The 115343-nt window shown below is 44.5% G+C and carries 107 protein-coding genes, 5 tRNA genes and 4 rRNA genes (2 of these 116 cut by a window edge); 98 read left to right on the top strand and 18 right to left on the bottom strand.

All coding sequences use genetic code 11. From position 1 onward, the window contains the following. The 3 genes from M3I01_RS16780 to M3I01_RS16770 form a co-directional block, all read right to left on the bottom strand. Nucleotides 1-313: the 5' portion of a methyl-accepting chemotaxis protein gene (locus M3I01_RS16780; protein WP_255897063.1), read on the bottom strand. It extends 1574 nt beyond the left edge of the window; the window shows 313 of its 1887 coding nt (coding positions 1-313); the start codon lies at nucleotides 311-313; its stop codon lies off the left edge, out of view. Nucleotides 314-537: 224 nt separating this feature from the next. Beyond that, nucleotides 538-1137 (bottom strand): 16S rRNA (guanine(966)-N(2))-methyltransferase RsmD, encoded by a 600-nt coding sequence (rsmD, locus tag M3I01_RS16775; RefSeq protein WP_255897061.1) that lies wholly within the window; start codon nucleotides 1135-1137, stop codon nucleotides 538-540. Further along, entirely contained in the window at nucleotides 1134-2450 is a 1317-nt protein-coding gene (locus tag M3I01_RS16770; protein ID WP_255897060.1) for an insulinase family protein, read from the bottom strand. Before M3I01_RS16770 ends, rsmD begins: the two co-directional genes overlap by 4 nt. Before the next feature lie 174 nt (nucleotides 2451-2624). Here M3I01_RS16770 and ftsY point away from each other — a divergent pair, with 174 nt between their 5' ends. The 4 genes from ftsY (at nucleotide 2625) to rpoH (ending at nucleotide 6567) form a co-directional block, all read left to right on the top strand. Next, a complete protein-coding gene (gene ftsY / locus M3I01_RS16765; protein ID WP_255897059.1) occupies nucleotides 2625-3842 on the top strand; it encodes a signal recognition particle-docking protein FtsY in 1218 nt (405 codons plus the stop codon). A gap of 48 nt (nucleotides 3843-3890) precedes the next feature. Next, nucleotides 3891-4562 carry a cell division ATP-binding protein FtsE gene (gene ftsE / locus M3I01_RS16760; RefSeq protein WP_112135244.1) on the top strand — a complete coding sequence of 224 codons (672 nt, stop codon included), beginning with the start codon at nucleotides 3891-3893 and terminating at the stop codon, nucleotides 4560-4562. Further along, nucleotides 4563-5570, top strand: coding sequence for a permease-like cell division protein FtsX (ftsX, locus tag M3I01_RS16755; protein ID WP_255897058.1), 1008 nt, complete (start codon nucleotides 4563-4565; stop codon nucleotides 5568-5570). A gap of 130 nt (nucleotides 5571-5700) precedes the next feature. After that, nucleotides 5701-6567: an RNA polymerase sigma factor RpoH gene (gene rpoH, locus M3I01_RS16750; RefSeq protein WP_112135240.1), complete on the top strand. Its 867-nt coding sequence runs from the start codon at nucleotides 5701-5703 to the stop codon at nucleotides 6565-6567. 70 nt (nucleotides 6568-6637) lie between these two features. On the opposite strand, the gene M3I01_RS16745 is transcribed toward rpoH, so the two are convergent. From M3I01_RS16745 to metK, 5 genes are all read right to left on the bottom strand, one after another. Then, nucleotides 6638-7498 carry an energy transducer TonB gene (locus M3I01_RS16745; RefSeq protein ID WP_255897057.1) on the bottom strand — a complete coding sequence of 287 codons (861 nt, stop codon included), beginning with the start codon at nucleotides 7496-7498 and terminating at the stop codon, nucleotides 6638-6640. Nucleotides 7499-7505: 7 nt separating this feature from the next. Beyond that, on the bottom strand, nucleotides 7506-8453 hold the full coding sequence (gshB, locus tag M3I01_RS16740) for a glutathione synthase (RefSeq protein ID WP_255897056.1): 948 nt from the start codon (nucleotides 8451-8453) through the stop codon (nucleotides 7506-7508). Nucleotides 8454-8715: 262 nt separating this feature from the next. Then, nucleotides 8716-10218 carry a TolC family outer membrane protein gene (locus M3I01_RS16735; protein WP_255897055.1) on the bottom strand — a complete coding sequence of 501 codons (1503 nt, stop codon included), beginning with the start codon at nucleotides 10216-10218 and terminating at the stop codon, nucleotides 8716-8718. Nucleotides 10219-10328: 110 nt separating this feature from the next. Further along, nucleotides 10329-11060: a 16S rRNA (uracil(1498)-N(3))-methyltransferase gene (locus tag M3I01_RS16730; protein WP_255897054.1), complete on the bottom strand. Its 732-nt coding sequence runs from the start codon at nucleotides 11058-11060 to the stop codon at nucleotides 10329-10331. 122 nt (nucleotides 11061-11182) lie between these two features. Further along, entirely contained in the window at nucleotides 11183-12346 is a 1164-nt protein-coding gene (metK, locus tag M3I01_RS16725) for a methionine adenosyltransferase (RefSeq protein WP_255897053.1), read from the bottom strand. Nucleotides 12347-12713: 367 nt separating this feature from the next. On the opposite strand from metK, the gene tkt reads away from it, so the two are divergent. The 11 genes from tkt to serA all read left to right on the top strand — a co-directional run bounded on the left by tkt (nucleotide 12714) and on the right by serA (nucleotide 26818). Beyond that, nucleotides 12714-14714, top strand: coding sequence for a transketolase (gene tkt / locus M3I01_RS16720; RefSeq protein WP_255897052.1), 2001 nt, complete (start codon nucleotides 12714-12716; stop codon nucleotides 14712-14714). A 113-nt stretch (nucleotides 14715-14827) separates the two neighbouring features. Continuing rightward, the gene (locus tag M3I01_RS16715; protein ID WP_255897051.1) at nucleotides 14828-15859 is read left to right on the top strand and encodes a type I glyceraldehyde-3-phosphate dehydrogenase; all 1032 of its coding nucleotides are present in this window, start codon (nucleotides 14828-14830) and stop codon (nucleotides 15857-15859) included. A 34-nt stretch (nucleotides 15860-15893) separates the two neighbouring features. Next, nucleotides 15894-17057, top strand: a complete 1164-nt coding sequence (locus M3I01_RS16710; protein WP_255897050.1) for a phosphoglycerate kinase — start codon at nucleotides 15894-15896, stop codon at nucleotides 17055-17057. Nucleotides 17058-17335: 278 nt separating this feature from the next. After that, nucleotides 17336-18403 carry a class II fructose-bisphosphate aldolase gene (gene fba / locus M3I01_RS16705; RefSeq protein ID WP_255897049.1) on the top strand — a complete coding sequence of 356 codons (1068 nt, stop codon included), beginning with the start codon at nucleotides 17336-17338 and terminating at the stop codon, nucleotides 18401-18403. Nucleotides 18404-18541: 138 nt separating this feature from the next. Next, nucleotides 18542-18626 (top strand) — tRNA-Leu (locus M3I01_RS16700). A gap of 265 nt (nucleotides 18627-18891) precedes the next feature. After that, a complete protein-coding gene (locus M3I01_RS16695; RefSeq protein ID WP_255897048.1) occupies nucleotides 18892-19926 on the top strand; it encodes a substrate-binding domain-containing protein in 1035 nt (344 codons plus the stop codon). 32 nt (nucleotides 19927-19958) lie between these two features. After that, nucleotides 19959-22508 carry a hypothetical protein gene (locus M3I01_RS16690; protein WP_275565203.1) on the top strand — a complete coding sequence of 850 codons (2550 nt, stop codon included), beginning with the start codon at nucleotides 19959-19961 and terminating at the stop codon, nucleotides 22506-22508. Further along, complete coding sequence (gene mtnN, locus M3I01_RS16685) at nucleotides 22505-23200, top strand: 5'-methylthioadenosine/S-adenosylhomocysteine nucleosidase (protein WP_255897045.1); 696 nt, start codon at nucleotides 22505-22507, stop codon at nucleotides 23198-23200. The genes M3I01_RS16690 and mtnN overlap by 4 nt, the downstream gene beginning before the upstream one ends. A gap of 3 nt (nucleotides 23201-23203) precedes the next feature. Next, nucleotides 23204-24196, top strand: coding sequence for a hypothetical protein (locus M3I01_RS16680; RefSeq protein WP_255897044.1), 993 nt, complete (start codon nucleotides 23204-23206; stop codon nucleotides 24194-24196). Nucleotides 24197-24326: 130 nt separating this feature from the next. Then, complete coding sequence (trmA, locus tag M3I01_RS16675) at nucleotides 24327-25430, top strand: tRNA (uridine(54)-C5)-methyltransferase TrmA (protein ID WP_255897043.1); 1104 nt, start codon at nucleotides 24327-24329, stop codon at nucleotides 25428-25430. Nucleotides 25431-25588: 158 nt separating this feature from the next. Then, nucleotides 25589-26818, top strand: a complete 1230-nt coding sequence (serA, locus tag M3I01_RS16670) for a phosphoglycerate dehydrogenase (RefSeq protein WP_255897042.1) — start codon at nucleotides 25589-25591, stop codon at nucleotides 26816-26818. Nucleotides 26819-26907: 89 nt separating this feature from the next. On the opposite strand, the gene M3I01_RS16665 is transcribed toward serA, so the two are convergent. Further along, nucleotides 26908-28881 (bottom strand): methyl-accepting chemotaxis protein, encoded by a 1974-nt coding sequence (locus M3I01_RS16665; RefSeq protein WP_275565202.1) that lies wholly within the window; start codon nucleotides 28879-28881, stop codon nucleotides 26908-26910. A 323-nt stretch (nucleotides 28882-29204) separates the two neighbouring features. Here M3I01_RS16665 and M3I01_RS16660 point away from each other — a divergent pair, with 323 nt between their 5' ends. The 8 genes from M3I01_RS16660 to M3I01_RS16625 all read left to right on the top strand — a co-directional run bounded on the left by M3I01_RS16660 (nucleotide 29205) and on the right by M3I01_RS16625 (nucleotide 39787). Next, nucleotides 29205-30317 carry an extracellular solute-binding protein gene (locus M3I01_RS16660; RefSeq protein WP_255897041.1) on the top strand — a complete coding sequence of 371 codons (1113 nt, stop codon included), beginning with the start codon at nucleotides 29205-29207 and terminating at the stop codon, nucleotides 30315-30317. 78 nt (nucleotides 30318-30395) lie between these two features. Next, the gene (locus M3I01_RS16655; protein ID WP_255897040.1) at nucleotides 30396-31478 is read left to right on the top strand and encodes an ABC transporter ATP-binding protein; all 1083 of its coding nucleotides are present in this window, start codon (nucleotides 30396-30398) and stop codon (nucleotides 31476-31478) included. Beyond that, nucleotides 31471-32358 (top strand): ABC transporter permease, encoded by an 888-nt coding sequence (locus M3I01_RS16650; RefSeq protein WP_112135209.1) that lies wholly within the window; start codon nucleotides 31471-31473, stop codon nucleotides 32356-32358. Before M3I01_RS16655 ends, M3I01_RS16650 begins: the two co-directional genes overlap by 8 nt. Then, complete coding sequence (locus tag M3I01_RS16645; RefSeq protein ID WP_255897039.1) at nucleotides 32355-33152, top strand: ABC transporter permease; 798 nt, start codon at nucleotides 32355-32357, stop codon at nucleotides 33150-33152. Before M3I01_RS16650 ends, M3I01_RS16645 begins: the two co-directional genes overlap by 4 nt. Before the next feature lie 478 nt (nucleotides 33153-33630). Further along, a 16S ribosomal RNA gene (locus tag M3I01_RS16640) occupies nucleotides 33631-35170 on the top strand. Nucleotides 35171-35530: 360 nt separating this feature from the next. Then, nucleotides 35531-38428 (top strand): 23S ribosomal RNA (locus tag M3I01_RS16635). Nucleotides 38429-38645: 217 nt separating this feature from the next. Further along, nucleotides 38646-38760: ribosomal RNA gene (gene rrf / locus M3I01_RS16630) — 5S ribosomal RNA — on the top strand. Together the 16S, 23S and 5S rRNA genes form the textbook arrangement of a ribosomal RNA operon. Nucleotides 38761-39190: 430 nt before the next feature. Beyond that, the gene (locus M3I01_RS16625) at nucleotides 39191-39787 is read left to right on the top strand and encodes a CPBP family intramembrane glutamic endopeptidase (RefSeq protein ID WP_275565201.1); all 597 of its coding nucleotides are present in this window, start codon (nucleotides 39191-39193) and stop codon (nucleotides 39785-39787) included. 74 nt (nucleotides 39788-39861) lie between these two features. Here the strand turns inward: M3I01_RS16625 and M3I01_RS16620 are convergent, their stop codons facing one another. Beyond that, nucleotides 39862-41103: a uracil-xanthine permease family protein gene (locus M3I01_RS16620; protein ID WP_255897037.1), complete on the bottom strand. Its 1242-nt coding sequence runs from the start codon at nucleotides 41101-41103 to the stop codon at nucleotides 39862-39864. Nucleotides 41104-41475: 372 nt separating this feature from the next. Here M3I01_RS16620 and M3I01_RS16615 point away from each other — a divergent pair, with 372 nt between their 5' ends. After that, entirely contained in the window at nucleotides 41476-43143 is a 1668-nt protein-coding gene (locus tag M3I01_RS16615; protein ID WP_275565200.1) for a glucan biosynthesis protein, read from the top strand. Between the two features lie 92 nt (nucleotides 43144-43235). On the opposite strand, the gene M3I01_RS16610 is transcribed toward M3I01_RS16615, so the two are convergent. Together M3I01_RS16610 and M3I01_RS16605 are read right to left on the bottom strand one after the other, a co-directional pair. After that, complete coding sequence (locus M3I01_RS16610; RefSeq protein ID WP_275565199.1) at nucleotides 43236-44579, bottom strand: GH1 family beta-glucosidase; 1344 nt, start codon at nucleotides 44577-44579, stop codon at nucleotides 43236-43238. 138 nt (nucleotides 44580-44717) lie between these two features. Beyond that, nucleotides 44718-45164 carry a GNAT family N-acetyltransferase gene (locus M3I01_RS16605; RefSeq protein ID WP_275565198.1) on the bottom strand — a complete coding sequence of 149 codons (447 nt, stop codon included), beginning with the start codon at nucleotides 45162-45164 and terminating at the stop codon, nucleotides 44718-44720. Nucleotides 45165-45261: 97 nt separating this feature from the next. Between M3I01_RS16605 and M3I01_RS16600 the strand changes: the two genes are divergently transcribed. The 49 genes from M3I01_RS16600 to rplQ all read left to right on the top strand — a co-directional run bounded on the left by M3I01_RS16600 (nucleotide 45262) and on the right by rplQ (nucleotide 80527). Beyond that, entirely contained in the window at nucleotides 45262-46443 is a 1182-nt protein-coding gene (locus M3I01_RS16600; RefSeq protein ID WP_255897031.1) for an alpha/beta hydrolase, read from the top strand. A 13-nt stretch (nucleotides 46444-46456) separates the two neighbouring features. Beyond that, complete coding sequence (locus M3I01_RS16595; RefSeq protein WP_255897030.1) at nucleotides 46457-47374, top strand: phytanoyl-CoA dioxygenase family protein; 918 nt, start codon at nucleotides 46457-46459, stop codon at nucleotides 47372-47374. Continuing rightward, entirely contained in the window at nucleotides 47374-48327 is a 954-nt protein-coding gene (locus M3I01_RS16590; RefSeq protein WP_255897028.1) for a biotin--[acetyl-CoA-carboxylase] ligase, read from the top strand. The genes M3I01_RS16595 and M3I01_RS16590 overlap by 1 nt, the downstream gene beginning before the upstream one ends. Next, nucleotides 48296-49045 carry a type III pantothenate kinase gene (locus tag M3I01_RS16585; RefSeq protein ID WP_255897025.1) on the top strand — a complete coding sequence of 250 codons (750 nt, stop codon included), beginning with the start codon at nucleotides 48296-48298 and terminating at the stop codon, nucleotides 49043-49045. Before M3I01_RS16590 ends, M3I01_RS16585 begins: the two co-directional genes overlap by 32 nt. Further along, on the top strand, nucleotides 49042-49746 hold the full coding sequence (locus M3I01_RS16580) for an SPOR domain-containing protein (RefSeq protein ID WP_255897024.1): 705 nt from the start codon (nucleotides 49042-49044) through the stop codon (nucleotides 49744-49746). The genes M3I01_RS16585 and M3I01_RS16580 overlap by 4 nt, the downstream gene beginning before the upstream one ends. Nucleotides 49747-49819: 73 nt before the next feature. Then, nucleotides 49820-49903: transfer RNA gene (locus tag M3I01_RS16575), tRNA-Tyr, on the top strand. 3 nt (nucleotides 49904-49906) lie between these two features. After that, nucleotides 49907-49981: transfer RNA gene (locus M3I01_RS16570), tRNA-Gly, on the top strand. A gap of 4 nt (nucleotides 49982-49985) precedes the next feature. Continuing rightward, nucleotides 49986-50061, top strand: a tRNA-Thr gene (locus tag M3I01_RS16565). A 115-nt stretch (nucleotides 50062-50176) separates the two neighbouring features. Beyond that, a tRNA-Trp gene (locus M3I01_RS16560) sits at nucleotides 50177-50252 on the top strand. A gap of 40 nt (nucleotides 50253-50292) precedes the next feature. Beyond that, nucleotides 50293-50661, top strand: a complete 369-nt coding sequence (secE, locus tag M3I01_RS16555; protein ID WP_112135191.1) for a preprotein translocase subunit SecE — start codon at nucleotides 50293-50295, stop codon at nucleotides 50659-50661. A 9-nt stretch (nucleotides 50662-50670) separates the two neighbouring features. Next, entirely contained in the window at nucleotides 50671-51204 is a 534-nt protein-coding gene (gene nusG / locus M3I01_RS16550) for a transcription termination/antitermination protein NusG (protein ID WP_255897023.1), read from the top strand. 49 nt (nucleotides 51205-51253) lie between these two features. Beyond that, nucleotides 51254-51688, top strand: coding sequence for a 50S ribosomal protein L11 (rplK, locus tag M3I01_RS16545; RefSeq protein ID WP_112135187.1), 435 nt, complete (start codon nucleotides 51254-51256; stop codon nucleotides 51686-51688). Further along, nucleotides 51688-52389 (top strand): 50S ribosomal protein L1, encoded by a 702-nt coding sequence (gene rplA, locus M3I01_RS16540; RefSeq protein WP_255897020.1) that lies wholly within the window; start codon nucleotides 51688-51690, stop codon nucleotides 52387-52389. Before rplK ends, rplA begins: the two co-directional genes overlap by 1 nt. A gap of 232 nt (nucleotides 52390-52621) precedes the next feature. Next, entirely contained in the window at nucleotides 52622-53122 is a 501-nt protein-coding gene (gene rplJ / locus M3I01_RS16535; RefSeq protein WP_255897019.1) for a 50S ribosomal protein L10, read from the top strand. Between the two features lie 77 nt (nucleotides 53123-53199). After that, on the top strand, nucleotides 53200-53568 hold the full coding sequence (rplL, locus tag M3I01_RS16530; protein ID WP_112135182.1) for a 50S ribosomal protein L7/L12: 369 nt from the start codon (nucleotides 53200-53202) through the stop codon (nucleotides 53566-53568). A gap of 188 nt (nucleotides 53569-53756) precedes the next feature. Further along, on the top strand, nucleotides 53757-57857 hold the full coding sequence (rpoB, locus tag M3I01_RS16525) for a DNA-directed RNA polymerase subunit beta (protein ID WP_275565197.1): 4101 nt from the start codon (nucleotides 53757-53759) through the stop codon (nucleotides 57855-57857). A gap of 66 nt (nucleotides 57858-57923) precedes the next feature. After that, nucleotides 57924-62126, top strand: coding sequence for a DNA-directed RNA polymerase subunit beta' (gene rpoC, locus M3I01_RS16520; protein WP_275565196.1), 4203 nt, complete (start codon nucleotides 57924-57926; stop codon nucleotides 62124-62126). 137 nt (nucleotides 62127-62263) lie between these two features. After that, a complete protein-coding gene (gene rpsL, locus M3I01_RS16515) occupies nucleotides 62264-62635 on the top strand; it encodes a 30S ribosomal protein S12 (RefSeq protein ID WP_013659444.1) in 372 nt (123 codons plus the stop codon). 99 nt (nucleotides 62636-62734) lie between these two features. After that, entirely contained in the window at nucleotides 62735-63208 is a 474-nt protein-coding gene (rpsG, locus tag M3I01_RS16510) for a 30S ribosomal protein S7 (protein WP_112135177.1), read from the top strand. A 21-nt stretch (nucleotides 63209-63229) separates the two neighbouring features. After that, nucleotides 63230-65323, top strand: coding sequence for an elongation factor G (fusA, locus tag M3I01_RS16505; protein ID WP_255897017.1), 2094 nt, complete (start codon nucleotides 63230-63232; stop codon nucleotides 65321-65323). A 35-nt stretch (nucleotides 65324-65358) separates the two neighbouring features. Then, nucleotides 65359-66582, top strand: coding sequence for an elongation factor Tu (gene tuf / locus M3I01_RS16500; protein WP_255897016.1), 1224 nt, complete (start codon nucleotides 65359-65361; stop codon nucleotides 66580-66582). Between the two features lie 207 nt (nucleotides 66583-66789). Beyond that, nucleotides 66790-67101, top strand: a complete 312-nt coding sequence (gene rpsJ / locus M3I01_RS16495) for a 30S ribosomal protein S10 (RefSeq protein WP_012071937.1) — start codon at nucleotides 66790-66792, stop codon at nucleotides 67099-67101. A gap of 127 nt (nucleotides 67102-67228) precedes the next feature. Next, on the top strand, nucleotides 67229-67867 hold the full coding sequence (gene rplC, locus M3I01_RS16490) for a 50S ribosomal protein L3 (RefSeq protein ID WP_255897014.1): 639 nt from the start codon (nucleotides 67229-67231) through the stop codon (nucleotides 67865-67867). Nucleotides 67868-67879: 12 nt separating this feature from the next. Further along, nucleotides 67880-68485 (top strand): 50S ribosomal protein L4, encoded by a 606-nt coding sequence (rplD, locus tag M3I01_RS16485; RefSeq protein ID WP_255897013.1) that lies wholly within the window; start codon nucleotides 67880-67882, stop codon nucleotides 68483-68485. Further along, a complete protein-coding gene (rplW, locus tag M3I01_RS16480; protein WP_112135167.1) occupies nucleotides 68482-68778 on the top strand; it encodes a 50S ribosomal protein L23 in 297 nt (98 codons plus the stop codon). The genes rplD and rplW overlap by 4 nt, the downstream gene beginning before the upstream one ends. A gap of 14 nt (nucleotides 68779-68792) precedes the next feature. Next, nucleotides 68793-69617, top strand: a complete 825-nt coding sequence (gene rplB / locus M3I01_RS16475; protein ID WP_112135165.1) for a 50S ribosomal protein L2 — start codon at nucleotides 68793-68795, stop codon at nucleotides 69615-69617. A gap of 15 nt (nucleotides 69618-69632) precedes the next feature. After that, on the top strand, nucleotides 69633-69908 hold the full coding sequence (gene rpsS, locus M3I01_RS16470) for a 30S ribosomal protein S19 (protein ID WP_112135163.1): 276 nt from the start codon (nucleotides 69633-69635) through the stop codon (nucleotides 69906-69908). Between the two features lie 13 nt (nucleotides 69909-69921). Beyond that, on the top strand, nucleotides 69922-70254 hold the full coding sequence (gene rplV, locus M3I01_RS16465) for a 50S ribosomal protein L22 (protein WP_012071931.1): 333 nt from the start codon (nucleotides 69922-69924) through the stop codon (nucleotides 70252-70254). Nucleotides 70255-70268: 14 nt separating this feature from the next. Next, a complete protein-coding gene (gene rpsC / locus M3I01_RS16460; protein ID WP_176336543.1) occupies nucleotides 70269-70949 on the top strand; it encodes a 30S ribosomal protein S3 in 681 nt (226 codons plus the stop codon). Between the two features lie 10 nt (nucleotides 70950-70959). Further along, on the top strand, nucleotides 70960-71373 hold the full coding sequence (gene rplP, locus M3I01_RS16455) for a 50S ribosomal protein L16 (RefSeq protein WP_024023522.1): 414 nt from the start codon (nucleotides 70960-70962) through the stop codon (nucleotides 71371-71373). Beyond that, nucleotides 71374-71565: a 50S ribosomal protein L29 gene (rpmC, locus tag M3I01_RS16450; RefSeq protein WP_112135159.1), complete on the top strand. Its 192-nt coding sequence runs from the start codon at nucleotides 71374-71376 to the stop codon at nucleotides 71563-71565. A gap of 1 nt (nucleotide 71566) precedes the next feature. After that, a complete protein-coding gene (gene rpsQ, locus M3I01_RS16445; RefSeq protein ID WP_255897009.1) occupies nucleotides 71567-71827 on the top strand; it encodes a 30S ribosomal protein S17 in 261 nt (86 codons plus the stop codon). A gap of 51 nt (nucleotides 71828-71878) precedes the next feature. Continuing rightward, nucleotides 71879-72247, top strand: a complete 369-nt coding sequence (gene rplN / locus M3I01_RS16440; RefSeq protein ID WP_112135157.1) for a 50S ribosomal protein L14 — start codon at nucleotides 71879-71881, stop codon at nucleotides 72245-72247. An 18-nt stretch (nucleotides 72248-72265) separates the two neighbouring features. Continuing rightward, on the top strand, nucleotides 72266-72583 hold the full coding sequence (gene rplX / locus M3I01_RS16435) for a 50S ribosomal protein L24 (protein WP_112135155.1): 318 nt from the start codon (nucleotides 72266-72268) through the stop codon (nucleotides 72581-72583). 17 nt (nucleotides 72584-72600) lie between these two features. Next, nucleotides 72601-73140, top strand: a complete 540-nt coding sequence (gene rplE, locus M3I01_RS16430) for a 50S ribosomal protein L5 (RefSeq protein WP_255897006.1) — start codon at nucleotides 72601-72603, stop codon at nucleotides 73138-73140. A 12-nt stretch (nucleotides 73141-73152) separates the two neighbouring features. Continuing rightward, on the top strand, nucleotides 73153-73458 hold the full coding sequence (rpsN, locus tag M3I01_RS16425) for a 30S ribosomal protein S14 (protein ID WP_112135151.1): 306 nt from the start codon (nucleotides 73153-73155) through the stop codon (nucleotides 73456-73458). Between the two features lie 131 nt (nucleotides 73459-73589). Next, the gene (rpsH, locus tag M3I01_RS16420) at nucleotides 73590-73982 is read left to right on the top strand and encodes a 30S ribosomal protein S8 (protein ID WP_255897005.1); all 393 of its coding nucleotides are present in this window, start codon (nucleotides 73590-73592) and stop codon (nucleotides 73980-73982) included. 8 nt (nucleotides 73983-73990) lie between these two features. Next, nucleotides 73991-74524 carry a 50S ribosomal protein L6 gene (gene rplF, locus M3I01_RS16415; protein WP_255897004.1) on the top strand — a complete coding sequence of 178 codons (534 nt, stop codon included), beginning with the start codon at nucleotides 73991-73993 and terminating at the stop codon, nucleotides 74522-74524. 10 nt (nucleotides 74525-74534) lie between these two features. Beyond that, the gene (gene rplR / locus M3I01_RS16410; protein ID WP_112135146.1) at nucleotides 74535-74885 is read left to right on the top strand and encodes a 50S ribosomal protein L18; all 351 of its coding nucleotides are present in this window, start codon (nucleotides 74535-74537) and stop codon (nucleotides 74883-74885) included. 10 nt (nucleotides 74886-74895) lie between these two features. After that, entirely contained in the window at nucleotides 74896-75396 is a 501-nt protein-coding gene (gene rpsE / locus M3I01_RS16405; protein WP_255897003.1) for a 30S ribosomal protein S5, read from the top strand. Between the two features lie 6 nt (nucleotides 75397-75402). Beyond that, complete coding sequence (gene rpmD / locus M3I01_RS16400) at nucleotides 75403-75588, top strand: 50S ribosomal protein L30 (protein ID WP_012071918.1); 186 nt, start codon at nucleotides 75403-75405, stop codon at nucleotides 75586-75588. 1 nt (nucleotide 75589) lies between these two features. Next, nucleotides 75590-76024, top strand: a complete 435-nt coding sequence (rplO, locus tag M3I01_RS16395) for a 50S ribosomal protein L15 (RefSeq protein WP_255897002.1) — start codon at nucleotides 75590-75592, stop codon at nucleotides 76022-76024. Then, nucleotides 76025-77356 (top strand): preprotein translocase subunit SecY, encoded by a 1332-nt coding sequence (gene secY, locus M3I01_RS16390; protein ID WP_112135142.1) that lies wholly within the window; start codon nucleotides 76025-76027, stop codon nucleotides 77354-77356. A gap of 19 nt (nucleotides 77357-77375) precedes the next feature. Then, on the top strand, nucleotides 77376-77489 hold the full coding sequence (rpmJ, locus tag M3I01_RS16385) for a 50S ribosomal protein L36 (protein ID WP_084546001.1): 114 nt from the start codon (nucleotides 77376-77378) through the stop codon (nucleotides 77487-77489). Nucleotides 77490-77617: 128 nt separating this feature from the next. After that, entirely contained in the window at nucleotides 77618-77974 is a 357-nt protein-coding gene (gene rpsM / locus M3I01_RS16380) for a 30S ribosomal protein S13 (RefSeq protein WP_112135140.1), read from the top strand. 65 nt (nucleotides 77975-78039) lie between these two features. Further along, nucleotides 78040-78432, top strand: coding sequence for a 30S ribosomal protein S11 (gene rpsK, locus M3I01_RS16375; RefSeq protein ID WP_012071913.1), 393 nt, complete (start codon nucleotides 78040-78042; stop codon nucleotides 78430-78432). 16 nt (nucleotides 78433-78448) lie between these two features. Then, nucleotides 78449-79069, top strand: a complete 621-nt coding sequence (rpsD, locus tag M3I01_RS16370; RefSeq protein ID WP_112135138.1) for a 30S ribosomal protein S4 — start codon at nucleotides 78449-78451, stop codon at nucleotides 79067-79069. A gap of 33 nt (nucleotides 79070-79102) precedes the next feature. Continuing rightward, the gene (locus tag M3I01_RS16365) at nucleotides 79103-80107 is read left to right on the top strand and encodes a DNA-directed RNA polymerase subunit alpha (protein ID WP_255896996.1); all 1005 of its coding nucleotides are present in this window, start codon (nucleotides 79103-79105) and stop codon (nucleotides 80105-80107) included. A 42-nt stretch (nucleotides 80108-80149) separates the two neighbouring features. Then, nucleotides 80150-80527 carry a 50S ribosomal protein L17 gene (gene rplQ / locus M3I01_RS16360; protein ID WP_024023505.1) on the top strand — a complete coding sequence of 126 codons (378 nt, stop codon included), beginning with the start codon at nucleotides 80150-80152 and terminating at the stop codon, nucleotides 80525-80527. Between the two features lie 135 nt (nucleotides 80528-80662). Here rplQ and uvrA read toward each other — a convergent pair whose 3' ends face one another. Next, complete coding sequence (gene uvrA / locus M3I01_RS16355) at nucleotides 80663-83485, bottom strand: excinuclease ABC subunit UvrA (protein WP_255896993.1); 2823 nt, start codon at nucleotides 83483-83485, stop codon at nucleotides 80663-80665. Between the two features lie 155 nt (nucleotides 83486-83640). Between uvrA and M3I01_RS16350 the strand changes: the two genes are divergently transcribed. Beyond that, entirely contained in the window at nucleotides 83641-84999 is a 1359-nt protein-coding gene (locus M3I01_RS16350; protein ID WP_255896992.1) for an MFS transporter, read from the top strand. Nucleotides 85000-85034: 35 nt separating this feature from the next. Then, nucleotides 85035-85769, top strand: coding sequence for a single-stranded DNA-binding protein (gene ssb, locus M3I01_RS16345; RefSeq protein ID WP_255896991.1), 735 nt, complete (start codon nucleotides 85035-85037; stop codon nucleotides 85767-85769). Between the two features lie 89 nt (nucleotides 85770-85858). On the opposite strand, the gene M3I01_RS16340 is transcribed toward ssb, so the two are convergent. Beyond that, on the bottom strand, nucleotides 85859-87058 hold the full coding sequence (locus M3I01_RS16340) for an ROK family transcriptional regulator (RefSeq protein WP_255896990.1): 1200 nt from the start codon (nucleotides 87056-87058) through the stop codon (nucleotides 85859-85861). Between the two features lie 124 nt (nucleotides 87059-87182). Here M3I01_RS16340 and M3I01_RS16335 point away from each other — a divergent pair, with 124 nt between their 5' ends. From M3I01_RS16335 to M3I01_RS16290, 10 genes are all read left to right on the top strand, one after another. Then, on the top strand, nucleotides 87183-88430 hold the full coding sequence (locus M3I01_RS16335) for an extracellular solute-binding protein (protein ID WP_255896989.1): 1248 nt from the start codon (nucleotides 87183-87185) through the stop codon (nucleotides 88428-88430). A gap of 34 nt (nucleotides 88431-88464) precedes the next feature. Further along, nucleotides 88465-89346, top strand: a complete 882-nt coding sequence (locus M3I01_RS16330) for a carbohydrate ABC transporter permease (protein WP_255896987.1) — start codon at nucleotides 88465-88467, stop codon at nucleotides 89344-89346. 7 nt (nucleotides 89347-89353) lie between these two features. After that, nucleotides 89354-90193 carry a carbohydrate ABC transporter permease gene (locus M3I01_RS16325; protein WP_255896985.1) on the top strand — a complete coding sequence of 280 codons (840 nt, stop codon included), beginning with the start codon at nucleotides 89354-89356 and terminating at the stop codon, nucleotides 90191-90193. Between the two features lie 5 nt (nucleotides 90194-90198). Then, on the top strand, nucleotides 90199-91347 hold the full coding sequence (locus tag M3I01_RS16320; RefSeq protein WP_255896984.1) for an ABC transporter ATP-binding protein: 1149 nt from the start codon (nucleotides 90199-90201) through the stop codon (nucleotides 91345-91347). Then, nucleotides 91344-92309 carry a glucokinase gene (locus M3I01_RS16315; RefSeq protein ID WP_255896983.1) on the top strand — a complete coding sequence of 322 codons (966 nt, stop codon included), beginning with the start codon at nucleotides 91344-91346 and terminating at the stop codon, nucleotides 92307-92309. The genes M3I01_RS16320 and M3I01_RS16315 overlap by 4 nt, the downstream gene beginning before the upstream one ends. A 143-nt stretch (nucleotides 92310-92452) precedes the next feature. Then, on the top strand, nucleotides 92453-93256 hold the full coding sequence (nagB, locus tag M3I01_RS16310) for a glucosamine-6-phosphate deaminase (protein WP_255896982.1): 804 nt from the start codon (nucleotides 92453-92455) through the stop codon (nucleotides 93254-93256). A gap of 211 nt (nucleotides 93257-93467) precedes the next feature. Then, nucleotides 93468-94049, top strand: a complete 582-nt coding sequence (gene smrA / locus M3I01_RS16305) for a DNA endonuclease SmrA (RefSeq protein ID WP_255896981.1) — start codon at nucleotides 93468-93470, stop codon at nucleotides 94047-94049. Nucleotides 94050-94202: 153 nt separating this feature from the next. Beyond that, the gene (locus M3I01_RS16300; RefSeq protein WP_255896980.1) at nucleotides 94203-97124 is read left to right on the top strand and encodes an insulinase family protein; all 2922 of its coding nucleotides are present in this window, start codon (nucleotides 94203-94205) and stop codon (nucleotides 97122-97124) included. Between the two features lie 52 nt (nucleotides 97125-97176). Beyond that, on the top strand, nucleotides 97177-98283 hold the full coding sequence (locus M3I01_RS16295) for a 1-acyl-sn-glycerol-3-phosphate acyltransferase (protein WP_255896979.1): 1107 nt from the start codon (nucleotides 97177-97179) through the stop codon (nucleotides 98281-98283). A 19-nt stretch (nucleotides 98284-98302) separates the two neighbouring features. Further along, nucleotides 98303-99055, top strand: coding sequence for a lysophospholipid acyltransferase family protein (locus M3I01_RS16290; RefSeq protein WP_275565195.1), 753 nt, complete (start codon nucleotides 98303-98305; stop codon nucleotides 99053-99055). 80 nt (nucleotides 99056-99135) lie between these two features. Here M3I01_RS16290 and fabB read toward each other — a convergent pair whose 3' ends face one another. Both fabB and fabA read right to left on the bottom strand, forming a co-directional pair. Continuing rightward, the gene (fabB, locus tag M3I01_RS16285; RefSeq protein ID WP_255896977.1) at nucleotides 99136-100350 is read right to left on the bottom strand and encodes a beta-ketoacyl-ACP synthase I; all 1215 of its coding nucleotides are present in this window, start codon (nucleotides 100348-100350) and stop codon (nucleotides 99136-99138) included. 26 nt (nucleotides 100351-100376) lie between these two features. Further along, the gene (gene fabA / locus M3I01_RS16280) at nucleotides 100377-100892 is read right to left on the bottom strand and encodes a bifunctional 3-hydroxydecanoyl-ACP dehydratase/trans-2-decenoyl-ACP isomerase (protein ID WP_112135118.1); all 516 of its coding nucleotides are present in this window, start codon (nucleotides 100890-100892) and stop codon (nucleotides 100377-100379) included. Nucleotides 100893-101178: 286 nt separating this feature from the next. Here fabA and M3I01_RS16275 point away from each other — a divergent pair, with 286 nt between their 5' ends. Continuing rightward, nucleotides 101179-102075 carry an alpha/beta fold hydrolase gene (locus M3I01_RS16275; protein WP_255896975.1) on the top strand — a complete coding sequence of 299 codons (897 nt, stop codon included), beginning with the start codon at nucleotides 101179-101181 and terminating at the stop codon, nucleotides 102073-102075. Nucleotides 102076-102120: 45 nt separating this feature from the next. Here the strand turns inward: M3I01_RS16275 and M3I01_RS16270 are convergent, their stop codons facing one another. Continuing rightward, entirely contained in the window at nucleotides 102121-103101 is a 981-nt protein-coding gene (locus M3I01_RS16270; protein WP_255896974.1) for a polyprenyl synthetase family protein, read from the bottom strand. Between the two features lie 282 nt (nucleotides 103102-103383). Between M3I01_RS16270 and rplU the strand changes: the two genes are divergently transcribed. From rplU to M3I01_RS16245, 5 genes are all read left to right on the top strand, one after another. Further along, nucleotides 103384-103692: a 50S ribosomal protein L21 gene (gene rplU, locus M3I01_RS16265; RefSeq protein WP_112135112.1), complete on the top strand. Its 309-nt coding sequence runs from the start codon at nucleotides 103384-103386 to the stop codon at nucleotides 103690-103692. 31 nt (nucleotides 103693-103723) lie between these two features. Continuing rightward, on the top strand, nucleotides 103724-103981 hold the full coding sequence (gene rpmA / locus M3I01_RS16260; RefSeq protein WP_012071897.1) for a 50S ribosomal protein L27: 258 nt from the start codon (nucleotides 103724-103726) through the stop codon (nucleotides 103979-103981). 108 nt (nucleotides 103982-104089) lie between these two features. Beyond that, on the top strand, nucleotides 104090-105280 hold the full coding sequence (gene cgtA, locus M3I01_RS16255; protein WP_255896972.1) for an Obg family GTPase CgtA: 1191 nt from the start codon (nucleotides 104090-104092) through the stop codon (nucleotides 105278-105280). A 26-nt stretch (nucleotides 105281-105306) separates the two neighbouring features. Continuing rightward, complete coding sequence (proB, locus tag M3I01_RS16250; protein WP_255896971.1) at nucleotides 105307-106431, top strand: glutamate 5-kinase; 1125 nt, start codon at nucleotides 105307-105309, stop codon at nucleotides 106429-106431. Nucleotides 106432-106445: 14 nt separating this feature from the next. Then, nucleotides 106446-106808 carry a diacylglycerol kinase gene (locus M3I01_RS16245; RefSeq protein ID WP_275565194.1) on the top strand — a complete coding sequence of 121 codons (363 nt, stop codon included), beginning with the start codon at nucleotides 106446-106448 and terminating at the stop codon, nucleotides 106806-106808. A 65-nt stretch (nucleotides 106809-106873) separates the two neighbouring features. Here M3I01_RS16245 and rpsT read toward each other — a convergent pair whose 3' ends face one another. Next, nucleotides 106874-107137 (bottom strand): 30S ribosomal protein S20, encoded by a 264-nt coding sequence (gene rpsT, locus M3I01_RS16240; RefSeq protein WP_012071893.1) that lies wholly within the window; start codon nucleotides 107135-107137, stop codon nucleotides 106874-106876. A 232-nt stretch (nucleotides 107138-107369) separates the two neighbouring features. Here rpsT and murJ point away from each other — a divergent pair, with 232 nt between their 5' ends. From murJ to M3I01_RS16205, 7 genes are all read left to right on the top strand, one after another. Then, nucleotides 107370-108938, top strand: coding sequence for a murein biosynthesis integral membrane protein MurJ (gene murJ, locus M3I01_RS16235; protein WP_255896968.1), 1569 nt, complete (start codon nucleotides 107370-107372; stop codon nucleotides 108936-108938). A gap of 137 nt (nucleotides 108939-109075) precedes the next feature. Further along, nucleotides 109076-110011: a bifunctional riboflavin kinase/FAD synthetase gene (gene ribF / locus M3I01_RS16230; protein WP_255896967.1), complete on the top strand. Its 936-nt coding sequence runs from the start codon at nucleotides 109076-109078 to the stop codon at nucleotides 110009-110011. A 27-nt stretch (nucleotides 110012-110038) separates the two neighbouring features. Next, nucleotides 110039-112861, top strand: a complete 2823-nt coding sequence (gene ileS / locus M3I01_RS16225) for an isoleucine--tRNA ligase (RefSeq protein WP_255896966.1) — start codon at nucleotides 110039-110041, stop codon at nucleotides 112859-112861. 14 nt (nucleotides 112862-112875) lie between these two features. Then, nucleotides 112876-113367 (top strand): signal peptidase II, encoded by a 492-nt coding sequence (gene lspA / locus M3I01_RS16220; protein WP_394358986.1) that lies wholly within the window; start codon nucleotides 112876-112878, stop codon nucleotides 113365-113367. Next, nucleotides 113364-113795 (top strand): FKBP-type peptidyl-prolyl cis-trans isomerase, encoded by a 432-nt coding sequence (locus M3I01_RS16215; RefSeq protein ID WP_255896964.1) that lies wholly within the window; start codon nucleotides 113364-113366, stop codon nucleotides 113793-113795. The genes lspA and M3I01_RS16215 overlap by 4 nt, the downstream gene beginning before the upstream one ends. Continuing rightward, nucleotides 113792-114742, top strand: a complete 951-nt coding sequence (gene ispH, locus M3I01_RS16210) for a 4-hydroxy-3-methylbut-2-enyl diphosphate reductase (protein WP_255896963.1) — start codon at nucleotides 113792-113794, stop codon at nucleotides 114740-114742. The genes M3I01_RS16215 and ispH overlap by 4 nt, the downstream gene beginning before the upstream one ends. A 385-nt stretch (nucleotides 114743-115127) precedes the next feature. Further along, nucleotides 115128-115343: ribosomal RNA gene (locus M3I01_RS16205) — 16S ribosomal RNA — on the top strand (it continues 1324 nt past the right edge of the window).

Here is a 115343-nt window from a genome sequence, read left to right as displayed (position 1 = left end):
GGGCTTGGCTGTTGGCTCTTTTAATATTGGTACTAATGAGGCTGCCATTTTCTTCTATTTGTTTATTCGCACTCGCTAGATATTCATCATAATTATCCACTGATATGGATCTTATGCTATCGGCTATTTCTAGCATGTGGATGCGAACTTGATCGTTTGATGCTTGAATTTTCGAAAGGTTACGCAATTCATTATTGGCTTTTTGCTGAGAGGACAGGCCTCCCATGGCCACAAACGTCACAATAATAAACCCCATCACGGCGGTGATTAGTAGGAATAATAGCTTTGCTTTAAAGGATAGGTTTGCCAACATAATGACCTTCCTGTGAGTCGAGTCGGTTAAATGGTGTGCGTGTCAATGGCACGTCGTTATATTAGCGTATGCAAGCATCGTGCTAAAAATACAGTCTTTAATATAGCTTGTTTTTAGCTAACGTTGGTAACAAAACGTATCGTATCGCTCTATTTTAGTGCGAGAGTCCAGATTAGGAGGTGAAGTAATACAAGCCCTGCTTTGTATCAGGGCTTTAATGGGGCTTATTTGACGACTTCAAATAAACGATAAACCAACTGCCCCGCTGTTTTTTCTTTCATCAAAGACCAGTGCACGGGCAAGATAGGAAGTTCGGCTTCTTTCTCCATTTCAATGTAAACAAGTGCTCGTTTCGCGAGCCAGCCTTTTTCAAGCAAAGGAACGATTTGGGCAAGCCAACCTTTACGAAACGGCGGATCTAAAAAAACGATATCCAGCGGCGTAGGCGTTGCGGTGTCTAGAAAAACGGCGGCATTTTGCGCTGTCACGTCTGCGTTTTCAGCCTTTAACGTCGCTAAGTTGTCAGTCATTTGCTGGACAACGACTCTTGAGTTATCAACAAAGATTGCGTGCTTAGCGCCTCGTGATAGAGCCTCTAATCCTAGCGCGCCAGAGCCACAAAAGAAATCGCCACAAACGGCTCCCGGAATAGAATAATTGATCCAGTTAAATAAAGTTTCTCGGACTTTATCTGGCGTTGGCCGTAACCCTTGAACATCGGGAATGGGTAACTGGCGCGAGCGCCATTCACCCGCGATGATGCGAAGCTTGGATGCTTTTGTCTTGGTTTGACTCGAGGCATTGTTTGGGGCGTTTTTTTTCATTGGTAAACCTGAATCTCTTGGTAGGATGATGGCTTTAATAGATGTTTTAGGGCCATTTGATAGTCTTCGATTGAGAAGTTATCAGTGGCTTCTTGATAGTTGTTAGCAAATTGTTCTAAGGTGAGTTGCCCATCTTCATGGGTGACCTGAGTCGCAATAGTACTCCACCATGTTGGTGACAGCGTTTGTTGTTCGAGTTGTTGTACGAACGTCTCGAGAAGCGCTTGAAAGGCTTTTTTGTCACTCACTGAGGGGACTTGTTCAGCGAAGATCAGACTTTTAGCATTAATTAAACGGTTTTCTTCTCCTGATAGTTGGTTTGGCGCGGCAGCTATCTTGTCGCCATATTGAATATTCCACCACACCCAAGGGCGTTGAGGTGACAGGGTTAGGGCGAGCTGTACAAAACTGATGTGTTGCTGTTTGTTGAGGGTGGAAACTAAATCTGTCCCCCAAAGCTGTAGGCTTATCCATTCTTTTACAGAGGACACCGGCATCAACGCCATAGCGCTTCGAGTTTGCCAGAGGTCTCCTGTATTTTTTTGAATAACAGTACTGAGCGGTTCGTAGATAATAGACTCTGTAGATGCTTTCGATAAACGATAATCTTCACTGATAAGGTTGATTGCGCTTTGGACGATTTGCTTTGCATCAGACGACATTTCACCAATAATAAAAATGGTGGCCGCAGACGTTTTTAGACTGTGGTAATAATGAGAGACTTGCTCCAATGACACTTTGACCGTTTTTGGATCATCTTGTTGTTTGCTTTTATCAAAAAATAAAACACGTTCAAGTTGATGTTGGGCGGGGAGATTGTTCTTGTGTTGACGTTGCCAGTTGTCAAAGGTACGGTGCTTGAAATCGGGGTTCTTCAGCCAGTTACTTATCAAAGTTAAAGTTGGCATTAAATACTTAGGCTCGTTGCTTAAGGTTAAGCCAATTGTTTGGCTTTCATGGTCATAATAGCTGCTTGCGCGGGCGGCTAAAGGCATTAGTCTTTGGTTAATTGACGCGGTGCTAAGTGGCAGTGAATCACTCATCAACATCGCCAGCGTGGTTTGAATAAGTGTGGTGTCGGTGGTAACGGAACGAAATGAAAACCGAATCTCTAGTTTGTTACTGTTTTTCCATTGTTCTTGTTTTAACCAGACAACCGGAATGCCAGATGTTGTGGTCCATGTTTCAATGTGAGGTGTTGGGAGCTTAGAGCTTGGTACTGCTAGATTTAATAGCCAAATAGCCAGTGTACAAAACAGCATAATGGCCGCTAAAACCGGTCGGCTAAAGAGAGGTTTATTACTATCGGACATAATGGACCTTGAGACGATGTCTGTTAAGCGTGTGTTTGCTAAAACTAAGCCTGTTTGCGAGCCGGAATGATGTTAAAATAATCGTTTTAAAGTGTCCATGTATGTGGCGCAATGTCTAATCATAGCATTATCGCTGGTGCTTACTGTATCAGTCAAAATAAAGAGACCAATTGAATGGAATTTGTTAACCAAATTATTGTTTTTTTTACACCATATCTTGGTGAATATGCTCGTTATGTTCCTATTGCAATAGGAACACTGTTAGCGATCATCGCGTTTGTGATTCGCCGTCGTTTTGTGAGTAAAATAAATGCAGATATTACGGCAGCCAAGAAAAAGGATATAGATACGTCCGATTCAGTAGAAACTTCGATTTCTAATGAACCGTTGGATAATGCCGAGGCTGATGAATCGCTGAGTATCAATAATCAAATAGTAGAAGAGACATCAAGCGAGTCGCAACCGCCTTCTTTATCTTGGTCCCAACGCATCAAATCTGGATTGTCTCGTACTCGCGGTGGTTTAGGGAATGGTTTGGCTTCTGTTATTGGTGGTCATAAAAAAGTCGATGATGATCTACTAGAAGAATTGGAAACGCAGTTGTTGATGGCAGATGTTGGGATTGATGCCACACAGACCTTGATAAGCGGCTTAACAGATAAATTGAACCGCAAAGAATTGAAAGATTCGAATACGTTGTTAGCCCATTTAAAAGGGGACATGGAAAATATTCTTAGCCAGTCTCAAAAAGAACTTGAACCAGTGAGCCAAGATGGTCCTTTTGTTATTTTGATGGTGGGTGTGAATGGTGTCGGAAAAACAACGACCATTGGCAAGCTGGCTAAAAAATATCAGGCTGAAGGTAAAAGTGTTATGTTGGCGGCCGGTGACACATTCCGTGCTGCTGCTGTTGAACAGCTCCAAGTATGGGGCGAGCGTAATAATGTGCCTGTTGTTGCACAACATACTGGTGCAGATTCAGCGTCGGTGATTTACGATGCCATCGAGTCTGCTAAAGCCAAAGGCATTGACATTGTGATTGCCGACACGGCCGGCCGTTTACAAAATAAAGCCAATTTGATGAACGAGTTATCAAAAGTCGTTCGCGTGATGAAAAAACTTGATGAAAATGCGCCTCATGAAGTCATGTTGGTTTTGGATGCGGGCACTGGTCAAAACGCCATCAGTCAGGCTAAGCTGTTTTCCGAAGCGGTTGGTGTGAGCGGTATAACGCTGACCAAGCTGGATGGAACCGCCAAAGGTGGTATTATTTTTGCGATTTCGAAGCAGTTTGGAATACCTATACGTTACATCGGTGTGGGTGAGCAAGTAGATGACTTGCGCCCTTTTGTTGCTCAAGAATTTGTAGATGCCTTGTTTGATAGTGAATAAGTGGCAATTAGATCTTTCTTCTTTCTAATCTAGGGATGCTGAATTAGCGTGGAAATCGAATTTCAACGAGTGGGTAAAAAGTACGAGAGCGGACAAGAAGCATTATCGCAAGTGAGTTTTCATTTGCGCCAAGGTGAAATGGCGTTTCTTACTGGGCATTCTGGTGCGGGTAAAAGTACTTTAATGAAACTCATGATGATGATTGAGCGCCAAACTTCTGGACAGATCTTGGTTGATGGTATCGATTTACGCACTTTGAGCCGCCGAGCTATCCCGCATCATCGACGCCGGGTTGGTGTTGTTTTTCAAAACCATCAATTGTTATTAGATCGAAGTGTTTTTCATAACGTGGCCTTGCCTCTACAGGTGAGCGGCGCGGACCCTCAACAGATAGCAAAGCGAGTTCGTGCCGCATTGGATAAAGTGGGCTTGCTGGATAAAGAAAAATACAATCCAATGGCGTTGTCCGGTGGTGAGCAGCAGCGTGTTGGTATTGCCAGAGCGGTGGTGAATAAACCGCAACTGTTGTTAGCCGATGAACCAACGGGTAATTTGGACCCTAAACTATCCGCAGAGATCATGAATCTCTTCCAAGAATTCAATCGAGTTGGTGTAACTGTCTTAGTCGCCAGTCATGATTTGGCGTTGGTGGCGCGTATGCGTCATCGCGTATTGACCTTGAACCAAGGCCGAATGGTGAACGATGGAGGGTTTGGCTAAATGGCACAAAAGCCGAATCAACGAGGCGCGACACGCGAGTCGATTAAAGCGACCAAACATCATTGGCCGACACGGACCCCCTTTCACCCCGGTAAGTATTTCCGTCAGCATCAAGCAACATTAATGGAAAGCTTTATGCGTCTGGTGGGTTACCCATTGGCCAGTATTATGACCGTTATGGTTATCGCCATTGCATTATCGTTGCCGGGCGGCTTGTATGTTTTATTGAAGAACGTGCAATCTGTTACCGATCAGTGGGAGCAGCAATCGGTTATTACGCTCTATCTTTTCCCTGGCTTAGAAGACACGCAAGCATTGGCTTTATCGCATCGTATTTCCGCGCAAGAAGATGTGGCATCGGTTGAGTACATTTCTAAAGAAGAAGGCCTTAGATATTTCGAACGATCAAGCGGATATGAGCAGATCATGTCTTCTTTACCAGAGAACCCGTTGCCGATTGTCTTACGAGTCATTCCCAAAGAAGCGGTAGACGTAACGACCTTGTCCAACTTACAAGCGTTACGTGACCAATTGGATGCGCAAAAAGAAGTGGAATACGCAGAGCTGGATGCACAATGGTTACAGCGCCTTGCCAATATACTGAGTTTTGGTCAGAGATTTGTGTATGCTTTATCTGTCTTGTTGGTGGTTGCGGTGTTTCTGATTGTGGGGAACACGATCAGAATGGCGGTCGAAAGTCGCCGTAATGAAGTCTTGGTGATGAAGTTGGTTGGTGCGACCGATGCGTATATTCGTCGACCATTTTTGTACATGGGTTTTTGGTTTGGTGTGCTTGGTGGTTTTTTTGCCAGTCTATGTATTCTCTTGCTTAGCTGGTGGGTAAGCGCACCAGCAGAAAGATTGATCGAGCTCTATCAAAGTGGTTTTCAGCTGCAGACTTTTAATGCAGATGAGATTGTTTTATGTTTAACTATTAGCGCATTTGTTGGTGTGGTCGGGGCATGGATTGCCGTTAATCGACACATAACAAATATTGAACTGCAGTGAACATAAAGGGCTAAAATCAGTATTAAGACAATAGCCATGATTTATTCACATTTATGTCACACACCCGCAGACTTTACTTGATAGTATTTTGTCATACACAGTATGAACAATTAGAAAGGTGGAAATAGAGATGGGTAAAACTCTCCAGCCTACGGATATTATGATTCCAGGCCAGAACCTAGAGTCCTACATACAAGCCGTTAGCCGAATTCCGATTTTAACCGCTGACGAAGAAAAAACCTTGGCAGAGCGTCTTTATTATCAAGAAGACCTTGAGGCTGCGCGTACCTTGGTTATGTCTCATTTAAGGTTTGTAGTACATATTGCAAAAAGTTACTCTGGCTACGGTTTAGCTCAGGGTGATTTGATTCAGGAAGGTAATGTTGGCTTGATGAAAGCGGTAAAGCGTTTTAATCCTGAGGTTGGTGTACGACTTGTTTCTTTCGCCGTACATTGGATTAAAGCCGAAATTCATGAATTTATTCTGAAAAACTGGCGTATTGTTAAAGTAGCGACTACGAAAGCACAGCGTAAAATGTTCTTTAATTTGCGCAGCGCGAAAAAAACGCTATCTTGGTTCAGTAATTCAGAAGTCGAGTCTGTCGCTAGCGATTTAGGCGTAACGCCTGAAGTGGTTCGTCAAATGGAAGGTCGTTTAAGCTCTTCTGATATGGCATTCGATGCTTCAGCGGACGATGACGATGAGAGTGCTTTCAAGGCGCCATCACAGTATTTAGAAGACCATCGAGCTGACCCTGCGACCTTGCTTGAAAATGGTAACTGGGAAGAAGACTCGAATCAGCGACTCGAAGTAGCGATGTCCGATCTTGATGAGCGTAGCCGCAATATTCTTGTTCAGCGCTGGTTGTCTGATGCGAAATCAACCTTACATGAGTTGGCCGATGAATACGGTGTGTCAGCAGAACGTATTCGACAGCTTGAGAAGAACGCAATGAAAAAAATACGTCTTGCGATGGGCGATGGTCAATTTGATTGATGGTTAACCGCTTGTTAGTAAAGACGATTAAGCCCTCTTCGGAGGGCTTTTTTGTGGCCGAGCTTTAAGATTATTGGCTTTGTAATTGGTCGCCAGGAACAAATCGCCATGTGCGAATTATCTCCAGTTTATCCACTTCTTTTTTTAACTCCGTTGGAAAAACTTGAAAAGGTTCGGCTAAGCGAACGATCCGCATGGCGGCGCCATCTAATACTCTGACGCCTGAGGAGTGAAGTACTTCAATATCATCCACATACCCATTAGGTAGCAAGATAACGGCCAAGCGCAGCTCGCCATAGAGGTGGTTACGTTTCGCTTCTTCTGGGTAGTGTATGTTGCCAATGCGTTCAATTCTTCGCCGCCAATCATCGAGGTATTGAGCGTCCACAGCCGCCTTGGCTGAAACAGAGGTGAGTCGTCGTATTCTTGGGCGTTTTGCATAGGATTGACGTTGTTGATCGAGCAAGGCCTCTAAAGTGGCTATGTCATTAGATAGATGACTCGGAATTTGCGTTTCACCACGAAATTGTTCTTCAAGGGTTTTGGGCTCTTTCTCTGATTCATTGGCTATTTCAAAGATGGCTTTTTGGTGTTTTGTGGCTAATAAGCTTGGCTCGTCAATGGGTTCTGCAGAAGCCAGTTGTGGTTGGACTGGAGGCGAAATTTCTTGAATCGTATCGGATAAAAAACGTGAATTTTCTGTGGTGGTAAGCTTTTGCTTGCGCAGCTCTGTTCCACTTGCTTGTTGATTTGCTTGGGCGATGAAGTCAGCATCCTTTGGCGCTTTCGTCGTATGTTGAACCAAGGTCACTTCAAGCGTTTTTGGCTTAGGTGCGGGCAGTTCAAAGTCGAAGCCAATCACCATCACCATTAGCACATGAACGCTAATGGCAATGAAGAGTGCGACAGAAAATTTATCTATTGTTCGCATGCAAATATTACTGAAGACGCTTTTCTATAGCTTCTATCAAGGTCATGGCAATATTCAAGTCGAATTGAGTGTCTAATTCACGGACACAGGTTGGGCTTGTGACATTGATTTCGGTGAGGTAATCACCGATAACGTCTAAGCCAACAAACATCAGCCCTTTCTCTTTTAACGAAGGGATAACTTGGTCGCAAATCCAACGGTCACGATCTGTTAATGGTCTGCCTTCTCCACGCCCGCCCGCGGCTAAGTTGCCTCGGGTCTCACCTGAGGCTGGAATACGCGCGAGTGCAAATGGCACCGGTTCGCCATCCACAACAAGAATACGTTTATCACCTTGTTTTATCTCAGGGATAAACTTTTGCGCCATAATCTGTTCAACACCCATGTTCGTTAGTGTTTCAATGATTACACTAACGTTGGAATCGTCAGGCTTAATGCGGAAGATAGACGTGCCACCCATGCCATCTAGCGGTTTGAAAATCACATCGCCATGTTCTTTATGAAAGTTTTTCAGTAAATCAGCACGTCGGGTAACTAATACCGGTGGGCAGCATTGTGGAAATTGGGTGGCAAAAAGCTTTTCATTGCAGTCGCGTAAGCTTTTGGGATTATTGACAACAAGAGCGCCGTCTCTTTCTGCTTGTTCCAAAATCATGGTGCTGTAGACGAATTCGCTATCAAATGGCGGATCTTTTCGCATTAAAATTACATCTAGCTCGCCTAATGGCATTTTGCTTTCTTCGCCTAGATCATAAAAATGAGCAGGATCTTTATGAACATTTAGAGGGCGAGTCATGGCGTACGCTTTGCCATTGTCTAAAAACAAGTCTTTCTGTTCCATGTAAATAAGTTGCCAGCCCTTTTCTGCTGCAGCCCATAGCATGGCGAGTGACGTGTCTTTTTTGTAGTTAATGGATGAAATTGGATCCATTACAATGCCGAGTTTGATAGTCATAGAGTGGTTCCTAAAGCGAAAGCAACGTCTGGATACGTTGATGAGTCTATTAATGGGTATTGATGCTATAGAAATATGGGGGCGCTGAGAAGAAAAAACACCCATGACGTGCAGATAGTTACCTTGGCGAACAAGCCCACCAGCGCAGGCATTTTTTAAATGACGACGCTGGTTTGTTTTTAAAAGCAAAATCCTTGGTTATTTGGCTATAAAATGGCGCCCAATAATGTATTTTTTCAAAGTATGCTGCGCTTTTTAATGATTACCAACTTCCTGTATTACCACCGGCATCAAGAAAAAGCTCACTTTCTTGTGTGCTCTGAGTGTTATTTGTTGGTGAAGATTGAGGTGATGTAGAGGAATCCTCTTGTATCGTATTTTCAGCCGCTTTTAGCTCATCAACGGCGTTTAGGCGAGCCGTCGGTGGCGCTTGTTTTTTATCAAACTCATCATTAAAACCAAGCAACTGAGGGCGATAAATACGAAAGGCACGCATCAGTTCACCCTTTGCATTAAAGAGACGAAATTCAGAGAAGAGTTCATCATAGTCTGCGTTCACGTAGTCTTGGCGAGCTTGGAACAGCTCATTTTCATTATCAAGTACGTCTAACAGTGTACGACGCCCTAGGCGAAATTGTTTTTCGTACGCTATTTGAGACTCTTTCGTGGCAATAACATATTGTCGGAGGTGTTCTTTTTGGCCATTAGTGGCTTCAAAAGCCGCCCATGATAGTCGAACGGTGAGTTCTGTGTCTCTAATGGTTTGACGTCGTATTTCTGTTGCTTGAACATTTTGCTGAACCGCGGCTTCTTTTTTTCGTTTGTGTGTTCCACCGCTGTACAGGTTATAGTTTAGGCGCACCATAGCAAGCAAGTCTTCGCTTGAGCCTTCTCTACCGTCTATATTATTATTCCATGTCCGCTCTACGACAAAGTTCACGCTAGGATAGTTGTCAGCATCGATGACTTTTTGGAGACTTTCTGTTGCGGCAACATCCCAATACGCCCCTTCGATTGCTGGGTTTTTCTTCAGTGCTTCATTGATGGCAGAATCCAGATCCTTTGGCAGCAAGTCGTTATCAGGTACGGGGTAAATAAGATTTTTAGGTGGAAACTCTCCAACGATATTGTGATAGTTACTTTCCGCATCTGTCAGGTTGTTGATTGCCGCGAAGTGATTCGCGTGTGCCTTAGCAAGACGAGCGGTTATTTGGCTCAGGTCTGATTGACGTCCAATGCCAGAATCACTTTTTAGTTTGATTTGCCCATAAATGCGTTCGTGTGTTTTTAAGTTCAGTTCGGCAAGAGTAACGAGTTCACGGTATCGTAAAATGTTGGCGTAAACTTGAGCGACTTCGAGTGCGGTATTTTCTACTGCAATCAGCGCAGCCCAGCGCTGGGCTTCTGCTTCACTGGACAGTCGTTCCACGTCGTTTTGTGTCGAAAAGCCATTGAAAAGAGGTTGATTAAGCGACAATGTTAACTCTCGGCGAGTCAGGTCGATATCATCCGAGGTGGCGTTATCCGCGTAAGTGGTTTCGTGCCCTATCCCAGCGGAGATGTCCGCGCTCGGGTAATAGCCGGAACGACGAGCTAACTCAGTGTTTTCTTTAAACTCGCGATATTGCGCAATAGATTGCTTAACAGTCGGGCTGTTTTCTATTGCGGTATACGTTGCCTCTTCGAGTGAAACGGCTTGTGCGGTGGCCGGTAAAAAAAGCGTCCCTGTATAAACCGTGCAAATCATAACTATTCGGTAAAACATGCAATCATTTATCCTTTAATATGTTCAGCTCAAATCTTAACGTTATTTATGCCGTGAATATGTAGCGATTCTGTTAGTGATCTCTACATTGGGCTTTTATATTAATACCGTTAAATATCGCCCCACAAAGTATTAATAACACTAAGAGCAACCACTGGGGCTGTTTCAGTTCTTAGTACTCTTGGGCCTAAAGAAATAGCATTAAAACCATTGTTTTCAGCGAGTTGGACTTCATCACTGCTTAAACCACCTTCAGGTCCTATGAGTAAACAAACTCTGTTGTTTGTTGGACGTTCAAAATGACGAATGGGTTTTGCACTGTGATGATGCAGTGTTAGCTTTAACATTTCATTACAATTCACGATCCAATCGCTCAATTCTAATGGCGAACAGACAATAGGGACAATACCTCGACCACATTGTTCCGTTGCGCTAATCGCTACTTGTTGCCAATGCTGTAGGCGTTTCTCGGCTCGGCTGTCTTGTAATTTAACTTCACAGCGTTCACTGAACAGTGGCTGAATGACGTAGACGCCAGCTTCGACTGCTTTTTGAATAGCATAGTCCATTCGCTCACCTCGGGACAATGTTTGCCCGATGGTAACTTGTATTGGTGATTCATTATTCAGTGCTTCAAAGTCGGCAATACGGATGTTTGCGCTACGTTTCTCTACATCACATAAGGTGGCATTAAACTGACCTCCTTTGCCGTTAAAGACTCTAATAGGATGATCTGATTTTAATCGTAGCACTTTGCATAAATGCTGAAATGACGAATCAGGTAGGGTAAGGGTCGTATTCTCATTGAGCTCTGTATCGATAAAAATTCTTGGAATACGCATACTTATCCTATGTTTCCTAATGTTTGAAAAAGAGGTAGAAATAAAAAAAGCCTTCTTCTGCAACGTCACTCTTATAAAGAGAGTTATACAGAAGAAGGCTTTTATAACGGAAAATCAGAAAATTATAAACCAGCGACTTTACGTAATACGTCGGCTTTGTCAGTTTTTTCCCAAGTGAAATTCTCGCCTTCGCGACCAAAGTGCCCGTAAGCCGCCGTTGGCAGATAAATTGGACGTTTTAGATCGAGCATTTTTATTAAACCCGCTGGGCGTAATTCAAAGTGCTCGCGAACCAATTGTGAAATAACGGTATCGCTTACTTTGCCAGTACCGAAAGTATTAATGCTAATCGATGTTGGCTCTGCTACACCAATGGCGTAGGAGATCTGGATTTCACATTTGTCTGCAAGGCCCGCCGCAACAATGTTTTTCGCCACATAGCGCCCAGCGTACGCCGCAGAACGGTCAACTTTGGATGGATCTTTACCTGAGAAAGCACCACCACCGTGACGCGCCATGCCGCCGTATGTATCAACAATGATTTTACGACCGGTTAAACCACAATCACCGACTGGCCCACCAATGATGAACTGCCCCGTTGGGTTGATGAAGTACTTGGTTTCTTTAGATAACCATTCTGCAGGAAGAACCGGCTTGATGATTTCTTCCATGACCGCTTCACGAAGATCGGCTTGTTTTATCGATTTGCTATGTTGCGTTGACAAAACAACCGCATCAATCGCGCAAGGCTTGCCGTTTTCGTCGTAGCGGAAGGTGACTTGGCTTTTTGCGTCTGGACGAAGAAAGTCTAATGTACCATTTTTGCGGACTTCGGCTTGGCGTTTAACTAGACGGTGCGCATAAGTAATCGGTGCAGGCATTAACACGTCGGTTTCATTGGTCGCAAAACCGAACATTAAGCCTTGGTCGCCTGCGCCTTGTTCGTGTTCATCTGCTTCATCAACGCCCATCGCGATTTCTGCCGACTGTTTACCAATGGCGTTCATCACGGCACAAGACTCCCAATCGAATCCCATGTCTGAACTGTTGTAGCCAATTTCGCGGATAACGCTGCGAGCAATCTCTTCAATATCGACCCAAGCGTTGGTGCGCACTTCACCCGCCACCAATACCATGCCTGTTTTTACTAGGGTTTCACACGCCACACGGGCTTCTGGGTCTTTTGCTAGGATGGCGTCTAGAATGGCGTCAGATACTTGGTCTGCAATTTTATCTGGATGACCTTCAGACACGGATTCTGAGGTGAATAAAGAATATTCGGACATGTTGAGTGTTCCTCTTTAGCTGAGTTAGTCGCTAAACAGGCATAAAAAAACCTGTTTTGCATAAAAATGCTAAACAGGTTCTTGCGTATCTGTTTAGCTGAGTTTATATAGCGCCCGCAAGCCGAGACAAATCGACGCTTTTATAGTGTGTCGAATGATGAACTAGAGCTGGTCGAATATCAACCCGACAGGGCTATTTTAATGAGGCAAAAGGCCGTTTTTTTGTTAGGATGGTACAGATTCTTGTGTGATTTCATTTTCTTTGCTCAATCTTTGGGTGTAAAGGGTGGGCCAGCATTGCATGCTGACTTCATCCTGTAGAGAATGTTCCTTCATTGTTCGTTAAGCTATCAGGAGTGGAATAACCATGCCGTCTCGGAAACAACTCGCTAACGCCATACGTGCATTAAGTATGGATGCCGTTCAAAAAGCTAATTCAGGTCACCCAGGCGCGCCAATGGGTATGGCCGATATCGCTGAAGTATTATGGAATGATTTTTTAAAGCATAACCCGAACAATTCTAAATGGGTTGATCGTGACCGCTTTGTATTGTCTAACGGTCATGGCTCCATGTTGATCTATTCTCTTTTACACCTTTCTGGCTATAAATTGCCAATTGAAGAGCTAAAACAATTTCGCCAGCTTCACTCTAAAACACCAGGTCACCCAGAATACGGCTACACCGATGGCGTAGAAACCACCACGGGCCCTTTAGGCGCGGGTGTTAGTAACGCGGTAGGTATGGCCATTGCTGAGAAGACCTTGGCCGCGCAGTTTAACCGTGAAGGTCATACTGTAGTTGACCACAATACTTATTGCTTCCTTGGCGATGGCTGTTTGATGGAAGGCATTTCCCACGAAGCCTGTTCATTAGCGGGTACCTTGGGATTAGGCAAGTTGGTTGCGTTTTGGGATGACAACGGTATTTCTATCGATGGTCATGTTGAAGGCTGGTTTACAGACAACACGCCGCAACGTTTTGAAGCCTATGGCTGGCATGTTATTGCAGACGTAGATGGTCACGATCCAGTGGCAATTAAAGCGGCGATTGAGGCGGCGAAAGCAGAAACTAGCAAGCCTACTTTGATTTGCTGCAAAACAGTGATTGGTTTTGGTTCTCCAAACAAATCTGGCAGCCATGATTGCCATGGTGCGCCATTGGGTGATGCTGAAATTGCAGCAGCGCGTGAATTTCTTGAATGGCCTTATGCTCCTTTCGAAATCCCTGCTGATGTATATTCTGGTTGGGATGCGAAAGAAGACGGCGCGGCTCGTGAAGTTGAATGGGACGCGAAATTTGCTGCGTATCAAGCGGCTTTCCCAGAGTTGGCGGAAGAATTTGAACGTCGTGTAATTAAAGGCGAATTGCCAGCGGATTTCGAAGCTAAAGCACAAGCTTTTGTTCAAGAAAGCCAAGACAAAGGCGAGAACATTGCTAGCCGTAAAGCATCACAAAATGCGATCGGTTTCTTTGGCGCTATGTTGCCTGAATTGCTAGGTGGTTCTGCGGATCTTGCTGGTTCTAACTTGACGCTATGGTCTGGTTCGAAAGGCATTCAAGATGATCCTGCTGGCAACTACATTTATTACGGTGTTCGTGAGTTTGGTATGAGCGGCATCATGAATGGTGCGTCTTTGCACGGTGGTTTTATCAACTACGGCGCGACCTTCATGATGTTCATGGAATACGCACGTAACGCGGTACGTATGTCTGCGTTGATGGGTATTCAAAACATCTTTGTGTATACCCATGACTCCATTGGTCAGGGTGAAGATGGCCCAACTCACCAGCCTGTTGAGCAGTTGGCTAACTTGCGTATGACACCAAACATGACGGTTTGGCGTCCATGTGATGCGGCTGAAACGGCGGTGGCTTGGAAATCCGCGGTTGAGCGTCGTGACGGTCCAACGTCACTGGTCTTCTCTCGCCAAGGATTGCCCGCACAAGCACGTAATGCTGAACAGTTAGCAAATGTTGCGAAAGGTGGTTACGTTCTTCAGGATTGCGCTGGTACACCAAACCTTATTTTGATTGCGACCGGTTCTGAAGTCGGTCTTGCAATGGACTCTGCTAAAGCATTAACCGCGAAAGGTAAAAAAGTGCGAGTTGTGTCTATGCCATCGACTAATGTGTTTGATGCTCAAGATGCCGCGTATAAAGCGTCTGTATTACCAACTAACGTAACTAAACGTGTTGCTATTGAAGCCGCGCATGCTGACTACTGGTACAAGTATGTTGGGTTTGACGGCGCTATGGTAGGTATGACCACATTTGGTGAGTCGGCTCCTGGCGGAGACCTTCTAAAATACTTCGGTTTTACCGTAGAAAATGTTGTCGAAACTGCCGAGAAGATCTTAGCAGTGTAAGGGCGTTGCTTGATAAGAAAAGAGGTGTGCAATGTGTACGCCTCTTTTTTCTTTTATTAAGGAAGCGGGTGGTGACATGTTTACCACTCTCTTTGCGATGAAGTAGTAGGAATATGTTGCGAGTCGCTATTAATGGTTATGGCCGTATAGGTCGTTCGGTATTACGAGCGCTCTATGAAAATGGCTACCGCGACCACATTCAAGTGGTTGCTATTAATGAGCTGTCTGATATTCAGACAATCAGTTACCTTACGCGCTATGACACCACTCATGGCCGCTTTCCTCAGTCTGTTTCGACTAAAGACAATGCATTACTGATTGGTGATGATGCTATCTTATGCTTTTCCTGTGTTACACCAGGTGAAATGGATTGGGCGTCTCTTGAGCTGGATATGGTGATTGAGTGCTCAGGGAGTTTTTCTGATCGCTATGGCGCGCAGGCGTATTTGGATGCGGGCGTGCCGAGAATGTTACTTTCCCAACCAGCGGCCGCTGATGTGGACGCAACGATTGTGTATGGTTTCAATCATCATGATATTCAGCCACATCACGATATTGTCTCGGCGGCGTCTTGTACCACGAATTGTTTGATTCCTGTATTGGATATTATTAAGCAATTTTCTGGTGTGGTGCATGGTATGACTCAGACGATTCATTCTGCAATGAATGATCAGCCTGTTATTGATGGATACCATAAGAAAGATTTGCGTTTGACGCGCGCCGCGTTGAGCTCAATTATTCCTGTGGATACAGGGCTAGCGAAAGGCATTACGCGGATGATGCCAGAACTAGAAGGTAAAATGGGTTGTAACGCGGTGCGTGTGCCGACCTTGAATGTCTCCGTTATTGATTTAGTGTTGCGCACAGAGCGGGATGTGACAGTAGAACAAATTAATCAGCAATTAGAGCAGGCGGCAAACTCAAAATACGCAGGCCTAATGGGATTTACTAAAGAAGCGCACGCTTCTGTGGATTTCAACCATGATCCGCGATCGGTGATTATTGACAGCACACAAACTCAGGTCATTGATCGGCGTATGGTGAAGTTACTGTGCTGGTTTGATAATGAATGGGGCTACGCTAACCGTATGTTGGATGTAGCGACGTATTGGGCGGGTGTGATTAAACAATCGAATTTAGATTAGTGCATTGGCACGTTAAACGACGAGGACATCGTACATGACTGTTATTAATATGAAAGACGTAGATCTGACGAATAAACGAGTGTTAATTCGTGAAGACCTAAACGTACCAGTAAAAAACGGCAAAGTAACCAGCGATGCGCGTATTCGTGCTGCATTGCCAACCATTAAATTGGCGTTGGCGGCGGGTGCGAAAGTCATGGTGATGTCTCACCTTGGTCGTCCAACAGAAGGGCAGTACGAAGACGTCTACTCGCTTCAACCTGTTGCTACACATTTAGCGAGTTTGTTAGGGCAAGATGTTCCTCTTGTTAAAGATTGGCTAGATGGTGTTGATGTTGAATCGGGTCAGTTGGTCTTGGTTGAAAATGTTCGTTTTAATTTAGGCGAAGCGGGCGATGACGATGCCTTGTCTAGAAAAATGGCGGCGTTGTGCGATGTGTTTGTGATGGATGCGTTTGGTACTGCGCATCGCGCACAAGCTTCAACTCATGGTGTGGCGAAGTTCGCTCCAATCGCTTGTGCAGGGCCATTGTTGTCAGCAGAGTTAGAAGCACTAGAAAAAGCGTTGGCAAAACCTGCACGTCCGATGGCGGCGATTGTTGGCGGGTCGAAGGTATCGACTAAACTGACCGTTCTTGAATCCTTATCAGACAAGGTTGACCAATTAATTGTGGGGGGTGGTATTGCGAATACCTTCTTGGCTGCTGCGGGCTTTCCTGTTGGAAAGTCGTTGTACGAAAAAGATTTAATACCGCAAGCTAAAGCCTTAATGGCGAAAACCAGTATTCCGCTACCTGAAGATGTTGTCGTTGCGACAGCGTTTTCTTCAGATGCAGTAGCAACCGTTAAAAATGCTACCGATGTTGCGCCTGATGACATGATTTTAGATATTGGGCCAAAAGCAGCGATTGCCTTTGCGGCTTTACTTGAAAAATCCCAGACGATTATCTGGAACGGTCCAGTGGGTGTGTTTGAGTTTGATCAGTTCGGCGGTGGTACCAAAGCGTTAGCGATGGCCATTGCAAAAAGTGACGGCTTTTCAATTGCGGGTGGTGGCGACACTTTAGCTGCGGTTGATAAGTATAATATTGCGGATCAAGTGTCCTATATTTCTACTGGCGGCGGGGCTTTTTTAGAGTTTGTTGAAGGAAAAGTGCTTCCAGCTGTTGCGATGTTGGAATCTCGCGCGCAGAATTAGTATCAAAGAATGACAAAGATCGTTCTACATAATAAGGCGTAAAGCCACGATCGTAGGCGTCATTGAGTGTTGAGTTGTTGCTCTTCAGAAGGTGAGGCCGCGGTCATAAAACTAGAGAGTGACCTGTTCGACGTGAGTCGAATATGACAATAACGATAAGGCGTAAGCCACATGACCTGCGATAAGCAACGTCATGATTTTTAAAGCAGAGTTGTTTAACACCACAACTCAGTCCGTTATAAATACAAGATAAGACAAATTGTCAGAGGAAACCTTTTATGCCATTAATTAGTATGCGTCAATTGCTGGATCATGCGGCGGAACACAGCTATGGTTTGCCAGCCTTCAATGTGAACAACATGGAGCAGGTGAAAGCCATTATGGAAGCCGCTAACGAGGTGAATTCACCTGTTATCATGCAGGCGTCAGCGGGTGCTCGACAATACGCAGGTTCGCATTTTTTGCGCCACTTAATCGCGGCCGCTATTGAAGATTATCCACACATCCCTGTGGTAATGCATCAAGACCATGGTACTTCTCCAGCTATTTGCCAACGCTCAATCCAGTTAGGCTTTTCATCCGTGATGATGGACGGCTCCTTAATGGCTGACGGCAAAACCCCTGCGACTTATGACTACAATGTGGATGTGACCCGTCGTACGGTTGAGTTCGCTCACGCTTGTGGTGTGTCTGTGGAAGGCGAGTTGGGCGTTTTAGGGTCGCTAGAAACGGGTGAAGCGGGCGAAGAAGACGGTGTTGGCGCGGAAGGCATTTTGACAATGGATCAAATGCTAACGGACCCACAAGAAGCCGTTGATTTTGTTAATGCGACAGGCATTGATGCTTTGGCTGTTGCGATTGGTACCAGCCACGGTGCGTACAAGTTTACGCGTCCACCAACGGGTGACATTCTTGATATCGAGCGTATCGCGAAGATCGTTGAATTGTTACCTAATACTCACATTGTATTGCACGGTTCTTCTTCTGTACCTCAAGACTGGTTAGAAATTATCAATCAATTCGGTGGCGAAATTCCAGAGACGTATGGTGTACCGATTGACGAGATCGTAAAAGCGATTCGTTATGGCGTTCGTAAGGTCAATATCGATACGGATTTACGTTTAGCGGCAACAGGCGCTATTCGTCGTAGTTTGGCTGAACACAAAGGCAATTTTGACCCACGTAAATACTTAACAGAAAGCATCAAAGCGATGAAGGCGGTTTGTATTGACCGTTATGAAGCGTTTGGTTCTGCCGGTCAAGCTTCTCGTATCCATACTATGGACCTTGAAGAGATGGCTGTACGTTATGAGCGTGGTGAATATTCAGGTGGCCGCACTTTTTAAGCGTAGTTTGAAAAGCATGACGCTTTAATGATGGCGAGCGAAAATAGGAAAAAGGATATGTTTTTAAGTTTTTTTAATAAAAAAGCGAAAAAACTATTGACCGAAAGATTCAATTACCTATAATGCTCGCCATTCCTTGCGGGAGTGGTGGAATTGGTAGACACGCTGGATTTAGGTTCCAGTGCTTCACGGCGTGAGAGTTCGAGTCTCTCCTTCCGCACCAAATTATAAAAAAAGCTGACTTTATGTCGGCTTTTTTTATGTCTGAAATTTACGTCAACCTCTTGTTGCTTCATTATTTATTCCATTCTAAGCATGTTTTCAGCGCTGGTTTGTATTTTCTTGTTCCTGTTATCACTAAAGTTCGTTAATTTGGTTAGAATTATTCTTTCTATGATGTTTCATCGGGCTTAGTAATGCGCAGACTTCGTTATTTTATCGTGTGGGTTGTTCTAGGGTGCTCCGCTTTCACTGTACAGGCATCGAGTATGTCGCTTGATCTGATGGACAGTTATGACTTTTATCAACTTAGCCCAAGACAAGGGCCTTTGGCAGAACAGTTTACAACCGTAGTAAACTCGCCTCCTAATCCGATTCGAATCTCTCAAAAAAGAGCGGTGCGTATTGCGTTGTTGTTATTTGGAGATATAAATACTGTAGACAATAGATCGTTGTTAATGTCATTTAAAAAGCGTATGCGAGAGTTAGGAATCGACTATCGACTGGATACTTACACTGACAGCTCTCAGAATAGCAGCGACATAACGCCTTATTTCAAAATAGCAGAAGCTCAGCCTGATTATATTGTGATGACTGAGTTGGGCTTTGTTCAGCGTCGCTTCTTAGAGCGCTTTTTACGCTCCAGTAAAGCGCCGAAGGTGATTCTTTATGATTTTGCCTCACCGTTGACTCATTGGATGAATCATCCTCCTTTAATGTATATTGGTTTTGATCAAAAAAAGGCAACCATTATGCTTGCCAGCTACCTTGATCGCCAGTTACCTCCCGAGGCAAGTATCTCAGCATTGGTTTTACCATCAGGCTATCTGGGTTATGTACGCTGTGATGTATTTCTAAATGAAATGATGAAATACAATCGTCGTATCAGTCATATTAGAGTGGTTTCAGACAATAAAGAAAGTGCTTTTGAGGCGGCTCAATCATTATTGAAAAAGGATCCGTCAGACTTTATTTTTAGCTGCTCTCAGAATATTTCTGATGGTGTCCTCGTTGCACTAAAAAGAAACAATCTCGCTCCAAACATTCAAACAAATTCGTGGGGGCTACCTTTACACGGAATTTCTGATCTGGTAAATCGACGGGTGAAAGCGAGCGTGCTCTTTATGAAGGATGATCTATCTATTGCATTAGCAGAAGCGATTAAAATGGATCTTGAAGGAAAGAATATGCCCAACCTTTATGTTGCACATTCTACGTTAATGCCTGCTGAACTAGACGCTGAAAGTATTCGTTTGATGGTGCAGCAGGCCTATCATTACTCGGTGGAACTATGGCAAGAGTAAGTATTAGTTTACGGCGCCGTCTACGGAAAAGGGTGCTGGCATCAATCGGACTGGTCTTTTTAGTCATTGCTTTGATTATTCTGTATTTTATTGAGGCCTTGAATCACTCGGCTGCAGAAAAAGGTTTGGCTTTAAAGCACCGAGTGGTTGAACAAGCTTTTAATGGCTATTTGGCTCGCGCTGAAGACGAAATGAAGTTTATTGGGCAGGATCTTTCTTTACGCGATTATACCTCTGGTCATGAGCTAGATTTGCTATTTAGTCACCATGAGGTGTTGCTATTCGGTGGGTTAGATTTCTTTTATATCGAATGGAAAAATGGTCTGCACTCGATGGATCCGAGGGCGCGCTTATTTACAAAAGTAAATTTTCAACCTCTGTTGCGAGAAGGGTTAATCAATAGGTGGGCGTCTATCATGACTGAAGACGGTACCATTTTACTTATGTACAAAAAAAAATTACTGGCGTCCGAGCAAGAGAGTATTGGTTTTCTGTATGGTTTTATTTCATTAAATGACAACTTAACGTTGGCGCATGAACTACTTGAAAGCGCTCAAGTCAGTGCAGTACAAATTTATGACAAGGTTAATGATCGTGTTTTGTTAGAAGAACATAAGACCGGTGTGGACTTATCTGGTTCGATATTACGCTCGCGTTTACCTTTAGTTTCGCCTGTTCAGTCAGAGCTACAACTCGATATTATTCAAAAGCACGCGTTTTCTTCTACTCTGTTAACAAATGCACTGCCCTTAATTGTTGCGGTTGGCTTTGTTTTATTGTGCTTTTATTTCTTTTTGACACGTTTAGTGAAAACGTTACTTTTTTATCCTCTTGAAGCCATAGCGTATCGCCCTGAAGAGGACTTGTTGCCGTTTAGTGAGTTGCAACCTTTTAAGTTGCAAAGTAATCAATATAAGGCCTTTATTAAAGCCAAAGAGCGTAGATTTACGCTTCTTGCAGAATCAATACACAGTGCCATCATTTTCTGTAACGAGGTAGCAGAAGTTGAGCTTATTAATACAGAAGCTAAGCGTATTTTTCCTGACTCAGATAGAGCACGAACGCTGTTTGATTTTATGCCTATTTCTTGTCATCAATCCATTCAAGAGGCCTTAAAAGGTGGTCTTGGTGTTCATTTTGACTTAACCATTAATAATCTAGGGCGGATATATCAATGGCAGGCCTATTCATTTCAAAATGAGAGCACTTATCGAGGCTTATTATTAGTAGGTCAAAATGTTACTCAAGAAACCAGTCTTATGTGGCAACTTGAGCAGTTGCAACCACTATCATCTGTTGTTCAGAAGAAGGTGGACACGGATGCCATATTAAATGAACTGACGTACCTTTCCATGCTACCTAGTCATACAAATACAACGCATTTACAGGGCTGGATTGCGTTGTTGGTATCAGTATTGGACGAAATTAGCACGGTAGAAAGTGATGTATCTTATCTCCCGATAGGAGATGTTTTTTGTCAGGAAAGTGCCCGAGTTATGATGGCGATGGGCGTAGAAGCAAATAGAGTGCAATTGGATTGCTCTGTAGATACTGGGGCAAGGGTTGTCGCAGTGGATGCGAGTTTTAGAGGTCTGATACGTGTTCTATTTATGATGGTCATGTCCAATGATATGGCTGAGCGGCGGCTCACGGTTCGTTTTGATGGCACTGGACTTGAAATGATAGCGATGAACGACATGGCTTTCAGACCTCTTTTTTGCTGGATGGTTAATATGTTACTGGTTCACCTTGGTGGCCAGCAAAAGACTTTACAAAATAATGCACTACAGCTTAATTTAATAATCGAAGAGCCTGAGTCTAAATACGAATTCAAGCCGTTAGCACCGAATCAAGTGGTGGCCTGGGTGTCGAATGACTACTCAAATGCAGGAGCGGTAAAGGTAGCCTTAGAGAGGTTAGGCTTACAAGTTGAAGAATATATTTCAACAGACAGTTTTTTTACTCAGTCTAGTGCCGTCAAAAAATTCGATGCTGTCTTGATTGGGTGTGATAAAGATATTGATGCGCAGTCGGATATGACCCAGGCGCTGAAATTAAAATACAATCGAGATCAACTTCCAATCGTTTGGTTAAATAGTACCTTACCGGTCAAAGCTGACCCGCATGTATTTACCCTAATGGGGTGTTCTTTTGATTATAACCTGCATCAAATATTGGTAAAAGCATGTGCTTTGGAGGGTGTTGCTCCGACATACTCTAATGGGCAATATGATTCTTGGGTAATGGTGGGTGGAAGTCGTGTCACCAAAGCAATCTGGTATACAGAGTTAGAAAACTATGGCATTACGACGCAATGGCTAGTGGACTTATCTAACTATTATGTCGTTTTGTCGTATCACCCTGATGCGATTGTTGTGTTGTTGACGCCTCAGCCAAAGACTCTTTTATTATCGATTCAGGCCGCTTTTCCAAAAGTACGGTTTTTTTCGGTACAAAGGTGGTCGGAAATGCCGGATAATGTGGCCCTTTTCGAGATGACCTTGCCTTATTCTGGCGATCAGATATGGTTATTTACACAAGACGTTATGCAGAAAAATGCAAATATTAGGAGCAATGAATGAGCGTAATCGGATTAATTGGCGCCATGGACGAAGAAGTGGCCGTCATCAAAGCGTGGATGACAGATGTCCGTGAACAGACCATTGCAGGTTGTGATTTTTTTATTGGGTCTTTTGAAGGCAAAGAAGTGGTTCTGCTTAAGTCCGGTATTGGTAAAGTAAACGCGGCCGTATCGACCACGTTACTACTTTCACAGTTTCAGCCTGAATATGTTATTAACATTGGCTCTGCTGGTGGTTTTGACCCTGATTTACACGTTGGAGATGTCGTGATTTCAGACCAAGTGGTTCATCATGATGTGGATGTTACGGCGTTCGGTTATGTAATGGGACAAGTTCCAAACATGCCTGCGACGTATGCAGCGAACACTGATTTAGTGAATCAGGCAAAAAAAGCCTTACAGACCGTGACTCAAGTTCAAGCAAAAGTCGGTTTGATCGGAACGGGAGACAGTTTTATGAACGATCCTGTTCGAGTGGAAGCAGTTCGAACGATTTTTCCTGAACTGGTGGCGGTTGAAATGGAAGCCGCTGCTGTCGCACAGGTGTGCTTTAAGTTTGGAACGCCTTTTGTTGTGGTGCGTTCATTGTCTGATATCGCGGGTAAGGAGTCTCCTCAGAGCTTTGAAGAATATCTTCAAGTAGCGGCGGAAAATTCGTCTCTGATGATTCAACAAATGCTCAAAGGCGACTAAGTTATGTCCGTAAGCAAGGGGTATGTTGCGATACTCTGTTTGGCTGTTTTTTGCTCCTTGCCCGTTTCTTCTGCTGAAGAGGAGGTTAGTCATACGGCTGCTCAATTTGAAAAAAATGAGCAGATAGAAAATGCTGAGCCTTCTTGGTGGTTGAGTTCACATGAGACGATTTCAAAAACAATTGGCAATTGGTCGACGAATATAGATTCCTTTTTATCCGGAACCGAAAGCAGCCAGCCTTCAGATAGTTATTTAGACGTGCGATTTGGCACTGTATTAAGTGGAAGTGACAGTTCTGGCTTTTTTGATTTTCGTACTCGGCTTAAATTGCCAGATACTCAGGATAGATTGCGCTTAGTCATTGAGTCTGAACCTGATTCTTTGGCTCCTGAAAGTTTGCGAGGCGAATCGTCTCAACAAAATAGCATTGTAAATTCTGCCTTGAAATTGAATATCTCTGCAGCTGTGCGTTATATACAAGAAGACATAGGGTTAGATCTTGATGCTGGTATAAAAGTAGACTTTCCTCTTGATCCATTTTTACGATTGCGTCTTAAGCAGAGTGACGTTACTGGATCGTGGAATTGGTGGCAAAATCAAGAAGCATTTGCCTATTATTCTAAAGGTTTTGGCGCGCGTTATGGTCTAGGCTTAGGTTATGCAATGAGCCCTACTTTGAATTTTGGTACAGACTTTGGCGTAACTTGGCTTGATACAGAAGGGCTATTTTATGTCCGTGAGAACTTTACTATTCAGCATGCATTAAATGAGAAAAACCGGATGGCGTATCAACTGAGCCTTCTTCAGTCAGGTGAACATTCTATTGAGCCAGACAGTTTTTTATATAACATTCAATATGAGCGCCTCCTTTACAAAGATTGGCTTATTGGTCAGGTGATACCTCAGTTTACCCATGAAGCAGAAGACGATTACGACGGTACGTTTTCGCTGACATTATCGCTCGCTATTCTACTGGGACCTCAATATCTTAATTAACTCGGTCTACTTCATTTATTTGAGTCATTAGATTTGTGAAGAGGGAACTCGTATAATGCCGCGCTTAAAGATAACTAGTGCCAATTGTTTTTAAGCTAGCTAGTTCCTATCGCTTTTAAGAGAATGAGTCATGAGACCGGATCAAATCCAACCAGAAATGTATGAAAAGCAGCTGCAAGATAAGCAAGCTGAATTAGCCAAATTAATGGTGAGTTTGTCATTGCCTGAGATGGAAGTGTATGCGAGTCAGCCTTCTCACTATCGTATGCGTGCTGAGTTTCGAATTTGGCATGAAGGCGATGACTTATATTATGCGATGTTTGATCCCGCGGATCCTAGAACCCCAATTCGTACCGATCAGTTTCTTGCTGCTTCCCATCTTATTAATGAGTTGATGCCAAAATTGATTGATGCAGTACGAGACACGCCGATATTGCGACATAAGCTCTTCCAAGTCGACTTTTTAACGACTACTACAGGAGAAGCTTTGATTAGCTTGCTTTATCATAAGCCAATTGATGATGAGTGGAATACCGCTGCTCAACAGCTCAATGATACGTTTCCGGCTTGTCATTTTATTGGTCGTAGTCGTAAGAAAAAGCAAATATTGACCCGTGATTTTGTCATGGAAACCTTGACCGTTCATGGTCAAAAGTTTCATTACCAGCAAGTAGAAAATAGCTTCACTCAGCCTAATGCGAACATTAGTGAGAAAATGTTGGAATGGGCTTTGGACGTGACGAAAGAGGCGTCCGGTGATTTGTTGGAAATGTATTGTGGTAATGGCAATTTTTCTATCCCGTTAGCTCGGCGTTTTGATCGCGTAGTGGCAACGGAAATTTCAAAAGTATCGGTTAACTCTGCGCAGTTAAATATTGCGATTAACGGTATGCATAATGTTCAAGTGGTTAAAATGGCCAGCGAAGATGTTTCTGCCGCGTTAAATGGTGATGTTGAATTGCCAAAGAGTCTTGTTCAAGCGGGTGTTAGTGAGCTTACTCCTTCAGTTGTGTTGGTTGACCCACCTCGTGCCGGTTTGGATGATGCGACGGTTGAGCTTATTCGCAAGATAGACTCCATTCTTTATATTTCATGTAACCCTGAAACGCTGAAGTCAAACCTAGAATCATTGTCGAGTACACATGAAGTAGTGCGTTTCGCCATGTTTGATCAGTTTCCCTATACTCATCATGTAGAAACAGGTGTGTATTTACAGAGAAAACACCCCGTCTAAAAGTACTCGCATAGAGAGGCTGTTATTTGCGGTTTCTCTATGAGCGTTCCTCTTGTCATAATGAAAGACATTCCCTTACCGACGTTAAGGTAAGCGTCTTATTTGTGTTAACATACGTCAACTTTTTCCCCCACCACCATAGAGAAGTCGAACGAGCCATGAGTAGTAACTCACTAGACAAAGACAAAATCAAAATTTTGTTATTAGAAGGCGTTCATCAATCTGCACTGGATGCATTGTATGACGCAGGATATAGCAACATTGAGTATCATAAAACCGCATTAGCAGAAGACGAATTGATCGAAAAAATTGCGGAAGCGCATTTTATTGGCATTCGATCTCGTACTCAATTAACCGAGAAGGTGTTAGAGCACGCCAATAAATTGGTTGCTATCGGTTGTTTCTGCATTGGTACTAACCAAGTCAATTTAGACGCGGCAAGCGCAAAAGGCATTGTTGTCTTCAATGCGCCATTCTCAAATACGCGTAGCGTAGCTGAGTTAGTGCTTGGCCAATTAATTTTATTGCTTCGCGGTATTCCTGCTAAAAATGCAGCGTGTCATCGTGGCGGCTGGATTAAGTCTGCCGTCGGTTCTTATGAGACTCGTGGTAAGCGTTTAGGCATTATTGGTTATGGCAGCATCGGCACACAGTTGAGCGTATTAGCAGAATCTCTCGGCATGGAAGTTTGCTTTTACGACATCGTTACCAAATTGCCTTTGGGTAATGCGCGCCAAATCAAAAGCCTGAAAGAATTGTTGTCTACCAGCGATATTATCAGCTTGCATGTACCTGAAACCAATTCGACTAAGATGATGATCGGCGCGAAAGAAGTATCTCAAATGAAGAAAGGTTCTATCTTCATTAACGCTTCTCGTGGCACGGTTGCGGATCTTGATGCGGTGGCTGACGCCATTAAGTCTGGAGATTTAGGCGGCGCAGCGGTTGATGTATTCCCTGTTGAGCCAAAAGGCAATGACGAAGAATTTGTTTCTTCATTGCGTGGTTTAGACAATGTGATTCTTACGCCCCATATTGGTGGTAGTACCATGGAAGCGCAAGAGAATATCGGTGTTGAAGTGGCTGATAAGCTGATTAAATATTCTGATGTGGGTACCACAACGGCTGCGGTTAACTTCCCTGAAGTGGCGTTGCCAGCTCAAGCAGATAATCACCGTATCTTGCACATTCATGAGAACCGTCCTGGCGTACTGTCTAAGATCAACGCTATTTTCTCTGAACATAACATTAACATTACAGGCCAGTACCTTCGTACCACGGAGAAGCTTGGCTATATGGTGATGGATGTTGATGCAGAGGAAGGCGAGTTGGCTCTTGAGAAAGTCAAAAAAGTTGAAGGAACGGTTAAAGCGCGTGTTTTGTTTTAAGTCCATACTGTGAGTTTATGATGTAAAAAATCCAGCAGAAGCTGGATTTTTTTATCTTTTACTTTTGAATCGCCCACCGTCTTGAATCGTTATTTGATACCCAACGTCGTAGTAATGTCTTGGATTTTTTGCTTGATACTACTAGTCACATTAGACATGAATTCTTCGGATTCGTTTGCTTGGCCTCTTACTTTACCAACCGCACTATTCAGACCACTCATTCCAAGCTTTTGCTCTGCGGCATAGCCGGTTGCTTTTTTGGCAAGCTGGGTCGATTGCTTAGACTTTCCAAGAACTTCTTGAGCAGATTGCCCTAATGCTTGAGTTAAGCTTATTTGTTCAGTCGAGGCGGTTTCAATAAGGTCTAGGTTATTTTTAAGTTTGCTGGTGGCGGAGGAGAGCAGGGTAAAAATGCCAGTAATTTCTTCTAACGATTGCTGTGTTCGACTCGACAGTGTTCGAACTTCCGATGCGACAACGGCAAAGCCTCGCCCGTGTTCACCTGCTCGTGCGGCTTCAATGGCGGCGTTTAAAGCCAGTAGGTTAGTTTGTTCTGAAATATCTCTGATGCCGCTAACAATTGAGGTGGCACTAGACACGGAAGACTCTAGGTTCAGTAAAGACTTCTTACTACTGTTTAATCTCTCAACAGTGGTTTGGTTGGCCACAGCCAGTGATGCGGCTTGACCGACGCTGTGTGTCATGGCGGTATTCGTTTCTATTGCGTAGGTCTCTACCTCACGAGCTCGGACTTCGGCCTTGTTGGCCAGTACCTCGATGTGGTTGGACATTTCTAAAGTGCTGTCTAATTCTCGGTTCGAGGCGGTACTTAGTTCATGGACTTGTCCAAAGGCGTTCAGCATGTCGTTGAGTGAAATTGAAATGTTGTTGAGCTCGGTGTCTCTTTGTTGACGCTGAACCGCTATTTGCTCTAAATAACGGTTTAGGTAATGTGCCACGTCAGAGAGTTCATTTTTATTTTTTCCTACTTTGAGTGTATTGATGTTTTGGTACTCGACTAGTTCTTTAACGGCAATGTATAAATCTTTGGCGCTTTTCACGACGACTTTATTTTGAAAAACATGTACCAAGATAGTGGTCAATATCATCAGAATAACAAATATAGAAAAAGCCAGTAGAGTCTGCTCTTGAGTAGTTTGAGCGCTTTTTTGAATGTCCTGAGTGCCAGTCTTCAAAATATTTTCAAGCTGGCTGATCAATGTACGTATCCGTTTTTGCGCTTCAATAGCTTGTTGAATACTTGCTAGGCTAGAGTCAACGTCTTTTAAATAGCGACCAGACCAAGTGTGGAGTTCACTTTTAGTTTCTTCTAGAGGGTCTATTTCCTCTTCATTGTTTACTGATTCATTCGCCCAGCCCATTAAGGAGGATAAGTCGTCGGCTGTGTCTGTGTTTTGTTCCTCTTCTAATAGAAGTATAGGCAGGTTGCTAAACTCTTTTATGTGAGATTGAAAGGTCAAAACAGACCGCTTTAGGCGTTGATAATTGTCTGGTGTGTTGTTGGCTAAATAGTCGTTTTTAGCACTGCTAACATGAGCAAGATCTGCATATAAGAAGGCTTGGCTTGCGATATAAGGCGCAGCGGTTTGTAAGTTGCTTTTGGCTTGAAGTAGCTGTACTTTGTCAGCTAAAGAATCTAAAGACAGCAGAGTTTGACGCTCGTTGTTCTCGATTAGAGCAAAAGGGCTGCCAGATAGCTTGCCGGCGGCCCTTACATCGGATTGAAGGCTTTTCTCTATTTCAACTAGTTGTTCATTTATGGGGTTTTTAATCGAGTCCGGCAAGGTGCTGAGTGCTGGACGAATTTTTTGTTGAATAAACCCTTCTGCGGTTTGTAAAGCGGAGGCCTCCCCTGAAGATAAATAGCCTTCAATTTGTTGTTTTAAGTCGATAGATGAGTACGCCCACACTTGCGTATAAGTGTCGCTTTGCTCAAAGGCGCTACGAAATTTCATTAAGCTCCAAAGCAGTAAGGCAATCAGCATAACGGCAATCACTAAATAACTTATTGTCGTCGTTCGTGTTACATGGGAAATTTTCAATTCAGAACCTACTTAATGTTACGATTTGAACTACTGTAATATGCAGATATGACAAAAATAAGACAAAGAAAGAAGTGACCACTTTTGCGTGAGAGAGGGTTAAGGATGATCAAAAAGCGTCATGAAATTGACTTTTAGCAACATCGCTAAAGATGATTATGCCCAATTTGAAAAAATATCTTCCATGGTCACTGTTTCGTCATTATTTTGTATTAAATTGAAAAAGATATTAAACAAGCGTTTAATAAAAGTGTGTTTGAAGCGTTGAGACGCTTCTCTAATGAAATAATAAAACAATGACTTAAAGCTTAAGGAGCTCAAAAATGACCCTTTCCCGTCGTCAATTCGTGAAAGGCGCCTCTATTGCAGGTGCTGTTGCCGCTACCCCATTTTCAATGAATCAAGCCATTGCTGCTAATAAAGAGCTGCGTATTTATGCGTGGGCTGGTTACATTACGGATGAAATGTTATCCGACTTTAAAGCAAAAACAGGTATTAATGCCACGTTCACTCCCTATGGAACAAATGATGAGTTGATGAACTCTCTGCGTGCTACGGATGGAACGGGTTTCGATATCATTATGCCAACCGTTGACCGTGTTCCTGGTTATGTTGACTTCGATTTGATTCAGCCACTTGACGTGAAACGAGTGAACTGGGGCGGTTGTTTAGAAAGTGCTCTTGCTGGTTCAGATGTTGGGGGAATTGTAAACGGTAAGCGTTATTTTGCACCATCTGATTGGGGGACGGAAGCCATAGCGTATAACACTCAAGACGCGAGTGTTAATCCTAAAAGTCTAAGCTACGGTGACTTATGGAAGCCTGAGAATGCCGGTGGCGTTACAGTGCGTGGACATTCGGCTTTGGTTGGAATTGGATTGTGGCTGGAGAAAGCCGGTAAACTTCCTTTCCCATTGCTTGATTCTTATAAAACTGAAAAGGCGATGCGAGCGAATTTTGATGTCATTCTAAAAGTAGCTGCGGAGCATAAGAGCTCTATTGCTCAGTTTTGGTCTACAGAGAATGAAGCGCAAGGTGCATTTCGTACCAATGGTGCCGTTATTGGCCAAACTTGGGACAGCACTGCATTCAAACTTAAAACAGAAGGTGAGCCTATTGCTTACGGTGCACCAAAAGAAGGTGCGTTGGCTTGGATGGAAGGTTTTGTTATTCCTAAAAATGCCAATAATACTGATTCAGTGTATGAGTTTATTAATTGGTATTACACGCCAGAAGCGGGTGCCATGTTTGTAAAAGCGACGGGCTACAACTCAACCGCTAAAGGTGCAGATGCATTATTGCCTGCAGCTACGAAACAATTCTTCCAAGATTCGTATAGTAAGCAAGATCTAGCTAATCTTTGGTGGTGGCCAATTCAGGAACCTTGGTATGTTGCGCTGCGTAACGAATACCAAGACCGTTACTTGTCAGCATAAATAGAATCTCAAAAGCCCCTTGTGAGTTTTTGTACAAGGGGCTTTTTGTATCAAGAAAAAATAATCAGAGAGAGAAATATGGATAGTAGTGTTCATCTAGATAATACCGTTATGCAGTTTGGTGATTTTACCGCCATACAGAAAACCGATTTGAAAATAGAATCCGGTGAGTTTTTTAGCTTCTTAGGCCCGTCCGGTTGTGGCAAAACAACTATCTTAAACATGATCAGTGGTTTTTTAGATCCTACGGAAGGTGATGTTAAAATTGGTGGCCAAAGTATGCGTGGTGTACCGGCCAATAAACGTCCAACCTCGATGATTTTTCAAAATCTCGCACTTTTTCCTCTTATGACTGTGGCTGAAAATATAGAATTTGGCTTAGAGGTTCGCGGCGTTTCGAAAAGTGAGCGCAAAAAAGCTTCTGACCGACTGCTTGAGTTAGTGGCATTGGAAGACAGTGGTGCGAAAAAAATATCAGAGTTATCTGGTGGTCAAAAACAACGAATTGCGATTGCTCGTGCGTTGGCCGTTGAACCACAAGTGCTATTACTTGATGAGCCGTTATCTGCACTTGATTTAAAGCTGCGTCAGCATATGCGTCTAGAGTTAAAAGAAATTCAGCGTAAAACAGGCATTACCTTCATTTATATTACTCATGACCAAGGTGAAGCGTTGACAATGTCGGATCGAGTTGCGGTTATGTCTGCTGGACAGATACAGCAAGTTGCTGATCCAATTACTCTTTACCGTGATCCTAAAACGGCTTTTGTTGCCTCCTTTGTGGGAGAAAATAATGGCATTCGAGGCAAGGTGATTGATAGTAACCCTAATTTTGTTGTCCTAGACTGCGGACCGTTAGGCAAATTAGCGGGACGCGCTCAAGGTAATTTAGCGATTGGCAGTGATGCGACTTTATTTGTTCGTCCTGAGCATTTCAGGCTACAAGCAGAAGATGGGATGCATACATTAAAAGCCAGTATCAATGAAGTGAACTTTGAAGGCGCGTATTTGACTCTGAACGCGAATACACCAGGGGATCAAGCATTGTCTATTCAGCTTGCAACACACCAATATTCTGAGTCTTTGAAAAAAGGGGCGCCGGTTAGCCTTTCTTATAGTGAGCAAGATGCCATTGTCATTGCAGGAGAGGATCATGTTTAGCCAACTCAAAGCTCGATTTGGCAGTGGGCTAGCTGTTGGTATTCTTGGCATAATTGCTATTTGGATTATAGCTTTAGTAATTTTACCGCAACTGCTTATGGTCGATTATTCATTTCGTCCAAATTTATTGCCTGCTGATATTGGTGGTCCAGAAGATACTTATTCTCTGGTCAATTACGAAACGTTGTTTAACAACAAAATACATTTAACCATCTTCTTCAAAACAATTTGGTCGAGTGTGTTGGTTGCTTCGTTAACTTTATTAGTCAGCTATCCCATTGCATTTTATCTTGCCAAGGTGGCAACGCCACAGAAGGCCGCTTTGTGCTTGCTGTTATTGATTATTCCTTTTTGGATTAATGAAATTCTACGGACGTTTTCTTGGTACATTATTTTGGCTTATAAAGGTCCGTTGAATGCGCTTTTATTGGGGTTAGGGTTTATTGATCGTCCGATTCGATTTTTATCGGGCGATGGTGCCGTTTTAATCGGTATGGTGTACGCCTATATCCTGTTTATGATTTTTCCTATTTATAATGCCATCGAAAGCTTAGACACAAATCAAATCAAAGCGGCGCGTAATTTAGGAGCAGGTTGGATCCGTACTCATTGGCGAGTGGTTATTCCTCACGCTAAGCCAGGTATTGCAACTGGCTGCATTATGACCTTCATGTTGGCGGCGGGCAGTTACGCGGTGCCAGCATTACTTGGCTCACCTGGGAGTCGTTGGTTCACTCAGATTATTTATAACTGGTTTTTTGAGGGGGGTAATTGGAACCAGGGGGCGGCATATGCGTTCTTACTTCTGGTGATTTGTATCGGTTTTATTGCCTTAGTTATGCGTATCTTTAAAGTCGGTTTGGGGGACATTGCAAAATGAAATCTGAAACCATTATGCGATTTGGAGTACGTTTTTATATTGGTATATTTTTTCTATACCTATTTACACCACTTATTATTATGGGACTGGCAACATTTAATGACAGTCGATTTCCTACTGTATCGCCTTGGAAGGGAGCGACACTAAAGTGGTTTGCCGCTTTAGCAGAAGACGGTGCTATGTGGCAGGCCTTATGGACGAGCGTGATAGTGGCCGCTGGAGTATTAGTCGTTGCTGTGCCAATTGGTATTTGCTGTGCTCTTTTTCTTTCTACTTTTCAAGGAAGAGGGAAGACCTTTTTGTATTCGTTGATGATGTCTCCATTATTAACGCCTGGTGTGATTGTCGGTATTTCAACGCTTATCTTTTGGAAGGGGCTGTCAGTTAGTGGTGGTGTATTTTTAACCGTCGTTGCGCAGACGACTTTTATAGCTGCGTATGTGATGCTGATGGTATTGGCACGATTACAGCGGTTTGATCGCACACTTGAAAATGCTGCATTGAGTCTGGGGGCGACACAGTGGCAAGCATTTCGACGTATTCTACTGCCTTACTTAAAGCCAGCGATTATTTCGGCAGCGGCCATTGCATTTCTTCAGTCGTTTGAAAACTACAATACGACTTTGTTTGTGAAAGGTTACGACACCACTCTAACTGTATACATTGCCTCCAAAGTTAGAACAGGTTTAACGCCAGCGGTAAATGCACTCGGGCTAGTGATGATCTCTATCACTATCTTGTTGGCTATTGTTTATGAAGTGAAGCGACGTCGTGAGGCAAGACTGAACCCCTAATAAATAACATCGCTCAAATAGATCAAAAGCCCATTTTTTGTACAAATAATGGGCTTTTTTGTGTTTGTTGATTAAGGATTAAACGTTTTTTGACGTTAAAACAAATTAATATGACAAAATGATAAAAAACCTTCAAAAAGGGTTGCACAATATCTGTAGATCCTTAATATACGCCCTCGCTGACACGGACAACGCTTCACAACAACGAAGACGATGTTCAGGTTAACTTCTTAATAGAAGGTGGCTTATTTTAAGTTGGCACGCTCTTTAAAATAGATAATCAGATAATTTGTGTGGGCGCTCGCTAGAGGCTTCAGAAGATCATCGCAGACCGGCTTTGCCGAGATGTAGTTGATCAAAAAAATTGAAGTCTTACGAGAGTCTGCACGGCAATCGCTTTATGTTGATTTGTTGTTCTTCGGGATGACGGATCGATTAAGTTATAGTTAGTGTAATAAGATTTGAGTGAGCAAACTTTTAACTGAAGAGTTTGATCATGGCTCAGATTGAACGCTGGCGGCAGGCTTAACACATGCAAGTCGAGCGGTAACAGGGGAGCTTGCTCCTGCTGACGAGCGGCGGACGGGTGAGTAACGCGTAGGAATCTGCCTAGTAGAGGGGGACAACATGTGGAAACGCATGCTAATACCGCATACGCCCTGAGGGGGAAAGGAGGGGACTCTTCGGAGCCTTCCGCTATTAGATGAGCCTGCGTGAGATTAGCTAGTTGGTAGGGTAAAGGCCTACCAAGGCGACGATCTCTAACTGGTCTGAGAGGATGACCAGTCACACTGGGACTGAGACACGGCCCAGACTCCTACGGGAGGCAGCAGTGGGGAATATTGGACAATGGGCGCAAGCCTGATCCAGCCATGCCGCGTGTGTGAAGAAGGCCTTAGGGTTGTAAAGCACTTTCAGGGGTGAGGAAGAGTAGTGGATTAATACTTCATTGCTTTGACGTTAGCCCCAGAAGAAGCACCGGCTAACTCTGTGCCAGCAGCCGCGGTAATACAGAGGGTGCAAGCGTTAATCGGAATTACTGGGCGTAAAGCGCGCGTAGGTGGTTTGTTAAGTCGGATGTGAAATCCCAGGGCTCAACCTTGGAATGGCACCCGATACTGGCTAGCTAGAGTATGGTAGAGGGGTGTGGAATTTCCTGTGTAGCGGTGAAATGCGTAGATATAGGAAGGAACATCAGTGGCGAAGGCGACACCCTGGACTAATACTGACACTGAGGTGCGAAAGCGTGGGGAGCAAACAGGATTAGATACCCTGGTAGTCCACGCCGTAAACGATGTCTACTAGCCGTTGGGTTGTAATGACTTAGTGGCGCAGCTAACGCAATAAGTAGACCGCCTGGGGAGTACGGCCGCAAGGTTAAAACTCAAATGAATTGACGGGGGCCCGCACAAGCGGTGGAGCATGTGGTTTAATTCGAAGCAACGCGAAGAACCTTACCTACTCTTGACATCCACAGAACATTTGAGAGATCAGATGGTGCCTTCGGGAACTGTGAGACAGGTGCTGCATGGCTGTCGTCAGCTCGTGTTGTGAAATGTTGGGTTAAGTCCCGTAACGAGCGCAACCCTTGTCCTTATTTGCCAGCACGTAATGGTGGGAACTTTAAGGAGACTGCCGGTGACAAACCGGAGGAAGGTGGGGACGACGTCAAGTCATCATGGCCCTTACGAGTAGGGCTACACACGTGCTACAATGGCGTATACAGAGGGCTGCAAGCTAGCGATAGTGAGCGAATCCCACAAAGTACGTCGTAGTCCGGATTGGAGTCTGCAACTCGACTCCATGAAGTCGGAATCGCTAGTAATCGTGAATCAGAATGTCACGGTGAATACGTTCCCGGCCTTGTACACACCGCCCGTCACACCATGGGAGTTGATTGCTCCAGAAGTAGCTAGCTTAACCCTTCGGGGATGGCGGTTACCACGGAGTGGTCAATGACTGGGGTGAAGTCGTAACAAGGTAGCCCTAGGGGAACCTGGGGCTGGATCACCTCCTTAAACGATAGAAACCTCTGGTGAGCGTTCACACAAATTATCTGATAGTACTCCTAATGAGTTGAATGATTCATTGGTTGGTACGATATCTACTTTAAGAGATTAGGATAGAGTCCTAAGCAAGATACTAAGCATCAACACTTCAAGTGCTTGATGATTTTTAGTCTCTGACTTAGTGCTTTGCACTAAACTTGCTCTTTAACAATTCGAATTTTGAAATAACGATAAATCAAGTGTTAAACCGGTGGAAGTTCACTTTAACCTAGTGACTTCTATTATCGTAAATCCAAAGAGATACAAAAGCTCTTTGGTTGTGATCTAACGTTAGTAAGTGCTTCGGCATGAAACTACTTTGGGTTATATGGTCAAGTGACCAAGCGTGCACGGTGGATGCCTTGGCAGTCAGAGGCGATGAAGGACGTGGTAATCTGCGAAAAGGTTCGGGGAGTCGATAAACAGACTTTGATCCGAACATGTCCGAATGGGGAAACCCACCCGCTTGCGGGTATCGTATGGTGAATACATAGCCATACGAGGCGAACGAGGGGAACTGAAACATCTAAGTACCCTTAGGAAAAGAAATCAACCGAGATTCCCTAAGTAGCGGCGAGCGAAAGGGGATTAGCCCTTAAGTTATTTTGGTGTTAGTAGAAGGCTCTGGAAAGAGCCGCCGTAGAGGGTGATAGCCCCGTATACGAAAATGCCATTATAGTGAAAACGAGTAGGACGGGACACGTGATATCCTGTCTGAATATGGGGGGACCATCCTCCAAGGCTAAATACTCCTGACTGACCGATAGTGAACCAGTACCGTGAGGGAAAGGCGAAAAGAACCCCTGTGAGGGGAGTGAAATAGATCCTGAAACCGTGTACGTACAAGCAGTGGGAGCGGACTTAGTTCCGTGACTGCGTACCTTTTGTATAATGGGTCAACGACTTATTTTCAGTAGCAAGGTTAAGCATGTAGTGGAGCCGTAGGGAAACCGAGTCTTAATAGGGCGTTTAGTTGCTGGGAATAGACCCGAAACCGGGCGATCTATCCATGAGCAGGTTGAAGGTTGAGTAACATCAACTGGAGGACCGAACCCACATCCGTTGAAAAGGCTGGGGATGACTTGTGGATAGGAGTGAAAGGCTAATCAAGCTCGGAGATAGCTGGTTCTCCTCGAAAGCTATTTAGGTAGCGCCTCGTATCTCACCATTGGGGGTAGAGCACTGTTTGGGCTAGGGGGTCATCCCGACTTACCAACCCCATGCAAACTCCGAATACCAATGAGTGCAATTACGGGAGACACACGGCGGGTGCTAACGTCCGTCGTGGAAAGGGAAACAACCCAGACCGTCAGCTAAGGTCCCAAAGTTACAGTTAAGTGGGAAACGATGTGGGAAGGCTTAGACAGCTAGGAGGTTGGCTTAGAAGCAGCCATCCTTTAAAGAAAGCGTAATAGCTCACTAGTCGAGTCGGCCTGCGCGGAAGATATAACGGGGCTCAAACTGTACACCGAAGCTACGGATGCTTAATTTATTAGGCATGGTAGAGGAGCGTTCTGTAAGCCGTTGAAGGTCAAGCTGTAAGGCAGGCTGGAGGTATCAGAAGTGCGAATGTTGACATGAGTAACGATAAGGGGAGTGAAAAACTCCCCCGCCGGAAGACCAAGGTTTCCTGTCCCATGTTAATCAGGGCAGGGTGAGTCGGCCCCTAAGGCGAGGCAGAAATGCGTAGTCGATGGAAAACAGGTTAATATTCCTGTACCGATGTATATTGCGATGGAGAGACGGAGAAGGCTAGGCCAGCACAGCGATGGTTGTCTGTGTTTAAGGCGGTAGGTTAGGTGCTTAGGCAAATCCGGGCACCTCCCTTTAGTGGGAAGATCGAGAACTGATGACGAGCCCTCTTTTGGGCGAAGTGGTTGATGCCATGCTTCCAGGAAAAACTTCTAAGCTTCAGATATACATTGACCGTACCCCAAACCGACACAGGTGGTCAGGTAGAGAATACCAAGGCGCTTGAGAGAACTCGGGTGAAGGAACTAGGCAAAATGGTACCGTAACTTCGGGAGAAGGTACGCCGGCCGGTGTGAAGGACTTGCTCCGTAAGCACTAGTCGGTCGAAGATACCAGGTGGCTGCGACTGTTTATTAAAAACACAGCACTCTGCAAACACGAAAGTGGACGTATAGGGTGTGACGCCTGCCCGGTGCTTGAAGGTTAATTGATGGGGTTAGCGCAAGCGAAGCTCTTGATCGAAGCCCAAGTAAACGGCGGCCGTAACTATAACGGTCCTAAGGTAGCGAAATTCCTTGTCGGGTAAGTTCCGACCTGCACGAATGGCGTAACGATGGCCACACTGTCTCCACCCGAGACTCAGTGAAATTGAAATCGCAGTGAAGATGCTGTGTATCCGCGGCTAGACGGAAAGACCCCGTGAACCTTTACTATAGCTTCACAGTGAACTTTGAACCTATTTGTGTAGGATAGGTGGGAGGCTTTGAAGATAGGACGCTAGTTCTATTGGAGCCAATCTTGAAATACCACCCTGGTATGTTTGAGGTTCTAACTCAGGTCCATTATCTGGATCGAGGACACTGTGTGGTGGGTAGTTTGACTGGGGCGGTCTCCTCCCAAAGAGTAACGGAGGAGCACGAAGGTGTGCTCAGCATGGTCGGAAATCATGCGTAGAGTGTAAAGGCAAAAGCACGCTTAACTGCGAGACAGACACGTCGAGCAGGTACGAAAGTAGGTCTTAGTGATCCGGTGGTTCTGTATGGAAGGGCCATCGCTCAACGGATAAAAGGTACTCCGGGGATAACAGGCTGATACCGCCCAAGAGTTCACATCGACGGCGGTGTTTGGCACCTCGATGTCGGCTCATCACATCCTGGGGCTGAAGCCGGTCCCAAGGGTATGGCTGTTCGCCATTTAAAGTGGTACGCGAGCTGGGTTTAGAACGTCGTGAGACAGTTCGGTCCCTATCTGCCGTGGACGTTTGAGATTTGAGAGGAGCTGCTCCTAGTACGAGAGGACCGGAGTGGACGAACCTCTGGTGTTCCGGTTGTCACGCCAGTGGCATTGCCGGGTAGCTACGTTCGGACGGGATAACCGCTGAAAGCATCTAAGCGGGAAGCCTCCCTCAAGATAAGATCTCACTGGGACATAAGTCCCCTAAAGAGCCGTTCGAGACTAGGACGTTGATAGGTTGGGTGTGTAAGTGCTGTGAGGCATTGAGCTAACCAATACTAATTGCTCGTGAGGCTTGACCATATAACACCAAAGTGGTTTTAAAGAATAATACTTTAAAAACACAGACACAGATTACGATACACATCAGCAATGATGAACATCGGTTTAACCTTGATTATTGTTATTTCAAAAAAGAATTGTTAAAGATCCAAGCATGTCTTCGCGTGTTTTGGTGGGAAGAAACAGAGGATAGACATTATCATCTAAAGACACCACCGGAACGAACGCAGCAGAATTGCTTGACGATCATAGAGGCGTTGAACCACCTGATCCCATCCCGAACTCAGAAGTGAAAAGCGCCATCGCCGATGGTAGTGTGGGAGATCCCATGTGAGAGTAGGTCGTCGTCAAGCTTAAATTAAGAGAGCCCTGATAGCTAACGCTGTCAGGGCTTTTTTTTGGCTGAAATAAATGGCTAAGAAAAGTGATCAGGGAAGTGTCTGAGTGAAAGCTTCCTCGTGGTTAAGCTATTTTTGATATCACTCACCGTATTGATTTTTTTTCGCTGTATTTAGCAGAGGTTCTTTTGGCTTTTTATCTACTTGGTCTATCTATTTTATTAGTCTTTACTCCTTTTAAACCCTTATTTATGAAGGTGCCGTTGTGGTGCCTAACTTGCTTAGCTGCTGTGATTAGTGGATATATAGAAGACATTCTTAGTATTCAAAGCATTATGTGATCGTTGTTTATTCTGGGTTACTGTTTGGTTCATTAACCTTGCGTTTGGTTTGGCTTCGCAGAGTTTCTGTTTGTCTGTTTGGCGCCGTTTCTTTGGCCTTGGCCATGCATTTATTACCCGGTTTTTATAATTATGCTGTGGTTTTAAAACAGACGATTAGTGTAGATACGATACCGTTTAGTTTGTATGCTAATTTCGATAAGGGTTTGGTGGGCTTGTTTGTACTAGTGTACTTTTTTAGAGGGCAAGCTAGTGCAGATTATTTTCAGGTTTTACAGAAACCTATAACGGTGTTGCTAATATTTTTCCTTACTCCGTGTTTGGCTTTGGGTTTAGCCATGCTTTTAGGGTTAATTCAGATTGATGTTAAGGTACCTGTTTTTTGGTTGTATTTTTTAGGTATTAATTTGTTTTTTACCTGTGTAGCTGAAGAAGCTTTTTTTTGCGGTTTTCTCCAGCAAGAGTTATCAAAAATTTTACATGGTGAGTCTTATCTATTTATTGTACCTCTTATTCCTGCCTTACTTTTTGGTATCGCTCATATCGGCGGAGGTCTCGAATATGCCTTTATTGCTAGTGCTGCTGGGCTTGGTTATGGAATTATATTCCATATAACCAAGCGAATCGAGTGGCCTATCTTATGTCACTTTGTATTGAATTCTTTACACTTTTTTTTATTCACCTATCCAATGCTGGGTTAACAGTTATTTAGTAGTTTTTTCTCTTAGCCATAAAAAACGGCCCATGTAAGGACCGTTTGTTGTCTTTTAAAGTGCTAGTCTTCTATTTGAGCATTGTCGACAATCTGATTATCACCGATATCTTGAGGTAATATCAGGTTCAGCATAATAGCCACGATGCCGCATAAGCTGATGCCTTGCAGGCTGAATTCGCCAATACCAAACGCCATACCACCAATACCAAAGACTAGCGTGACGCCGACGATGATTAGGTTGCGTGACTTGTGAAGGTCCACTTGATTTTTGATCAAAGTATTCAATCCAACCGCGGCAATCGAGCCAAATAATAGAATCATAATACCGCCCATGACGGGCAGTGGAATAGTTTGCAGAGCCGCTCCCAATTTACCTACCCATGCAAGAACGATAGCTGCAACGGCAGCCCATGTCATTATCACTGGATTAAAAGCTTTAGTTAGCATGACTGCGCCAGTCACTTCGCTATAGGTTGTGTTGGGTGGTGCGCCAACCATAGCGGCGGCCATAGTGGCGATACCGTCGCCAGCAATAGTACGATGCAGGCCGGGTTTCTTCAGATAATTCTTTCCTGTTACATTAGAAATAGAAAGAATGTCGCCTACATGTTCTACAGCAGGCGCAATGGCAACAGGCAACATAAACAAAATGGCATTGATGTTAAATTCTGGTGCTGTGAAGTTGGGGACGGCAAACCAAGCGGCATTGTGTATGGGGTCGAAACTGACGATGCCAAAAAACAAGCTCAAGAGGTAGCCAACAGCAATGCCTCCGAACACGGGCAACAGCTTAAACAGCCCTTTCGCGAATACGCTGATAAATACTGTGGTCAGTAAAGACGCAATGGCAATCCAAATTGACACGTTACCGTCAACAAGCTGTAATGATCCATCGCCACTTTTACCTAAAGCCATGTTGACGGCAACCGGCGCTAGGCCAAGTCCAATCACCATGATGATTGGTCCAATAACAACGGGCGGTAATAGCTTATGAATAAAGCCAGCGCCTCTTAAACGAATAACACCACCCAGCAATACGTATACCAGTCCTGCAGCCATTAAACCGCCCATGGTAGAGGGAATTCCCCATGTTTGAACGCCGTACATTATTGGCGCAATAAAAGCGAAAGATGACGCAAGAAAAATAGGTACGGTTCGACGGGTGGTTAACTGAAATAATAGCGTTCCGATACCGGCCCCAAAAAGTGCGACACTTGGGTCAAGTCCAGTGAGCAAAGGGACGAGTACTAAGGCGCCAAATGCGACAAAGAGCATTTGGACACCTAAGACGGCATTTTTCATGGTTAAATTCCTTACAGTGGTTTTTGGATGCAAGGATTTTATAGGCAAGTCGATAAGAGTACTAGAATGGTGTAGCGTTACTGACTTATTATTGTTTAAACTTCATGTTTGACTCTAAATCTTGATTATAAAAGTTTAAGTGTTAATAACTTGGGTGCTTATCCACTGATTAACATACTCTAAGTAAGGGTGGCATATGATGGGCATTTTGAGATTCAAAATGCGTATGATCCAGAGTCATGTTATACCAGACCGTAAGGTTTTCTGTTGAATTATCCACGTTAATGTATTTAATATTTACTCTATCTGAACACTTAGTCTCGTCGTAATTGGCTAGTATAGACATCAGTTTTTAATTGATAGAGCCAGATTATGTTTCCTCATTTTTTTTCAGAATCCACGACGGGGTCGAAGGTTTCACATAAAACCCTGAAAGCGAATGTGCCGAGTTGTTTGCGTTTAGCCAGTCGTTCACTCTTGACTGTCGGTGTCTTGTTTAGTGTTGCGGCCTGTGCGACATCCACACCTGTTCAACCAAAGGAAGGTGAAGCGTTTAGTTATGCGTGGTTAAAAGGGCATGCACGACAACTGGCGACCGAGCCTTATCAAAGTCATCAAGGTGAGTTGCCCGCTAGTCTAAAAAGTTTAGATTGGGACGATTATCAGCAGCTCCACTTTAATAAAGAAGCGGCATTATGGAGAGGTGAAAAATCAGAGTTTCGCGCTGAGCTTTTCCATCTCGGATTAGGCTTTGATACGCCCATTCACATGAATACGCTGGAGAACGGCAAGTCGACACCGATCCCATATTCCGCTGCTTCGTTTGATTACGGAAAGTCCAAAATAGATGGCAAGCAATTGCCGAAAGATCTTGTTTTTGCAGGGTTTAGAATGCAGTTTGCTACGGATTGGCAGCGCGATATTGTGGCTTTTTTAGGGGCAAGTTACTTTCGTGCAGTCGGCAGCGAAATGCAATATGGTCTTTCTGCTCGAGGCTTGGCCGTCGACACGGCGCTTCCGAAGCCGGAGGAATTTCCTACGTTCACTCACTTTTGGTTGGAAAAGCCGACACCAGGTTCTGATATTGTTACTGTGTATGCCTTGATGGATTCTCCCAGTGTGTCTGGAGCGTATCGTTTTGATATGCAGCCGGGTGAACCGTTTAAGATGAAAGTGGATTCTGCTATTTATCCTAGAAAAGCAATTGAGCGTTTGGGCGTCGCGCCGATGACCAGTATGTTTATGATCGGTGAAAATGACCGCAGAACGAATTACGACTGGCGTGCCGAGATTCATGACTCTGATGGTTTGGCTATGCATACTGGCAATGGTGAATGGATTTGGCGCCCATTAGGTAACCCGAAAAATCTACAATTTAATGCCTATAGTGATGAGAATCCAAAAGGGTTTGGTTTGTTGCAGCGTGATCGACATTTTGATCATTACCAAGACGATGGCGTCTTCTATGAGAAACGACCCAGCTTGTGGATTGAACCGATTGGAGATTGGGGGAAAGGCTCTGTTCAACTTGTCGAAATTCCGACGTTAGATGAAACCTTTGACAACATCGTTGCGTTCTGGAACCCAGCGAAGCCGATTGAAGCCGGCCAAGAGTTGCTCTACAGCTATAACATGTATTGGGGAAGTCAGCCTCCGGTTCAATCAAACCGTGCTCGTGTCGTGGATACCTTTACCGGCATTGGCGGAGTGATTGGTAAGAAGCGTCACTATTACAGCAAGCGGTTTGTGGTGGATTTCGCTGGCGGTTCGTTGGCGATGCTCGGCAAGGAGACGAAGGTTAAAGCCGTGATTACCTCTTCGGAAGGCAGAGTAGAAATCGAATCGGCTCGACCGCTGCATTCTATCAATGGTTATCGTGCCATGTTTGACTTAGTGCCACCGACAGACGAATCCAAGCCGATTAATTTGCGGGTGTATTTGGAAGCGAATGGGCAGCCTTTAACGGAAACGTGGCAGTACCAATGGACACCGCCAGATCCGCAAGATCGAGCGCTTCATAATGCGGGGCATTTGAAGTAGTCGCGGGTGTATTACGGTTGCTTTTATCGAGAAACGCCCGATGATTTCATCGGGCGTTTCTGTTTTGGCGTTATAATAGACGCTAAAGCCGTTTAAGCGTGACGACTGTTGAGCAGTGCTCGATAGGCGTGTCCGCTGTGCTTAATGGTTCTTTTTTGAGTCGCATAATCCACATAGGTTAAGCCAAAGCGTTTGCTGTAGCCTTCTGCCCATTCAAAGTTATCCATCAAGCTCCATGCAAAATACCCACGAATATCCACTCCAGATTCAATGGCCTGATTCACGGCATTCAAGTGTCCATTTAAGTATCGAATGCGTTGCTCGTCGTTAATCTCACTATCGATGATTTCGTCCGCGCACGCGGCACCATTCTCAGTAATATAAAGTGGTGGCAAGTCGTATTGTTTGTGAAGATTGACGAGTAGCTCGGTGAAAGCATGCGGGGCAATTTCCCAGCCTATGTCGGTGTATTCAACCGTATCGAAATTTTTTACATCCTTGAATAGAGCATCAGCATCGTAGGCATTGTGGTTGCAGGTGTAGAAATTCAAGCCTAAGAAATCGATCGGCTGAGCGATGATGTCCATGTCGCCAGGTAAAATCGTTGGTAAGTATTGTGGCGCAACGGTGTTGAGTAGTTGAGGATATTGCCCTTTCATTAATGGCTCAATAAAAAATTGGTTATCGAGCGTTTCTCGCATTAAGCAGGCGAATTGGTCTTCGGATTTTTCGCTGGCCGCGTACGAGCGGTTCATATTGAGTACGATGCCTACTTGAGACGCCGGCGCGTTTTTCCGAATAACCGGCAACGCCAAACCGTGCGCCAGTAAAATATGGTGTGCGGCTTGTCGGCCGTATTCTGGTTTACTTAAACCGGGCGCGTGTATGCCTAATTCATAGCCAAGAATTGCTGCACAAAAGGGCTCGTTAAAAGTGGCCCAGCTGTCGACCCATTCGGCCAATTCTTTGGTCACTAAATCCGCGTAGTGTTTAAATTGATAGGCGGTTTCTCTGTTCAGCCAGCCTCCTTTATCTTCTAAGTGTTGTGGTAAATCCCAATGATAGAGCGTGACAAATACGGTCAGTCCTTCTGCTTTCAGTTTCTTTAATAGATTTCGATAAAAATCCAGGCCAGCTTGATTTGCTTCGCCTTTCTCGTCCATGACTCGAGGCCAAGCAATGGACAAGCGATAGGCGTCTACACCGAGGTCTTTAATTAGCTGGATATCTTTTTCCCATCGATGATAATGATCGCAAGCAATGTCGCCATTGTCAGCGCCTTTTACCTTCCTCGGCGTGGCGCAGAATGTGTCCCAGATAGAAGGTAGGCGATTGTCCGTTGTTGTCGCGCCTTCTATTTGGAAAGAGGCGGTTGCCACACCGAAAATAAAATCGGACGTCAGCATTTTCGAATTTGATGGTAAGGTGATTGACATGATGACCTCAGTTTTTTTATGTATTATCAACGAAAAGGTAAGTAATACGATTAAAGGTACTGGAGGAGGTTGAAAAGGGTCAATAAAGACGCGACTGTTTTAGTGATTTAAGATTGCTTAAGTGCTTTTTAAGGACGATTAAGCGATTTTTTTAACGAAATCGTAGTACATGGGGGTAAGGTTTCGCCCTTGAGCCATATAAGCTCGAAAGCGACTTGCTAGTTCTTCTGGTAACATTTCAACACAGATGGTCGTAAAATGATTAGCAGAGTAAAAAGGTACAAGATGAGTAAAGGCGAAGCAATAACTCGGCATTGCGTTTAATGCAGGATGAATACTGTTTATTAAGTGGCTACCTAAACCTGTCTTTCTATGGGATGGCTCGGTCACCATAGCAGTGAGTAATTGAACACCAGAGTATTGTTTAAGCCTAACTGCACAAAGAATTTTACCATTGTGTCGCATAACCCAAATAGGGTCGGCTTTATTGGGTTTACCGCTGGGATAATGCTCTTGGTAAAACTTCTTTACCAAAGGGAACCAGAGAGAAGGAACCTGTTCGGCGTGAGGGTAAAATGTGTTCATCTTTGAATATAGGCAGCGATTTGATGTTCGATGGTAGCATAGTCTGCCATGAAGAGAGCGCTAGTGAGATTAAATCATTTTAACGAGAGGGGTTACTATGCGGCAAAAAATAGCGTTGTGGTGCTTGTGCTTTTTGGCATTGCCAGCGTTTTCAGCAGAAAAGTCAACGCAATTTGTTTTTGAGTCAGAAGAGCCTTTTTCTCATTATCTAGTACGAGCAAAAGAATACTTAACCGCCAATAAACGATGGATTAATGCTGACGATAAAGCGAGAGAGCTCGCCGCCGTCATGCCTTTCGAGTTATTGCCGGATCCTGCGTTGTGTGAAGGCAGCAATGACATCGGTATATTGTTATCTCATGGGCTATCTGACTCTCCCTTTTCTATGCGTGATCCAGCTTATGCTTTGCAGAAGGCTTGTTATCATGTCCGCGTTGTTTTATTGCCCGGCCACGGCACGAAAGCAGACGACCTATTAAGCGTATCTCGTGATGACTGGCGTATGACTTTTCGAAATGCCGCCGATCAGTTTCGCAAAGAAGTAGACGTATTGTATGTAGGTGGTTTTTCTACTGGCGGCGCGTTGGCGGCAGAGTATGCTTGGGAGCATGAGAGCAGTGTTGCAGGGACTGTACTGTTTTCTCCGGTTTTCAAAGTAAATAGCAGTATTGATTGGCTTTCTCCCTGGTTGGCTTTGGTTAAAGATTGGCTTGATCACTATCCAAGTGACGATTTTGCAAAGTACGCATCGATTCCTTTACCGGCGATTGCGGAAGTGTATAAGTTATCCAAAGAGGTTCGTCATTTAGTCTTAGAAAACCCGAAACGTTTACCTGTGTTTATTACCTTATCGGAAGATGATCAAACGGTCGATTCGTCTGTGACAGAAAAAGTGTTTAAAAAAGGAATGATTGGCTCAAAGAGTCAAATGGTGATGTACAGCAAAGGGCAAATGAGCGCCAACACTGATCGTATAAAAATTTTTAATGCGAATTGGCCTGAGTTGAACATTTTAGGGCTGTCGCATATGGCGGTTCATGGTAATCCAGAGAATACTTACTATGGTGCGATGGGAGAATACAGAATATGTGGTTGGTATTTATCCGATGAGCTTTTATATGACGAGTGTCGTACTGATAAAGTAAACTGGTTTGGCGAGAGCTCCGACGATTTATTCGTTAAGAGCCCTCATGCGGCTCGAGTGTCTTGGAATCCTAATTTCAATGTACTGATGGAAGAAGTTGCTTTTTTTATAAAAGCCAACGCAAATAATAGATAAGGAGGTCTACGTCATGACTAAAAAAGTGGTTCTCGACCTTTCACCTGTTGAGTTAGCACCATTACAAATAGAGCAATATCATCAGAATGGTTATTTGGTTTTAGAGTCTATTATTCCTGAATCTGTCTGCGATGCTTTAAAGGCTCGAATGTCGGAACTGACGGAGTCGTTCGAACCAGATTCAGTGCGTTCTATTTTTACCACCAATGAGCAGTCACGGCACACAGACCGTTATTTTATCGAGTCAGCAGATAAGGTGTCTTTCTTTTTTGAGGAAGAGGCGTTTGATGAAGCTGGTATATTGAAGCAACCGCTAGCGCGGTCTATCAACAAAGTTGGGCACGGTCTTCATTCTCAAGATACCGTGTTTAAAGCTTTTTCATTATCTCCTGTTTGGGGGGCATTGCTAAAGCAGCTGGGTTTGGTTGAGCCTCGCGCGGTACAATCGATGTATATTTTTAAGCAGCCAGGAATTGGAGGCGAGGTAAATTGCCATCAAGACAGCACTTTTCTTTATACAAAGCCAATGAGTGTGATAGGTCTTTGGTTCGCAATCGAAGACGCGACGCTGGAAAATGGATGTCTTTGGGGAATACCAAAAGGGCATAGGCACGGATTGTTAAAGCGTTTTGAGCGTGTTAAAGCCGATTCTATCGATACTAGGATGGTTGTATTAAAAGAGCATGTATGGAATCAAGATGAGCTGGTGGCGATACCTGTGCCTAAAGGTTCTTTGGTTATTCTTGATGGGGAGTTTCCTCATTTAAGTTATGCAAATCGCTCAGGAAAATCTCGTCACGCTTATGCAATGCACGCTATTGATAATATGTGTGAGTACCCTGAATCGAATTGGCTTCAAGCGCGGGCGGGTTGTTCATTTTTACCTTTTGAGCTGACTGAGCAAGAAAAAATTGAAATTGGAGAGCGTTGATGCAAGCTGTTTTAGCCCTGCTAAGTGATAATGAATTTCACTCAGGTGAAGCCTTGGGAGCCGCATTGGGAGTCACTCGTGCTGCCGTCTGGAAAAAGCTCAAAAAATTAGAGTCGATAGGCGTGACGGTTCATTCTGTAAAGGGACGTGGGTATCGCTTGCCGTCGCCGCTAGAGCTGCTGTCAGAGGATGCACTGCGCGAAAACGGTGTTCCGGATGACGTTGGTATAAGGCTGGCGTTTGAAACACAGTCAACGAACGGTGATGCCAAGCAATACATAGCGCAAGGGCAGTCGTTGCCTGTGTTATTTTCTGTTGAACGTCAAACGCATGGGAAAGGTCGACGTGGGCGACAATGGGAGTCTGGAGTCGCAAAAAATATCACCTTTTCGTTTGCATGGCGTTTTGATAACGGACCAAGTGTTATCGAAGGGCTAAGTCTTGCGGCAGGGGTTGCTGTGGCGCGAGTGTTGAAAAAAATCGGCATACCAAATCCGGGATTAAAGTGGCCAAATGATGTACAAGTTGATGGTCAAAAGATCTGTGGTATTTTATTGGAAATGGTCGCCGATCAAGATGTGTGTCATGTGATTATTGGTATCGGGCTTAATGTCGAAATGGATAGTGCCTTTATGACGCATATTGATCAGCCGTGGACGGATCTTGTTTCTAGGTTGAAATCGCGCCCTAGCCGAAACTTTATATTGGCTGAACTTACTAAAGAGCTGGTGGCGGTATGTAAGCTGTTTGAAGATGGTCATGGCATGAAGCATTTTCAGCACCAGTGGCAAGCCTATGATGTTCTATTTAATCAAGCCGTAACGGTAAGTTCTGTTTCTCAGCAGCGCCAAGGCGTGGCGAAAGGGATAGATCAAAAAGGGGCGTTGCTTTTAGAAGAGAGTGGTGAAGTGGTGGCGTTGCATGGAGGAGAAATTAGTGTCCGTCGTGGCTAGAGTTCTGGTCGTTGATGCCGGCAATACAAGCATTAAATTTACCGCATTTGAAAATGAGCAAATCTTATGGGTTCAGCGTGATGACAGTTGTCCTGTAGATACTGGTTTTACTCCCGATCGGATTTATTTTGCCAGTGTTCGGTCGAAAGAGCAGAGTGCATTGTTGCACGCTGATATCCAAGCTGAATTTCCAGACAGCGTCTGGTTTACATTAACCAGTCAGGGCGAGGCTTGTGGTGTTATTAATGCTTACGTTGAACCAAAGCGATTAGGTGTTGATCGTTGGCTTGGTGTTATCGCTGCCCATCATAGGGCCAAAGGTGATGTGGTGGTGGTGGATGCAGGAACCGCGATTAAAGTCGATGTTGTTGGGAAAGACGGCGTTCATCTAGGTGGTTACATTACGCCGGGGTTGAGCATGATGGAAAATGTTTTGCTCTCAAAGACTGCAAGGATTCGTTATGGTGCTTGTGAGGTCGTAGCTGGAAAAGGGTTACCGGACTCGACTGCAAGGGCGGTAACAGAAGGCTGCCACGAAATGGTGCTTGGTTTTTTAGAGCGAATTCATCGCCGTTACCCTGATTTCAAGTGGGTTGTGACAGGAGGCGATTCGCAAGTACTGTTGAATTTGTTGGGTATTTCAATGGAATATCAGCCCAACCTAGTGGCTTTGGGTGCAAAGCTGGTGGGCGATGAACAAGTAAGAGGTAATAAATGAAGTGGCTGTTTCTGTTTGTGGTGTTGCTTAATGCCGCGTTTTTGAGTTGGCATAGTTTTGTTCAGGATAAACCTGAGAAGATCAAAGAATCTATCTATGGTCCACCTGTGAGTGAAAAAATACACTTATTGACAGAATCCCTAGTAGTTACAGAGCAGGACTATAATACAGGGGTGGTGACTAGTGAGAGTATTGAGGATGCACTGAGTGAGGTAATTGATGAGGCGACAGTGGATCAGCCTGAGCTATTTTGCCCGCGCTTAGAAACAGAGCGCCAAGAAGACATAAAACAAATTTCCCAGGTGTTAAAGGACTTTGGTTGGTCTTATCAGGAGCGTGAAGTTACGGGTAAAAGAGCTAAGTTCTGGTTGTATATTGCGGCACCTGAAACGCCTGCAATAGCGGAGCGAATAGTTAAAGAGCTGGCGTCTAAGTCCATTGACAGTTTTGTTATTAACCGAGCTGAAATGAAAAACCGAATCTCACTGGGCTTGTATTCTTCAAAAGAGCGCGCCGAGCAAGCGAAACTACGTATCCAAAATTTGTCTGGGTATCGCGTTGATGTGTATGAACATATGCGAAATGTACCGCTTCGCCAGGTCGATATAGAGGAGCCCATTGACGAAAAAGACTGGGAGCAGTTCGTCTCTCGCTTCGACCTCACCAAGATGATGATAAAATTAGAAAAAAATCCCTGCTAGTGCTTGCAATTAAGAACTCGATAAATATAATGGCTCCCACCTTTTGGGGTGTTGCGTTGTGTGCTGAGTACGTGGAGGGGTTCCCGAGTGGCCAAAGGGAGCAGATTGTAAATCTGCCACGAAAGTTTCGGTGGTTCGAATCCACCTCCCTCCACCAATTGCGGGTATGGTATAGTGGTTATTACCTCAGCCTTCCAAGCTGAAGAGGTGGGTTCGATTCCCACTACCCGCTCCAAGATGCTCATGTAGCTCAGTTGGTAGAGCACACCCTTGGTAAGGGTGAGGTCGGCAGTTCAAATCTGCTCATGAGCTCCAGCTTATCAAAACAAAAGATAGGTGGTTTAACCGCCTTTTTTATTGTCTGTTTTTTGGGCAGGTACCCTTGCTAGCTTTTGCTTTTTTAGGTATCATCCTCCGCCCATACGAATGTAGGCCAATAGTTCAATTGGTAGAGCACCGGTTTCCAAAACCGGCTGTTGGGGGTTCGAGTCCCTCTTGGCCTGCCATCTTTCGTATCCTATTTTTAAGTTAGGGATCACCTGAAGTATGAGTTCTAATGCTGAAGCTCAAGCATCTCGTGGAGATGTGTTTAAGTGGGCAATTGTTGTTCTACTAGTTGCGGTAGGCGTGATTGGTAATAACTATTATTCTGCTGAGTCACTATTGTATCGCTTGATTGCTATCTTGGTGTTGGCTGGTGTTGCTGGTTTTATTGCGTTACAAACTGTGAAGGGTAAGTCTTTTTTTACTTTGGCAAAAGAAGCTAAAACCGAAATTCGCAGAGTTGTATGGCCGACCAGGCAAGAAACCACGCAAACAACGTTGATAGTGTTAGCGGTTGTTGTTTTTATGTCTCTCGTACTGTGGGGAGTGGATTCGTTCCTTGGTTGGGTCGTTTCCTCGGTAATTAGTTAGGAGTTGCTCGTGACCAAACGATGGTATGTAGTACAGGCGTACTCAGGGTACGAAAAGCACGTAATGCGTTCGCTTACTGAGCGAGTGCAGGTTATGGGGCAGGAAGAGAATTTTGGTGAGATCTTGGTTCCAACCGAAGAGGTTGTTGAAATTCGAGATGGTAAGAAACGCAAGAGCGAAAGAAAGTTCTATCCAGGTTATGTATTGGTTCAAATGGAGATGAATGACGCTTCTTGGCATTTAGTTAAGGCTACTTCTCGCGTGTTGGGTTTTATTGGTGGTACAAAAGATAAACCATCGCCAATTACGACTCGTGAAGCAGATGCCATTTTACAGCGTGTTAGTGATGGTGTTGACAAACCTCGTCCTAAGACATTGTTTGAAGTGGGTGAGGTTGTTCGCGTTAGTGAAGGTCCATTTGCTGATTTCAATGGTGTTGTTGAAGAAGTTGATTACGATAAGAGCCGAATCAAGGTGGCAGTGCTTATTTTTGGGCGCTCTACGCCAGTTGAATTGGAATTTAGTCAGGTCGAAAAGGCCTGATTTTGTTGAACGGGTAGCCTTAGGGCAGTGACCCATTTGGAGTTGAAAGATGGCTAAGAAAGTCCAAGCTTATATCAAGCTACAAGTTAAAGCGGGTCAAGCGAACCCAAGTCCACCAGTTGGTCCAGCACTTGGTCAACATGGTGTGAATATCATGGAATTCTGTAAAGCGTTTAATGCCAAAACACAAGGTGTTGAGCCAGGTCTTCCTACACCAGTTATTATCACTGTATACAGTGACCGTAGTTTCACTTTCGAAACTAAGTCTACACCTGCTTCTGTTCTTCTTAAGAAAGCAGCGGGTCTGAAAAGTGGTTCTCCACGTCCAAATACTCAGAAAGTTGGTACGGTTACTCGTGCGCAGCTAGAAGAGATTGTTGTTGCTAAGCAGGCTGATCTAACTGCTTCAGATATGGATGCGGCAGTTCGTACTATCGCTGGTAGCGCACGCGCTATGGGTCTAGACGTAGAAGGTGTTATCTAATGGCTAAATTAACGAAGCGCGCTCGCTTGATCGCGGAAAAAGTAGAAGCAACAAAATTGTACTCTGTTGAAGAGGCTGTTGCTCTTTTGTCTGAGCTTTCTACTGTTAAGTTCAAAGAGTCTGTCGATGTGTCTGTTAACCTAGGCGTCGATCCTCGTAAGTCTGATCAGGCTGTACGTGGTTCTACAGTTTTGCCTAATGGTGCTGGTAAAGATGTTCGTGTTGCTGTGTTTGCGCAAGGTGCAAATGCTGAAGCTGCGAAAGAGGCCGGTGCAGATGTTGTTGGTTTTGAAGATTTGGCTGAGCAAGTTAAAGCTGGCAATCTAGATTTTGACGTGGTTATTGCATCTCCGGATGCGATGCGTATCGTTGGTCAACTTGGTCAAATTTTAGGCCCACGTGGTCTAATGCCTAACCCTAAAGTTGGCACAGTAACGCCTGATGTTGCGACTGCAGTGAAAAATGCAAAAGCAGGTCAAGCTCGTTACCGTACAGATAAAAATGGTATCATTCATGCGGCGGTTGGTTCTATTGAATTCGCTGCTGATGCTATCAAAGGAAACCTTGAGGCACTTTTGGCTGACTTACGTCGTGCTAAACCTGCTTCTTCAAAAGGTGTCTACATGAAAAAAGTGACTATGTCCTCTACAATGGGACCTGGTCTACAAATTGATTTAGGTACACTTAGTTCGACTAAGTAAGTATTTAAATCATGCGCTTTGGGGTCTGTCTTCATTAGTTTGTTGAACAGGCCGTCAAAGACCGCAGGAGCCTTTTGAGGGTTTAATGAAACGTTGAAAAATGTTTGTCCTGCGCAGATGGTGTGGCCCGATTCAGATTTACTGGATCTAACTCACCAGCAAGTACTTCGAGTAATCGAAGAGTTGGTAAAAAATAGGGGAATTTATTCCCTGCTAATCCAGGAGAAAACCAGTGGCATTAGGTCTAGAAGACAAAAAAGCCATTGTCGCCGAAGTTAGCGAAGCTGCTAAAACTGCATTGTCTGCGGTAGTTGCTGATTCTCGCGGTGTTACCGTGAGTAATATGACAGCACTACGTAAAGAAGCGCGTGAAGCGGGTGTTTATGTGCGTGTAGTACGTAACACTTTGGCTCGCCGTGCAGTTGAAGGCACTGACTTCGAATGTCTAACTGAGAGCTTTGTTGGTCCTACGTTGATCGCTTTCTCTAACGAGCACCCAGGTGCGGCAGCTCGTTTATTGAAAGCGTTCGCGAAAGCGAACAGCAAGTTTGAAGTGAAGGCGTTGGCGTTCAACGGTGAGTTGATCCCAGCTGGCGACATTGATCGTTTGGCAACACTGCCTACATACAACGAAGCTATTGCGAAACTGATGAGTGTTATGCAGGGCGCAACAAGCAAGTTTGTACGTACTCTTGCGGCAGTTCGCGATCAAAAAGAGCAAGAAGCGGCGTAATTCAATTTACCCACTACTTTTTGAAACAAAATTTTATCACCTTCGGGTGATTTGAAAGAATGCTAGGAATCTGAGTCATGGCTCTAACTAAAGAAGATATCATCAATGCAGTAGCAGAAATGTCTGTAATGGACGTTGTTGAACTAATTTCAGCAATGGAAGAAAAATTCGGTGTAACTGCAGCTGTTGCTGCTGCCGGTCCTGCTGCTGACGCTGGTCCTGCTGCTGAAGAACAAACTGAATTTGACGTTATTCTTACTGCCGCTGGCGATAAGAAAGTTAACGCAATCAAAGCTGTTCGTGCAGCGACTGGTCTTGGCTTGAAAGAAGCTAAAGCTATTGTTGACGGCGCTCCAATGGCTGTTAAAGAAGGCGTTTCTAAAGAAGATGCTGCCGCTCTTAAAGCAGCTCTTGAAGAAGCTGGTGCATCTGTCGAAGTCAAGTAATGATACTTGTATTTCCAGATTTCGACCAATAGTCGAAATGGCTGGTGACTTTTTGTCACCGGCCTTTTTGGGTTTCTAAAACTCAGATAAAACTTAAAAGAATTTTTCAAGTGGGAGATAATGCTCCCATAAATGGTAAGGCCTGATTTGGGCCTTTTGCGTCAATGTGCACAAGCTGGGGAATGCTGATGGCTTACTCATACACTGAGAAAAAACGTATCCGTAAGGATTTCGGTAAACTGCCGCCCGTTTTGGATGTGCCATACTTGCTGGCAATTCAGCTTGAATCCTACCGTAATTTTCTGCAAGAAGGTAAAAGTCTTGCGGAGCGTGGGGAATTAGGTCTGCATGGGGCTTTTAAATCTGTCTTTCCAATGGTTAGCTTTTCTGGTAGCGCGGCGCTTGAATACGTCGATTATCGTTTAGGTAAACCTGTATTTGATGTTAAAGAGTGTCAGTTGCGCGGTGTTACTTATGCGGCTCCTCTTCGCGTTAAAGTTCGACTCATCATTTATGATAAAGAGTCCTCTAACAAAGCGATTAAAGACATTCGCGAGCAAGAAGTCTACATGGGTGAAATACCGCTCATGACAGATAATGGTACCTTTGTAATTAATGGGACTGAGCGTGTTATCGTTTCTCAATTACACCGCTCTCCTGGTGTGTTTTTTGATCACGATCGTGGTAAGACTCACTCTTCAGGTAAATTACTACATTCTGCTCGTATTATTCCTTACCGTGGTTCTTGGTTGGATTTCGAGTTTGATCCAAAGGATTGCGTATTTGTTCGTATTGACCGTCGCCGTAAGTTGCCGGCAACTATTTTGTTGCGCGCTTTGGGATACGGAACGGAACAGATACTAGATGCATTTTTTGAGTCCACTCGTTTCTATTTGAAGCGTGATGGCTTTGAGATGGATTTGGTTGCGAATCGTCTGCGTGGTGAAACAGCATTATTTAATATTGCTGATGCGAATGGCGAACTGATCGTAGAAGAAGGTCGTCGTATTACTGCTAAGCACATTCGTGTGATGGAAAAGGCAGGTCTTGAGCGTTTGTCTGTACCGCTTGAATATATGCTTGGCAAAGTAACGGCTAAAAACCTAGTTCATCCTGCGACAGGCGAGTTGATTGCAGAAGCAAATACTGAACTTTCTGTTGATTTACTAGAGGCCTTGGTTGCTTCTGGAATCACAGAAGTGGATACGCTTTACACGAACGATTTAGACAACGGTCCATTTATTTCTGACACGCTGCGTATTGACCCAACGAGTAATCAGTTGGAAGCGTTGGTAGAAATTTATCGCATGATGCGTCCTGGCGAGCCGCCAACCAAAGAGTCGGCTGAAGGTCTGTTTCAAGGTCTGTTTTTCACGGAAGACCGCTATGATCTATCGGGCGTTGGTCGAATGAAATTCAACCGCCGCTTAGGTCGTGATGAAGATACTGGCCCAGGCATTTTGGATAATGATGACATCGTTGCTGTGCTAAGAACCTTGCTGGATATCCGTAATGGTAACGGCATGGTTGATGACATCGATCACTTGGGTAACCGTCGAGTTCGTTCTGTTGGCGAAATGGCTGAGAACCAATTCCGAGTTGGCCTTGTGCGCGTCGAGCGTGCAGTGAAAGAGCGTCTGTCTATGGCAGAAGCTGATGGCCTAATGCCACAAGATCTTTTAAATGCGAAGCCTGTTGCTGCTGCAATTAAAGAGTTCTTTGGTTCTAGCCAATTGTCTCAGTTTATGGACCAAAATAACCCGCTTTCTGAAGTGACGCACAAGCGTCGTGTTTCAGCGTTAGGGCCTGGCGGTCTTACGCGTGAGCGTGCTGGGTTTGAAGTTCGTGACGTACACGCCACTCACTATGGTCGTGTTTGTCCAATCGAAACGCCGGAAGGTCCAAACATCGGTTTGATTAACTCGCTATCAACTTACGCGCGTACCAACAGCTACGGCTTCTTGGAAACGCCTTATCGTAAAATTGTTGATGGCAAGATGACAGATGATACCGTTTATATCTCTGCGATCGATGAAGCAAAATATGTTATTGCTCAAGCGTCAGCGAATGTTGATAGCGAAGGTCGTTTGGTTGATGAGTTGGTTCAGGTGCGTCATATGCACGAAACCACTTTGATTCCGAAAGAAAAAGTAAATCTAATGGACGTGTCTCCTCGTCAGGTTGTTTCAGTGGCGGCGTCTTTGATCCCGTTCCTTGAGCATGATGATGCTAACCGTGCCTTGATGGGATCGAACATGCAGCGTCAAGCTGTGCCGACGCTTAAGGCAGATAAGCCTGTTGTTGGTACTGGCATGGAGAAAAACGTTGCTAAAGACTCAGGTGTTTGTATCGTCGCTTCTCGTGGCGGTGTGATTGAGTCTGTTGATGCTAGTCGCATCGTTGTACGTGTGAACTCAGAAGAGACTATCGCTGGTGAAGCGGGTGTGGATATCTACAACCTGACGAAATACGTGCGCTCTAACCAGAATACATGTATTAACCAGCGCACTTTGGTTATGAAAGGTGAGAAGGTTGCTTCTGGCGACATTATGGCTGATGGGCCTTCTGTTGATATGGGTGATTTAGCGCTTGGTCAAAACATGCGTATCGCTTTCATGCCTTGGAATGGTTACAACTTCGAAGACTCGATTCTAGTCTCTGAGCGTGTTGTTGAAGAAGATCGCTTCACTTCCATTCATATTCAAGAGCTGACATGTGTGGCTCGTGATACGAAGCTTGGGCCAGAAGAAATTACTTCTGATATCCCGAACGTCGGTGAAGGTGCGCTTTCTAAACTGGATCAATCCGGTATCGTTTATATAGGTGCTGAAGTAGAGCCAGGTGATATTCTAGTTGGTAAAGTAACACCTAAAGGTGAAACTCAGCTGACGCCTGAAGAGAAGCTTTTGCGAGCTATCTTTGGTGAGAAAGCGTCTGACGTGAAAGACACGTCTCAGCGCGTTAAGACAGGTACACGCGGTACAGTTATCGATGTGCAGGTCTTTACTCGTGATGGCATTGAAAAAGATGATCGTGCTAAGTTTATTGAAAAGTCGCAACTTGATCAGGTTCGTAAGGACTTGAACGAAGAGTTTCGTATTGTTGAAAAAGCGACGTTCGAACGTTTGGCTGAAACACTCGTTGGTCAGCAAGCGGAAGGCGGTCCTGGTTTAGCTCGAAACGCGATTATTACGGAAGAATACTTGTCTAATTTAGATCACCCTGAGTGGTTTAAAATTCGTGTTGCTAATGAAGAAGCGAGTGATCAGCTTGAAAAAGCACAAATCGCTTTGATTGAGCGCCGTAAAGAACTTGATGCTAAATTCGAAGATAAAAAACGTAAAGTTCAAACTGGTGATGACCTAGCACCTGGCGTTCTTAAGATCGTTAAAGTGTACGTTGCTATCAAACGCCGTATTCAGCCTGGTGACAAGATGGCTGGTCGTCATGGTAACAAAGGTGTCATTTCTAAGATCATGCCAGTGGAAGATATGCCGTACGATGAAAACGGAGATCCAGTTGATATCGTATTGAACCCGTTGGGTGTTCCATCGCGTATGAACGTTGGTCAGGTTTTGGAAACTCACTTAGGTGCGGCGTCTAAAGGCTTGGGTCGTAAGATCAACGAAATGCTTATTGTAGAGCGTGAGAAAGCAGAAGCCGTTGCAGAGCTGCGAAGCTTCCTTGATGAAATTTACAACGGTTACGAAGGCGATTTGCGTTGTGCGCGTACGGAAGATTTAGACAGCTTTACAGACGAAGAAATTTTAACCTTGGCGTCAAACCTAACGGGTGGCGTGCCAATGGCGTCTGGTGCCTTTGATGGTGCAAAAGAGTCTGAAATCAAACGGATGTTGCGCTTAGCTGGAATCAACGAAAGCGGTCAAGTTAAATTGTTTAACGGCCGTACTGGTGATGCTTTCGAGCGACCTGTAACCGTCGGTTACATGTACATGTTGAAGTTGAACCACTTGGTTGACGACAAAATGCACGCACGTTCCACAGGTTCTTACAGCTTGGTTACTCAACAGCCGTTGGGTGGTAAAGCTCAGTTTGGTGGGCAGCGTTTTGGTGAGATGGAAGTATGGGCGCTAGAAGCATACGGTGCCGCTTACACTCTTCAAGAAATGCTGACTGTGAAATCTGATGATGTGAATGGCCGTACGAAGATGTATAAAAACATCGTCGATGGTGATCACAGAATGGAACCTGGAATGCCTGAGTCCTTCAACGTATTGGTGAAAGAGATTCGTTCTCTTGGTATCGATATCGAGCTGGAAACCGAATAAGCACGAATCACATTTGACCTGCTGGGGAGCAAGACTCCCTGGCCTTACGAGTGGGGCGAATAATACATGAAAGACTTATTAGGTCTTCTGAAATCACAAGGACAATCTGACGAGTTTGATACGATCCGTATCGGCTTGGCGTCACCAGATATGATTCGTTCATGGTCTTACGGCGAAGTTAAAAAGCCGGAAACCATTAACTATCGTACGTTCAAACCAGAACGTGACGGCTTGTTCTGTGCCAAAATCTTTGGTCCTATCAAGGACTATGAGTGCTTGTGTGGTAAATATAAGCGTTTAAAACACCGCGGTGTTATTTGTGAGAAGTGTGGCGTTGAAGTGGCTCTGTCTAAAGTGCGTCGTGAACGCATGGGTCATATTGAGCTTGCATCGCCTGTTGCTCACATTTGGTTTTTGAAATCTCTTCCGTCACGTATTGGTCTTATCATGGATATGACGTTGCGTGATATTGAGCGTGTTTTGTACTTTGAGTCTTTCATCGTGATTGACCCAGGTATGACGACGCTTGATAAAGGGCAGTTGATGAATGACGAGCAATACTTTGAAGCGCTAGAAGAGTTCGGTGACGAATTCGATGCCCGCATGGGCGCTGAAGCGGTTCAGATGTTACTTCGTGATTTAGACATGCCTGTCGAAATTAACAGCATGCGTGAAGAGCTGAACAGTACAAATTCCGAAACTCGTATTAAGAAGCTGTCTAAGCGTCTTAAGTTAATTGAGGCATTTTTTCATTCAGGCAACAGCCCTGAGTGGATGGTGTTGGATGTGTTGCCAGTGCTTCCGCCAGATCTTCGTCCGTTGGTGCCTCTTGAAGGTGGCCGTTTCGCGACGTCTGATTTGAACGACCTTTACCGTCGTGTAATTAACCGTAACAACCGTCTAAAACGACTACTAGAGCTGTCTGCTCCAGATATCATCGTACGTAACGAAAAGCGTATGTTGCAAGAATCTGTTGATGCCTTGCTTGATAATGGTCGTCGTGGTCGCGCTATTACGGGTTCTAACAAGCGTCCTTTGAAATCTTTGGCAGATATGATCAAAGGTAAGCAAGGTCGTTTCCGTCAGAACTTGCTAGGTAAGCGTGTTGACTATTCTGGTCGTTCTGTAATCACGGTTGGTCCATCACTGCGTTTACATCAGTGTGGCCTACCTAAGAAAATGGCACTTGAGTTATTCAAGCCATTCATTTTCTCTAAACTTGAGCTTCGTGGCATGGCGACGACGATCAAAGCGGCGAAGAAAATGGTTGAGCGCGAAACGCCTGAAGTGTGGGATATTCTTGAAGAGGTTATCCGCGAACATCCTGTCATGTTGAACCGTGCGCCAACACTTCACCGTTTGGGTATCCAGGCGTTTGAGCCTATGTTGATCGAAGGTAAAGCGATTCAGTTGCACCCACTTGTGTGTGCGGCCTACAACGCCGATTTCGATGGTGACCAAATGGCGGTCCACGTTCCATTGACAATTGAAGCTCAGCTAGAAGCCCGTGCTTTGATGATGTCTACGAACAACATCCTATCGCCAGCAAACGGCGAACCTATCATTGTGCCTTCTCAGGACGTTGTATTGGGTCTGTATTATATGACTCGTGAGAAAATCAATGCTAAAGGTGAAGGTATGGCGTTTGCTGACATCAAAGAAGTGCATCGTGCTTTTGGTGCGAAGCAAGTTGAATTGCACGCCAAAGTTAAAGTGCGTATTAGCCAGGTTGATACGACACTTGATGGCGACAAAGTGCCTTCTACTTTCATCGTAGACACCACTGTTGGTCGTGCGCTCTTGTTTGATATCGTGCCAGATGGCCTCCCTTTCTCTGTTGTAAACCAAAGCATGAAGAAAAAGGCGATCTCTAACCTGATTAACGAGTGTTATCGTAAAGTTGGCTTGAAAGAGAGCTGTATTTTTGCGGATCAGTTGATGTACACAGGTTTTGCTTATGCAACGTATTCAGGTTGTTCTGTTGGTGTGGATGATTTTGTTATTCCGCCAGAAAAAGCAGCAATCATTGCTAAAGCAGAAGCGGAAGTAAAAGAAATCGAATACCAATACGCGGATGGTCTTGTAACGCAAGGCGAGAAGTACAACAAGGTAATCGATTTATGGTCTCGTACTAACGAAACTGTTACTGAAGCGATGATGAAAAACTTGGCAAAAGAAACGACTGTCAATAAAGCGGGCGAAACGGTTGATCAACAATCTTTTAACTCGGTTTATATGATGGCTGATTCTGGCGCCCGTGGTAGTGTCGCTCAGATGCGTCAGTTGGGTGGTATGCGTGGTTTGATGGCGAAACCAGATGGTTCCATCATTGAAACGCCGATCACTGCGAACTTCCGTGAAGGTCTATCGGTACTTCAGTACTTTACCTCCACACACGGTGCTCGTAAGGGTCTTGCTGATACAGCATTGAAAACGGCTAACTCCGGTTATTTGACGCGTCGTCTTGTTGATGTTGCTCAGGATTTGGTTATCACTGAAGTAGATTGTGGTTCCACCAACGGTATTACCGTGGCAGCTATGATTGAAGGTGGTGATGTTGTTGTTCCGTTGGGTCATCGTGTACTGGGTCGTGTTATTGCCCAAGATGTGATTGATGCAAAAGGCAACGAAATTCTTCCTGCTGGCATTTTGATTGATGAACATAATGTTCGTACGATCGAAGCGGCGGGTATTGATGAAATGCTCATTCGCTCTGTAATCACATGTAATACACGTCATGGTGTATGTGCTAAGTGTTACGGTCGTGATTTGGCTCGTGGTCATCAAGTGAATATTGGTGAAGCAATTGGTGTTGTGGCAGCACAATCCATTGGTGAGCCAGGTACTCAGTTGACGATGCGTACCTTCCACATCGGTGGCGCAGCATCTCGAGCGTCTGCAGTAGACAGTGTTCAAGTTAAGAGCGCCGGTACTGTTCGCTTTAATAAGATGAAGAGTATTGAGCGTCACACTGGTCATTTGGTTGTTGCATCGCGTTCTTCTGAATTGGCCATTGCGGATGAAGCGGGTCGTGAGAAAGAGCGTTATAAGCTTCCTTATGGTGCCGTATTAAGTGTGCGTGAAGGTGATCAAGTAACTGCAGGTCAAATCGTAGCAAACTGGGATCCACATACACACCCAATCGTTTCTGAGATGGAAGGTCGTCTTGAGTTTAGCGGTATGGAAGAGAACGTGACGATTCGTCGCCAATCTGACGAAATGACTGGCTTGACTACAATTGAAATCTTGGAAGTGCGCGATCGTCCTTCAGCGGGTAAAGATCTACGCCCAATGATTGCGGTTGTTGATGCAGAGGGTAATCCTGTATTGATACCGGGTACGGACTCTCCTGTACAGTACATGTTGCCTGAGAAAGCTCTGTTGAGTTTGGATCATGGCGCAACAGTTAAGTCTGGTGAGGTTCTTGCTCGTATTCCTCAAGAATCGATTGGTAACAAAGACATTACCGGTGGTCTACCACGAGTGGCTGACCTATTTGAAGCCCGCCGTCCGAAAGATCCTGCTGTTATGGCAGAAACAACGGGTGTTGTGAGCTTCGGTAAAGAGACAAAAGGTAAGATCCGTTTGGTTATCACGCCACAAGATGGTAGTGATCCAATTGAGACATTGATTCCTAAGTGGCGTCAAATCAACATCTTTGATGGTGAAGAAGTGGCAAAAGGCGAAGTAATCGCCGATGGTCCTTTGAGTCCTCATGATATCTTGCGTCTTCAGGGTGTAGAGGCTTTGGCCGACTATATTACTAACGAAGTGCAAGAAGTTTACCGCTTACAAGGCGTTGTGATTAACGATAAGCACATTGAGGTTATTGTTAACCAAATGCTACGTAAAGTAGATGTTGGTGAGTCTGGTGATACAGATCTTATCCAAGGTGATCAGGTTGAATTTACCAAATTGTTGGATGCGAATGAAAAAGCAGAAAACGAAGGTAAATTCCCAGCGAAGTACGAACGTGTGCTTCTAGGTATCACGAAAGCTTCTTTGGCGACTGAGTCCTTTATATCGGCAGCATCTTTCCAAGAGACAACTCGAGTTCTTACGGAAGGTGCGGTAACTGGTAAGAAAGATCACTTACGTGGCTTGAAAGAAAACGTTGTTGTAGGTCGCTTGATACCAGCTGGTACAGGTTTGGCTTATCACAATGAGCGCAAGCGTAAAAAAGAGCTTGCGCAAGCAGCGAAGGAAGGAAGTGCAACAATTAGTGCCTCTGATGTAGAAGAAGCGCTAAGTGCAGCACTGAAAGACTAGTTATTTGCTGCTAAATCGCAAGGGAGGTGGTTTTTTAGTCGCCTCCCTATTGACTGTTTTATAGGCGCAAATTAAACTTGCGCCTCCTTAATTTTGGCGATTTCCGTCATAAGAATTGGAATTGTGGAGCTTGTCTAATGGCAACCGTTAACCAGTTGGTTCGTAAACCACGTAAACGTAAAGTGGCAAAGAGTGACGTTCCTGCGTTACAAGCTTGTCCGCAACGCCGCGGTGTCTGCACTCGCGTATATACTACTACACCTAAAAAGCCTAACTCGGCTTTACGTAAAGTATGTCGTGTTCGCTTGACTAACGGCTTCGAAGTTACTTCATACATCGGTGGTGAAGGTCACAACCTACAAGAACACAGCGTAGTGCTGATTCGTGGCGGTCGTGTAAAAGATCTACCGGGTGTTCGTTATCACACAGTTCGTGGTAGCTTGGATACTTCAGGCGTACAAAATCGTAAGCAAGGCCGTTCTAAGTACGGTACTAAGCGTCCTAAGTAAGCTAACGCTGCTTAATTCATCGTTTAGAAATAATTTTTTAATACAGTAAGGCCGAGCAATAATTACATTGTCTCGGGCGAACCTGAAGAGGATATAGCTATGCCTAGAAGACGCGTCGTCGCTAAGCGTGAAATCCTTCCGGATCCTAAACACGGAAGCCAACTTCTCGCTAAATTTATTAACCATGTAATGGTTAGTGGTAAGAAATCTGTTGCAGAGAGCATTGTTTATAATGCGCTAAATACTGTTGCAGCGCGTGCTAAAACAGATGAGCCAATGGCTATCTTTGAAAAAGCGCTAGAGTCTATCCAGCCAATGGTCGAGGTTAAATCTCGCCGTGTTGGTGGTGCGACTTATCAGGTTCCTGTTGAGGTACGCCCAGTTCGCCGCGCAGCATTGTCTATGCGTTGGTTGGTTGATGCTTCTCGTAAGCGTGGTGAAAAATCCATGGCTCTACGTCTTGCAGGCGAGATTCTAGATGCTGCTGAAAATAAAGGTTCTGCAGTTAAGAAACGTGAAGACGTTCATCGCATGGCAGAAGCTAACAAAGCATTCTCTCACTACCGTTTCTAATTATCCGGAGAAGGATACACAGTGGCACGTAAAACACCTATCAACCGCTACCGTAATATCGGTATTGTTGCGCATGTTGATGCAGGTAAAACGACGACGACTGAACGCATTCTTTTCTATACTGGTTTGTCTCATAAAATTGGTGAGGTGCACGATGGTGCGGCAACAATGGACTGGATGGAGCAAGAGCAAGAGCGCGGTATTACGATAACTTCAGCGGCAACAACTTGTTTCTGGAGTGGGATGAATAAACAGTTTGAGCAGCACCGTATTAATATTATTGATACGCCTGGGCACGTAGATTTTACTATTGAAGTAGAGCGTTCTTTACGTGTTCTGGATGGTGCTGTTGTTGTGCTTTGTGGTTCTTCGGGTGTGCAGCCTCAAACTGAGACGGTTTGGCGTCAAGCAAACAAGTATGAGGTTCCTCGTATGGTGTTCGTCAATAAGATGGACCGTACGGGGGCTGATTATTTGTCTGTTGTGCGTCAGCTAAAAACTCGCCTTGGTGCGAACGCTATTCCAATTCAAATGAATATCGGTGCTGAAGAAGACTTCAGTGGTGTGATTGATTTGATATTGATGAAAGCTGTAATGTGGAATGAAGAAGATCAGGGGATGACGTTCTCTTTAGAGGGAATTCCTGCTGAGCTACTTGATGATGCATTAGAGTTGCGTGAGCAAATGATTGAGGCTGCAGCGGAAGCGAATGATGAGTTGATGGAGAAGTACCTTGAAGAAGGTGAGCTGACTGTCGATGAAATCAAAAGCGGTTTGAGGGCTCGCACGTTAGCCAATGAGATAGTCTTGGTGATGTGTGGTTCGGCCTTTAAAAATAAAGGCGTGCAGGCTGTTTTGGATGCTGTTGTTGAATATTTACCTTCTCCGCTTGAAGTTAAGGCGATAGAGGGTACGCTTGAAGATGGTGAAACGGTTGTTAATCGTGTTGCGAGTGATGAGGCTCCGTTCTCAGCGCTGGCTTTCAAGATTGCAACAGATCCATTTGTAGGCACATTGACATTTATTCGTGTGTATTCTGGGATGTTGCGTTCTGGTGATGCGGTTTATAATTCTGTAAAGCAGAAGCGTGAGCGCATTGGTCGGATGGTTCAGATGCACGCTAATAATCGCGAAGAAATCAAAGAAGTTTTTGCGGGAGATATTGCCGCTGCTGTAGGTATGAAGTATGTAACTACGGGTGATACGCTTTGTGATATGAGTGATGTCGTTGTGCTGGAGCGTATGGAGTTTCCAGAGCCTGTTATATCCGTTGCGGTTGAGCCTAAGTCTCAAGCGGATCAGGATAAAATGGGTGTTGCGCTGGGTAAGCTGGCGCAAGAAGACCCTTCGTTTCGTGTAGAAACACATGAAGAGACGGGTCAAACAATTATTTCCGGTATGGGGGAGCTGCACCTTGATATACTTGTTGACCGTATGCGTCGCGAGTTTAAGGTGGAGGCAAACATTGGTAAGCCTCAGGTTTCCTATCGGGAGAAAATTCGCAAAGAGGTGGTGGTTAATCACAAATTTGTGCGTCAATCCGGTGGTCGTGGTCAATACGGTCACGTCGTAATGAAGTTGATCCCAACTGATAAAGATGGGCTTGAGTTTGTTAACGAGATTGTTGGTGGTGCTATTCCTAAAGAATACATCCCTGCAATAGAGAAGGGTGTTTCGGAGCAGATGAAGAACGGCGTAATTGCTGGATACCCTTTGTTGGGTATTAAGGTTGTGTTGTTCGATGGTTCATTCCATGATGTTGACTCTAATGAAATGGCCTTTAAAATTGCAGCTTCTCAGGGGCTAAGAAAGGGGGCGGCTGATGCTGATCCCTGTGTTCTTGAACCTGTAATGAAAGTGGAAGTTGTAACTCCTGAAGAATACATGGGTGATGTGATGGGAGACCTGAATCGTCGTCGAGGTATTGTTCAGGGGATGGACGATTCCCCGTCAGGGAAGATTATTCGAGCTGAAGTTCCTCTTGGGGAAATGTTTGGATATGCAACTGACGTGCGCAGCTTGTCGCAAGGGCGTGCAAGTTATGCAATGGAGTTTGAGAAATACGCTGAAGCACCGGCTAGTGTGGCAGACGCGATCATCAAAAATGAAGATTAATCATCATACTTACTAATTCTTAAGGTGTATGTATCATGGCAAAGAGTAAATTTGAACGTAATAAACCACATGTTAACGTTGGCACTATCGGTCACGTTGACCATGGTAAAACAACTCTAACTGCAGCATTGACTCGTGTATGTGCAGAAGTATATGGCGGTACAGCTGTTGCTTTTGACGGTATCGATAATGCTCCTGAAGAGCGTGAGCGTGGTATCACTATCTCGACTTCTCATGTTGAGTATGATTCACCTGCACGTCACTATGCACACGTAGATTGTCCTGGACACGCCGATTATGTTAAAAACATGATCACTGGTGCTGCTCAAATGGACGGTGCGATTCTAGTATGTGGCGCGACTGACGGTCCTATGCCTCAGACTCGTGAACACATCCTTCTTTCTCGTCAAGTAGGTGTTCCTTACATCGTTGTTTTCTTAAATAAAGCTGATTTGTTGGCTGAAGACTGTGGTGGTGCGGATTCTGAAGAATACGCTGAAATGCTAGAGTTGGTTGAGATGGAATTGCGTGACCTTCTTTCTGAATACGACTTCCCAGGTGATGACACTCCAATTATTCCTGGTTCTGCTTTGATGGCGTTGAATGGTCAAGATGATAATGGCATGGGTACGACAGCAGTGACGAAACTAGTTGAAACGCTAGATTCTTACATTCCTGAGCCAGAGCGTGCTATTGATGGTGCATTCTTGATGCCTATCGAAGATGTGTTCTCTATCCAAGGTCGTGGTACGGTTGTTACTGGTCGTGTTGAACGTGGCATCGTCAAAATCCAAGAAGAAGTTGAAATTGTTGGTATCGTTGATACTACTAAAACAACTTGTACTGGCGTAGAAATGTTCCGTAAGCTTCTTGATGAAGGTCGTGCTGGTGAGAACTGTGGTATCTTGTTACGCGGTACTAAGCGTGAAGATGTTCAGCGTGGCCAAGTGTTGGCTAAGCCTGGTTCTATTACTCCTCACACTGAGTTTGAAGCAGAAGTTTATGTGTTGGGTAAAGATGAAGGTGGTCGTCATACGCCATTCTTTAAAGGTTACCGTCCACAGTTTTACTTCCGTACAACTGATGTAACTGGTGCTTGTTCTCTTCCTGAAGGCGTAGAAATGGTTATGCCTGGTGATAACATTCAAATGACTGTTGCTCTAATTCACCCAATCGCAATGGACGAAGGTCTACGTTTTGCGATTCGTGAAGGTGGCCGTACAGTTGGTGCTGGTGTTGTAGCTAAAATCCTTAAGTAATTAGATATCTGTATCTTGTTGCTTTGATTTGAAAAAAGGCTGCCCGTGCTGGGTGGCCTTTTTATTTTGTGGTTTATTTTGTTTGTTCAGAAATTGGTTACTTGACAACCACTTTTTGAATGGCTAATATTCGCCGTCCTTAAAAAAGGATTGTGGCTTAATAAATGTACAGTTAAGTCATACAAAACATAGTATTTGGAGTTGGAAATGCAAAGCCAAAAAATTCGTATTCGTCTGAAAGCATTCGATCACCGTCTGATTGATGCTTCAACACAAGAAATTGTGGACACAGCGAAACGTACAGGTGCGCAAGTACGTGGACCGATTCCACTTCCTACTCGTAAGGAACGTTATACAGTATTGATTTCTCCACACGTTAACAAAGATGCGCGTGATCAGTATGAAATCCGTACACATAAACGTGTTCTAGACATCGTTGAGCCAACTGAAAAAACAGTTGATGCTTTGATGAAGTTAGATCTTGCGGCAGGCGTGGAAGTACAAATCTCTTTGGGTTAATAGCTCAAAGTTTGGGGTGCGACAACCGACTGGTTATCAGTCGGCTTATGCACATTAGTGGAATGATCTGGAATGATCAGCCGTAGCGGGTGATAGCCCCTTACACAACTGGCAAATGAGGTAAAAAATGACTATTCAATTAGTCGGACGCAAAGCCGGAATGACACGTATCTTCACTGAAGATGGTGTATCCGTGCCAGTAACCGTCATCGAGGTTGAACCGAACCGCGTTACTCAGGTGAAAACAACAGACACTGACGGCTATCAAGCTGTTCAAGTAACTGTAGGTTCTCGCCGTTCGAGCCGCGTTAACAAAGCTGCTGCGGGTCATTATGCAAAAGCGAATGTTGAAGCAGGTCGTGGTTTGTGGGAGTTCCGCCTGGCAGGTGACGAAAAAGAAATCAATGTTGGTGATGAGCTAACAGTTGCTGATTTCGAATCTATCCAAATGGTTGATGTAACTGGTCAATCAAAGGGTAAAGGGTTTCAAGGTGCCATTAAGCGTCATAATTTTAGTATGCAAGACGCTACTCATGGTAACTCGTTGTCTCACCGTGCTCCTGGCTCTATCGGTCAATGTCAAACACCTGGTCGTGTTTGGAAAGGCAAGAAGATGGCTGGCCATATGGGCGCTGCACAAGTTACTACTCAATCACTAGAAGTGGTTCGTGTAGACACAGAACGTAACCTTATCCTAGTGAAAGGTGCCGTACCTGGTGCAGTGAATGGTGATGTTATTCTTCAATCAGCTGTTAAAGCTCGCTAAGAGGGGTAGACAATGAACTTGAATCTAACAGGCTCTGAAGGAACTGTTGAAGTTTCCGATTTAGCCTTTGCTCGTGAATACAACGAGGCGTTGGTCCACCAAGTAGTTACGTCTTACTTGGCTGGCGCTCGTCAAGGCTCACGTGCTCAAAAAACTCGCTCTGAAGTAGCTGGCGGTGGACGCAAACCTTGGAATCAAAAAGGTTCTGGTCGCGCTCGTGCAGGTACTATCCGTAGCCCTTTATGGCGCTCTGGTGGTGTGACTTTTGCTGCGAAACCGCAAGATCACTCTCAGAAAGTGAACAAGAAGATGTACCGTGCAGCAATGCGCACTATCTGGTCTGAACTTGTACGTCAAGACCGTCTTGTTGTAGTTGAAGAGCTGGCATTAGAAGCTCCGAAAACTAAGCTATTCATAGCAAAAATGGCAGAGTTGAATATTGTAAACGCTTTGATTATTTCCAATGAATTGGATGATAATTTATTTTTGGCGGCTCGCAACATTCCTAACGTAGATGTGCGTGATGCAGCATCTATCGATCCTGTTAGCTTGATTGCTTACGACAAAGTGTTGGTGACAGTTGGTGCTCTGAAACAAGTTGAGGAGGCACTAGCATGATCGGCGAACGCATTTATAAAGTTCTGTTGGGTCCACATATTTCCGAAAAAGCAACGATCGTAGCCGAAGGCAATGGTCAGTATGTTTTTCGTGTAACTGGTGATGCAACGAAACCTGAAATCAAACAAGCTATCGAAGCGCTTTTTGAAGTCAAAGTTGAGTCTGTGCATACGTTGAACCATAAAGGTAAAACTAAGCGTACAGTTCGTGGTCTAGGTAAGCGTAAAGACGTGAAAAAAGCGTATGTACGTTTGGCCGAAGGTCAAGACATTGATTTCATGGTCGCTGAATAAGGGGAGATAGGTCAATGGCTGTTGTAAAAAGTAAGCCAACGTCTGCAGGCCGTCGTCACGTTGTTAAGGTTACTAACAACGATTTGCACAAAGGCGCACCATATGCACCTTTGCTTGAAAAGAAAAGCAGATCGGGTGGACGTAACAATAACGGGCGCATCACTACGCGTCACGTAGGTGGTGGTCATAAGCAGCATTATCGTATGGTTGATTTTCGTCGTAACAAAGACGGTATTCCTGCGGTAATTGAGCGTTTGGAGTATGATCCAAACCGTTCTGCAAATATTGCATTGATTAAATATGCTGATGGTGAGCGTCGTTACATTATCGCTTCCAAAGGTATGGTGGCTGGCGCTGTTGTTTTTAGTGGTGCAGATGCCCCTATAAAAGCAGGTAATACTTTGCCTCTGCAAAATATTCCTGTTGGTAGTACGGTGCACTGTATTGAGCTTAAGCCAGGTAAAGGTGCACAAGTTGCGCGCTCTGCCGGTACTTCTGCTCAGCTGGTTGCTCGTGAAGGTCGCTACGTTACACTTCGCCTACGTTCAGGTGAAATGCGCAAAGTATTGACTGAATGTCGCGCTACATTGGGTGAAGTATCAAACTCTGAGCATAGCTTACGAGTTCTTGGTAAAGCTGGTGCTACGCGTTGGCGTGGTGTTCGTCCTACCGTTCGCGGTTCGGCGATGAACCCAGTTGATCACCCACATGGTGGTGGTGAAGGTCGTAGCAAAGGTGGTCGTCACCCAGTTACACCATGGGGTGTGCCTACTAAAGGGTACAAAACACGCAGCAACAAGCGTACTGATAAACTTATTGTACGTCGCCGTACTAAGTAATAAGAGGAAACGACTGTGCCACGTTCACTAAAAAAAGGTCCTTTTATCGACCTTCATTTGTTGAAAAAGGTAGAGGCTGCGGTAGAGAAAAAAGATCGTCGTCCAATTAAGACTTGGTCGCGCCGTTCTACTATCTTCCCTGATTTTGTAGGGTTGACTATCGCTGTCCATAATGGTCGCCAGCATGTTCCAGTTATTGTAACTGAAGACATGGTCGGTCATAAATTGGGTGAGTTCGCTCCGACCCGTACATATCGTGGTCATACTGCGGACAAGAAAGCCAAACGGTAATAAGGGGTATTAAATGAGTGAAGTAAAAGCTTCATTGAAGGGTGCTCGCCTCTCAGCGCAGAAGGCCCGTTTGGTTGTAGATCAAATCCGCGGTAAATCTGTTAGCGAAGCGCTGAACATTTTAACGTTCAGTCCTAAGAAGGCGGCAGTAATTGTCAAAAAAGTACTAGAGTCTGCTATAGCTAACGCTGAGCATAACGAAGGTGCTGATGTAGATGACTTGCGCGTTTCTACGGCTTACGTTGATGAGGCAATGACTCTGAAGCGTATCATGCCACGTGCCAAAGGCCGTGCTGACCGTATTTTAAAACGCGGTTGTCATATAACAGTTAAAGTCGCTGACTAATTAGGAGAAACCCAATGGGTCAGAAGGTTCATCCAACTGGTATACGCCTAGGGATAGTTAAAGATCATACTTCTACTTGGTATGCGAATAATCAAAACTACTCTAAGCTACTATTAAATGATCTTCAGGTTCGTGAGTACTTGGAGAAAAAATTGGTCCAGGCTTCTGTATCTCGTATTGAGATTCAGCGTCCTGCTCAGACCGCTCGTATTACTATTCATACTGCCCGTCCGGGTATTGTGATTGGTAAGAAGGGCGAAGATGTTGAGAAACTGCGTAATGCTGTTTCTGAGATGATGGGCGTTCCTGTTCACATCAACATCGAAGAGATTCGTAAGCCTGAAATGGACGCTAAATTGGTTGCGGCAAATATCGCAAGCCAACTAGAGCGTCGCGTTATGTTCCGTCGTGCTATGAAGCGCGCCGTACAGAACGCCATGCGTGCAGGCGCGAAGGGTATCAAGGTTCAGGTAAGTGGTCGTTTAGGCGGTGCAGAAATTGCACGTGCTGAGTGGTACCGTGAAGGCCGTGTGCCTCTACATACACTACGTGCTGACATCGACTACTCCCCTTATGAAGCTCTTACAACTTACGGCATTATTGGCGTAAAAGTGTGGATCTTTAAAGGCGAAATCTTGGGCGGTATTGAACAAGTGCGAGCTGACAAAGGCGCACAAAAGAAGAAGTCTAAGTAGGGGGTAAGTCATGTTACAACCGAAACGTACTAAATTCCGCAAAATGCAGAAAGGTCGTAATCGCGGTCTTGCTCTTCGCGGAAATCAGGTTAGCTTTGGTGAATTCGGATTAAAGTCCACAGAGCGTGGGCGTCTTACTGCTCGTCAAATTGAAGCGGCGCGTCGTGCAATGACTCGTCACATCAAGCGTGGTGGTAAAATCTGGATTCGTGTATTCCCTGATAAGCCGATTACTCAAAAACCTCTAGAGGTTCGTCAGGGTAAAGGTAAGGGTAATGTAGAATACTGGGTTGCACAGATTCAGCCTGGCAAGATGCTTTATGAAGTTGAGGGCGTTTCAGAGCAACTAGCACGCGAAGCTTTCGCACTAGCTGCTGCTAAACTACCTTTGTCCACAACTTTCGTAACGCGTACGGTGATGTAGATGATAGCAAAAGAACTGCAAGAAAATTCTGTAGCAGAGCTACAGGCGACCTTAATTGAGCTTTTGCGTGAGCAATTTACATTGCGCATGCAGAAGGCCACTGGTCAGCTGACGCAAACTCATTTGCTTTTGCAAGTCCGCCGCAATATCGCACGCGTTAAAACCGTGCTAAATGATAAGGCAGGTAACTAAAATGGCAGAAACAAAAGCGCGTACAGCTACTGGTAAGGTAGTCAGCGACAAAATGGATAAAACCATTACAGTACTAGTTGAGCGTACAGAAAAACATCCTCTTTACGGTAAGTTTGTACGTCGTTCAACTAAATTACACGCTCACGATGAAAACAATGAGTGCCAGATTGGTGATACTGTTAAGGTCGTAGAAACACGTCCTTACTCTAAGTCTAAGACTTGGAACCTGGTTCAAGTTGTTGAGAAAACAGCGGCTGTATAAGCTGCTTTTTCCTTCGTGAGACTTGTTATCTAACTTGATTGGAGAGCAGAAATGATTCAAACAGAATCGATGCTTGATGTTGCAGATAACAGCGGCGCAAAGCGTGTTCAGTGTATTAAAGTACTGGGTGGCTCACATCGTCGTTATGCTGCTATCGGTGACATTATTAAAGTCACAGTGAAAGAAGCGATCCCTCGTGGTCGTGTTAAAAAAGGGCAGGTTCTTAACGCAGTTGTCGTTAGAACTAGGAAAGGTGTTCGTCGCTCTGATGGTTCCGTAATCCGTTTTGATGTAAACTCAGCGGTTTTATTGAATGCTTCAGGACAGCCACTTGGTACTCGTATCTTTGGCCCTGTAACACGTGAATTGCGTACAGAGCAATTCATGAAAATAGTTTCTCTTGCACCTGAAGTGCTGTAAGAGGGAGAGGGGACATTTATGCGTAAGATCAAACGTAACGACGAAATTATTGTGATTGCTGGGAAAGACAAAGGCAAGCGCGGTAAAGTTGTTAAGGTAGTAGACGACAGCCGAGTTCTAGTTTCTGGTATTAATACCGTTAAGAAACATGAAAAACCAAACCCTATGAAGGGTTCAACTGGCGGCATCGTTGAGCAAGAAGCACCTATTCAGGTTTCAAATGTAGCCATTTTTAATAGTGCTACTGGTAAAGCGGATCGCGTCGGCTTTAAGTTGAATGAAGATGGTACGAAAGTACGTATCTTTAAATCAAATAGTGAAGCGATCGACGCCTAAGAGCGAGAATTACAGCCATGGCGAGACTTAAGAAATTATATAAAGATCAAGTTGTAGGAACTCTAATTGAAGAGTTTAGTTACAAAAATGTGATGGAAGTGCCTAAAATCACTAAAATCACATTAAATATGGGTGTTGGTGAAGCTATCGCAGACAAGAAACTTCTTGAGCATGCGGTAAACGATCTTGAAGCACTTAGCGGCCAGAAAGTTGTAGTGACTAAGGCTCGTAAATCTGTAGCAGGCTTTAAAATCCGTGACGGTTATCCGATCGGTTGTAAAGTTACGCTACGTGGTGAGCGTATGTGGGATTTCTTTGACCGTTTGGTTGATGTTGCTATTCCGCGTATCCGTGACTTCCGTGGACTTAATCCAAAGTCTTTTGATGGTCGTGGTAACTACAGCATGGGTGTTAAAGAGCAGATCATCTTCCCAGAAATCGAGTATGATAAAGTGGATCGTGTGCGTGGTATGGATATTACCATTACAACGACTGCTCGTACCGACGAAGAAGGTCGTGCTTTGCTAGCCGCCTTTAGTTTCCCTTTCAAGAAATAAGAGGTAGGAATCATGGCTAAGACATCAATGATTCAGCGCGAAGCAAAACGCACTAAATTAGTAGCTAAGTACGCTGAAAAGCGTGCGGCTCTAAAAGCGATCATTAGCGACGTTAATGCATCGGACGATGAAAAGTGGGACGCATCGCTTAAATTACAAGCGCTGCCACGTGATTCATCTTCTTCTCGCCAACGTAACCGTTGTCAAATAACGGGCCGTCCTCATGGCGTTTATCGTAAGTTTGGTTTGTCAAGAATCAAATTGCGTGAAGCGGCTATGCGCGGTGACGTACCAGGTTTGAAGAAAGCAAGTTGGTAAGCAAGTAGAGCGCGATCATAATACATTGCAGAAAGAGGGGTGTTCATCAAATGCTGGACATCCCACTCTCTGCTGTGTACTATGCGCGAGCTCTATTTGCTGCACAATGTTTTTAAATTAGGAGCTCTTAAATGAGTATGCAAGATACCCTTGCGGATATGTTCACACGTATTCGTAATGCACAGATGGCTGCAAAGACCTCTGTGAGTATGCCTTCATCAAAAATGAAAGCATCGGTTGCTGTTGTTCTGCGCGAAGAAGGTTACGTAGGTGACTTTTCAGTAGACGACGCAATAAAACCGACACTAACCATCGAGTTGAAATACTACGAAGGAAAGCCGGTTATTGAACAAATCAAACGCGCATCTCGTCCAAGTTTGCGTCAATACAAAGGCACCGCAGCGCTACCTAAAGTAGAAGCGGGTCTTGGTGTTGCAATCATCTCTACCTCTAAAGGTGTGATGACAGACCGTGCAGCTCGCGCTGCTGGTATCGGTGGCGAAGTAATCTGCACAGTATTCTAGGAGTTAGTATGTCTCGAGTTGCTAATAGTCCCGTGACGCTTCCTAGTGGTGTAGATTTAACCCTAAATGGCCAAACTGTCGTTGTTAAAGGCGGTAAAGGTTCTTTAGAGTTTAATATTCACACAAGCGTACAGGTGTCTAAAGAAGAAAATGTTATTACCTTCGCTGCGCGCGATGGTGCAAAACAAAGCCGTGCCTTAGCTGGTACAACTCGTGCTTTGGTTAACAACATGGTTGTTGGTGTTAGTCAGGGTTTCGAAAAAAGATTGCTTCTTCAAGGTGTTGGTTACCGTGCTGCCCTTAAAGGCAATGTACTTAACCTATCTCTGGGTTTTTCTCATCCAGTAGATTATGAATTACCTGAAGGCATAACAGCTGAATGTGCTTCTCAAACAGAAATCGTGATCAGAGGTGCTGATAAACAAGCCGTTGGTCAGGTTGCTGCAGAAGTTCGCGGTTTCCGTCCGCCAGAGCCGTATAAAGGCAAAGGTGTTCGTTATGCTGACGAGATTATTCGTCGTAAAGAAGCTAAGAAGAAGTAGGTAGACATTCATGAACACTAAAAAACAATCTCGGATTCGTCGTGCACGCCGTGCGCGTTTGCATATTCGTGAGTTAGGTGCGAATCGTCTTACTGTACATCGCACACCACGCCATATGTATGCTCAAGTGATTTCTCCATGTGGTAGTAAAGTGCTTGCTAGCGCCTCTACTCTTGAAGAAGCTCTACGTGGTACAGCGACAGGTAACAAAGTTGCGGCGAAAGAAGTCGGTACTTTGATTGCTACTCGCGCTAAAGAAGCAGGTGTCACTTCGGTCGCTTTTGACCGTTCTGGCTTCAAATATCATGGTCGTGTTCAGGTTCTTGCTGACGCTGCACGTGAAGCCGGTCTAGAGTTCTAAGGGGTAGCAAATGGCGTTTAATGATCAACAAACTAGCGACCTCCAAGAGAAGCTAGTTCAAGTAAACCGCGTTGCGAAAGTTGTAAAGGGCGGACGTATCTTCTCTTTCACAGCTTTAACAGTTGTCGGTGATGGAAAGGGTAAGGTTGGCTTTGGTCGTGGTAAAGCGCGTGAAGTTCCTCAAGCTATTCAAAAAGCAATGGAACAAGCTCGCCGCAACATGATTTCTGTGAAGCTTAATGGTGATACGCTTCAGTATCCTGTCAAAGCCAATCACGGAGCATCTAAGGTTTATATGCAGCCTGCGTCTCAAGGTACTGGCATCATCGCCGGTGGTGCAATGCGTGCGGTTCTAGAAATCGCTGGCGTTCACAACGTATTGGCTAAATGTTACGGTTCTACAAACCCAGTAAACGTGGTTCGCGCTACGATTAAAGGTTTGCAGGATATGAAAGCACCTGAACAAATCGCGGCAAAACGCGGTAAGTCAGTCGATCAAATTTTGGGGTAATGTGTTATGGCGAATAATACCATCACAGTTCAACTAACCCGCAGCCCGATCGGTCGTCTTCCAAAGCACCGTGAAACTGTTAAAGGCTTGGGTTTGCGTAAAGTTGGCCAGACACGTGAGTTGGAAGATACTCCATCAGTACGTGGCATGGTTAATAAAGTTTATTACATGGTAAAAGTGGTAGGGGAATAATATGTTTTTAAATACACTTAGTCCTGCCGAAGGTAGCAAACATGCTCCTAAACGTGTTGGTCGCGGCATTGGTAGCGGCTTGGGCAAAACCGGCGGACGAGGCCATAAAGGTCTTAAATCTCGCTCTGGTGGCTCAGTAAAACCAGGTTTTGAAGGTGGTCAAATGCCTTTGCAGCGTCGTCTGCCAAAATTCGGTTTTACTTCACGTCAAGCGAAGTATGTTGCTGAAGTTCGTTTAAACGAACTTGCTGCTGTAAATGCTGAAGTTGTAGATTTAGCTGCTCTTAAAGGCGCTGACATTCTTGGTCATCAAATTAAGACCGCACGTGTAATTTTGTCTGGTTCAATCGACAAGGCCATTACAGTGCGTGGGCTTAAAGTGACTAAAGGTGCTCGTGCCGCTATTGAAGCAGCTGGCGGAAAAGTCGAGGAATAAATGGCAAAGCGTGGCTCACTACCTGCTGGGATGCAAAACGGATTAGGCGAGCTTTGGGCTCGTATTCGTTTTGTGTTTATAGCGATTATTGTATACCGAATCGGTGCGCACATTCCTGTCCCAGGTATTAACCCTGACAGATTGTCTGCATTGTTTGACCAAAATGAAGGCACTATTCTGAGTTTATTTAACGTATTCTCAGGGGGCGCGCTTGAACGCATGAGTATTTTTGCGCTCGGGATTTTGCCCTATATTTCTGCCTCTATTATTATGCAGTTATTGACGGTTGTGAGTCCGCAGCTAGAGCAGTTAAAGAAAGAAGGTGAGGCGGGTCGTCGCAAGATTACTCAATACACTCGTTATGGTACTGTGCTTCTTGCTCTTGTTCAGTCGGCCAGTATGGCTGTTGGCTTGGCAAGTCAAGGGATCTCATTTAGTAGCGGTATGGAATTCTATGCTGTTGCAGTTGTAACTCTTGTTGCTGGTACTGTTTTCTTGATGTGGTTAGGTGAGCAAGTTACTGAGAAGGGTATTGGTAATGGTATTTCCATTCTAATCTTCGCTGGTATTGTTGCTGGTCTTCCATCTGCTTTAGGTCGTTCGTTTGAGTCGGCTCGTCAAGGCGATATTAATATTCTTGCTTTGTTGTTGATTGGTATAATGGCTATTGCGACTATTGCGTTCGTTGTTTTCATCGAGCGTGGTCAGCGTCGTATTACGGTTAATTACGCTAAGCGTCAACAGGGTAAAAAAGTGTTTGCTGCACAGAAGAGTCATTTGCCTCTTAAAGTGAATATGGCTGGTGTTATACCTCCTATCTTTGCTTCAAGTATCCTTTTGTTTCCCGCTTCGATCGGCCAGTGGTTTGGTCAGGGTGATGGAATGGAATGGTTGCAAAATGTCTCTTTGGCACTGGCTCCTGGGCAACCGCTCTATGTGCTGTTGTTTGCGATAGCAATTGTTTTCTTTTGCTTTTTCTATACGGCGCTAGTGTTCAATCCTAAAGATGTGGCAGATAACTTGAAAAAATCCGGTGCTTTCTTGCCGGGTATTCGTCCAGGCGATCATACAGCTCGATATATTGATGGTGTAATGACTCGTTTGACACTCTTTGGTGCTTTATACATCACACTAGTGTCACTGATGCCTCAATTCTTTGTTGTTGCGTGGAATGTTCCATTCTACTTTGGCGGTACTTCTATGTTGATCGTAGTTGTTGTTGTCATGGACTTTATGTCGCAAGTACAAAGTCACTTGATGAGTCAGCAATATGAGTCGTTAATGAAGAAATCTAATCTGACTGGTTATGGTCCCAATGGCCTAATGCGCTAAGCGTTGGTTGGAGTTGAACATGAAAGTACGTGCATCTGTAAAGAAAATCTGTCGTAACTGTAAAATCGTGCGTCGTCACGGTTCAGTTCGAGTAATTTGCGTTGAGCCTCGTCACAAACAGCGTCAAGGTTAATAGCGAGTTAGCTCGATGATAGGAAAGGGTGGTTGATTTATGTCCTAAAGATAGGCATAATCAGCCGCCCTCATGAAAGTAAAGTGATGAATTATCATTTAATCATCAATAACAACGGAGTAAAATGAATGGCTCGTATAGCCGGTGTCAATATTCCTGACAATAAACATGCGGTCATTTCTCTGACTTACATCTTCGGAATTGGTCGCACCCGTTCGCGCGCTATTTGCGCTGCTACAGGTGTTACGGAAACTGCGAAAATAGGTTCTTTAAGTGATGATATCCTTGATGAACTTCGTGGCGAAGTTGCTAAGTACATTGTAGAGGGTGACTTACGTCGTGAAGTCAGTATGTCTATCAAACGTTTGATGGACTTAGGTTGTAACCGCGGGATTCGTCATCGCCGCAGCCTACCAGTTCGTGGTCAACGCACCAAAACGAACGCACGTACACGAAAAGGCCCTCGTAAGCCTATTCGTAAGTAATTTGAACGCGTTTCGCTCTAGTTACTAAGTTAATTAGAGCTGAGCATTAAATAGGAAAGTGCAATATGGCTAAGCCAGCTACGCGCAATACCAAGAAAAAAGTCAAAAAGACAGTTGTTGATGGCGTTGCTCATGTACACGCATCATTTAATAATACAATTGTGACTATCACCGATCGCCAAGGCAATGCTTTGTCTTGGGCTACTGCCGGTGGTTCTGGTTTTCGCGGTTCTCGAAAAAGTACACCTTTCGCAGCTCAAGTAGCAGCGGAACGTGCCGGTACTGTCGCACAAGAGTTCGGCCTTAAAAACGTTGACGTAATGATTAAGGGTCCTGGCCCTGGTCGTGAGTCCGCAGTTCGTGCATTGAATGCATTGGGCTTGCGTATCAATAACATCACAGATGTGACGCCAATTCCGCACAATGGTTGTCGTCCACCTAAGAAACGTCGCGTTTAACTGAGGAGACAGATACATGGCTCGTTATATAGGTCCAACTTGTAAGTTGTCTCGTCGTGAAGGTACCGACTTGCAATTGAAGAGCGGTTCACGCGCTCTTGAGTCAAAATGTAAAGCAGATACGGTTCCTGGTGTGCATGGTGCACGTCGTAGCCGCCTTTCTGATTACGGCTTGCAATTACGTGAGAAACAAAAAGTCCGTCGTATGTATGGCGTTCTTGAGAAACAATTTAGTAATTACTACAAATCTGCCGCTCGTCTAAAAGGCGCAACTGGTGAAAACCTTTTGCAATTTTTGGAATCACGTTTAGATAACGTTGTTTATCGTGCAGGTTTTGGCTCTACACGTGCGGAAGCTCGTCAACTAGTTGGTCATAAAGGCATTCTAGTTAACGGCGCTACGGTTAATATTGCGTCTTACCAAGTTAAAGCTGGTGATGTAGTGTCAATTCGTGAAAAAGCTAAGAAGCAATTGCGCGTACAAAGCGCACTAGAGCTATCTAAAGGTCGTGCACCGATCCATTGGATCGAAGTTGATTCAACTAAACTGGAAGCTACTTATAAAGCAGTTCCAGAGCGTGCCGATTTATCAGCTGAAATTAATGAGAACCTAATTGTCGAACTTTACTCTAAGTAAGTTGATAATTGGGATTAAGATATAGGTGGATCTATGCAGCGTTCAGTGAGCGAATTGTTAACCCCACGCAACATTGAAATTCAGGAAATAAGCAATACTCGCGCTAAAGTAACACTGCAACCGTTAGAACGTGGTTTTGGTCATACTTTGGGTAACGCGCTACGCCGTATTCTTCTGTCTTCAATGCCAGGTTGTGCGATTGTTGAAATTGAAATCGACGGTGTATTACACGAATACAGCGCAATCGAAGGGGTTAAAGAAGATGTAATTGAGATTCTTCTTAACCTGAAAGGAGTTGCGATCGCTCTACACGGGCAGGATGAAGCAACTCTTACTCTAAGTAAAAAGGGTCCTGGTATCGTAACAGCTGGAGATATTCAGTTGGTTGCTGATGCAGAGATTGCTAACCCTGACCATGTAATTGCGCACTTGGATGATACTGCTGAATTAACTATGCAGATCAAAGTCGCTCGTGGTCGTGGTTATGAGCCTGCTGATGCTCGTATTGCTGGCGACGATGAGACTCGTCCAATTGGTCGCTTGCAACTGGATGCCTCGTTTAGCCCTGTTCGACGTGTTGCTTACAGTGTTGATAATGCTCGTGTAGAGCAGCGTACAGATTTAGATAAGTTAGTCTTAGACATCGAATCTAATGGTACTATTGACCCTGAAGAAGCTATTCGTCGTGCAGCGACTATTCTACAACAACAGATTGCTGTGTTCGTCGCCCTTGAAAGCGAGAGTGAAGCGCCTGTTGTAGAAGAAGAGGATGAGATTGATCCAATTTTGCTACGCCCGGTTGATGATCTTGAATTGACCGTTCGCAGTGCTAACTGTTTAAAAGCAGAGAACATTTATTACATCGGTGATTTGATTCAACGTACTGAGGTTGAGCTTCTTAAGACGCCTAACCTAGGTAAGAAGTCGTTAACTGAAATCAAAGATGTTTTAGCACAGCGTGGTTTGTCTTTGGGAATGCGTTTAGAGAATTGGCCACCGGCTAGTTTGAAAGACGATAGCAAAGTTCTAGCTCGCTAGGTCATTGTTCCCTGACCACCGTAGTTTGGTAAGGAATGTAAAATGCGTCATCGTAAGAGTGGTCGTCACTTAAACCGTACTAGCTCACATCGTAAAGCGATGTTTAAAAACATGGCTGCTTCTTTGTTTGAGCACGAAGTTATTAAGACTACGTTGCCTAAAGCAAAAGAATTGCGTCGTGTTGCTGAGCCTTTGATTACATTGGCGAAAATTGATTCGGTTGCGAATCGTCGTCTAGCCTTTGCTCGTACTCGTAGTAAAGATGCAGTAGGTAAATTGTTTACTGAACTTGGTCCTCGTTACCAAGCTCGTCCTGGCGGTTACATTCGCATTTTAAAATGTGGATTCCGTACAGGTGACAATGCTCCTATGGCTTACGTTGAATTGGTCGATAGACCAGTAGCGGAAGCAGCTGAGTAATATCAGTTAGTAATAAAAAAGCCGAACTTCTTAGTTCGGCTTTTTTTTGCGTTTAAAAATATTATTCGTAGCCAATAAAAACACCCTATGAAATTTACGTCATAGGGTGTTTTTTGTTTTTTTATGGTTAAGGTTTTAGTTGAACATTAATTTTAAGAATCTGCCTGTGTGTGAATTATCTGCTTGAGCAATGTCCTCAGGTGTTCCTTCGGCAACTATATAGCCACCACCGCTACCACCTTCAGGTCCTAAATCGATCACCCAATCAGCTGTTTTTATAACATCTAAATTGTGCTCAATAACAACAACGGTATTACCGTGATCTCTAAGTCTATGAAGGACCTTTAGAAGTTGCTCAATATCGGCAAAATGCAATCCGGTAGTTGGTTCATCTAATATATACAAAGTTGCCCCAGTGTCCCTTTTAGATAATTCTTTTGCTAGTTTTACTCGTTGAGCTTCCCCACCTGAAAGCGTTGTTGCGGCCTGTCCTAAGCGAATATAACCTAGACCAACATCAACGAGTGTTTGTAATTTTCTGGCGATAGATGGAACGGGATCAAAGAACTCGCGCGCATCTTCAATCGTCATTTCTAGACATTGACGGATGTTTTTACCTTTGTAATGAATTTCTAAGGTTTCACGATTGTAACGTTTGCCTTTACACGTGTCGCAAGGTACATACACATCTGGAAGGAAGTGCATTTCTACCTTTATTACGCCATCTCCTTGACAGGCTTCACAGCGTCCACCTTTTACGTTGAAGCTAAAACGACCCGGTTTATAACCACGTGAACGAGCTTCTTGTGTTGCTGAGAAGAGTTCCCGCATGGGTGTGAAAATACCCGTGTAAGTGGCAGGATTAGAGCGAGGCGTCCGACCGATGGGGCTTTGGTCAATATCGACGCACTTATCAAATAGTTCTAGGCCGTCAATACGCTCATGGGGAGCGGCTTTTAATGTGGTTGCGCCATTAAGTGCAGTTGCTGCCAGCGGGTATAAAGTACCGTTTATAAGTGTTGACTTACCTGAGCCTGATACGCCTGTGACGCACGTCATTACGCCCACTGGGATTGTTAAGTCCACAGTGTTTAGGTTGTTGCCTGTTGCTCCTATTAGCTTAAGGAACTGTTTGTCTTTGGCTTGGTGTCGAATTGCTGGGATTTCAATTCTTCGTTTACCCGTCAGAAATTGCCCTGTAATGGATTCTGGGCAATCCATAATGTCTTGTGGTGTTCCGCTGGCGATGATTTGGCCGCCATGAACGCCGGCTCCTGGGCCAATATCGACAACAAAATCTGCAACACGAATGGCATCCTCGTCGTGTTCTACCACGATGACGGTATTGCCTAAATCTCTTAGTCTTGTGAGCGTCGCAATCAGACGTTCGTTATCCCTTTGGTGTAAGCCAATTGATGGCTCGTCAAGAATGTACATAACGCCGACCAGCCCTGCACCGATTTGGCTGGCAAGTCGAATGCGCTGAGCTTCGCCGCCTGATAGTGAATCGGCTTTACGGTCAAGAGTTAGGTATTCAAGACCTACGTTAACTAAGAATGTCAGCCTATCACGTATCTCTTTTAGTATTTTTGAGGCGATTTCACCACGAGAGCCTGGTAGTTCCAGTTTTTCGAAGTATTTTAAGCATTCTGCTATTGGATAGGTCACCACTTCAGGCAAGGTTTGTTCGGCAATGAAGACATTGCGTGCGGAACGATTTAGTCGAGATCCGTGGCACTCAGGACAAGATTGAACGCTTATGTATTGTGATAAGTCATCACGAACGCTGTCGGATTCTGTTTCATGATAACGTCGTTGTAAATTTGGAATGACACCTTCAAAAGAGTGTGAGCGAGTCATTTTATCGCCCCGCTCATTAATATAGACAAAGTCTATTTTGTCCTTTCCTGAGCCTTGTAATATACGTTTTTTAAAATCCTCTGGTATGTCCTGATATTTTGACTCGATATCGAAACTATAGTGCTTTGCTAAGGCGGTGAGTTGCTGGTAGTAGAAAATACTACGTCGTCCCCAGCCACGAATTGCTCCTTCTGCTAAAGTCAGCGTTTCATCATGAATGATTCTATCTGGATCAAACATTTGATGAGTACCAAGTCCATCACAAGTTTGGCAAGCACCGTTTGGGTTGTTAAAAGAAAAAAGGCGGGGCTCTAGTTCCGTTAAGCTGTACCCACAAACTGGACAGGCGAATTTACTGGAAAAAATATACTCTTCTTTGTCATCATCCATGTTGATGACTTTGGCAATGCCATCGGATAAACCAAGACAGGTTTCAAAGGACTCGGCTAGACGTAATTGTAGATCCGACCGTACCTTAAAGCGGTCAATGACAACTTCAATAGTGTGTTTTTTATTTTTTTCTAAAGTCGGTGCGTCGTCTAAATCCACGACGATGCCATCAATGCGTGCTCGAATAAAGCCTTTTGAAAGCAGGTCGCTAATAGTATGTAAGTGCTCACCTTTTCGATCCTTAACGATAGGAGCAAGCAGCATCATTTTAGTTTCTTCTGGTAGCGATATAACTTTATCGACCATTTGTGATATGGTTTGCGCCTCTAAAGGTTCACCATGATCTGGACAGCGAGGTTGTCCTGCTCGGGCAAATAACAGTCGCAGATAATCGTAAATTTCTGTTATTGTACCGACGGTTGATCTAGGGTTATGCGAGGTTGATTTTTGCTCAATAGAGATCGCTGGAGACAGACCTTCAATGTGGTCAATGTCAGGCTTTTCCATCATAGATAAAAACTGACGAGCGTATGTTGAGAGGGATTCTACATAACGGCGTTGCCCTTCGGCGTATAAAGTATCGAAGGCGAGCGAGGATTTACCTGAGCCTGATAGGCCAGTTATCACCACAAGTTTGTCTCTTGGGATGTCTAGGTCCACATTTTTAAGATTGTGAGTGCGGGCCCCGCGTATGGTAATGGTATCCATGAGTCTCCAATGTGACGTCGATCAACAGAAAAATCTGCTAGTAAATTAAATAACTGTCTATTTTTACAGTAGTTGAAATGGAGCTTCAACGGTATTTTCTATAAAATGAATATCTTTTTTCTTAATCCCTTAAGTTAAGTGGTTGTAACTTCCTTATGGATCTACTTGAACGTCGTTCTGTCCTTGCTTTAGCGCTGATCTATTTATTTAGAATGTTAGGTTTATTTCTCATCTTGCCTGTTATCGGTGTAGCGGCTGACGGATTAACGGGAGCAGATGCGGCTTTGATTGGCACTGCTATTGGTATATATGGACTTACGCAAGCGAGTCTGCAAATTCCGATGGGAATGTGGTCCGATAAAATAGGCCGTAAACGCGTGATCATCATCGGTCTTTTATTGTTTGCAATTGGCAGCCTAATTTGTGCGAATGCTAATGATATTATGGTATTGATACTGGGTCGAGCTGTTCAGGGCGCGGGTGCAATTGCCAGTACCTTGATGGCACTGCTAAGCGATGTGACGAGGGAACAAAACCGTACAAAAGCAATGGCAATCGTGGGTATTAGCATCGGGGCTTCCTTCATGTTGTCTTTGGTATTAGGGCCTTGGATTTTTGCTTTGGTTGGCCTTTCTGGTCTCTTCTACCTTTCTTTTGCTTTATCTTTACTGGGCATAATCTTGATTGTTTTCGCGGTGCCTAATATTGTTCAGCATACCTTTCGACGGGACACGACACCGAGTCTTGTGGCGCTAGGAATTGTCCTAAAAGACTCGAAATTACGTTTTTTAAACGTCAGTGTGCTGCTGTTACACGCGAGTTTAACCGCTCTGTTTGTGACCGTTCCTGGGTTGTTGATAGATCAATTTGGTTTGCCACTGTCGCAACACAGCTGGTTATACCTTGCCATCATGGGTTTTGCTTTTGCAGGTATGTTACCATTAGTGGTTATTGCTGAATCAAAAGGCAAAATGAAAGGTGTGCTCGTCGCGGTGCTTATTTTGTTGGGTGTAAGTTCAATATTGTTACAATGGGCTCCTTATCTTTGGGTCTTTGGCGTTTTGTTGTGGGCCTATTTTGTCGGCTTTAATTCATTAGAAGCGACATTGCCTTCACTGATTAGTAAATTGGCCCCTGTTGGTTACCGAGGCACGGCAATGGGCGTGTTTTCTACTCACCAATTTATGGGGTCCTTTTTGGGTGGTATTGGTGGCGGTTGGTTGCTACAAACCCATTCAAGCAGTGGCGTCTTTTGGGTTGTTGGTGTGATGTTTTTGGTTTGGTCGATGGTCGGTGTCGCTCAACCAGCTCCTCGTCAATTAAGCAGTCTAGCGTTTAGCTTACCCAACATGACGGATGAAGAAGTATCGAAATTGGCGGATCAACTTTCTGAAATCCAAGGAGTGGAAGGCATGCAAATTTTCAAAGATGAGCAAACTGCTTATCTTAAAGTCGATAAAAAATTATTAGATAAAGACACTTTGATGCGATTGGCACCACAAGTGACTCTTTAAAAACCTTATTCTATCTTTTAGTGGAGAACAACGTCATGGCGCGTGGAATAAACAAAGTAATTTTGATTGGTAACGCAGGCAATGATGCCGAAGTGCGTTTTATGCCATCGGGTGCAGCGGTTGCAAATGTAAACATCGCGACATCGGAAAGCTGGCGTGATAAGCAAACCGGTCAAATGCAAGAACGTACTGAATGGCACCGAGTGGCCTTTATGGATCGCGGCAATTTCCGATTGGGTCAGATTGCGGGTGATTTCATCAAAAAAGGTTCGAAAGTTTACGTTGAAGGTTCGTTGCGTACTCGTGAATGGGAAAAAGACGGCATTAAACGCTACACTACAGAAATCGTCGCTAACGAAATGCAATTATTAGATGGTCGTGGAGATGGCGGCAACGCAGGTCAGCAAGGCGGGTATGATGCCGCCGGTGGACAAGGCGGTTATGGCAATGCGCCACAACAAGCAGCACCTCAGCAAGGTGGTTACGGGCAAGCGCCAGCTGCGGCACCACAACAAGCGCCACAAGGTTTTAACCAGCCTCAAGCTGGCGGTTACGGTCAGGCTCCACAGCAAGCGCCAGCACCACAACAAGCTGCGCCGCAGTCTTTTGGTAGCTGGGGTAATGCCCCTCAACAAGCGCCTGCTCAAGCACCACAACAACGCGCTCCTCAACAGGCCGCTCCGCAACGTGCGCCAGCGCCAAAAGCACCTGAGCCGAAACCTCAGCAAGCACCAAACTTTGATGACTTTGACGACGATATTCCGTTTTAGGATATACAAGATTCATAATTGTTAATCTTAAGCTGAAGGCCTCTATTTTAGAGGCCTTTTTTTGCGTAGATTGATGCTTGTCAGTGCCTTTATAGCATCAGTCGTGACATGGATGGAGCAAATTGCGTGTTGAGAGCTAACGCGGCAGCGCCTACTGCGATTGACCACTCGCTTGTGTTTCCACGGAGTACAATAATTTCTTTATTTGACCCAATTCTGATGGGGTAAGGTCGTGCTGCTTCCATTAATAGCTGCAGTAACTCATCAGGTGCTGTCCCCGTAATAATAATCTCAGCAGGCGACAAAAGGGCGTCCAGAATTTGTAAGGATTGTCGAAGCCGTAGGGCCGCAGGTGCAACCCAACGCATCAATTCAGCAGAACGAGAGTCGATTAATGTTCGGATAATGTCATAACTCTTTGGCTCGTCTGATGATAAAGTCAGCTCACGACATAGTGCATCATAAGACAAATATTGCTCTAGGCACCCGTTTCGACCGCAATGACATTTAGATCCCGTTGGGTCGACTTGAATATGTCCAATTTCGCCTATATTGCCATAAGCACCTTGGTAAATAGTACCGTCTATGATTAATGCAGAGCCCAAGCCTGCACCAAAGTGTAATGTAGCAAAATCTGTTTGACCGCCATGATTTCCATGTAATTCTTCACCCATTGCAGCAGCGTTTGCATCATTACTTAAGGCAATAGGTAACGCTAGAACCTCCTTCAAATACGCCAATGAATCAGGTGTGCCCAGCTCGCTAAAGCTTGTTGGGCTATATTGATTATTATCAACATCGAAAGGCCCTGCCGCTGCGATGCCGCAGCCTAATATGTTGAGTGCCAAACTTTTCGTTGTTTGTTTTCCTATGGATATACCTTGAACAATAGTACGATGAATGCTCTCTATATTTTGCTCGTGCAAGGGTAAATTTAGGCTCCAGTCAATTTGCCCAAATACATCCGTCAGTACAAAATTCACCCAAGTGCGATCCACTTGAACGCCAAAGAAATGGGCTGCGTTTCGTTTCATCGATACACGAACTCCTGGATGGCCTCGCCCAACAGCGATCCCCGAACGCATATCAACCATTCCTAATTCATCTAATTTAGCGACGATATTTTGTACAGTTTGTCGCGATAGCGATGTCGATCTTGCAATATCAGCACGGGATAAAGGGCCTTGAGTACGAATAAGATCCAAAACCACGGCGCTGTTGTGGTCTTTGGCCTTGATTAGGTTTGTCCCCGACATTCGTGGTGTAACTTCTTTGGCTATAGTATCCATTTCTCTCTCTATTTCTACCTAATTGGTGATGCCTATATTAGTTGGTTTATTTATTAAATCAATTTGACAAAATAAAAAAAATGCGCGATCTTGTTTGCTTCTAACACGAAAATGGGGACGTAAAATGATAAAAAATAAAAAACTACTACTACCTGTGTCGGCATTAGCTTTGGCGTTGATGACTTCTGCCGCGGCAGCAGACACCAAGCTTAATGCGCTATTTATGAGCCAAGCGGCTTATAGTGAAGAAGATGTAAAGGCAATGGTTACAACGTTTGAGGAAAATAACTCTGGCATTACAGTCGAGCTAGAGTTTGTTCCTTATGAAGCGTTACACGATAAAATTATTACGTCTGCTGCCGCTGGCGACAGTGGATATGACGTTGTTTTGTACGATGTTGTTTGGCCTGCTGAATTTGCTGAGGGTGGATTCCTAACCGATTTAACCAGTCGTGTCCCCAAAAATGTAGGCAACAAAATTTTTGATGGTGCATGGACCACGGTTACTTATAACGACCGTATTTATGGTATGCCGTGGATTCTAGACACAAAGTACTTATTTTTTAACCGTGAGTTACTCGCGCAAGCAGGGATAGAAACACCTCCTACGACTTGGGCAGAGGTAATGGAACAGTCGCGTATTCTTAAAGATAAAGGGGTTGTTGAGTACCCTTTGGTTTGGAGCTGGTCTCAATCTGAAGCAATGATTTGTGATTACACGACATTGGTTGCGGCGAATGGCGGACATTTTTTCAAAGACGGCAAGCCAGCCTTTGATCAAGGTGGTGCACGAGCGGCGATTGACTACATGGTCACATCATTAAATGACGGGCTTACAAATCCAGCTTCAACTGAGTATTTCGAGGAAGATGTGCGTCGCGTATTTTCGAACGGAGAAGCGGCGTTTGCGATGAATTGGACTTATATGAATGCTCTGGTTAATGACCCTACCGAAAGTAAGGTAGCAGGTAAAGTGGGTGTGATGCCGGCTCCAGGTGTGGAGGGTATTTCTACGGCTTCTGCTGTCAACGGGTCAATGGGCCTAGGCATCCCTTCAAACAGTCCACATCAGGATGAAGCTTGGGCTCTTATTTCGTATTTAACCTCGAAAAACGTTCAGGAAAATTATGCCAAGCTTAGTCTGCCAGTATGGAAGGATTCATATAGTGTGGCGTCAGTAACAAATGGTCAGGAGGAGTTGGTTGCAGCAGCAAGTAAAGCCATTGCTGTTATGTCACCGCGTCCAGTTGTACCTGCCTACACTGAAGTGTCAAACATACTGCAAAAGCATTTACACAGTATCTTATTAGGTCAGGAGTCGACAGACGATGCATTGGCTGATGCGGCCAAGCGTGTATCGCGCATTCGCTAAAGTTAAAAATCGTGTATCGGGAACCTGAATTATTATGATAATAAAAAAATCGTTAGAAAAGTGGGTGCTGCTAAGCCCTGCTCTAGTGGTACTTGGGTTGGTTACCCTCGTGCCGTTTGTCCAGACTTTGTGGCTCAGTTTTACCGATACGCGTATTACAGCTATCACCAAACCGATCAGTTGGATCGGTCTGGAGAACTATATTTATGCGCTGACTGATCCTGATTTTATTGAAGCGCTGGGGCGAACAATGTATTTCACACTTACGTCTGTAGGTGCTGAAGGTATTTTGGGTGTTGGGGTTGCTTTATTGCTTAACCAAAAATTTCCAGGACGAAACATTTTACGTGTATTGATCATTTTGCCATGGGCGGTGCCAACGATTGTCAATGCTGTGATGTGGCGATTAATTTATCACCCTGAATATGGGGCATTAAATTCTATGCTTTGGCAAATGGGCATTATTACTGAATATCAGAGCTGGTTGGGTGACCCAGACCGCGCTTTAAATATGATAATTTTTGCCGATGTTTGGAAGAACTTTCCATTGGTAGCCTACATCGCACTTGCTGCATTGCAAACCGTACCGGCGGACTTGCTTCAAGCGTCACGAATTGAAGGGGCAGGTCCATGGCGTCGTTTTCGAACGATTACGTTACCTTGGATCTTCGGACCGCTTCTGGTGGTGCTGATCCTTAGGACAATTGAAGCCTTCCGGGTGTTTGATATTGTCTACGTCATGACCCGTGGTGGTCCATCAGATAGCACTAAAACAGCCAGTTTCTTTGTTTATCAGGAATACTTTAGCTATCTCAGATCGGGAAGTGGTGCCTCCTACGCGGTACTTTTGGCCGCTATTAGTGCGGTACTAATTACAATCTACTATATAGGCGCACGTCGTCAGGTGCAGGGGTAATATGTAAATGAAAAATACCACCCTTCAGACATTTGGATTGATTGCTTTATCTGTTCTTTTGGCGGCCTTTACATTGGCTCCTTTAGTCTGGTTAGTGATTATGAGTGTATCAAGCGCGTCAGAACTAACGGCCAAACCTCTTATTTGGTGGCCCAGCGAAATAGATCTTTCGCGCTATGGCGATCTTTTGAATATTCAGTCAGGGAGCGGCGAGCGTTTTTTAATGGCCCTTCGAAACAGCCTCATGACAGCTCTTACGGCGACGTTACTGGCGCTTATAGTGGCCGTGCCCGCCGCGTTTGCATTCTCTCGTCGTGGCGCATCTTTGCTTTTGTTGTTTGGTTTTTTGGCAACAATTATGATGCCACCGATTACGTATGTGTTGCCGCTTTATGACATTTTTGGCTCGGTTGGCCTACTAAACAGTTCGACCGCGTTAGCCATCGTTTATTGTGCGATGTTGTTGCCATTCGCAACGTGGCTGATGAAAAGTAATTTCGACGCTATACCTGCTGAATTGGATCAAGCGTCCATGGTAGAGGGCGCCAGCACCTTTTATACGTTGCGTCGTGTGGTGTTACCATTGGCGTTACCTGCTATTGCAGCAACCTTTATGCTGTCATTTCTAGCTGCGTGGGATGAGTTCTTTTATGCCCTGATTTTTACCAGTGATCTAACCGCTAAAACCCTGCCTGTCGCCATTGCCGACTTTACCGCTGGTCGAGTGACTGACTATGGCGTTATTGCGGCTGTGGGTGTTCTTGCATCACTGCCTCCTGCGATTGTCGCAATGTGCTTTCAACGTTTCATCGTGTCCGGCCTTGCGGCGGGCAGTGTCAAAGGATAATTAGAATGTCTCAAATAACCAAAACTTATGATTCTAGTAAAAAGGATGCACCTATTCTGACGGTGAGTCATCTTACTAAAAGTTACGATCAGACTCAGATTTTGAAAGACATTAATCTGACCATGCCAAAAGGTGAGTTTCTTGTTTTAGTTGGCCCTTCCGGCTGTGGTAAATCTACTTTGCTTAGTTGTATTGGTGGGCTGACGGAAATAACGTCGGGTACTTTGGAGATTGCAGATCGAGATGTATCCAATATGGCGCCAGCGAAACGCGACATTGCTATGGTGTTTCAATCCTATGCGTTGTTTCCAAACTTAACCGTCGCTGACAATATTGCCTATGGATTAGATGTAAGAGGTATTGACCGCGAAACCCGTGAAGCGGCTGTTTTGCGGGTTGCTGATATGTTGAATATGGCTCATTTATTGGATCGTAAGCCCGTTCAACTGTCTGGTGGACAGCGTCAGCGTGTTGCCATGGGTCGAGCGTTGGTGCGGGAGCCTCAATTATTCCTGTTTGATGAACCTCTCTCCAACCTGGACGCGAAACTGCGCTTTACTATGCGTACTGAAATCAAGCGGCTGCATCAGAAATTAGGCGCTTCTATCATTTATGTTACTCATGACCAGATCGAAGCGATGACGTTGGCGACGAGTATCGTGGTTATGCGCGGTGGCGTAATACAGCAAATAGGAACCCCTCGAGAGGTGTACGATTACCCCGCTAATGCCTTTGTTGCAGATTTTATGGGTGCTCCGGCAATGAATCTAATACATGCACAGGTAACATATCACTCAGGCGGTTTGGATATTTGTATCGCCCGACCCGATGGGCAGCCTGATCTAATCTTGCACGATGCTTTACCACCCGCGACTTTACTAAAGTCGGTTAACCGCCATGTGTTATTTGGGATTCGCCCTGAGGCAATTACCGACCGTGTACCTGACGGCGATAGGAAGGAACTTCGAACCTGTCTGCTTAATGTAGTCGAGCCTACGGGATCTGATACTTATGCAGTGATCAAAGTTAGTCAAGGTGAAGTCATTGCTCGTCTGCATGGTCAGTCTGAAGTCGTTGCTGGTCAGTCAGTTGATTTGGCGTTTGACATGTCCCGAGTTTCTTATTTTGACCCTGAATCTGAGGTGCGCCTGTGAGTTTTACTTTACTTGCTGATATCGGTGGAACGAATACTCGTTTTGTTTTGGCTAAAGAAGGCCATGGCATTTTATCTGACAGCTATGAAGCCTTTCCAAATAGCGGTGCGAGTAGTCCTGAAGTTCTCATTCAACGCTATTTTCAGAATCAAGGAATTGAGTCCTGTAAACAGGTTGTTCTGGCTTTGGCAGCCCCGACTTATGGGGAAGAAATTGTCCTGACTAACCATGATTGGCGCTTTACTATCAAAAGCATATCCGCGGTGTCTGGTGCGCAAGATGTTCGCTTTATTAATGACTTAGAAGCGTTAGGGTACGGGTTGTCGGCATTAAAATCTGAGCAATTGCAGCATCTCGCCGGGCCGTCAATTTCAGGAAAAAATGGCCCTCGAGTGGTTGTTGGTGCAGGCACAGGGTTCAATGCGGCTATTGTAACTCAAGCCGCCAATGGTGATCATCATGTTAAGGCGATGGAAGTTGGACATATGACGCTAACGGTAGAGACTCAGGATGAATTTGATTTGTGGCAATATTTGGCCCAAGGACGTGAAAGGGCATCCGTTGAACGTGCGCTTTCGGGTCTTGGTATCGAACAGATTTATCAATGGCATTGCCAAAAAAATGCGTATAAACCCTTACATATTAATGCTCAGAGTATTTCTTCCGCCGCGTTGAATAAGACAGACCCTATGGCTGAAAAAGCAATGCAAACGTTTGTCCACATTTATGCTCGTACCGTTGGCGATCTTGCGTTGGCGTTTTTACCTAAGGGTGGAATATTTTTGTCTGGTAGCGTTACTCGTGCCATGGCGCCTTGGTTGCAAGGTTCAGGCTTTTTCGATTGTTTTTTAGCTAAAGGCCGTCAGCGCGACTTAATGCGTCAGTTTCCCATTTATATACTACAAGATGATCAGGCAGCCCTGCTAGGGTGTGAAATTGCAGCGAACTACGATAGAAATTAGCAAGAAAAAAGGGAACCTATCAATACCGAAAAAATGAATACAATTAACATATTGACCTCTTTTTGTTATTGATTATGGTTCGTCTGAGTCTTGTTGGAACGTATCTGGCGTATAACGTTGGAATGAATTTATAGAGAGTTATTATGCGCATAGTCGTTTTGAAAAATGCTCAAGCCGTCGCTGAATTCGCCGCGAATCATATTATTGCATTACTCAATAAAAAGTCGCATAGCGTATTGGGTTTGGCGACTGGCTCGACGCCTATCAGATTATACAAGCAGCTTATTCAGGCCAATGAGCAAAAAAAAGTAAGTTATAAAAATGTGACGACGTTTAATTTAGATGAATATTTAGGACTTTCTGGTACCCACTTGCAAAGCTATCGCCACTTTATGAATCATTACTTTTTTGATCATATAGACATTAATAAAGAAGATACCTTTTTGCCAAAAGGTATCACTTCCGATCCAATGTTAGCCTGTGCTGAATACGAAAAGAAAATCAAAGAGAAAGGCGGTATTGATATACAGCTGTTAGGGGTAGGGAGTAACGGTCATATTGGATTTAATGAGCCTAGTTCAAGTCTCGCCAGTAGAACTCGTATTAAGGCATTGTCAGAAGATACGATTGCTGCGAACAAGCGCTTTTTCGCTGTTGATGAATTTCAGCCTAGCTTGTCAATTACCATGGGTATTGGAACGATATTGGAATCACGTGAAATAATTTTACTGGCAACAGGTTCCAATAAAGCTGAAGCAATCAGAAACACCATTGAAGGGCCTGTCGCTGCCAGTTGTCCTGCCTCGATATTACAAATGCATCAACACGTTATGATTGTTATAGATGAAGAGGCCGCACAAAATTTAAAAGATCTGACATTTTATAAGCACATTGAGCGCGAAAATCAACGGCTTGCCTCATCGTCATACTGTGACCTTGAAGCCTAACGGTCGTTAGTTTTTTAGAGCTGCTACTAGCCATCCAATTCTGCACATTCAAGATGTTGTAACTAAGCGGATGTATTGTTTGGCTTTGATCAATGTTGCTGCCCTGCTATGTTGGATGTCGGCTTGAAACAAAAAAGGTTCCTATTTAGGAGCCTTTTTTTGTTTGTACTCATATAATCAAGGCGTTGATTAATCAAAGAGGTATTAGGTTGTGAACGACGAAGATGAAACGTCTTTGTTTGCTCAAGAAGTAGCGGGTATTAAGCCACTTAAAAAAAGCGAAGTGTACCTTGCTAAGAAAGGTCCGCGAGTGGACTTTGAGGTTCGTCAAAAGTCGGCATTAATCGCGAAAGAAGCGGATAAAAATCATTTATCGCAAGACTACATTGAAAAAGTAGAGCCAAATGATGTTCTGGAATACAAGCGTTCTGGTGTTCAAGATGGCGTGTTCAAGCGCCTTCGGCAAGGTAAGTACGGTATTGAATCACGCTTAGACTTACATCGACATACCGTGGCCCAAGCGCGTGAACAGGTGTATCAATTTGTGGATGACTGTATGCGCCATGATATTCGTGTGGCGATTATAGTGCATGGAAAGGGCGATCGAACGCCAGAACCAGAAAATCAGGCTATGATTAAAAGCTATATAAATAAATGGCTTAGAGATCTAGACGTGGTGATGGCTTTTCACAGTGCGCAGCGACACCATGGTGGTCTAGGCGCCGTTTATGTTTTGTTCAAAAAAACAGAAAAAGCCCGTTTGGAAGATTGGGAAAAGCACCAAAAACGCTAGTGTTATGTTGTGCCTAAAAAGGAAGCGTTCACGTTAGTTCGTGCAGTAAATAGCATATTTTTGCTATAATTTCGCCACTTTGCTGTCTTGAATGTATCCAAGCAGCCCCAAAACATTGTAATTATCGTATTCACAATCCTATCGAGGTAGAGAATGGCAAACCGCACCGCGCACCATCCTGCATTTACATTTCTTCGCAGTGAGTTTATCGACGCTCTTAACGTTACCGTTCAAGAGTTTGAGCACACTATAACGGGTGCTAAGCATTTTCATATCGCATCAGAGAATGATGAAAACGTTTTTTTGGTCGGTTTAAAAACCGTTCCAACCGACTCTTGTGGTGTGGCACATATTCTTGAGCACACCGTATTGTGTGGCTCTGAACGTTTTCCAGTGCGTGATCCTTTCTTTATGATGATTCGACGTTCGTTGAATACCTTTATGAATGCTTTTACGTCTTCAGATTGGACGGCTTATCCGTTTGCGAGTAAGAATAAGAAAGATTTCCATAACCTACTGGGCGTGTATTTGGATGCGGTGTTCTTTTCTCGTTTAGATGAACTGGATTTTTCTCAAGAAGGACATCGCTTAGAGTTTGCTGAACCTGACAATGCTGAGTCGGATTTGACTTTCAAAGGGGTTGTTTTTAATGAAATGAAAGGCGCAATGAGTTCGACGACGTCTGTCTTGTGGCAAACTTTGACCAAATACTTGTTCCCGAATAATACGTATCATTTTAATTCCGGTGGCGAGCCAACGGATATTCCAGATTTATCTTATCAGGATTTGTTGACATTTTACCGTACGCATTATCATCCTTCTAATGCGGTGTTTATGACGTTTGGTGATATTCCAGCGGAGATCTTGCAAGCCGAATTTGAAGATAAAGTTTTAAGCCGATTTGAACGCTTAGAGACGCAAGTGAGTGTGCCGAATGCCAAGCGTTATTTCTCTCCGGTTCGTGTCGAAGAAGGTTATGCTGCAGATGAGGTGAAAGAAGATGGCAGTCATGTGGTGGTTGGTTGGTTGCTGGGTGAAAGTACCGACTTAAACCAGCAATTCGAAGCGCAACTACTTTCGAGTGTATTGTTGGATAACAGTGCTTCGCCTTTGCTTCGGGTATTAGAAAATAGTGATCTTGGTCGTGCGCCGTCACCATTATGTGGCCTTGAAGACAGCAATAAAGAAATGAGCTTTATGTGTGGCTTAGAAGGTGTGAAACGTGATGATGCGGAAAAAGTCGAGGCATTGATCTTAACTACGCTGGAAGACATCGCAAAAAATGGTGTGCCGCAAGAATCGGTAGACGCCATGTTACATCAATTGGAATTGAGTCAACGTGAAGTGGGTGGTGGTAGCTATCCATATGGGTTGCAGCTGATCTTGGCTGGGTTGTCGACCGCTGTGCACGATGGTGATGTTATTGCTCAACTGGATTTAGATCCGGTTATCGATGCCATGCGCGAAAAAGTGCGTGATACACAATACATTCCAAACCTTATTGAAACCTTATTATTGTCAAACGCACATCGTGTATCGATCACATTGAGTCCTGATGATGCATTAGAAGCACGTCGAAATCAGGCTGAAACGGATCGGCTAAGCAAAATTAAAGCGGCGTTGTCTGATGAAGATAAAGCTAAGATTGTAGCTCGCAGTGCCGCGTTAAAAGCGCGTCAATCGCAAGTTGATGATATGAGTATTTTACCAAAAGTGGGCTTGGAAGATGTCCCTGCTCGTTTGCCTGAATACGAAAATGAAAAAGTATCAGGTGATTTACCAATTACATTTTACCCTCAAGGCACCAATGGTTTGGTATACCAGCAATTGGTAATAGATTTACCGGAACTGAATGAAGAGGAAATAGAGTATTTGCCTTTATTTTCTTCGATGATGACAGAATTAGGTATTGGTGAAGAAGACTATTTAATCGTTCAAGAGCGTCAGGCTCTGGTTTGTGGTGGTTTGGGTGCTTCCAATTCCATTCGTGCCACCATTGAAGACCGACAAGCGTTAAATGGTTATTTTATTTTGTCATCTAAAGCGTTAGTGCCAAATGTCAGAGCCATGAGTGAATTGCTTAAAGACACCATGCTAAATGTTCGTTTTGATGAAGTAAGTCGAGTCAAAGAGCTGGTTGCTCAACGTCGTGCTCGCCGTGAGCAATCTATCACAGGACAAGGTCACTCTCTGGCGATGACTGCGGCAGCGAGTGCGCTTTCTGGGTTAGCGGCGCAACAAGAAAAATGGGGCGGAATGTCCGGTATTCGTGCGGCAATTGCCTTAGATGATTCCATGAAAGCCGATGGCAGCGCCGTTGATCGTGTGTTGGCAGTATTTAAGCGCTTACATGCTAAATTATTGCTGGCGAATAAACAGCTTCTCTTGGTAGCTGAACCGCAGCACGAGGCGAGTATATTGAGCGATGTTCAGGCTGTTTTCGCAGACTTGCCAATTGGCAGTGAAGTGACGAAATTTTCATTAGTGCCTGTGGATTCTAAAGTGAATATTGCTTGGTTAACATCTACTCAGGTAAGCTTTTGCAGTAAAGCGTTTCGCACTGCATGTGGGGATCATCCTGATGTTGCAGCGTTGACTGTATTGGGTGGTTTTTTGCGTAATGGCTTTTTGCATCGAGTGATTCGAGAGCAAGGTGGTGCTTACGGTGGTGGTGCGAGTTTTGATGGTAGTACGGGTGCTTTTCGCTTTTACTCTTATCGTGACCCGCGTTTGACTGAAACCCTGTCGGACTTTGATGCTTCGATTGAGTGGATGCAGAATGAGGCGCACACAGAAGAAGCGCTTGAAGAGGCTATTCTTGGTGTAATTGGCTCTATGGACAAACCTGGATCACCTGCTGGTGAAGCGCAAAGCGACTTTTATGTCCATCTACATGGTCGTAGTTTGGCGTATCGAGAAGCGTTTCGTGCCAAAATTTTAGCCGTGACTATTGCTCAATTGAAGCAAGTGGCTAAGACGTATTTAACCAAAGAGAATGAAAATACTGCCGTGGTAACATCCACGTCAAAACGTGCAGAATTAGAAGCATTAGGGTTTGATATTCAGACCCTATAATTTGGCATTTTTATAACAATAAACAAAACAGTTTTTACTGACGGAAAATTAAATGGATCAGTTTCACGATATACGCCCCTATAACGACGATGAGGTCGCCGAGGTGCTGCATAATTTGGTTGAAACACCAGACTTTGTTAATACTATTATTGGCTTTCGATTTGCCCAATGGCCCACGTTTTTAAGAGGACCATTGGCATTTGGTGTTAAGTTTTTTCTAAAACGCCAAATTTCCAAAATTACGAATGTTCATGAATTTCAGACAATTGTTGCGAACTACATGGAGCGGATGATCAAAACCACCACCTCTAATGTGGAATATCGGGGCATTGAAAAGCTCGATAAAAGCACAGGCTACTTGTTCTTATCAAATCATAGGGACATCGCGATGGACCCTGCTTTCGTGAACTATGGATTGTATTTAGCGGGTTTAAATACAGTGCGCATTGCGATCGGTGACAACCTGTTACGTCGTCCTTTTGTGTCGGATCTTATGCGGTTGAATAAGAGCTTTATTGTGAAGCGCTCTGCCAATGGCATTCGTGAAATGATGGCGGCTTTTGGGCAGCTTTCGGGCTATATCACTCATTCTTTAATGCAGGATCAATGCAATATTTGGATTGCTCAAAAAGAAGGACGAGCAAAAGATGGCCTTGATCAAACGGACCCTGCGATCATCAAAATGTTTTACATGAGTCAGAAGAAAGAGAAAAAACCGTTTGCTGATGCCATGGCAAATTTGAAAATAGTGCCTGTTTCTATTTCTTATGAATACGATCCGTGTGCCTTTGATAAGGCGAATGAGTTGCATCAAAAATCGACCACAGGCAATTATGAAAAAGCAGAATTTGAAGACATAGACAGTATTAAAAACGGAATAGTCGGCCAGAAAGGTAAGGTTGTTGTGACGTTCGGTGATGTCATTAAAGATGGTTTTGAAACGCCAGAAGAATTTGTTGCCGAAGTGGATCGTCAAATTATCACGCATTATGCGATTCAATCTACGCATGAAGCGGCTTTAGCGTTGCAAAAAGGAGAGCCTTCAACAGACAGTGCATTCTCAAGTTATCTTGAACGTTGCCCAGAAAACCTTAGAGAAACCGTGTTGGCAATGTATGCCAATCCATTAAAGCAGCAGCAAAAATATTTGAATAAGTAGCCGTGGGGGGCGTTGGTCAATGAGCATTGTAGAGTCATTAAGGTCGTGGATCGGCTCAATCATCTTTTTTGTTTATTATGCGTTCTCAACTATTTTGTTTGGTGCGCTTGCGCCTTTCGCAACCGTGTTGTTGCCCAAAAATTATCGCCAACCGGTATTAAACATACACAACAAAGGTTTGTTGTTCGTCTTTCGTGTTGTGTGTGGGGTGAAAGTTGAGATTATTGGGCTTGAGCATATTAATAAAAATCGTCCATTTGTGCTGGTGGCAAATCATCAAAGCGAATGGGAGACGTATGTATTGCAGGTGCTGATGGCGCCAATTTCTACGGTGTTAAAAAAAGAGTTGTTGGCTGTGCCTTTCTTTGGGTGGGGGTTGCGTATGGTTCAACCGATTGCGATTGATCGGTCTCAGCGAACCAACGCGCTCAAGCAGATTATTAGTCAGGGTAAAGAGCGTTTAGAAGATGGACGTTCTGTTTTGATTTTTCCTGAAGGCACCAGAATAGCGCCGAATGAAGAGCAAGCCTTTAATAAAGGCGCGGCGATGTTAGCGACGTCTGCTAATGTGCCAATATTACCTGTTGTGCACAATGCTGGTTACGTTTGGCCTGGTAAGCGGTGGCGTAAGTTTCCGGGTTCGATTCGTGTTGTTATCGGCCCTATTATTGAATCTGAAGGGAAAAAAACATCTCAGCTGCACGACGAAATGGATGTTTGGATGCGTACTGAGATGGCCAAACTTCCAAAAGGAAATGATTTTCTTTTTTAGATTAAAAGATTACAGAGTCAGGTTTAAAAGCATAAAAAAAGCCGCATCAATGAATGCGGCTTTTTTGTGAGCTTAAATTTCTATGCTTGGTATTTTTTGAATACTAAGCTGGCGTTCGTACCACCAAAACCAAAGCTGTTAGACATAACCAGATTTAGGTCTGCATTGTCTTTACGAGTCATCACAACAGGAATGTTGCCAGCTGCTGGATCAAGGTTATCTATGTTTGCAGAAGCTGCGATGAATTTGTTCTCCATCATTAGCAAACAATAAATAGCTTCATGAACGCCTGCCGCACCAAGAGAATGACCTGACAAGGATTTAGTGGAGCTAATCAATGGGATTTTGTCACCAAATGTTTCGTTAACCGCTTGAAGCTCTTTCATGTCGCCAGCAGGAGTACTTGTACCATGAGTATTGATGTAGTCAATATCACCATCAATTGTGCTCATTGCCATCTGCATACAACGTACTGCGCCTTCACCAGATGGTGCTACCATGTCGTAGCCATCAGACGTTGCGCCATAACCTACCAACTCTGCGTAGATTTTCGCGCCACGTGCTTTAGCGTGTTCAAGCTCTTCAATAACGAGCATGCCGCCACCGCCAGCGATAACAAAACCATCACGGTTTGCATCGTATGCGCGAGACGCTTTTTCTGGTGTTTCGTTATATTTAGAAGATAGAGCGCCCATAGCGTCAAACATACAAGTCTGAGCCCAGCTTTCTTCTTCGCCGCCGCCAGCAAAGACAATGTCTTGCTTGCCAAGTTGGATTAATTCCATGGCATTACCAATACAGTGGGCACTGGTCGAACAGGCAGAAGTGATTGAATAGTTAACCCCTTTGATTTTAAAAGGTGTCGCTAAACAAGCTGAAACCGTACTTCCCATTGTCTGAGTGACACGGTATGGACCGACGCGTTTAACGCCTTTTTCGCGTAATGTATCGGCAGAGTCAACTAGGTTTTGAGCAGATGCACCGCCAGAACCAGCCACTAAGCCTGTACGTACGTTAGATACTTGGTCTTCTGACAGGCCTGAATCTATAATCGCTTGTTGCATAGATACATAAGCATAAGTCGCAGCATCAGCCATAAAGCGGCGAATCTTACGATCAATATTACTTGCATCTAAGTCAATACGACCACAAACATGGCTACGAAAACCGTATTCTTTGTAATCTTCAGCGAAACGAATGCCAGATTGGCCTTCGCGCAAGGAATTCAGAACGCTCTCTTTGTCATTACCTAGGCAACTGACAATACCAAGACCTGTTACTACTACACGACGCATAAATGTGCCTCTTTCATTCTTAATCTTTAGAAGTTATCAGTTGAAGTGAATAAGCCTACACGCAAATCTTTTGCTGTGTAAATTTCACGTCCATCAACGGATACGCTTCCATCTGCAATACCCATAACCAACTTGCGTTCAATGACGCGCTTAAGTTGAATATGGAAAGTGACTTTTTTGGCGGTTGGCAGGATTTGGCCTGTAAATTTCACTTCGCCGGAACCAAGTGCGCGACCGCGACCTTTATTGCCTTTCCAGCCTAGAAAAAATCCGACTAGCTGCCACATAGCGTCTAAGCCAAGGCAACCAGGCATAACTGGATCGCCAGGGAAGTGACATGCAAAGAACCAAAGATCAGGGTTTATGTCTAGTTCAGCAATAATTTCGCCTTTGCCATGTTCCCCGCCATCAGTCGAGATATGTGTTATGCGATCCATCATTAGCATATTGCCGACAGGAAGTTGGGCATTGCCTGCACCAAACATTTCTCCGTGGCCGCATTTTAATAGTTCGTCTTTTTCAAAAGATGAAGCTGTAGTCATTATAGTCCTATATCCACATCCAACCGATGACTCAAAATGGTCAGGTGGATTCATGTGGTCCAGTTTGCAGTATAAAATCTAGCTGATTATATCGGTTTGGAACCTTAATATGAATGTTTGAACGGAAAAAAACCGAATTACCTGAATAAAAAATGATCATTATTATGTTAATTCTAGCATTTAGGGAGGATTAGGAGGTTTTGAGCATGTTTGTTATTACCATTTCCGTTTATTTTTTCTGTTAGGATATTTGCTTTGGTAATATCTTACTGGATTGAGAGCGCTTATGAGAGTGAAAAAAAATACAAACCTAGCCGTATGGCAGCATCAAGTAGGCAGTGATCACATTCAGGGATACCTGAGTCAGATTGAGAAAAATCAGCCAACCATTCATTTTCTTCATGGTAATGGTTTTTCAGTAAAGACATACCAGCGTTTTTTGGAAAAACTCGATGGCTATAATTTAATCATGCAAGATGCGGCTGGCCATGGTGAATCAACGTCTGGTGAGCGATTTGTCGGTTGGAATATGACGGCCTCTCGTTTTACTGAGTCATTGAATGTACAGCGAGCAAGGCTCCCTGACACGGAACTGATTGGCCTTGGACACAGTTTTGGTGGTTGTATGACGGCTTTGATGAGTGAGAAGACTCCTTCTCTTTTTGATCGTCTGGTTTTGTTGGATCCCGCACTCTTTCCTCCTCGACTATTGTGGATGATGCGAGGTGTAAAACTAACGGGCTTGAAAAGTCAGATACCCTTGGTAAGGCAAGCTCGTCGGCGTCGTACTCAATGGGAGAGTTTCTCTCAGGTAAAAAACAGTTTTTATGAAAGGGGAACGTTTAAAGGCTGGGAGGATGCTTGCCTAGACGATTATATTAGCTCATCGATTAAGCGAGATGAAAAAGGGCACTATCAATTGGGGTGCCCACCATGGATGGAAGCCGCAATATTTTCAAGCTATCCAAAAGGACTTTGGAAGGCGATCGCTAATATTTCTGTGCCGACCACTATTATTCAGGGCAAAGACACCTTTGATTACTTTAAAGAGGCTTATCAGCTTGCGGCAAAGCGTAACCCAAATATCCATGTTGTTGAGGTCGAGGGAGGGCATTGTTTTATGCAGCAGCATACTACTATGGCGGCTGACGCTGTGATCAATGTGTTGAAAGGGAGGAAGTAAACCAAACACATTTGATGTGTCTGTGTTTGGTTTTTAATGGGAAGATTAGTTACGGCGCTTTACTGATGCATTTGCTAAGGCAATGAGTGCCGTTTTGTATTCAGAACCTGGTAGCGAAGCGATAACAGTGATCGCTAGATCCGCTTGCTCTTGTGCTTTTTGCTGTGTGTATTCAATCGCACCACAGTTTTGCACGTCATTAATGATGGTTTCTAACTGCTCTAGTCCACCTGTGAGTATGGCTTGTCTTACTCGCTCAACTGCGTCTTTCTCACCGTATTTCATTGTATAGATTAACGGTAAGGTGGGCTTGCCTTCAGCAAGATCATCGCCAACACTTTTGCCCATTTCTTCCGCCGTGCTGGTGTAATCCATGACGTCATCAATGAGCTGGAAGGCGGTGCCAACATACATGCCGTATTGTCGTAACGCTTCTTGAAATTCAGTACTTGCATCTGCTATAACTGCGCCGCAAAGTGCTGCGCCTTCAAACAGTTTGGCTGTTTTGTACTGAATAACCTTTAGGTAGCTTTCTTCTGATGTGTCTGGGTCGCCGCAGTTTATGAGTTGCTGAACTTCGCCCTCAGCAATAATATTGGTGGTTTTTGCTAAAATACTCATGCATCGCATGCTGCCAACATCGACCATGATTTGAAAGGCGCGAGAATACAGGAAGTCGCCAACCAAGACGCTCGGTGCATTGCCCCATTCTTCATTAGCGGTTTTTTTGCCACGGCGCATGTCGGATTCATCGACAACATCATCGTGCAGCAAGGTCGAAGTATGAATGAACTCTATAATCGTTGCCATCTGAATGGCTTGATTAAGTTTGGTTGTATCTAGTTCTGCGCTGGCTCTTGCCGCCAATAATACCAATAGTGGCCGCAGTCGCTTTCCACCATTGCTAATGATGTAGTAGCCGATCTGTTCTATTAAAGGGATGTCACTACTAAGTTGTGACACAATATACTCGTTCACTTGGCCAAATTCATTGGCCACAACGTCATGTATTTGTATAGGTTGCATGCAATTTCCGAAGCTAAATAGTCTCACGCTGATCAGTAAGTGTGCCTCATGCTAGGTAAGGCTTGTGTCAGGGTCAACCTAAAATGCGAAAAATGTATAAAGACATTGCTTTTAGCTTGTATTGAGTGGTGTGATTTTGTACAATCTCGCGTCCGATTTATCCACATTTTGCTCCCTATCATATGGTTAGTAATTTTTGTCCAACTAGGCCAGAAACTTATTGCCACTAGACGTAGGTCAAATTCAATTTCAGTAGCCGGATAAATCTTATTGGAGATAAACATGTTTGCAGTGATCAAAACTGGCGGTAAGCAATACCGTGTAGAAGAAGGCCAAACCCTTAAAGTTGAGAAATTAGCTATTGAAGAAGGTGGCGTGTTTCAATTCGACGACATTCTTCTTGTATGCAATGGCGACGACATTAAAGTTGGTGCACCAGTTGTAGAAGGCGCTAAAGTAACGGCTGAGGTTGTTGCTCATGGTCGCGGAGACAAAGTGAAAATTTTGAAATTCCGTCGTCGTAAGCATTCTATGAAGCGTATGGGTCATCGTCAGTGGTTCACGGAAGTGAAAATAACTGGTATTAACTAAGCGCTAACTATTCAAATTTAAGGAGTAAGTCATGGCTCATAAAAAGGCGGGTGGTAGTACTCGTAACGGTCGCGATTCCGAGTCGAAACGATTAGGTGTCAAACGTTTTGGTGGTCAAGTTGTGATCCCGGGTAACATTCTTGTTCGTCAGCGTGGTACTCAGTTCCACCCTGGTGTTGGTGTTCAAATTGGTAAAGATCACACTTTGTTCGCTGTTGTTGAAGGCCAAGTGAAGTTTGAAGTGAAAGGTAAGTTGAAGCGTCGTACAGTTTCTGTCGTAGCTGCTTAATCACTTACTAAAAACTTAAAAAAAGCTCCGCGACGCGGGGCTTTTTTTTTGGAAGAATTCTATAATCAAAGTTTGTTGATTCTGATAATCCACCGAAGAGGTGTATCTGTGAAATTTGTTGATGAAGCCGGTATCTATGTAAGAGCGGGTAAGGGCGGTAATGGTTGTTTGAGCTTTTGGCGCGAAAAATATGTTGCTAAAGGCGGTCCTGACGGTGGTGATGGCGGTAATGGCGGCAGCGTTGTGCTGGTGGCCGATGAAGCCTTAAACACTCTGATCGATTTTCGTTTTACGAAAAAATACATTGCTGAGAGTGGAGAGACGGGTCAAGGCCAAGACATGACGGGCTCGAAAGGGCCGGATCTTGAGATTAAAGTGCCTGTTGGAACGACCGTAATCGATGACGATACGGGCGAGACGCTTGGGGATCTTGTTCGTGACGGTCAAACGTTAAAAGTGGCTCAAGGCGGTCATCATGGTTTGGGGAATACTCGATTTAAATCAAGTACTAACCGTGCGCCAAGACAGACGACGAAAGGTACGGTAGGTGAAGAGCGTACATTGAAGCTAGAGATGAAAGTCTTGGCGGATGTGGGTTTGCTGGGTTTGCCTAATGCAGGCAAGTCTACTTTTATTCGAGCGGTTTCTTCTGCTAAGCCTAAAGTGGCCGATTACCCTTTTACTACCTTGGTACCTAACCTTGGTGTGGTGAAAGTGAAAAAACATCAGAGCTTTGTTGTGGCTGATATTCCCGGAATTATTGAAGGGGCGTCGGAAGGTGCGGGTCTTGGTATTCGATTTTTGAAGCACTTGGTGCGTAACCGTATCTTGCTGCACATTGTCGATTTGGCGCCTTGGGACGAAATTACTCCAGCGGAAGCGGCTGTGATTGCCGTCAATGAATTGCATCAGTTTAGCCCTGCTTTGGCAGAGCGTGATCGTTGGTTGGTATTGAATAAAACCGATATGGTGCCAGAAGACGAATTGGAAGCGCGCTGTAAAAGTGTGACGGATGCGTTGGGCTGGGAAGGTAAGGCTTACCGAATTTCTGCAATTTCTGGTGAAGGGACGGAGGTTCTTTGTCTGGACCTGATGACGGCGTTGGATGAGCAGCGAGAGTTGTTGGCTGAGAGTGCTGAGGCGCGTGAAAAAGAGAAAGCGATACGTACGTTGATCGATGAAGAGGGTCGGAATCGTATTATGTCATTGCGTGAGAAGCGTCGTAAGGCTGGTAAACCGCTGGACGATGATGACTTTGATGAAGACGATTACGATGTTGAAGTGGAATACGTTAGCTAATCTGTTTGGTGGGAAGCGGTAGTATCATGGAAATGCGAGAAAAAATTGCTAAGGCGAAGCGTATCGTCGTTAAGATAGGCAGTGCTTTATTGACGAACGATGGTCAAGGGTTGGATGTTGCCCGAATTGGTCTTTGGGTTGCTCAAATTGCTCAGTTGCGAGCGCAAGGGAAGGAAGTTGTCTTAGTCTCTTCTGGTTCTATTGCTGCTGGCATGAAGCGCCTTGGTTTTTCTTCTCGCCCCACACAGATAAACGAGCTGCAGGCTGCTGCTGCTGTTGGTCAGATGAAGTTAGTCGGCGTCTATGAGTCACATTTTGAAAAACATGGCTTGTGCACGGCGCAAATTCTACTGACACATGATGATCTATCTAATCGTCGACGTTATTTAAACGCTCGCTCTTCATTGAGAACGCTGCTTGGTTTCGGTGTTGTGCCTATTATTAATGAAAACGATACGGTTGTAACCGATGAAATTCGTTTTGGTGACAATGATACGCTGGGGGCCCTGGTGGCCAATTTAGTCGAAGCGGATGTGTTAATTATTTTGACAGATCAGCAGGGTTTATTTGATAAAAACCCACGTGATCATAAAGATGCAACATTGATATCTTATATTTCAGCATCGGATGACCGTTTAGAGTCCATGGCGAGTGGTGGTTCAGGCGTTTTAGGTAGCGGTGGCATGCTGACCAAGGTGCGTGCGGCTCGCCTTGCTGCGCGTTCAGGGGCTGATACTTTGATAGCCTCAGGTCGTGAAGAAAATGTCATTGTTCGAGCTGCGGCTGGTGAGTTGTTAGGGTCTTGGTTGCAGCCGGAGTGCGGTCGAGTCGCTGCGCGTAAGCAGTGGTTGGCGGGTCATCTAAAGAGTCGTGGTGCTTTGATCTTGGATGACGGAGCAGTAAAGGCGTTGCGAAAAGAAGGAACGAGCTTATTAGCTGTTGGTGTCAAAGATGCCCAGGGCACTTTTTCTCGCGGAGACATGGTTATTTGTGTTGATGAGCGAGGTGATTTAGTTGCTCGTGGTTTGGTGAATTACAGTGTCGATGAAACGCTTAAGTTGCTTGGTAAGGCGTCGTCTAGTATTGGTGATATTTTGGGTTACAAGGGTGAGCCAGAATTAATTCATCGCGATGATTTGGTTATTATTTAAAGGTTGGCGTTATCATGGCAAAGCCGGGAAAGGTGGGTTTAGGTCGAGTATTGAGTGCTTTGAAGTATTCATCACAGGGATTGCAGGCGCAGTGGAGGCACGAAGCAGCTTTTCGTCAAGAAGTGTGTTTGTTTTTGATTTCTTTGCCCTTTGCTATCTGGTTTGGCGATAGTGGGCTGGAGCGAGCGTTGCTTATTTTTTCCGTTGGCATGGTTTTGATTGTTGAAACTCTGAATTCAAGTGTTGAGGCGGTTGTTGATAGAATTAGTCATGAGCATCATGAGCTTTCCGGGCGAGCAAAAGATTTAGGTTCTGCTGCTGTTATGCTGACGTTGTTTTTTGCGGCGGTTGTGTGGTTAGTAATTCTATTTAGCTAGTTTTTAGGTTGCAGTACGATGAAAAGATATAAAAAAACCGGCATGTGCCGGTTTTTTTATAGGTATTAGGCCAGTGCTTTGATTTTAGCACTCAAGCGACTCTTATGACGAGCTGCTTTGTTTTTATGATATAGGCCTTTATCAGCGGCTTTGTCTAGCTTTGAGGTTGCTAGAACGTAAGCTGCTTGTGCGTCAGCTTGATTGCCTGCTTCGATAGCCGCATCTACTTTTTTCAAGTATGTACGAACCATTGAACGAAGGCTACCATTGTGAGCGCGGCTTTTAACAGCTTGGCGCGCGCGTTTTTTTGAACCGGCGGAATTTGCCACGGTCTGGCTCCTTTAATTTTTGGAATAAGAAATGACTCAGCACTCTGCTGCGTCATGAAATTAATGTCAAGTTTAAACTTTAAAATCTCGCGGCGGATTTTACCAGTTTTTAGCGTTGCCACAACCCTATTATACAAATATTAGGGAAATGAGTTTATATATTTGGCTGCGTTACGGTATCTGCAGGTGTTATTCTTGGGCGATATTTTTATTGGGTGCGTCATGGGATTGTATGTCTGAAATAAATACCTCATCTGGTAAAGAGCGTAAGTCTTTGTCTTTATTGCGTTCTGGTGTCTTGGTTTCTATTTGTACCTTTCTTTCTCGTATCTTGGGTTTGGTGAGAGACGCCGCTTTGGCTTATGTTTTAGGGGCGAGTGGCAGCGCAGATGCGTTTTATGTGGCGTTTAAAATCCCTAATTTTTTTCGACGATTGTTTGCAGAAGGTGCTTTTGCTCAAGCCTTTGTTCCTGTTTTAAGTGATTACCGTGTTAATGAAACGAAAGCCGAGATTCGTGCTTTAGTGGCAGCGGTGTCAGGCTCGCTTGCGTTAGTGTTGTTGTTTGTGACTGTGCTGTTTATGTTATGTGCTCCTTGGGTGGTGTATGTGTTTGCTCCGGGCTTTTCTGTTGGTTCTGAACAGTCGGCTTTAACGGCTGAGTTGCTGACGATTACATTCCCCTATTTGTTGTTCATTTCATTAACGGCGTTGGCTGGTGGTATTTTAAATGCTCATGGAGAATATGCAGTCCCCGCAATTACGCCTATTTTTTTGAATATCTCTCTTATCATTGCCACCTTGTTTTTTGCTCGTTCGGCGGCTCAGGCGGAAACTGCCGTCGCTTGGGGTGTGTTTTTTGCGGGTTTGATTCAGCTGCTGTTTCAAGTGCCGTTTTTGGCGAAGCTTCAATTGTTGCCAATGCCAAGGTTGGGTTTTCGCCACCCCGGCGTTAAGCGTATTTTGCTTTTGATGGGCCCAGCGCTATTTGGCGTGTCGGTCAGTCAAATTAATTTGTTACTGGATACAGTGTTAGCGTCTTTTCTACAAACTGGCAGTATCACGTGGTTGTATTTGTCGGATCGATTGTATGAACTGCCCTTGGGCATTTTTGCAATCGCAATCAGTACGGTCATTTTGCCTTCTTTGTCGCGTAGTTTTTCTGGGGGTGAGTCGGCAAAGTTTTCTGATACATTGGATTGGGCGCTGCGTATTTTATTATTAATTGCTATTCCGTCGTCTCTTGCTCTTTTTATGTTGGCTGAACCTTTGATTGCAACCATTTTTTACCGAGGAGAGTTGACAGTAAATGATGTGCAGATGGCTGCGCGGAGTTTGCAGGCGTATTCGCTAGGGTTAGTGTTTATGATGCTGATTAAGGTCTTGGCGCCAGGGTATTATGCAAGACAAGATACTAGAACGCCTGTGCGCATCGGAATTATTGCGATGGTGTCTAATATGGTTCTCAACTTAATTTTAGTTTGGCCGTTGGGACATGTTGGGCTGGCTCTCGCGACAAGTTTGTCGGCAGGCTTGAATGCCTTTTTGCTTTGGCAGGGGCTATATAAGAAACAATATCATGTGTTTTCTGATCAGTGGCGTCGTTTGTTGCGTATCGTGTTGAGTGCAACGTTTGCGTTGGGTGCTTGCTTATATCTGTTTTTACAGCAGGGTTGGCAATGGACGCAAATGGACGATTTGTATCGAGTCGGCTGTACTTTGATGGTAGTTGTTTGCGGTGTGTTTGTGTATTGCGTGGTTGCGGTCGCAGCGGGGTTACGTCCTTCTATTTTGAAGCATTAGGTATTTTTAGTGCGTTTTTTATTTTGAAGTGTGGTTTGCACTGCTTGTGCAAGTTCTGGCCTACCTTCATCTTGCTAACTGCTATATAATCGCAGTTATTTTTTGACGCTGGATTTAATTGTTTTGTACGGGGTTCTATGGAGTTAATTCGCGGTATTCATAATATCCGTTCAAAGCATAAAGAGTGTGTGCTGACGATTGGCAATTTTGATGGTGTCCATTTAGGGCACAGTGCTATTTTGGCGCGCGTCAAAGCCTTGGCAAAGCAGTATGATTCACCTGCGGGGATTATGATTTTTGAGCCCCAACCAAGAGAGTTTTTTGCGCCTGAAACGGCGCCCGGCCGCATTGGGCGTTTGCGTGATAAAGTCCGGTTGCTGGAAGGTCAGGGAATAGATTATGTGCTCTGTATGCCATTTAACCCTAAGTTGCAGCAATTAACGGCTCAGGCATTTTGTCAGCAAGTTTTGTTGGATGGGCTGTCTGTAAAGCACTTGGTGGTTGGTGATGATTTTCGTTTTGGCTGTGATCGACAAGGTGACTTTGATTACTTGCAAGAGTTTGGTGGAGGGCATGGTTTTGATGTTGAGAATACACCATCAGTGATGAATGCTCTTGGTGAGCGAGTCAGCAGTACGTTGGTTAGGCATGCACTAGAGTGTGGGGATATATTGGCTGCTCAGGTGAATATGGGGCACTTGGTGATGTTAAGTGGTCGCGTTATTCATGGGCAGCAGCTTGGTCGTAAATTGGGATTTCCTACGGCGAACGTTCACCTTAAAGGTATTAAACCTGCGCTTTCTGGTGTTTATGCTGTGATGTTTACGGTGAATGGTGTCTCCCATAATGGGGTGGCAAATATTGGTGTGCGTCCGACTGTTGAGGGTAAGACGCCAATATTAGAGGTGCATTTGTTCGATTTTAATGGCGATCTGTACGATCAATACGTGCAGGTGACTTTCTGTCATTTTATTCGGGCAGAGCGAAAAATGACCAGCTTAGATGCGCTGGAAAAACAAATTCAATGTGATAAAGAAGACGCGCTGCGTTTCTTTGTCCAATCAGTGAACTGATGATCTTTGAGGATAATTCGATAAACCATGAGTGATTATAAACCGACACTGAATTTGCCAAACACTGATTTCCCTATGCGTGGAGATCTGGCAAAACGTGAACCTGCAATGCTTAAGCGTTGGCAGGATATGGATCTGTACCAAAAAGTACGTGATGTAAGCAAAGGCCGAAAAACATTTATTCTTCATGACGGCCCTCCGTACGCAAATGGCAGTATTCACATCGGTCATGCCGTTAATAAAATCCTCAAAGATATTATTGTTAAGTCAAAAACCGTTAGCGGCTTTGATGCACCTTATATTCCCGGTTGGGATTGCCATGGTTTACCAATCGAGCACAAGGTCGAGCAGCTTATTGGCAAGGCCGGCACGAAAGTATCTTACAAAGAATTTCGCGCAAAATGCCGTGAATACGCTTATACGCAAATCGAAGAGCAGAAAAAAGATTTTATCCGTTTAGGTATTATGGGCGATTGGAAAAACCCCTACCTGACGATGAATTTTGCAACGGAAGCTAACATTGTTCGTGCGCTGGGCAAAATTGCTGAAAATGGCCATCTCGTAAAAGGCTTCAAGCCAGTTTATTGGAGTGTAGTAGGTGGTTCTGCGTTGGCAGAGGCAGAAGTTGAATATCAAGACAAAACGTCTTTGTCTTTGGATGTGCGTTATGCGCCGAAAGATGAAGCGACTTTATTGGCTAAGTTCTCTGATGTAGAGGGTGAAGGCAAAGTGTCGGTTGTTATTTGGACAACCACACCTTGGACGCTTCCTGCAAGCCAAGCGGTTTCTGTTCATCCTGAGTTTAACTATGCACTTGTTGAAGTGGATATGGGTTTGGGTAAAGAGCGCTTGATCGTTGCAGAAGATATGGTTGAAGGTTTAATGGCCCGTTACGGTGTGTCTGACTTCCGTATTGTGGGTCGCATTGTTGGTGCAGGCCTAAAAGATACTGTTTTGGATCATCCATTCTTGAAACGTGATATTCCCGTTATCTTGGGTGAGCATGTTACGACGGAAGCGGGTACAGGTTGTGTGCATACGGCACCGGATCACGGCGTAGACGATTTCAATGTGGGTCGTGAAAACGGCATCGGTACTATCAATTTAGTGCAGGATAATGGTGTTTACTCTGATGCCGCGGGCGAGTTTGCAGGATTGCACGTTTATAAAGTGGATGGCGCGGTTTTAGAAGCGCTTAACCGCAATGATGCATTAGTGTTTGAATCAAAAATATTCCACAGTTATCCGCATTGTTGGCGTACAAAAACACCGCTTATTTTCCGCGCGACGCCTCAATGGTTTATCAGTATGACCAAAGAAGGTTTATTGGATTCGGCAAAACACGCTGTAGAAGGTGTGAAATGGGTGCCTAACTGGGGGCGAAATCGCATGGAAGGGATGTTGAATAACAGCCCTGACTGGTGTGTGTCTCGTCAACGTACTTGGGGTGTGCCGATTGCGTTGTTTATTAACAAAGAAACACAAGAGCTTCATCCTGAAACGCCTCGTCTAATTGAAGAGGTAGCTAAGCGTATTGAAGTTGAAGGCATTGATGCTTGGTTTGAAATGGAAGCTGAGGAGTTATTGGGTGCGGATGCTGATAAATACAGCAAGGTAACTGATACGTTGGATGTCTGGTTTGATTCAGGTGTAACGCATTATTCGGTTATCGATCAGCGTGAAGAATTAAGCTTTCCTGCCGATTTGTATTTAGAAGGATCAGATCAGCATCGTGGCTGGTTCCAATCTTCTTTGAAAACATCGATCGCAATTCGAGGTGTGCCGCCTTATAAACAGGTATTAACACACGGCTTTACCGTGGATGGCGACGGTCGAAAAATGTCGAAATCGTTGGGTAATGTATTGTCTCCGCAAAAAGTGATGGATACTTTGGGTGCCGATATCATTCGTTTGTGGGTGGCGGCTACTGATTACACGACAGAAATGACAGTTTCTGATGAGATCCTTAAGCGTGTTGCTGATTCGTATCGTCGTATCCGTAATACGGCGCGTTTTATGATGTCGAATCTAAATGGCTTTGATCCAGCTAAAGATCTTGTTCCTGCCAATGAAATGATCGCGCTGGATCGTTGGATTGTGGATCGTGCTGGACTGCTTCAAAAAGAATTAGATACGGCTTACAACGAATACCAATTCCATGCAGTGAATCAAAAAATTCAGAATTTTTGCTCTGTGGATCTAGGTGGTTTTTATCTAGATGTTATTAAAGACCGTCAGTACACCACGCAAGCAGACAGTTTGGCGCGTCGATCTGCACAAACCGCTTTGTATCATGTAATGGAGGCTTTCACACGTTGGATTGCACCGATTTTGAGCTTTACTGCGGATGAAATTTGGCAAGCGCTTCCAGGCGAACGTAGCGAGTCTGTATTCTTATCGACTTGGTATGAAGGGCTTGAAGAGCTGTCCGGTGATGAGCTGATGGGCCGCGAATTTTGGAAACATGTATTAGAAACAAAAGTGGCGACAAATAAGGTGTTAGAGGCGGCGCGTAGCGAAGGCAAGATGAAGGCCAGCTTAAGCGCTGAAATTACCCTTTATTGTGATGCAACTTTGCAGGCGACGTTGAATGCATTGGGCGAGGAACTGCGTTTTGTGCTGATTGCTTCAGAAGTTAACGTTTTGCCTTTGTCTGAAGCGGACGATGTGGCGGTGGCGACGGACCTTGATGGGCTTAAAGTGCGCGTTGAGTTGAGTAAGAATACTAAGTGTGTTCGCTGTTGGCATCACCGTGAAGAAGTGGGTCTGCGTGAGGCTCATCCTGAATTATGCGATCGCTGTATTTCTAACTTACCAGACGGAGAAGGTGAGCAACGCCTTTTCGCTTAATGACGATTCTTATTATGTGGAAACGAGTTCAGCGCTGGTGGGCGCTGGCTCTCATTCTATTCATTGTGGATTGGGTGACGAAACAAGCAATTGAATCCAATTTGTTTTATGGGCAAGAAATCCCTGTATTGCCATTTTTTGATTTAACGCTCAGATACAACACGGGAGCTGCGTTTAGCTTTCTGGCGGAAGCGGGGGGCTGGCAGCGTTGGTTTTTTTCCGTGATCGCATTGGCGGTTGTGATTGGTATTAGTTGGCGTCTTATTAGAATCGCTAATACGAATCGCCTCGAGTCACTCGCTTTGAGTTTTGTTCTAGGTGGTGCTATTGGGAATTTATATGACCGATTGATGTATGGTCATGTTGTCGATTTTCTTCAGCTCCATTGGCAGCAGTTGTGGTATTTCCCCGCATTTAATGTTGCAGACAGTGCGATTACTATCGGTGTTGTTTTAATGTTGCTAGAAAGTGTGGTGGCAAAGAAGCAAGAGGAGGCAAAAGAATGAACTTAGTTAAAAAAAGTAGCCGAGTAACGCTGCATTTTGAATTGTCCCTTGAAGATGGCCAAATAGTTGACTCTAACTTCGCACAAATGCCGGCCAGTTTTGTATTTGGTGATGGAAGCTTATTGCCTGATTTTGAATTGGCTCTTTTGGGTATGTCGGTGGGTCAAGAGGCGTCTTATATTATGTCTCCAGAAAAAGCATTTGGTGCTCATAATATCAGTAACCTCCAGTGTATGCCTCGCTCTCAGTTTGCTATGGACTTAGAGGAAGGTATGGTGGTTTCTTTTGCTGATATGAAAAAAAACGAACTTCCTGGCGTAATAGCAGAAATTGAAGACAAGGAGGTGGTGGTTGATTTTAATCATCCCTTAGCTGGACGCTCACTCACGTTTAGAGTGCAGATAGTTGCTATCGAGGAGGCTACATGAGTTTTGCTATTCAACTTGCCAACCCTCGTGGCTTTTGTGCTGGTGTGGATAGAGCGATCGATATTGTGAATAGGTGCTTAGATTTATTCGAGGCTCCTATCTACGTTCGTCATGAAGTGGTACACAATAAGTTTGTAGTCGAGTCATTAAAAGCACGTGGTGCGGTGTTTGTTGATGAGTTGGATCAAGTGCCAGATGATAATATAGTTATCTTCAGTGCACATGGTGTTTCAAAAGCGGTTCGAGATGAAGCGACAGATCGTGGTTTAAAGGTATTTGATGCAACCTGTCCATTGGTTACAAAAGTGCATTTGGAAGTACTGCGCTATTCTCGCGATGGTATGGAATGTATTTTAATTGGTCATGATGGGCACCCCGAAGTTGAAGGGACAATGGGGCAGTATGATAGTCGTCAAGGTGGTGCTATTTATTTAGTAGAGCACCCTGATGATGTAGCTGGCCTTCCTGTGAAGAATCCAGAGCGCCTTGCTTTTGTGACACAAACTACCTTGTCTATGGATGACACCTCTGTGGTGATTGATACGTTGCGTCAACATTACCCAATGATACGTGGACCTAAAAAAGATGATATTTGTTATGCAACGCAAAATCGTCAAGACGCAGTTAAAACTTTAGCTAAAGAATCGCACTTAGTTTTGGTTGTTGGTTCTGTTAACAGTTCTAACTCAACTCGTCTAAAAGAGCTTGCTGAGCGTATGGGGGCGAAAGCTTTCCTTATTGATAATGCGAGCGAAATTGATACTGCTTGGTTGCAGGGTGTTGCTAGTGTAGGTGTAACGGCTGGCGCGTCGGCTCCAGAGGTGCTGGTCAATGAGGTGATTGCTCGTCTTGTAGCTGAAGGTGGAAGTGTTCCTCAAGAGTTGAAAGGGCGTGAAGAAAATGTCTCTTTCTCCATGCCTAAAGAGCTTCGTATTATAGAGCTTTAATCAGATAAAAAATTTTTTGATATTTATTTAAATAATTATCAAAAAAGGGTTGCACAATATCTGTAGATCCTTAATATACGCCCTCGCTGACACGGACAACGCTTCACAACAACGAAGACGATGTTCAGGTTAACTTCTTAATAGAAGGTGGCTTATTTTAAGTTGGCACGCTCTTTAAAATAGATAATCAGATAATTTGTGTGGGCGCTCGCTAGAGGCTTCAGAAGATCATCGCAGACCGGTTTTACCGAGATGTAGTTGATCAAAAAAATTGAAGTCTTACGAGAGTCTACACGGCAATCGCTTTATGTTGATTTGTTGTTCTTCGGGATGACGAATCGATTAAGTTATAGTTAGTGTAATAAGATTTGAGTGAGCAAACTTTTAACTGAAGAGTTTGATCATGGCTCAGATTGAACGCTGGCGGCAGGCTTAACACATGCAAGTCGAGCGGTAACAGGGGAGCTTGCTCCTGCTGACGAGCGGCGGACGGGTGAGTAACGCGTAGGAATCTGCCTAGTAGAGGGGGACAACATGTGGAAACGCATGCTAATACCGCATACGCCCTGAGGGGGAAAGGAGGGGACTCTTCGGAGCCTTC

It is taken from the genome of Marinomonas maritima (assembly GCF_024435075.2).
GTDB lineage: Bacteria > Pseudomonadota > Gammaproteobacteria > Pseudomonadales > Marinomonadaceae > Marinomonas > Marinomonas maritima.
This window is presented reverse-complemented; position numbering and strand designations above follow the sequence as displayed.

What these genes read in the sequence shown, in the direction of transcription:
- rsmD (WP_255897061.1), bottom strand. Translation starts at nt 1,137, where the DNA reads ATGAAAAAAAACGCCCCAAACAATGCCTCGAGTCAAACCAAGACAAAA.
- M3I01_RS16770 (WP_255897060.1), bottom strand. Translation starts at nt 2,450, where the DNA reads ATGTCCGATAGTAATAAACCTCTCTTTAGCCGACCGGTTTTAGCGGCC.
- ftsY (WP_255897059.1), top strand. Translation starts at nt 2,625, where the DNA reads ATGGAATTTGTTAACCAAATTATTGTTTTTTTTACACCATATCTTGGT.
- ftsX (WP_255897058.1), top strand. Translation starts at nt 4,563, where the DNA reads ATGGCACAAAAGCCGAATCAACGAGGCGCGACACGCGAGTCGATTAAA.
- rpoH (WP_112135240.1), top strand. Translation starts at nt 5,701, where the DNA reads ATGGGTAAAACTCTCCAGCCTACGGATATTATGATTCCAGGCCAGAAC.
- M3I01_RS16745 (WP_255897057.1), bottom strand. Translation starts at nt 7,498, where the DNA reads ATGCGAACAATAGATAAATTTTCTGTCGCACTCTTCATTGCCATTAGC.
- gshB (WP_255897056.1), bottom strand. Translation starts at nt 8,453, where the DNA reads ATGACTATCAAACTCGGCATTGTAATGGATCCAATTTCATCCATTAAC.
- M3I01_RS16735 (WP_255897055.1), bottom strand. Translation starts at nt 10,218, where the DNA reads ATGTTTTACCGAATAGTTATGATTTGCACGGTTTATACAGGGACGCTT.
- M3I01_RS16730 (WP_255897054.1), bottom strand. Translation starts at nt 11,060, where the DNA reads ATGCGTATTCCAAGAATTTTTATCGATACAGAGCTCAATGAGAATACG.
- metK (WP_255897053.1), bottom strand. Translation starts at nt 12,346, where the DNA reads ATGTCCGAATATTCTTTATTCACCTCAGAATCCGTGTCTGAAGGTCAT.
- tkt (WP_255897052.1), top strand. Translation starts at nt 12,714, where the DNA reads ATGCCGTCTCGGAAACAACTCGCTAACGCCATACGTGCATTAAGTATG.
- M3I01_RS16715 (WP_255897051.1), top strand. Translation starts at nt 14,828, where the DNA reads ATGTTGCGAGTCGCTATTAATGGTTATGGCCGTATAGGTCGTTCGGTA.
- M3I01_RS16710 (WP_255897050.1), top strand. Translation starts at nt 15,894, where the DNA reads ATGACTGTTATTAATATGAAAGACGTAGATCTGACGAATAAACGAGTG.
- fba (WP_255897049.1), top strand. Translation starts at nt 17,336, where the DNA reads ATGCCATTAATTAGTATGCGTCAATTGCTGGATCATGCGGCGGAACAC.
- M3I01_RS16695 (WP_255897048.1), top strand. Translation starts at nt 18,892, where the DNA reads ATGTCGCTTGATCTGATGGACAGTTATGACTTTTATCAACTTAGCCCA.
- mtnN (WP_255897045.1), top strand. Translation starts at nt 22,505, where the DNA reads ATGAGCGTAATCGGATTAATTGGCGCCATGGACGAAGAAGTGGCCGTC.
- M3I01_RS16680 (WP_255897044.1), top strand. Translation starts at nt 23,204, where the DNA reads ATGTCCGTAAGCAAGGGGTATGTTGCGATACTCTGTTTGGCTGTTTTT.
- trmA (WP_255897043.1), top strand. Translation starts at nt 24,327, where the DNA reads ATGAGACCGGATCAAATCCAACCAGAAATGTATGAAAAGCAGCTGCAA.
- serA (WP_255897042.1), top strand. Translation starts at nt 25,589, where the DNA reads ATGAGTAGTAACTCACTAGACAAAGACAAAATCAAAATTTTGTTATTA.
- M3I01_RS16660 (WP_255897041.1), top strand. Translation starts at nt 29,205, where the DNA reads ATGACCCTTTCCCGTCGTCAATTCGTGAAAGGCGCCTCTATTGCAGGT.
- M3I01_RS16655 (WP_255897040.1), top strand. Translation starts at nt 30,396, where the DNA reads ATGGATAGTAGTGTTCATCTAGATAATACCGTTATGCAGTTTGGTGAT.
- M3I01_RS16650 (WP_112135209.1), top strand. Translation starts at nt 31,471, where the DNA reads ATGTTTAGCCAACTCAAAGCTCGATTTGGCAGTGGGCTAGCTGTTGGT.
- M3I01_RS16645 (WP_255897039.1), top strand. Translation starts at nt 32,355, where the DNA reads ATGAAATCTGAAACCATTATGCGATTTGGAGTACGTTTTTATATTGGT.
- M3I01_RS16625 (WP_275565201.1), top strand. Translation starts at nt 39,191, where the DNA reads ATGCATTTATTACCCGGTTTTTATAATTATGCTGTGGTTTTAAAACAG.
- M3I01_RS16620 (WP_255897037.1), bottom strand. Translation starts at nt 41,103, where the DNA reads ATGAAAAATGCCGTCTTAGGTGTCCAAATGCTCTTTGTCGCATTTGGC.
- M3I01_RS16615 (WP_275565200.1), top strand. Translation starts at nt 41,476, where the DNA reads ATGTTTCCTCATTTTTTTTCAGAATCCACGACGGGGTCGAAGGTTTCA.
- M3I01_RS16610 (WP_275565199.1), bottom strand. Translation starts at nt 44,579, where the DNA reads ATGTCAATCACCTTACCATCAAATTCGAAAATGCTGACGTCCGATTTT.
- M3I01_RS16605 (WP_275565198.1), bottom strand. Translation starts at nt 45,164, where the DNA reads ATGAACACATTTTACCCTCACGCCGAACAGGTTCCTTCTCTCTGGTTC.
- M3I01_RS16600 (WP_255897031.1), top strand. Translation starts at nt 45,262, where the DNA reads ATGCGGCAAAAAATAGCGTTGTGGTGCTTGTGCTTTTTGGCATTGCCA.
- M3I01_RS16595 (WP_255897030.1), top strand. Translation starts at nt 46,457, where the DNA reads ATGACTAAAAAAGTGGTTCTCGACCTTTCACCTGTTGAGTTAGCACCA.
- M3I01_RS16590 (WP_255897028.1), top strand. Translation starts at nt 47,374, where the DNA reads ATGCAAGCTGTTTTAGCCCTGCTAAGTGATAATGAATTTCACTCAGGT.
- M3I01_RS16585 (WP_255897025.1), top strand. Translation starts at nt 48,296, where the DNA reads ATGGAGGAGAAATTAGTGTCCGTCGTGGCTAGAGTTCTGGTCGTTGAT.
- M3I01_RS16580 (WP_255897024.1), top strand. Translation starts at nt 49,042, where the DNA reads ATGAAGTGGCTGTTTCTGTTTGTGGTGTTGCTTAATGCCGCGTTTTTG.
- secE (WP_112135191.1), top strand. Translation starts at nt 50,293, where the DNA reads ATGAGTTCTAATGCTGAAGCTCAAGCATCTCGTGGAGATGTGTTTAAG.
- rplK (WP_112135187.1), top strand. Translation starts at nt 51,254, where the DNA reads ATGGCTAAGAAAGTCCAAGCTTATATCAAGCTACAAGTTAAAGCGGGT.
- rplA (WP_255897020.1), top strand. Translation starts at nt 51,688, where the DNA reads ATGGCTAAATTAACGAAGCGCGCTCGCTTGATCGCGGAAAAAGTAGAA.
- rplL (WP_112135182.1), top strand. Translation starts at nt 53,200, where the DNA reads ATGGCTCTAACTAAAGAAGATATCATCAATGCAGTAGCAGAAATGTCT.
- rpoB (WP_275565197.1), top strand. Translation starts at nt 53,757, where the DNA reads ATGGCTTACTCATACACTGAGAAAAAACGTATCCGTAAGGATTTCGGT.
- rpoC (WP_275565196.1), top strand. Translation starts at nt 57,924, where the DNA reads ATGAAAGACTTATTAGGTCTTCTGAAATCACAAGGACAATCTGACGAG.
- rpsL (WP_013659444.1), top strand. Translation starts at nt 62,264, where the DNA reads ATGGCAACCGTTAACCAGTTGGTTCGTAAACCACGTAAACGTAAAGTG.
- rpsG (WP_112135177.1), top strand. Translation starts at nt 62,735, where the DNA reads ATGCCTAGAAGACGCGTCGTCGCTAAGCGTGAAATCCTTCCGGATCCT.
- tuf (WP_255897016.1), top strand. Translation starts at nt 65,359, where the DNA reads ATGGCAAAGAGTAAATTTGAACGTAATAAACCACATGTTAACGTTGGC.
- rpsJ (WP_012071937.1), top strand. Translation starts at nt 66,790, where the DNA reads ATGCAAAGCCAAAAAATTCGTATTCGTCTGAAAGCATTCGATCACCGT.
- rplC (WP_255897014.1), top strand. Translation starts at nt 67,229, where the DNA reads ATGACTATTCAATTAGTCGGACGCAAAGCCGGAATGACACGTATCTTC.
- rplD (WP_255897013.1), top strand. Translation starts at nt 67,880, where the DNA reads ATGAACTTGAATCTAACAGGCTCTGAAGGAACTGTTGAAGTTTCCGAT.
- rplW (WP_112135167.1), top strand. Translation starts at nt 68,482, where the DNA reads ATGATCGGCGAACGCATTTATAAAGTTCTGTTGGGTCCACATATTTCC.
- rplB (WP_112135165.1), top strand. Translation starts at nt 68,793, where the DNA reads ATGGCTGTTGTAAAAAGTAAGCCAACGTCTGCAGGCCGTCGTCACGTT.
- rplV (WP_012071931.1), top strand. Translation starts at nt 69,922, where the DNA reads ATGAGTGAAGTAAAAGCTTCATTGAAGGGTGCTCGCCTCTCAGCGCAG.
- rpsC (WP_176336543.1), top strand. Translation starts at nt 70,269, where the DNA reads ATGGGTCAGAAGGTTCATCCAACTGGTATACGCCTAGGGATAGTTAAA.
- rplP (WP_024023522.1), top strand. Translation starts at nt 70,960, where the DNA reads ATGTTACAACCGAAACGTACTAAATTCCGCAAAATGCAGAAAGGTCGT.
- rpmC (WP_112135159.1), top strand. Translation starts at nt 71,374, where the DNA reads ATGATAGCAAAAGAACTGCAAGAAAATTCTGTAGCAGAGCTACAGGCG.
- rpsQ (WP_255897009.1), top strand. Translation starts at nt 71,567, where the DNA reads ATGGCAGAAACAAAAGCGCGTACAGCTACTGGTAAGGTAGTCAGCGAC.
- rplN (WP_112135157.1), top strand. Translation starts at nt 71,879, where the DNA reads ATGATTCAAACAGAATCGATGCTTGATGTTGCAGATAACAGCGGCGCA.
- rplX (WP_112135155.1), top strand. Translation starts at nt 72,266, where the DNA reads ATGCGTAAGATCAAACGTAACGACGAAATTATTGTGATTGCTGGGAAA.
- rplE (WP_255897006.1), top strand. Translation starts at nt 72,601, where the DNA reads ATGGCGAGACTTAAGAAATTATATAAAGATCAAGTTGTAGGAACTCTA.
- rpsN (WP_112135151.1), top strand. Translation starts at nt 73,153, where the DNA reads ATGGCTAAGACATCAATGATTCAGCGCGAAGCAAAACGCACTAAATTA.
- rpsH (WP_255897005.1), top strand. Translation starts at nt 73,590, where the DNA reads ATGAGTATGCAAGATACCCTTGCGGATATGTTCACACGTATTCGTAAT.
- rplF (WP_255897004.1), top strand. Translation starts at nt 73,991, where the DNA reads ATGTCTCGAGTTGCTAATAGTCCCGTGACGCTTCCTAGTGGTGTAGAT.
- rplR (WP_112135146.1), top strand. Translation starts at nt 74,535, where the DNA reads ATGAACACTAAAAAACAATCTCGGATTCGTCGTGCACGCCGTGCGCGT.
- rpsE (WP_255897003.1), top strand. Translation starts at nt 74,896, where the DNA reads ATGGCGTTTAATGATCAACAAACTAGCGACCTCCAAGAGAAGCTAGTT.
- rpmD (WP_012071918.1), top strand. Translation starts at nt 75,403, where the DNA reads ATGGCGAATAATACCATCACAGTTCAACTAACCCGCAGCCCGATCGGT.
- rplO (WP_255897002.1), top strand. Translation starts at nt 75,590, where the DNA reads ATGTTTTTAAATACACTTAGTCCTGCCGAAGGTAGCAAACATGCTCCT.
- secY (WP_112135142.1), top strand. Translation starts at nt 76,025, where the DNA reads ATGGCAAAGCGTGGCTCACTACCTGCTGGGATGCAAAACGGATTAGGC.
- rpmJ (WP_084546001.1), top strand. Translation starts at nt 77,376, where the DNA reads ATGAAAGTACGTGCATCTGTAAAGAAAATCTGTCGTAACTGTAAAATC.
- rpsM (WP_112135140.1), top strand. Translation starts at nt 77,618, where the DNA reads ATGGCTCGTATAGCCGGTGTCAATATTCCTGACAATAAACATGCGGTC.
- rpsK (WP_012071913.1), top strand. Translation starts at nt 78,040, where the DNA reads ATGGCTAAGCCAGCTACGCGCAATACCAAGAAAAAAGTCAAAAAGACA.
- rpsD (WP_112135138.1), top strand. Translation starts at nt 78,449, where the DNA reads ATGGCTCGTTATATAGGTCCAACTTGTAAGTTGTCTCGTCGTGAAGGT.
- M3I01_RS16365 (WP_255896996.1), top strand. Translation starts at nt 79,103, where the DNA reads ATGCAGCGTTCAGTGAGCGAATTGTTAACCCCACGCAACATTGAAATT.
- rplQ (WP_024023505.1), top strand. Translation starts at nt 80,150, where the DNA reads ATGCGTCATCGTAAGAGTGGTCGTCACTTAAACCGTACTAGCTCACAT.
- uvrA (WP_255896993.1), bottom strand. Translation starts at nt 83,485, where the DNA reads ATGGATACCATTACCATACGCGGGGCCCGCACTCACAATCTTAAAAAT.
- M3I01_RS16350 (WP_255896992.1), top strand. Translation starts at nt 83,641, where the DNA reads ATGGATCTACTTGAACGTCGTTCTGTCCTTGCTTTAGCGCTGATCTAT.
- ssb (WP_255896991.1), top strand. Translation starts at nt 85,035, where the DNA reads ATGGCGCGTGGAATAAACAAAGTAATTTTGATTGGTAACGCAGGCAAT.
- M3I01_RS16340 (WP_255896990.1), bottom strand. Translation starts at nt 87,058, where the DNA reads ATGGATACTATAGCCAAAGAAGTTACACCACGAATGTCGGGGACAAAC.
- M3I01_RS16335 (WP_255896989.1), top strand. Translation starts at nt 87,183, where the DNA reads ATGATAAAAAATAAAAAACTACTACTACCTGTGTCGGCATTAGCTTTG.
- M3I01_RS16330 (WP_255896987.1), top strand. Translation starts at nt 88,465, where the DNA reads ATGATAATAAAAAAATCGTTAGAAAAGTGGGTGCTGCTAAGCCCTGCT.
- M3I01_RS16325 (WP_255896985.1), top strand. Translation starts at nt 89,354, where the DNA reads ATGAAAAATACCACCCTTCAGACATTTGGATTGATTGCTTTATCTGTT.
- M3I01_RS16320 (WP_255896984.1), top strand. Translation starts at nt 90,199, where the DNA reads ATGTCTCAAATAACCAAAACTTATGATTCTAGTAAAAAGGATGCACCT.
- nagB (WP_255896982.1), top strand. Translation starts at nt 92,453, where the DNA reads ATGCGCATAGTCGTTTTGAAAAATGCTCAAGCCGTCGCTGAATTCGCC.
- M3I01_RS16300 (WP_255896980.1), top strand. Translation starts at nt 94,203, where the DNA reads ATGGCAAACCGCACCGCGCACCATCCTGCATTTACATTTCTTCGCAGT.
- M3I01_RS16295 (WP_255896979.1), top strand. Translation starts at nt 97,177, where the DNA reads ATGGATCAGTTTCACGATATACGCCCCTATAACGACGATGAGGTCGCC.
- M3I01_RS16290 (WP_275565195.1), top strand. Translation starts at nt 98,303, where the DNA reads ATGAGCATTGTAGAGTCATTAAGGTCGTGGATCGGCTCAATCATCTTT.
- fabB (WP_255896977.1), bottom strand. Translation starts at nt 100,350, where the DNA reads ATGCGTCGTGTAGTAGTAACAGGTCTTGGTATTGTCAGTTGCCTAGGT.
- fabA (WP_112135118.1), bottom strand. Translation starts at nt 100,892, where the DNA reads ATGACTACAGCTTCATCTTTTGAAAAAGACGAACTATTAAAATGCGGC.
- M3I01_RS16275 (WP_255896975.1), top strand. Translation starts at nt 101,179, where the DNA reads ATGAGAGTGAAAAAAAATACAAACCTAGCCGTATGGCAGCATCAAGTA.
- M3I01_RS16270 (WP_255896974.1), bottom strand. Translation starts at nt 103,101, where the DNA reads ATGCAACCTATACAAATACATGACGTTGTGGCCAATGAATTTGGCCAA.
- rplU (WP_112135112.1), top strand. Translation starts at nt 103,384, where the DNA reads ATGTTTGCAGTGATCAAAACTGGCGGTAAGCAATACCGTGTAGAAGAA.
- rpmA (WP_012071897.1), top strand. Translation starts at nt 103,724, where the DNA reads ATGGCTCATAAAAAGGCGGGTGGTAGTACTCGTAACGGTCGCGATTCC.
- proB (WP_255896971.1), top strand. Translation starts at nt 105,307, where the DNA reads ATGGAAATGCGAGAAAAAATTGCTAAGGCGAAGCGTATCGTCGTTAAG.
- M3I01_RS16245 (WP_275565194.1), top strand. Translation starts at nt 106,446, where the DNA reads ATGGCAAAGCCGGGAAAGGTGGGTTTAGGTCGAGTATTGAGTGCTTTG.
- murJ (WP_255896968.1), top strand. Translation starts at nt 107,370, where the DNA reads ATGTCTGAAATAAATACCTCATCTGGTAAAGAGCGTAAGTCTTTGTCT.
- ribF (WP_255896967.1), top strand. Translation starts at nt 109,076, where the DNA reads ATGGAGTTAATTCGCGGTATTCATAATATCCGTTCAAAGCATAAAGAG.
- ileS (WP_255896966.1), top strand. Translation starts at nt 110,039, where the DNA reads ATGAGTGATTATAAACCGACACTGAATTTGCCAAACACTGATTTCCCT.
- lspA (WP_394358986.1), top strand. Translation starts at nt 112,876, where the DNA reads ATGTGGAAACGAGTTCAGCGCTGGTGGGCGCTGGCTCTCATTCTATTC.
- M3I01_RS16215 (WP_255896964.1), top strand. Translation starts at nt 113,364, where the DNA reads ATGAACTTAGTTAAAAAAAGTAGCCGAGTAACGCTGCATTTTGAATTG.
- ispH (WP_255896963.1), top strand. Translation starts at nt 113,792, where the DNA reads ATGAGTTTTGCTATTCAACTTGCCAACCCTCGTGGCTTTTGTGCTGGT.